This is a genomic window from Paraburkholderia sp., assembly GCF_004298475.1.
GTDB classification, from domain to species: Bacteria; Pseudomonadota; Gammaproteobacteria; order Burkholderiales; family Burkholderiaceae; genus Paraburkholderia; species Paraburkholderia denitrificans.
On record NZ_SCRP01000009.1, the window covers coordinates 57,672 to 147,855 of the forward strand.

Annotated in this window: 77 protein-coding genes and 4 pseudogenes (1 of these 81 running past the window's edge); 40 read left to right on the forward strand and 41 right to left on the reverse strand. The window is 63.1% G+C overall.

All coding sequences use genetic code 11. From position 1 onward, the window contains the following. Positions 1–668: the 3' portion of a 5-demethoxyubiquinol-8 5-hydroxylase UbiM gene (gene ubiM / locus EPN59_RS04955; protein ID WP_293042149.1), read on the forward strand. Its footprint begins 562 nt before the window's first position; 668 of the gene's 1,230 nt are visible here — the last part of the coding sequence; its start codon lies beyond the left edge, outside the window; it ends in the stop codon at positions 666–668. Positions 669–767: 99 nt separating this feature from the next. Here the strand turns inward: ubiM and EPN59_RS04960 are convergent, their stop codons facing one another. Genes EPN59_RS04960 through EPN59_RS04985 form a run of 6 tightly spaced genes read right to left on the reverse strand, consistent with a single transcriptional unit; the run spans position 768 to position 9,639 of the window. Then, a complete protein-coding gene (locus EPN59_RS04960; RefSeq protein ID WP_293042152.1) occupies positions 768–2,048 on the reverse strand; it encodes a nitrate/nitrite transporter in 1,281 nt (426 codons plus the stop codon). A 50-nt stretch (positions 2,049–2,098) separates the two neighbouring features. Next, on the reverse strand, positions 2,099–2,887 hold the full coding sequence (locus tag EPN59_RS04965) for a peptidylprolyl isomerase (RefSeq protein WP_293042155.1): 789 nt from the start codon (positions 2,885–2,887) through the stop codon (positions 2,099–2,101). A gap of 31 nt (positions 2,888–2,918) precedes the next feature. Continuing rightward, positions 2,919–3,602: a respiratory nitrate reductase subunit gamma gene (gene narI, locus EPN59_RS04970; RefSeq protein ID WP_293042158.1), complete on the reverse strand. Its 684-nt coding sequence runs from the start codon at positions 3,600–3,602 to the stop codon at positions 2,919–2,921. 43 nt (positions 3,603–3,645) lie between these two features. After that, on the reverse strand, positions 3,646–4,341 hold the full coding sequence (narJ, locus tag EPN59_RS04975) for a nitrate reductase molybdenum cofactor assembly chaperone (RefSeq protein WP_293042161.1): 696 nt from the start codon (positions 4,339–4,341) through the stop codon (positions 3,646–3,648). A gap of 1 nt (position 4,342) precedes the next feature. Beyond that, entirely contained in the window at positions 4,343–5,866 is a 1,524-nt protein-coding gene (narH, locus tag EPN59_RS04980; protein WP_293042164.1) for a nitrate reductase subunit beta, read from the reverse strand. Further along, positions 5,863–9,639 carry a nitrate reductase subunit alpha gene (locus EPN59_RS04985; protein ID WP_293042167.1) on the reverse strand — a complete coding sequence of 1,259 codons (3,777 nt, stop codon included), beginning with the start codon at positions 9,637–9,639 and terminating at the stop codon, positions 5,863–5,865. The genes narH and EPN59_RS04985 overlap by 4 nt, the downstream gene beginning before the upstream one ends. 995 nt (positions 9,640–10,634) lie before the next feature. Here EPN59_RS04985 and EPN59_RS04990 point away from each other — a divergent pair. Continuing rightward, positions 10,635–10,943: a DUF1840 domain-containing protein gene (locus tag EPN59_RS04990; protein WP_293042170.1), complete on the forward strand. Its 309-nt coding sequence runs from the start codon at positions 10,635–10,637 to the stop codon at positions 10,941–10,943. A 384-nt stretch (positions 10,944–11,327) separates the two neighbouring features. After that, on the forward strand, positions 11,328–11,489 hold the full coding sequence (locus tag EPN59_RS04995) for a hypothetical protein (protein WP_293042172.1): 162 nt from the start codon (positions 11,328–11,330) through the stop codon (positions 11,487–11,489). 55 nt (positions 11,490–11,544) lie between these two features. Here EPN59_RS04995 and EPN59_RS05000 read toward each other — a convergent pair whose 3' ends face one another. The 3 genes from EPN59_RS05000 to EPN59_RS05010 all read right to left on the reverse strand — a co-directional run bounded on the left by EPN59_RS05000 (position 11,545) and on the right by EPN59_RS05010 (position 13,019). Further along, entirely contained in the window at positions 11,545–11,958 is a 414-nt protein-coding gene (locus tag EPN59_RS05000; protein WP_293042175.1) for a helix-turn-helix domain-containing protein, read from the reverse strand. Positions 11,959–12,092: 134 nt separating this feature from the next. Further along, a complete protein-coding gene (locus EPN59_RS05005) occupies positions 12,093–12,467 on the reverse strand; it encodes a hypothetical protein (RefSeq protein WP_293042178.1) in 375 nt (124 codons plus the stop codon). 144 nt (positions 12,468–12,611) lie between these two features. Further along, entirely contained in the window at positions 12,612–13,019 is a 408-nt protein-coding gene (locus EPN59_RS05010) for a PAS domain S-box protein (RefSeq protein ID WP_293042180.1), read from the reverse strand. Between the two features lie 311 nt (positions 13,020–13,330). Between EPN59_RS05010 and EPN59_RS05015 the strand changes: the two genes are divergently transcribed. Then, complete coding sequence (locus EPN59_RS05015; RefSeq protein WP_293042183.1) at positions 13,331–14,521, forward strand: DnaJ domain-containing protein; 1,191 nt, start codon at positions 13,331–13,333, stop codon at positions 14,519–14,521. Here EPN59_RS05015 and EPN59_RS05020 read toward each other — a convergent pair. Beyond that, positions 14,483–16,060 (reverse strand): inorganic phosphate transporter, encoded by a 1,578-nt coding sequence (locus EPN59_RS05020; protein WP_293042186.1) that lies wholly within the window; start codon positions 16,058–16,060, stop codon positions 14,483–14,485. The genes EPN59_RS05015 and EPN59_RS05020 overlap by 39 nt on opposite strands. A gap of 578 nt (positions 16,061–16,638) precedes the next feature. Between EPN59_RS05020 and EPN59_RS05025 the strand changes: the two genes are divergently transcribed. Both EPN59_RS05025 and EPN59_RS05030 read left to right on the forward strand, forming a co-directional pair. Continuing rightward, a complete protein-coding gene (locus EPN59_RS05025; RefSeq protein WP_293040007.1) occupies positions 16,639–17,157 on the forward strand; it encodes a sigma-70 family RNA polymerase sigma factor in 519 nt (172 codons plus the stop codon). Then, positions 17,154–17,984 (forward strand): anti-sigma factor, encoded by an 831-nt coding sequence (locus EPN59_RS05030; RefSeq protein ID WP_293040010.1) that lies wholly within the window; start codon positions 17,154–17,156, stop codon positions 17,982–17,984. Before EPN59_RS05025 ends, EPN59_RS05030 begins: the two co-directional genes overlap by 4 nt. Positions 17,985–18,174: 190 nt before the next feature. On the opposite strand, the gene EPN59_RS05035 is transcribed toward EPN59_RS05030, so the two are convergent. Further along, complete coding sequence (locus EPN59_RS05035; RefSeq protein ID WP_293040013.1) at positions 18,175–18,693, reverse strand: DUF1697 domain-containing protein; 519 nt, start codon at positions 18,691–18,693, stop codon at positions 18,175–18,177. 9 nt (positions 18,694–18,702) lie between these two features. Further along, positions 18,703–18,846: a hypothetical protein gene (locus tag EPN59_RS05040; protein WP_293040016.1), complete on the reverse strand. Its 144-nt coding sequence runs from the start codon at positions 18,844–18,846 to the stop codon at positions 18,703–18,705. Between the two features lie 96 nt (positions 18,847–18,942). On the opposite strand from EPN59_RS05040, the gene EPN59_RS05045 reads away from it, so the two are divergent. Continuing rightward, on the forward strand, positions 18,943–19,467 hold the full coding sequence (locus EPN59_RS05045; protein ID WP_293040018.1) for a hypothetical protein: 525 nt from the start codon (positions 18,943–18,945) through the stop codon (positions 19,465–19,467). A gap of 227 nt (positions 19,468–19,694) precedes the next feature. Here EPN59_RS05045 and EPN59_RS05050 read toward each other — a convergent pair whose 3' ends face one another. From EPN59_RS05050 to EPN59_RS05060, 3 genes are all read right to left on the reverse strand, one after another. Next, the gene (locus EPN59_RS05050) at positions 19,695–20,828 is read right to left on the reverse strand and encodes a porin (protein ID WP_293040019.1); all 1,134 of its coding nucleotides are present in this window, start codon (positions 20,826–20,828) and stop codon (positions 19,695–19,697) included. Between the two features lie 73 nt (positions 20,829–20,901). Next, the gene (locus EPN59_RS05055; protein WP_293040021.1) at positions 20,902–22,596 is read right to left on the reverse strand and encodes a fatty acid--CoA ligase; all 1,695 of its coding nucleotides are present in this window, start codon (positions 22,594–22,596) and stop codon (positions 20,902–20,904) included. 82 nt (positions 22,597–22,678) lie between these two features. Then, positions 22,679–25,375 carry a LuxR C-terminal-related transcriptional regulator gene (locus EPN59_RS05060; protein ID WP_293040023.1) on the reverse strand — a complete coding sequence of 899 codons (2,697 nt, stop codon included), beginning with the start codon at positions 25,373–25,375 and terminating at the stop codon, positions 22,679–22,681. Positions 25,376–25,728: 353 nt separating this feature from the next. Here EPN59_RS05060 and EPN59_RS05065 point away from each other — a divergent pair, with 353 nt between their 5' ends. The 10 genes and pseudogenes from EPN59_RS05065 (at position 25,729) to EPN59_RS05110 (ending at position 39,217) form a co-directional block, all read left to right on the forward strand. Continuing rightward, positions 25,729–26,718: a quinone oxidoreductase gene (locus EPN59_RS05065; protein WP_293040025.1), complete on the forward strand. Its 990-nt coding sequence runs from the start codon at positions 25,729–25,731 to the stop codon at positions 26,716–26,718. A gap of 1 nt (position 26,719) precedes the next feature. Next, positions 26,720–27,568, forward strand: coding sequence for a TauD/TfdA family dioxygenase (locus tag EPN59_RS05070; RefSeq protein WP_293040027.1), 849 nt, complete (start codon positions 26,720–26,722; stop codon positions 27,566–27,568). A 55-nt stretch (positions 27,569–27,623) separates the two neighbouring features. Next, positions 27,624–28,679, forward strand: coding sequence for a 3-keto-5-aminohexanoate cleavage protein (locus EPN59_RS05075; protein ID WP_293040028.1), 1,056 nt, complete (start codon positions 27,624–27,626; stop codon positions 28,677–28,679). A 168-nt stretch (positions 28,680–28,847) separates the two neighbouring features. Beyond that, positions 28,848–30,167, forward strand: coding sequence for an MFS transporter (locus tag EPN59_RS05080; protein ID WP_293040037.1), 1,320 nt, complete (start codon positions 28,848–28,850; stop codon positions 30,165–30,167). Positions 30,168–30,192: 25 nt separating this feature from the next. Then, complete coding sequence (locus EPN59_RS05085; RefSeq protein ID WP_293040029.1) at positions 30,193–30,753, forward strand: alpha/beta hydrolase; 561 nt, start codon at positions 30,193–30,195, stop codon at positions 30,751–30,753. Between the two features lie 629 nt (positions 30,754–31,382). Further along, positions 31,383–33,110 (forward strand): methanol/ethanol family PQQ-dependent dehydrogenase, encoded by a 1,728-nt coding sequence (locus EPN59_RS05090; RefSeq protein WP_293040031.1) that lies wholly within the window; start codon positions 31,383–31,385, stop codon positions 33,108–33,110. Between the two features lie 351 nt (positions 33,111–33,461). Continuing rightward, positions 33,462–34,613, forward strand: coding sequence for a porin (locus EPN59_RS05095; protein ID WP_293045633.1), 1,152 nt, complete (start codon positions 33,462–33,464; stop codon positions 34,611–34,613). Positions 34,614–34,930: 317 nt separating this feature from the next. Further along, positions 34,931–36,304 (forward strand): tryptophanase, encoded by a 1,374-nt coding sequence (locus EPN59_RS05100; protein WP_293045636.1) that lies wholly within the window; start codon positions 34,931–34,933, stop codon positions 36,302–36,304. Between the two features lie 1,120 nt (positions 36,305–37,424). Continuing rightward, positions 37,425–37,583 (forward strand): annotated as a pseudogene (locus tag EPN59_RS05105) (UTP--glucose-1-phosphate uridylyltransferase); the annotation flags it as partial. A gap of 95 nt (positions 37,584–37,678) precedes the next feature. Next, entirely contained in the window at positions 37,679–39,217 is a 1,539-nt protein-coding gene (locus tag EPN59_RS05110; RefSeq protein ID WP_293040821.1) for an FAD-dependent oxidoreductase, read from the forward strand. A gap of 66 nt (positions 39,218–39,283) precedes the next feature. Here EPN59_RS05110 and EPN59_RS05115 read toward each other — a convergent pair whose 3' ends face one another. The 10 genes from EPN59_RS05115 to EPN59_RS05160 are packed head-to-tail and all read right to left on the reverse strand — an operon-like array spanning position 39,284 to position 49,873. Beyond that, positions 39,284–39,541 carry a hypothetical protein gene (locus EPN59_RS05115; RefSeq protein WP_293040822.1) on the reverse strand — a complete coding sequence of 86 codons (258 nt, stop codon included), beginning with the start codon at positions 39,539–39,541 and terminating at the stop codon, positions 39,284–39,286. Beyond that, positions 39,538–40,041, reverse strand: a complete 504-nt coding sequence (locus EPN59_RS05120) for a hotdog family protein (protein ID WP_293045639.1) — start codon at positions 40,039–40,041, stop codon at positions 39,538–39,540. Before EPN59_RS05120 ends, EPN59_RS05115 begins: the two co-directional genes overlap by 4 nt. Then, a complete protein-coding gene (locus tag EPN59_RS05125; RefSeq protein WP_293033448.1) occupies positions 40,038–40,865 on the reverse strand; it encodes a beta-ketoacyl synthase chain length factor in 828 nt (275 codons plus the stop codon). Before EPN59_RS05125 ends, EPN59_RS05120 begins: the two co-directional genes overlap by 4 nt. A 7-nt stretch (positions 40,866–40,872) precedes the next feature. After that, on the reverse strand, positions 40,873–42,081 hold the full coding sequence (locus tag EPN59_RS05130) for a beta-ketoacyl-[acyl-carrier-protein] synthase family protein (protein WP_293033450.1): 1,209 nt from the start codon (positions 42,079–42,081) through the stop codon (positions 40,873–40,875). Further along, the gene (locus tag EPN59_RS05135; protein WP_293033452.1) at positions 42,078–43,061 is read right to left on the reverse strand and encodes a polysaccharide deacetylase family protein; all 984 of its coding nucleotides are present in this window, start codon (positions 43,059–43,061) and stop codon (positions 42,078–42,080) included. The genes EPN59_RS05130 and EPN59_RS05135 overlap by 4 nt, the downstream gene beginning before the upstream one ends. Next, entirely contained in the window at positions 43,058–45,580 is a 2,523-nt protein-coding gene (locus tag EPN59_RS05140; RefSeq protein ID WP_293033494.1) for an MMPL family transporter, read from the reverse strand. The genes EPN59_RS05135 and EPN59_RS05140 overlap by 4 nt, the downstream gene beginning before the upstream one ends. A 36-nt stretch (positions 45,581–45,616) precedes the next feature. After that, on the reverse strand, positions 45,617–46,288 hold the full coding sequence (locus EPN59_RS05145) for an outer membrane lipoprotein carrier protein LolA (RefSeq protein WP_293033454.1): 672 nt from the start codon (positions 46,286–46,288) through the stop codon (positions 45,617–45,619). Beyond that, on the reverse strand, positions 46,285–47,280 hold the full coding sequence (locus EPN59_RS05150; protein ID WP_293033456.1) for an acyl-CoA synthetase: 996 nt from the start codon (positions 47,278–47,280) through the stop codon (positions 46,285–46,287). Before EPN59_RS05150 ends, EPN59_RS05145 begins: the two co-directional genes overlap by 4 nt. Beyond that, positions 47,277–49,178: an AMP-binding protein gene (locus tag EPN59_RS05155; protein WP_293033458.1), complete on the reverse strand. Its 1,902-nt coding sequence runs from the start codon at positions 49,176–49,178 to the stop codon at positions 47,277–47,279. Before EPN59_RS05155 ends, EPN59_RS05150 begins: the two co-directional genes overlap by 4 nt. Positions 49,179–49,216: 38 nt before the next feature. Next, positions 49,217–49,873, reverse strand: a complete 657-nt coding sequence (locus tag EPN59_RS05160) for a hypothetical protein (RefSeq protein WP_293033460.1) — start codon at positions 49,871–49,873, stop codon at positions 49,217–49,219. Positions 49,874–50,462: 589 nt separating this feature from the next. Here EPN59_RS05160 and EPN59_RS05165 point away from each other — a divergent pair. From EPN59_RS05165 to EPN59_RS05190, 6 genes and pseudogenes are all read left to right on the forward strand, one after another. Then, entirely contained in the window at positions 50,463–50,726 is a 264-nt protein-coding gene (locus EPN59_RS05165; RefSeq protein ID WP_293033496.1) for a phosphopantetheine-binding protein, read from the forward strand. A 53-nt stretch (positions 50,727–50,779) separates the two neighbouring features. Then, positions 50,780–51,496, forward strand: coding sequence for a 3-oxoacyl-ACP reductase FabG (fabG, locus tag EPN59_RS05170; RefSeq protein ID WP_293033462.1), 717 nt, complete (start codon positions 50,780–50,782; stop codon positions 51,494–51,496). A gap of 20 nt (positions 51,497–51,516) precedes the next feature. Then, entirely contained in the window at positions 51,517–52,287 is a 771-nt protein-coding gene (locus EPN59_RS05175) for a glycosyltransferase family 2 protein (protein ID WP_293033498.1), read from the forward strand. Between the two features lie 52 nt (positions 52,288–52,339). Then, positions 52,340–52,720 carry a hypothetical protein gene (locus EPN59_RS05180; protein ID WP_293033464.1) on the forward strand — a complete coding sequence of 127 codons (381 nt, stop codon included), beginning with the start codon at positions 52,340–52,342 and terminating at the stop codon, positions 52,718–52,720. Positions 52,721–52,778: 58 nt separating this feature from the next. Next, positions 52,779–52,994, forward strand: a pseudogene (locus EPN59_RS05185) (hypothetical protein); the annotation flags it as partial. Further along, a pseudogene (locus tag EPN59_RS05190) lies at positions 52,991–53,352 on the forward strand (copper-binding protein). The pseudogenes EPN59_RS05185 and EPN59_RS05190, both read left to right, overlap by 4 nt. A gap of 58 nt (positions 53,353–53,410) precedes the next feature. On the opposite strand, the gene EPN59_RS05195 reads toward EPN59_RS05190, so the two are convergent. Next, positions 53,411–53,650 (reverse strand): hypothetical protein, encoded by a 240-nt coding sequence (locus tag EPN59_RS05195; RefSeq protein ID WP_293033500.1) that lies wholly within the window; start codon positions 53,648–53,650, stop codon positions 53,411–53,413. Positions 53,651–54,342: 692 nt separating this feature from the next. Here EPN59_RS05195 and EPN59_RS05200 point away from each other — a divergent pair. Continuing rightward, on the forward strand, positions 54,343–56,427 hold the full coding sequence (locus tag EPN59_RS05200) for a copper-translocating P-type ATPase (RefSeq protein ID WP_363928543.1): 2,085 nt from the start codon (positions 54,343–54,345) through the stop codon (positions 56,425–56,427). Positions 56,428–56,514: 87 nt separating this feature from the next. Here EPN59_RS05200 and EPN59_RS05205 read toward each other — a convergent pair whose 3' ends face one another. The 6 genes and pseudogenes from EPN59_RS05205 to EPN59_RS05230 form a co-directional block, all read right to left on the reverse strand. Beyond that, on the reverse strand, positions 56,515–57,453 hold the full coding sequence (locus tag EPN59_RS05205; RefSeq protein WP_293033466.1) for a LysR family transcriptional regulator: 939 nt from the start codon (positions 57,451–57,453) through the stop codon (positions 56,515–56,517). 77 nt (positions 57,454–57,530) lie between these two features. Further along, a complete protein-coding gene (locus EPN59_RS05210; RefSeq protein WP_293045642.1) occupies positions 57,531–58,781 on the reverse strand; it encodes an acyl-CoA dehydrogenase family protein in 1,251 nt (416 codons plus the stop codon). 55 nt (positions 58,782–58,836) lie between these two features. Then, positions 58,837–59,157: pseudogene (locus EPN59_RS05215) on the reverse strand (SDR family oxidoreductase); the annotation flags it as partial. Between the two features lie 542 nt (positions 59,158–59,699). Next, positions 59,700–60,413, reverse strand: coding sequence for an RNA polymerase sigma factor (locus tag EPN59_RS05220; protein WP_293033470.1), 714 nt, complete (start codon positions 60,411–60,413; stop codon positions 59,700–59,702). Between the two features lie 10 nt (positions 60,414–60,423). Then, positions 60,424–60,789: a cupredoxin family copper-binding protein gene (locus tag EPN59_RS05225; RefSeq protein ID WP_293033472.1), complete on the reverse strand. Its 366-nt coding sequence runs from the start codon at positions 60,787–60,789 to the stop codon at positions 60,424–60,426. A 3-nt stretch (positions 60,790–60,792) separates the two neighbouring features. Then, a complete protein-coding gene (locus EPN59_RS05230; protein ID WP_293033474.1) occupies positions 60,793–61,326 on the reverse strand; it encodes a DUF4142 domain-containing protein in 534 nt (177 codons plus the stop codon). Positions 61,327–61,573: 247 nt separating this feature from the next. On the opposite strand from EPN59_RS05230, the gene EPN59_RS05235 reads away from it, so the two are divergent. The 4 genes from EPN59_RS05235 to EPN59_RS05250 all read left to right on the forward strand — a co-directional run bounded on the left by EPN59_RS05235 (position 61,574) and on the right by EPN59_RS05250 (position 65,439). Further along, positions 61,574–62,863, forward strand: coding sequence for an FAD-binding oxidoreductase (locus EPN59_RS05235; RefSeq protein WP_293033476.1), 1,290 nt, complete (start codon positions 61,574–61,576; stop codon positions 62,861–62,863). 14 nt (positions 62,864–62,877) lie between these two features. Beyond that, positions 62,878–63,435, forward strand: a complete 558-nt coding sequence (locus EPN59_RS05240) for an XRE family transcriptional regulator (RefSeq protein ID WP_293033478.1) — start codon at positions 62,878–62,880, stop codon at positions 63,433–63,435. Between the two features lie 112 nt (positions 63,436–63,547). Then, positions 63,548–64,894 (forward strand): glutamine synthetase family protein, encoded by a 1,347-nt coding sequence (locus EPN59_RS05245; protein WP_293033480.1) that lies wholly within the window; start codon positions 63,548–63,550, stop codon positions 64,892–64,894. Between the two features lie 266 nt (positions 64,895–65,160). Beyond that, positions 65,161–65,439 carry an HU family DNA-binding protein gene (locus tag EPN59_RS05250; RefSeq protein WP_293033482.1) on the forward strand — a complete coding sequence of 93 codons (279 nt, stop codon included), beginning with the start codon at positions 65,161–65,163 and terminating at the stop codon, positions 65,437–65,439. A 264-nt stretch (positions 65,440–65,703) separates the two neighbouring features. Here EPN59_RS05250 and EPN59_RS05255 read toward each other — a convergent pair whose 3' ends face one another. From EPN59_RS05255 to EPN59_RS05265, 3 genes are all read right to left on the reverse strand, one after another. Next, a complete protein-coding gene (locus EPN59_RS05255; RefSeq protein ID WP_293033484.1) occupies positions 65,704–66,312 on the reverse strand; it encodes a histidine phosphatase family protein in 609 nt (202 codons plus the stop codon). 228 nt (positions 66,313–66,540) lie between these two features. Beyond that, positions 66,541–67,332: a DUF2182 domain-containing protein gene (locus EPN59_RS05260; protein ID WP_293033486.1), complete on the reverse strand. Its 792-nt coding sequence runs from the start codon at positions 67,330–67,332 to the stop codon at positions 66,541–66,543. Between the two features lie 54 nt (positions 67,333–67,386). Beyond that, complete coding sequence (locus EPN59_RS05265; RefSeq protein WP_293033504.1) at positions 67,387–67,989, reverse strand: DUF1326 domain-containing protein; 603 nt, start codon at positions 67,987–67,989, stop codon at positions 67,387–67,389. A 195-nt stretch (positions 67,990–68,184) separates the two neighbouring features. On the opposite strand from EPN59_RS05265, the gene EPN59_RS05270 reads away from it, so the two are divergent. From EPN59_RS05270 to EPN59_RS05280, 3 genes are all read left to right on the forward strand, one after another. After that, a complete protein-coding gene (locus tag EPN59_RS05270) occupies positions 68,185–68,457 on the forward strand; it encodes a hypothetical protein (protein ID WP_293033488.1) in 273 nt (90 codons plus the stop codon). Between the two features lie 62 nt (positions 68,458–68,519). After that, entirely contained in the window at positions 68,520–68,777 is a 258-nt protein-coding gene (locus tag EPN59_RS05275) for a helix-turn-helix transcriptional regulator (RefSeq protein WP_293033490.1), read from the forward strand. 3 nt (positions 68,778–68,780) lie between these two features. Then, a complete protein-coding gene (locus EPN59_RS05280; protein WP_293033492.1) occupies positions 68,781–70,103 on the forward strand; it encodes a type II toxin-antitoxin system HipA family toxin in 1,323 nt (440 codons plus the stop codon). Positions 70,104–70,231: 128 nt separating this feature from the next. Here the strand turns inward: EPN59_RS05280 and EPN59_RS05285 are convergent, their stop codons facing one another. Beyond that, on the reverse strand, positions 70,232–71,341 hold the full coding sequence (locus EPN59_RS05285) for a branched-chain amino acid aminotransferase (protein ID WP_293041258.1): 1,110 nt from the start codon (positions 71,339–71,341) through the stop codon (positions 70,232–70,234). Positions 71,342–71,934: 593 nt separating this feature from the next. On the opposite strand from EPN59_RS05285, the gene EPN59_RS05290 reads away from it, so the two are divergent. Together EPN59_RS05290 and EPN59_RS05295 are read left to right on the forward strand one after the other, a co-directional pair. Beyond that, positions 71,935–72,378 (forward strand): MarR family transcriptional regulator, encoded by a 444-nt coding sequence (locus tag EPN59_RS05290; RefSeq protein WP_293041257.1) that lies wholly within the window; start codon positions 71,935–71,937, stop codon positions 72,376–72,378. Then, positions 72,375–73,016 carry a trimeric intracellular cation channel family protein gene (locus tag EPN59_RS05295; protein ID WP_293041255.1) on the forward strand — a complete coding sequence of 214 codons (642 nt, stop codon included), beginning with the start codon at positions 72,375–72,377 and terminating at the stop codon, positions 73,014–73,016. The genes EPN59_RS05290 and EPN59_RS05295 overlap by 4 nt, the downstream gene beginning before the upstream one ends. Before the next feature lie 82 nt (positions 73,017–73,098). On the opposite strand, the gene fusA is transcribed toward EPN59_RS05295, so the two are convergent. The 4 genes from fusA to EPN59_RS05315 all read right to left on the reverse strand — a co-directional run bounded on the left by fusA (position 73,099) and on the right by EPN59_RS05315 (position 77,844). Then, positions 73,099–75,147, reverse strand: coding sequence for an elongation factor G (fusA, locus tag EPN59_RS05300; RefSeq protein ID WP_293041254.1), 2,049 nt, complete (start codon positions 75,145–75,147; stop codon positions 73,099–73,101). Between the two features lie 225 nt (positions 75,148–75,372). After that, entirely contained in the window at positions 75,373–76,443 is a 1,071-nt protein-coding gene (locus tag EPN59_RS05305; protein WP_293045651.1) for an MBL fold metallo-hydrolase, read from the reverse strand. Between the two features lie 296 nt (positions 76,444–76,739). Further along, entirely contained in the window at positions 76,740–77,378 is a 639-nt protein-coding gene (locus tag EPN59_RS05310) for a hypothetical protein (protein WP_293041253.1), read from the reverse strand. Positions 77,379–77,484: 106 nt separating this feature from the next. Next, positions 77,485–77,844 carry a hypothetical protein gene (locus tag EPN59_RS05315; protein WP_293041252.1) on the reverse strand — a complete coding sequence of 120 codons (360 nt, stop codon included), beginning with the start codon at positions 77,842–77,844 and terminating at the stop codon, positions 77,485–77,487. 1,226 nt (positions 77,845–79,070) lie between these two features. Here EPN59_RS05315 and EPN59_RS05320 point away from each other — a divergent pair. The 7 genes from EPN59_RS05320 to EPN59_RS05350 all read left to right on the forward strand — a co-directional run bounded on the left by EPN59_RS05320 (position 79,071) and on the right by EPN59_RS05350 (position 89,239). Further along, a complete protein-coding gene (locus EPN59_RS05320; RefSeq protein WP_293045645.1) occupies positions 79,071–81,002 on the forward strand; it encodes a poly-beta-1,6 N-acetyl-D-glucosamine export porin PgaA in 1,932 nt (643 codons plus the stop codon). Positions 81,003–81,029: 27 nt separating this feature from the next. Continuing rightward, positions 81,030–83,117: a poly-beta-1,6-N-acetyl-D-glucosamine N-deacetylase PgaB gene (gene pgaB / locus EPN59_RS05325; protein WP_293041250.1), complete on the forward strand. Its 2,088-nt coding sequence runs from the start codon at positions 81,030–81,032 to the stop codon at positions 83,115–83,117. Beyond that, positions 83,114–84,382: a poly-beta-1,6-N-acetyl-D-glucosamine synthase gene (gene pgaC, locus EPN59_RS05330; protein ID WP_293041249.1), complete on the forward strand. Its 1,269-nt coding sequence runs from the start codon at positions 83,114–83,116 to the stop codon at positions 84,380–84,382. Before pgaB ends, pgaC begins: the two co-directional genes overlap by 4 nt. Continuing rightward, positions 84,360–85,004 (forward strand): hypothetical protein, encoded by a 645-nt coding sequence (locus tag EPN59_RS05335; RefSeq protein WP_293041248.1) that lies wholly within the window; start codon positions 84,360–84,362, stop codon positions 85,002–85,004. The genes pgaC and EPN59_RS05335 overlap by 23 nt, the downstream gene beginning before the upstream one ends. 121 nt (positions 85,005–85,125) lie before the next feature. Next, positions 85,126–86,346: a hypothetical protein gene (locus EPN59_RS05340; protein ID WP_293041247.1), complete on the forward strand. Its 1,221-nt coding sequence runs from the start codon at positions 85,126–85,128 to the stop codon at positions 86,344–86,346. Between the two features lie 437 nt (positions 86,347–86,783). Then, the gene (locus EPN59_RS05345; protein ID WP_293041245.1) at positions 86,784–88,241 is read left to right on the forward strand and encodes an alpha/beta fold hydrolase; all 1,458 of its coding nucleotides are present in this window, start codon (positions 86,784–86,786) and stop codon (positions 88,239–88,241) included. A gap of 518 nt (positions 88,242–88,759) precedes the next feature. Then, positions 88,760–89,239 (forward strand): phospholipase A, encoded by a 480-nt coding sequence (locus tag EPN59_RS05350; RefSeq protein ID WP_363928544.1) that lies wholly within the window; start codon positions 88,760–88,762, stop codon positions 89,237–89,239. A gap of 345 nt (positions 89,240–89,584) precedes the next feature. Here the strand turns inward: EPN59_RS05350 and EPN59_RS05355 are convergent. Next, on the reverse strand, positions 89,585–90,184 hold a 600-nt coding region (locus EPN59_RS05355; RefSeq protein WP_293041244.1), incomplete at its 5' end, for a VOC family protein.

Below are 90,184 nucleotides of genomic sequence, written 5' to 3' on the forward strand. Positions count from 1 at the left end.
TGCTGGTCTGCTACATGACGCACGAGAAGCCGCATGATCACACCGCGTGGGAGTGGTTCGGCTACGGCCAGACGCTCGCGCTGCTGCCGATGAATCCGGACCCGGAGAGCGGCGCTTTCAGGTCTTCCGTCGTGGTGACCTTGCCGGGCCGCGAGATCGACCGGCTCCAGCAAGTCGACGCGCACGAATTCAACGCGGAAATCGAGCGCCGGTTTGCGCATCGCCTTGGCGGCATGAAGCTCGTGTCGACGCGCCACGCTTATCCGCTGGTTGCGGTTTATCCGAGGCAGTTCGTGGCCAGGCGTTTCGCGACGGTCGGCGACGCGGCCGTGGGCATGCATCCGGTGACGGCGCATGGCTTCAATTTCGGTGTGTCGAGTATCGAGTCGCTGGCGAACGCGATTTTGTCCGCGCACGGTGCAGGCAAGGATTTCGCCGACGATGCCGTGTTGAAGCGCTACGAGAGCCGGCACCGCAGGAGCACCCGTCCGCTGTATCTGATGACGGACGTCGTGACCACGCTTTATAACCGCGACAACCTTCCGGCGAAGCTGGCCAGGAATTTCATGCTGCACGTCGGCGAAAATCTGCCGCTGGTCAAGCATGCCATCGCCGCGCATCTCGCCGGAAGCAGGAAAGAAAACAGGAAAGAAGTCGCTGCCCGGTGAGTGCCCGGTGAGCGCCGCGCACCTTCAAAGCCGCTTCACAGCTACACCTGCCGCTACGCGTGCCGCTGCATTTCCGCCGGCGCGTGCAGCGGCGGCCGCTCAATGCTGCGGCTGTTCGAGCACCGGCGTACGCCGGACCTCGGACATGTACATCAAGATCAGCGACACCCATACGACGCCGTAAAGCAGCATGAAGCAGCTTGAGCGGACCTTGAAGATATCCAGCAGCACGCCGAACATGATTGGCAGCAGGAAGCCGCCAAGCCCGCCCGCGAGCCCGACGATGCCCGTTACGACGCCCATGTTGGCCGGAAAATCATCGGCGACGTATTTGAACGTGGACGCCATGCCGAACGCGAACACGCTGCCGAGCAGGAACGCCAGCACGACGAAGCCCGTGATCGGAACGGAGATGTGCAGCGTGGCGTCGCCGCTGATCGTGTGAATGACGAGATCGGCGGGCGGGTACGAGAGAATGAAGAGGCAGATCCACGCGACCCACAGGCCCCACCACGTCACATTGTGTGCGCCGAATTTGTCGGCGAGCAGACCGCCCACGGCGCGCAGGATAGAGCCCGGCAGCGAGAATCCCGCCGCGAATGCCGCCGCGACCACCAGCGTCATGCCGTACTCGGCCTTGAGGTATTGCGGAATCCACAGCGAAAGCGCAGTGAAGCCGCCGAAGGTGATCGAGTAGTACTGGCACAGCCGCCATACGCGGGGGTCGCGCAGCACCTTGAATGAATCGGCCCACGAACCCTTCGAGGCACCCGCACCCGGGTCGCGTGCGGAACCCAGCCAGAAAATCACCGCGGTTACGAGCAGCGCGACGGCATAGACGCGCGGCACGAAGCGCCACCCGAAGGCCGCCTCCAGTGACGGCGTGACGAACAGATTGACCGCTGCGCCCACCGTGCCCGCGCCGAAGAAACCCATGGCGAAACCGCGCCGTTCAGGCGGAAAAAAGCGCGCGACGTAAGGTGTGCCCACCGCGAACGAAGCGCCGACACAACCGAGAAAGAGCCCGATGAGCAGGAACTGCCAGAGCTGGCTGGCGTAACTGACGATATACACCGGGATCGCGCAGACCACGAGCAGGCTGGTCATGACGATGCGGCCGCCGAAGCGGTCGGTCCACGCGCCGAGCGGCAACCGCATGACTGCACCGGTCAGCACCGGCGTTGCCGTGAGCAGGCCGAATTCGGTGCTGTTCAGGCCGAGCTCGTCGCGCAGCCGCACGCCGAGCACGCCAAACATCATCCACACGACGAAGCAAACAAGAAATGCGAGCGTGCTGACAAGCAGGACCGACCACGCCTGAATGCCGACGCTGGCCGGGGCAGCCGGACCCCGGCGGGCGGATTCGCTGGGCAGATTCATGTTGCCTCCAACCAGGGCCTGTTATGCATATGAACAGGCCCTGACGCTCTTCATTGAACGAGTGGGCTGGTTGCCGCTTCGAGCGCGGCATTCTCGAGTGAAGCTTCAGAAGCAAGAATCGATACGTATTGCTGGATGGCCTTGTTGCGCACGCGCTCGCTCAGATAGCGCGCGATATCGTCGGCTGCGTCTTCGAACGAGACGGGCACACCCGGCACGCGGCGGTCGACGCGCACGAGATGAAAGCCGAAGCGCGTACGCACGACATGCGGCAGAATGCCGACGTCGGTGCAATCGAACAGTGCCGCCTCGAACTCGGGCACCGTGTCGCCGCGCGCAAGCTGGCCGAGACTGCCGCCCACGCCCGAGGACGGACAGTTGGAAAGTTCGCCGGCAGCGGCCTCGAACGTGTCGGGCGCGTGCAGCAGCTGGTGCAGGGTTTCTTCGGCTTTCTGGCGCAGAAACGTAACCGGCACGCGTTCGGTCACGGCGAAGAGAATGTGGCTTGCAAATACGAGTTCGTTGCGTACGAAACGTGTAGGGTTCTGCTCGTAATAGCGTGCGCAGTCCTCGCGTGTGGCTTCGGGGACGCGCAATTCGCGCCCAAGCAGCGTTTCGAGCGTGTCGTCGTCGAGCGTGCCGTCGGGCGCGATCAATTCAAGCGCCGCGGCACGCTGCCGCAGCAGTTCCTGAACCACCAGTGCACGACGTGCCGCAAGCGCCGGATCGGGCGCATTCGTATAGTTCTGGCTTTCGGCGTCGATTGTCGCGGCGCTGATTTCTACGTCGTTGACGCGCGCGGGCAATTCGCCCGCGCCTGAATGCGGTGCTGCGTCCATCGATAAGTTCCTTGATTCCTGATTGAAGTGTTTAGCGCTTGCGCACGAGCTGGTACGGCCGGATCAGATACGCGACCGACGCGATACCGCTCCAGATATGAACCATGCGCGTGAAGGGCGAGACGAGGAAGATCGTGAAGCCTAGTGCGATGTGCGTCTGGTAGACGAGCGGCACGCCGTCGAGCAGACCGGCAATATTCGGCCGGAACGTGACGACACCCTTCACGTAATCGGTGAGCTGTTCGAACATCGCGCCGTCCATGTGATGCGACGAAAGCACGACGGTCCCGAGGCCGAGCGCAAGCTGCGCCCACAACATTAACACGATGACGATGTCCGATGCCTTGCTGTTATGGCGAATGCGCGTGTCGCCGAGGCGCCGGAAGATCAGGATCGTGAGGCCGACGATCGCAAACGATCCGGCGATGCCGCCTGCGATCATCGCAATCAACTGGTGGACCGTCGCCGACATGAACGGCGCGGTGAGCCAGTGCGGCGCGAGAAAGCCGACGAAGTGCCCGAGCACGACGACCAGCACGCCCCAGTGGAAGAGATTGCTGCCGATGCGTAACGCACCGCGTCGCAGCAGCTGCGATGTGTCGCTTTTCCACGTGTACTGTTCGCGGTCGAATCGCGCAAGCGAGCCGAATAGCAGCACCGCAAGGCAGATGTACGGATAGATGCCGAACAGGAACTGATGCAGATATTGGCCCATGACTGCTCCTCGCTGCGCGCGCGATTGGCGCAAGGTGGGTTAATCAGCGCGTGGTGCGCCGCGGGTGAAATTCCACGGGCGCGGTGGCCGGCTGACCGGCGCCCATGAACTGCACAGGCTCATCGGCCCACGCGGCGTCGAGCGCGCGCAGCCCGTCTTTGTCGTGCGGCGCGCCGGCGTCGTCGTCGTGTGCGAATTCGGGCAACTCGGTCTTGCCCAATCCCGCAAACGGCAACAGCGCACCGATGACATAAGCGTAGTGGCTGTTGCGACGGGCGAGCCCGGCCGTGATCGATTGCAGGATCTCCGCCGTTTCGCCGAGCAGCTTGTGCGCTTCGCCTGCATCGAGAATCGACAGATATTCGAGGAACACGGGTAAATAATCGGGCAACTGGCCGGGGCGCAGCAGCATGCCGTGCTTCTCGTACATCTGCAGGAGATCGATCATCGCCTGGCCGCGGTCGCGCGATTCGCCGTGCACGTGCTCGAACAGATGAAGCGACGTGGAGCGGCCGCGATCGAACAGTGCGACGTAATTCTCCTGGAGCGCGAGCAACTCGCGTGAGCCGAGATAGTCGATGAAGCGTAGCAGCTTCTCGCGCACCTCGGCGCCGAACGCGCGCTCGTCGCGCACCATCGCGCGGACTTCGTCGAGCGCTTCGACGAGCGCGGGCTCCGGGTATTCCAGGAGCGTCGCGATCAGGCGGTAGGTCATGGGTTGAGGACGGCTTGCAAACATCTCAGATCTCCTTGATCGGGATCTGGCGACGCCCGGTCTTCGGTGCGAAGAGACTGGCTTCGGTGCGCCCGTCCGAGCAGCCGTTACCGAACGTGAAGCCGCACGACGAACGCAGATCGAAGGCATCTTCCGCATATTCCCGGTGCGTCGACGGAATCACGAAGCGGTCCTCGTAATTGGCAATCGCGAGATAGCGGTACATGTCCTCGACCTGCGCGAGCGACAACCCGGCCTGATCGAGCACCTGCGGCGCGTCCACGCGGTCGACCTGGCGCGCGCGCATGAATGCGCGCATGGCCAGCAGCCGCTCCAGCGCGACCTGTACGGGCTTTTCGTCGCCAGCGGTCAGCAGGTTCGCGAGATAGCGCAGCGGAATGCGCAGCGAGTGGACATCGGGCAGCCAGCCGTTCATGCCGAGTTCGCCGCTGTTGGCCGCCGCATTGATCGGCGAGAGCGGCGGCACGTACCAGACCATCGGCAGCGTGCGGTACTCGGGATGCAGCGGGAACGCGATCTTCCAGTCGATCGCCATCTTGTAGACCGGCGAGCGCCGCGCGCCTTCGAGCCACGCCAGCGGAACGCCGTCGCGCGTGGCCTGTTCGATCACGGCGGGATCGAACGGATCGAGGAACACGTCGAGTTGCGCCTGGTAGAGATCGGTTTCTTTCTCGACGCTCGCCGCTTCGCGAATGCGGTCGGCGTCGTAGAGCAGCACGCCGAGGTAGCGGATCCGCCCCACACAGGTTTCGGAGCAGACCGTGGGCTGACCCACCTCGATACGCGGATAGCAGAAGATGCACTTCTCGGCCTTGCCGCTTTTCCAGTTGAAATAGATCTTCTTGTACGGGCAGCCGGAGACGCACATGCGCCAGCCGCGGCACTTGTCCTGGTCGATGAGCACGATGCCGTCTTCCTCGCGCTTGTAGATCGAGCCGGACGGGCAGGAAGCGACGCACGCGGGATTGAGGCAGTGCTCGCACAGCCGCGGCAGATACATCATGAACGTGTTTTCGAACTGGCCGTAGATCTCTTTTTGCACGTTCTCGAAGTTATAGTCCTTCGAGCGTTTCTCGAACTCGCCGCCGAGAATTTCTTCCCAGTTCGGCCCCCACTCGATCTTCTCCATGCGCTCGCCGCTCACGAGCGAGCGCGGCCGTGCGACCGGCATCGCATTCGTGTGGCCTGCTTCCTGCAGATGGGCATAGTCGAAGGTGAACGGCTCGTAGTAGTCGTCGATTTCGGGCAGATGCGGATTGGCAAAAATCTTTGCGAGCAGCCGCCACTTGCTGCCTTGACGCGGCTCGATATCGCCGCCCGGTTTGCGCACCCAGCCGCCGTGCCAGCGGTTCTGGTTTTCCCAATCCTTGGGATAGCCGATGCCGGGCTTCGTTTCGACGTTGTTGAACCACGCGTATTCCATGCCCTCGCGGCTCGTCCAGACGTTCTTGCAGGTCACGGAGCACGTGTGGCAGCCGATGCACTTGTCGAGGTTCAGCACCATTGCAATCTGTGCACGGACTTTCATGAGGTCTCTCCCTGGCGAAGTGCTTGCGGCATGGCGCCGACCGGCGTTTCCTCGTCGAGCCAGTCGACGCGCTTCATCTTGCGCACGATGAGGAATTCGTCGCGATTCGAGCCGACTGTGCCGTAGTAATTGAAACCGTACGAGAGCTGTGCGTAACCGCCGATCATGTGCGTCGGCTTGATTGCGACGCGCGTAACCGAGTTGTGAATGCCGCCGCGTGTGCCGGTAATTTCCGAGCCCGGCGTGTTCACGATTTTTTCCTGGGCGTGGTACATCAGCACCATGCCGCGCGGAATGCGCTGGCTCACCACGGCGCGCGCGCATAGCGCGCCGTTCGCGTTGTAGCACTCGATCCAGTCGTTATCCGCCACGCCGATTTGCGCGGCGTCCTGCTCCGAAATCCAGACGATCGGCCCGCCGCGCGAGAGCGTGAGCATCAGCAGATTGTCCGTATACGTGCTGTGAATGCCCCATTTCTGGTGCGGCGTAATGAAGTTGAGCACGATCTCCGGATTGCCGTTCGAGCGCACGCCGGACAGCTTCTCGTAGCTGCCGGTGTCGATAGGCGGTTTGTAGACGCACAACTCCTCGCCGAAGGCGCGCATCCACGCGTGATCCTGGTAAAGCTGTTGCCGCCCGCTCAGCGTGCGCCATGGAATCAGTTCGTGAACGTTCGTGTAACCCGCGTTGTACGAAACGTGTTCCGATTCGATCCCGCTCCACGTGGGCGACGAAATGATCTTGCGCGGCTGGGCCTGGATGTCGCGAAAGCGGATTTTCTCGTCGGCGCGGGCTTCGGCCAGATGCGTGTGGTCGATGCCGGTGAAGGACGAAAGCGCCTGCCACGCCTTCATCGCGACCGCGCCGTTGGTTTCCGGTGCGAGCGAAAGAATGACTTCGGCGGCGTCGATGGCCGTCTCGATGCGCGGCCGTCCCTGCGCGTCGCCCGCTTCGGGCGCCTCTGAACGATAGTTCAGGTCGCCGAGATGGTCGACTTCCGACTGCGTGTTCCAGCTAATGCCTTTGCCGCCGTTGCCGAGTTCGTCCATCAGCGGGCCGAGCGAGGTGAAACGGTGATACGTCTCGGGGTAGTGGCGCTCGATCGTGATCACGGACGGCATCGTCTTGCCCGGAACCGGCTCGCATTCGCCGCGCTTCCAGTCCTTTACCTCGAACGGCTGGGCAAGCTCGCCGGGCGCATCGTGCGCAATCGGCGCGAGCACCACGTCGCGCTCGACACCGAGATGGCCCTTGCTCATCTCGGAGAAGCGCTTCGCGATGGCCTTGAAGATTTCCCAGTCGCTGCGCGATTGCCATGCCGGGTCGACGGCCGCCGAAAGCGGGTGAATGAACGGGTGCATGTCGGACGTGTTCATGTCGTCCTTCTCGTACCACGTGGCCGTGGGCAGCACGATGTCCGAATACATGCAGGTCGTCGACATGCGGAAGTCCAGCGTGACGAGCAGATCGAGCTTGCCGCGCGGTGCTTCTTCGTGCCACACGATTTCATCGGGGCGCGGCAGCCCGTGTTTCGTGACCTCTTCACCCTGCACGCCGTTCGTCGTGCCGAGCAGGTGCTTCAGGAAATACTCGTGCCCCTTGCCCGAACTGCCGAGCAGATTCGAGCGCCACACGAACATGTTGCGCGGGAAAGCAACCGGATTGTCGGGATCTTCGCAGGCGAGCTTGAGGCTGCCGTCCTTGAGGCGGCGCGCGACTTCGGCGCCGGCCTTCGACGGGTCGTCGAGCGAGCGGCCAAGATCGAGCGGATTGCTCATGAATTGCGGCGCCGAGGGCAGCCAGCCCATGCGTTCGGCGCGCACGTTGTAGTCGATCGGCAGGCCGTGGTACGCCGATTTATCGGCGAGCGGCGAGAGCAGATCGTCTGGATTCATCGGATCGTAGCGCCACTGGTCGGTGTGCGAGTAGAAGAACGACGTGCCGTTCATGTGGCGCGGCGGCCGGTTCCAGTCGAGTGCGAAGGCGAGCGCCGTCCAGCCCGTTTGCGGCCGCAGTTTCTCCTGGCCGACGTAATGCGACCAGCCGCCGCCGGACTTGCCGATGCAGCCGCACATCACGAGCATGTTGATGATGGCGCGATACGCCATATCCATGTGGAACCAGTGATTGATGCCCGCGCCGATGATCACCATCGAGCGCCCTTCGGTCTTGTCGGCGGTTTCCGCGAACTGCCGCGCGACGTTGATGACGTCGTCGCGCCTGACGCCGGTGATCGCTTCCTGCCAGGCCGGCGTATAGGGCACGTCGTCGTCGTAGCTCTTTGCCACGTCCTTGCCGCCCAGACCCTGATCGAGTCCATAGTTCGCGACGAACAGATCGTAGACCGTGGCGACGAGGCGCTCGCCCTCGCGTGTCGCGACACGCCGCACGCCGATGCGCCGCGTCAGGATCGAGTCGTGTCCCGTGTGCGGGAAGTGCGGATGCACGACATTGCCGAAGTAGGGGAAACCGACGTCGACGACATCGTCGTGGCCCGATACGAGCGACAGCGCCGGTGTGAACGCGTTGCCCCCGGCAGTTTCTTCGCGCAGGTTCCACTTGCCGCGGTCGCCGCCATCCTGCTGGCCCCAGCGGAAGCCGACCGAGCCGACCGGCACGACGAACGCGTTCGTCGTCGAGTCGATGGCTACGGTCTTCCATTCGGGATTGTTGGTCTGGCCGAGCGCGTCGCTGAAATCGCTCGCGCGCAGATAGCGGTCGGGCACATAGCGGCCATTGCGCTCGACAAGCGTGACGAGGCACGGCATATCGGTGAAGCGCCGGCAGTAATCGGCGAAATACGCGCTCTTGCCCGCGAGATGGAATTCCTTGAGGATCACGTGGCCCATCGCCAGCGCGAGGGCCGCGTCGGTGCCTTGCTTCGGATGCAGCCAGATATCGCCGAATTTCGCGCCTTCGGCGTAATCGGGGAAAACGGAAACGATCTTCGTGCCGCGGTAACGCGACTCGACGAGGAAGTGGGCGTCGGGCGTGCGCGTTTGCGGCACGTTCGAACCCCACATGATGATGAAGGCGGAGTTGTACCAGTCGGCGGATTCGGGCACGTCGGTCTGCTCGCCCCACGTTTGCGGCGAGGCGGGCGGCAGGTCGCAATACCAGTCGTAGAACGAGAGGCACACGCCGCCAATGAGCGAGAGATAACGCGAGCCCGCCGCATACGACACCATCGACATGGCGGGAATCGGCGAGAAGCCGATCACGCGATCGGGGCCGTGGTGCTTGATGGTATGCACATTTGCGGCGGCAATGATTTCGAGCGCCTCGTCCCAATTGGCGCGCACGAACCCGCCAAGACCGCGACGCGTTTGATAACTTTTACGCGCTTCATCGTCGTCGACGATGGCTTGCCACGCGGCTACCGGATCGAGCGTGCGGCGCTTCTCGCGCCACAGCTTGACGAGCGCGCTGCGCATGAGCGGATATTTGAGGCGGTTCGCGCTGTAGAGGTACCACGAATACGACGCGCCGCGCGAGCAACCGCGCGGTTCGTGATTGGGCATGTCGGGGCGCGTGCGCGGATAGTCCGTCTGCTGGGTTTCCCACGTGACGATGCCGCCTTTCACGTAGATCTTCCAGGAGCACGAACCGGTGCAATTGACGCCATGCGTCGAACGGACGATTTTGTCGTGCTGCCAGCGCGTGCGGTAAGCGTCTTCCCATTGCCGGTCTTCATCTGTGACGGCGCCGTGGCCGTCGGCAAATTGGGGGCGCGCCGTAGTGAAGTAACGCAGACGATCCAGAAAATGACTCATGGCATCTCCAGGTTTCGCGTTCGAGCTACGCGTTCAAGCAGGTACTTATTAAATGGGAAGACCTGAAATAAGTAAAGGCAATGAATGAAACACGAAGGGCGAGCATTCCCCCGTTGTCGATACGTACGCCCGGATATATCGTGTTGGCGATGTACCGGTCTTCAAATCAGAATCTAGCGCATTGCGTATCGATTCGTATCCAACCCTGCCATACGATCAGGCTGGCTACGTGTGCTATTCGTGCTGTACTGCCTGTTTGCGCGGGCTGATGCCACGCGGCGACGTTTCGGCCAGCTCATGCTGTCCCCTCCGAATCGCAATGTACAGGTTGAAGTGCTGGCTAAGCCATAGGGAATTTGCGGCGCGCGTAACTTGGGTGGTTCAATTGTCGATTCGCCTGGAATGAACAAATTGCCGAAATAAGAGCAAACATGTGCCGTGCGCCGAACAAAAAGACTACATGCGGAAGACCAATATACGCGGACTACTGGATCAGGTCATGTTCGCCTATGAACTATACGTGCACACGCCCGATCCCGACTCCTGCGCGTGACGGCTTCGCGGAGACAGGTTCGCCGCACTGCCGCAAACACCGCAAGATAGAAGAACGGATCTTGTGACGATGGCGGAACTTGCGTGTGACGAACTTCCCAGCCCGCCACCGCAACACGCGCGGAAGAGGCATACATGAAACGCAGCGCTAATACACCGCTTATGCAACGCTTGTGCAAATCAGGCATTGCATTTGCAATGAGGCTCGTAGCGCACAGGCTTGAACGTATCACAACATGACGTAAAATAAAAGCAAGCCCACGGTGGGCGGCGCCCAGATCCGACGCGGTTCGCCGCAGAATACAGACATGATTGGCACGGATGGTGCGCATCCCCGAGGGATGTGCATTTGCGCCGACCTGCTTGACCGTTCCACCTTGGGCCCCGGCTTTTTCACCGTTGGCGGGCAGCGAAAAAACGCTATGCGCCCGGGGAGAACAACTATGCTGGTGACGTTTCAATCGCGTGCCGCACCTGACGTGGTGATGCTCAGGGATCTCGCGCAATATCTGCTGGGACTCATGGGCAGGCGGCTCGATACGCGCGGCGTTATTCTGCATGACGAACTACATCATGCGATAGAACGCATGGAGTCGGAAATTGCAGACGCTGAACGCCATGAATCCGCACTGCAATACTCGCGCGGTCGCAATCGCACAGCCGCGAACGAACTCTCTCAGCGTGCATGGCCCCTTATCACGATGATGAGAGCGGCCGACACGGTGCACGCAGACATCATCTGGGGACTGTAGCGCTGCCGGTCAGGGTGGCGTGGCATGGACGGCGTGGTCCGCTCGATGCCGCGCGCCGCCATGCCAGAAGACACTTTCGCGCGGGACGTCATGACGCGAGCGTTCCGGCCAGGAAAAGGAGACGCAGTGAATTCAGGGTGCGTGTCGAGCCATCCGGGTGTCATGGCGATGGTGACAGCTTTGGCGTTTGCCGTTGCCTTATTCGCAGTACCGTGCGTGCAGGCCGGTGCGCAAGGCGTGTGCTCGACGCAGCGTTCCGGTGTTCAATGCTGCGGCGCGTCGTGTCCTCACACTGGCGTTCAACGCACTCAATGGACTATGCGCGGGCTACAAGGCCCTGATCGCTCTCGCACCGAAGTTCCCATCCCGCCGCCGGTTGTCGCCTTGCTGCCACCGTTCGATCCGCAGTTCAGCGTGCCGTTCACGCTTGCGACGTGGCCGGGCGACCGGTGGTCGAGCGGTGCGCTTGCGCCGTCGCCGAATGCGTCGCCCGCAGGTGAGCGCGGCAACGGCATGCATGTGAATTTCCTGTGGCTTTCCGTCTAATCCTGCAATCGGATCGACATCTTTATCGATGCAGCGCGATGTGGGTGCGCGACATTCACTTCTCGATTTGGGGAATCGTGAATGTGCCTTCGAGTGTGCGCAATTCTGCGCGGTGCATTTCTGCGAGACGAATGAGAATTTGCTCGCCCGCATCGAGCAAATGAACTTCGACTTGCCGCCGGTCCTTGTCGCTCACCTTGCGCACGACCAGTTCGAGCGCCTCGCAGCGCGAGACCAATGCGACCACGCCGTGATGCTGCGCCTGGAGCCGTTCGGCGAGTTCGCCGATCGTCGCCCATTCGCGGCCCGGGTAACCCTTGATGTGTAGCAGCAGCAAATATTGAAGCGGCGTGATGCCTTCGCCCTGGGCAGCCTGTTCGGAGAAGCGCTCGAAGCGTCTCATCTGATACCGGAACGCCGAGAGCTGCTCAAAATTTAATTTGGTCAGTTCGTGCGTGGATGTTTTCATCGGCCATCCATTGCGGAGATTGAGCGAAAAAAATTATCACAGGGTGATATTCGCGGAAGCGAAAAGATTATCACAGGGTGATATTCGCTGGCGGCCCGCAGTCTGTGGCGAAAGCGCGCGGCGTCGTGTGCCCGTCATTTGCCTGCGCCAGTGGACGGCACGCAGGTCAGCACGAGCGTGCCGTTGTGTCTCGATGCGCCGCGAACCATCGCGCGATGAAATATGCCTTGTCCGCAGGACCATTCGGCGACCAGATCGGCCGGGCAGTCGTGCCGGCCTGTAACCGGGTTTGTACCTGCGTTTGTACCATTAGCTGCCGACGCGACTGCATAGCGGCAGGTGACGAGCGCATTGCAGTGCGCAGCGAGATCGCGCGTGACATTGCCCTCGTGCGCGCCGCAGTTGGCGCCGTAGCTGCCCGACTCGATGTGAATGGATTGAGCGAACGCGCCCGCGCTGGACGACCACGCGCAGGCGATGCAGAGCAACGCACCGGCTTGCCGAAACATGATGACTCCCCCTGCGACTCGCGCTGCCGCGCGAGCATGGCTTCGGTTCCCCGAAGCTCATTACCCGCCAACGTGGGCGGGCGGTTCAATCTGGAGCCGTGACGGTGTGCAGCCGCGCGTTGTCTGCACGTGGGCAGTTCAACCTTATTGCGACTGCGTTTGTGCGGCCGCGCGCGCGGCGCGTTCGCGTTCCACGCGTTCGGTCACGTCACGCGCCATGGCCACTGAACCGATGACCTGAGCGTCGTCGTCCTTGACGATTGCGAAGGACATTTCGACGTAAAGCTTCTGTCCATTCTTGTGAGCCGCACGCGTGAGCGTCGGACGGCCGCCGAGCCGCGTGACACCGCTCGCGACGGCAGCATCGAAGCCCTTCCAGTGCGGTGCGCGCAGATGTTCGGGAATGATGAGATCGAGACTTGCGCCAAGCGCTTCTTCCTTGCTGAAGCCGAACATGTGGCTCGCTGCCGCGTTCCAGCGGACGATCTTTCCATCACGACTGGCGTAAATGAGGGCGTCGGTCGTCTGTTCGAGAATCCATTCTGCGATCATGGGATGGTTTGGAGTGGGTTTGGAAAACTTGAGTGTATCCGCAATTTTCCTGCATGCGGATGCGGGTACATACCGCGTTTACGATATGGCGATGCGCACGTAGCACGGCGTCGTATTTTTCGAGTAGATGGCTGCGCAAAATGGCGGCGAGTTTTTCGCCGTCGCGCGCTGGTTTTCACACGCCGGGGTTCATACGCCGGGGTTCACACCCGTAAAGCGACCTTGCGCCGCCGGGATACGTGGATTACCGTGACTGAAGCATTTGCTTCAACCTCTGCGTACGGCAATTCAACTGAAGAAAGACGGCGGCCATGGCGAATCGCGATCCAGGCCATCCGGTCGATTACGACCGGCTCTACTATCGGCTCGACCTGGAGCCGGGGGCGTCTGCGGCCGAAATCACGCGCAAATACCGGCAACTCGCGCAGATTCTTCATCCCGACAAGTGGCGGCATGCGACGCCCGCGCAGCAGCACTGGGCCAACGAGCAATTCAAGAACATGAAGCACGCGCGCGAGGTGCTCGATCGTTACTGGTCGGAGCATCACGAAGCGCCGTCGAGCCATTCGATGCCAGGCCGCGAGCAGATCGACGTGCTGCACGCTGCGTTGCAGCAGTTGCAGACGCAACGTGAGCGCGCGCAGGCAGAGCTTGGTGCGCTGCACATGGAAAAGGCGCGCGGCCTCGACGAACTGCTGCGCATGAAGGCCGAACGCGATGCTTTGCTCACGGAACTCGTGAGCCTGCACGATCGGGCCGCGCGTGGGCGTGCGCAGGCCGCGCAATTGCGCGATCAGGTGATGGCGGATGCGGCGCATCCGGCCGATGGCGCGCCGCAACAGCGTGGTGCCGTGCGCGTGCATCTCAACGATCCACGTTATGTCTGGCTGTTCAGTTTCGGCGCGATTGTCGCGGTGTTTTTCGCGCTCTATCTGCTCGCGCACAAGCTCGTCGCGATGCTGTTCGCGCCGCTCGCGCTCCATAACGCAGTGCCGTGGCTGGCGAGCCTGCTGCAATGGGCGCTCGTGATGGGCGGTGCGGTGCTTGTCTACGGCAATGGCTGGGCGCGCTACACACTGCATCGGGCGCAGCGCGCCGGGCAAGAGCGGATCGTGCCGCTGTCGCCCGAACAGTTATGGCAGCGCGTGCTTGCTGCGTTGCGCAGCCAGGAACGCAGCGGCGTGGCGTGGTCGGTCGAGTCGTGCGAAATCGCGCCAGACGATTCCGCGCTCGAACTTCGCGCAGTCATGCGACTGTCGCCGCACAGGCGGCGGGCCGCCGCGCGCACGCATCGGCATATCGTGACGTTTCGCTGTTGGGCGCGCGCAGCGGGCGCGTCGCAGACGGCGCTTCGCTTCGGCTTCGATGTGGCCGCACCGATCTGGTGGCGCGTGCCTGTCGCGAGCGCGGTCAGCGCATTGTGCACCTGGATGGCGGACGACCTCGCCCGCCGGCCCAGCGATTCAGAATACCTGCCTGAACACCCAGTAAAGGGCCGCTGACAACGCAATCGACGCGGGCAGCGTGAGCACCCAGGCCAGGATCAGATTGCGCACCGTGGCCCACTGGAGCCCGGAGCAGTTGGCGGTCATCGTGCCGGCCACGCCCGAGGCGAGGACGTGCGTGGTGGAGACGGGCAGACCGTACACGTCGGCCATGCCGATGGTGAGCATGGCGACCGCTTCTGCCGACGCGCCCTGCCCATACGTGAGGTGCTGCTTGCCGATCTTTTCGCCCACCGTCACGACGATGCGCTTCCACCCCACCATCGTGCCGAGCCCGAGTGCAATCGCCACGGCCACTTTCACCCAGGTGGGAATGAACTTGGTTGCGTGGTCCATCTGTTTGCGGAATGCGCCGAGTGCCGCTGCATCCTCCGGGGCGAAGGCGGGTGTTTGGGCTTTATCCATCAGGCGAATCGCCTCGGATGCCACGTACATGTCGTTGCGCACGTTATCCACCATCGACTGCGGCACGGCCGCCATCGAACCCGAGCGGCTCACCTGGTCGGCGATCGTGTCGGTGAGCTGGCGCAGCGCGGGCAGCGTGGCCGGCTTGAGTCGATGCGTGCGCACGAACGCCTCGACTTCCGCGCGCGGGTGCTCGGGCGGCGCGTCTTGCGTATATCGTCCGAGCGTCGCGGACGCGTGGCGGGCGACCGCAACGAAAGTGCTGGTTTCGGCAGGCGTCACGGCCTTGTTGAGTGCGTAGGCCGTCGGCACCACGCCGATCAGGATCAGCATGATGAGGCCCATGCCTTTCTGGCCGTCGTTCGAACCGTGCGCGAACGATACGCCCGTGCAGGTTGCCACGAGCAGCGCGCGGATCCAGAACGGCGGCGGCTCGTGGCGTTGCGGCTGGCTGTAGAGCTTCGGCACGCGCACGAGGAATTTCAGCACGATGAACAGCAGGCCCGAAAACAGGAAGCCGACGATCGGCGAGAACAGCAGCGCCTTGCCGACGCCGCCCGCCTGGCTCCAGTCGACGCCACTCGTGCCGGAGGGGCCGTTGATCAGCTGGTTCATGATGCCCACGCCGATGATCGAGCCTACGAGCGTGTGCGAGCTGGATGAGGGCAGGCCGAAATACCAGGTGCTGAGATTCCAGATGATCGCGGCAATGAGCAGCGCGAAGACCATCGCGAAGCCCGCATGGCTGCCCACCTGAAGGATCAGCTCGACCGGCAGCAACTGCAGGATGCCGAACGCGACGGCGCCGCTGGAAACGAGCACGCCGAGAAAATTCCACGCGCCCGACCAGATCACGGCGAGATGCGGATCGAGCGAGTTCGTATAGATGACGGTGGCGACGGCGTTCGCGGTGTCGTGAAATCCGTTCACGAATTCGAAGCCGAGCGCGATGACGAGGGCGAGACCGAGGAGGACAAAGGGGAGTGCGGAGCTTTCGCGCACGGCGCGCAAGTCTACGACGAGATGCTGGACAACATAGAGCGTGCCAGCCGCCAGGATCATGGCGAACAGGCCGGTGGCAAGTCCGCGTCGGCCCGTGGGGCGCAGCTGGGTATAGGGTATGTCCGACATTGTGGTTCCCGGTTGGACGGCGTGAGCTTGTCGCGCGGATACCTTGCTATACCGCGAGGTCACGACGCACCGTTCGCAAACTTTCGCGATGGGCGCGGACGTAGTTGAGCCGCCGGGCCGGGAGATCTGTGAAAACGCGCCAGTTTCTCACAAATGGGGCACGTAGGTGTCCGGCGCGGGTGTGCTTTCGCGCGCTAGCCGACGTTGAAATTGCGACTGGTCGCGCAAGGTCTGTCGCGTTGCGCAGCGCGTGCAGAGCGGCAATTGCCGTTGCGTGTGCGCCGGAGCATGGCGAAAGCCGGGGGTGGAGGGGGCCGCGACGCTGCGGCAACACGCCTCAGGCGTACCCGCATAATCCGCGTTGCGCCAGCCCGCAACGGCGCGGTGCAATCGAACCTTGAGAAACACGCACGCAGCGACCGATTAAAGGTGTTCGCAGACAGGAATAAAGCCTTCCACAGGGTGTTAGCGGAATATCCGAACCTTGCGCGATTGAAAGGTTGTAAATCTCACTTTTTGTTTTTTCGATTTTTTCGAGTGTGCGCGAACCAGGTTGAGCAAGCGAATGAGAACGGGACATGAACATCCGTGACGAACTGATCGAACACGTGCCGCGCCTGCGCCGCTACGCGCGGGCGTTGATCAACAACCGCGAACTGGCGGACGACCTCGTGCAGGATACGCTGGAGCGCGCGCTCGGCCGCACCGGCCTCTTTCGCACGGGCACCGACCTGCGTGCCTGGCTCTTCACGATCATGCACAACATCTTCGTCAACCAGGTACGCAAATCCTCGGCGCGCGGCATGCATGTTTCCGTCGATGACGAGAGCGTCCCGGAGGCCGAATACGCGGTCCCATCGAGCCAGCCGGGCACGCTGGAGGTGCGCGATCTCGACTACGCGCTGCAGCGTCTGCCCGACGAGCAGCGCGAGGTCGTGCTGCTCGTCGGCCTCGAAGAAATGAGTTATGCCGATGTGGCGCTGGCGCTCGACATTCCGATTGGCACGGTCATGTCGCGTCTTTCGAGGGGGCGTGAGCGGCTGCGGGCGCTCATGGCGGGTGCGGTTCCGCGGGTGAACCTGAAGGTGGTGCGATGAGCGATCGAATGAATCCGGTTACGGAAGAGGAACTCCACGCCTATGTGGACGGCGCGCTACCGGAATCGCGCAGGGCGGACGTCGAGCGCGAACTCGCGCGCCGCCCCGATTCTGCTGCGCGCGTGAGCGATTATTTTTCGCTGAACCATCTGCTGCACGACCGCTATGACCGCATCTTGAGCGAGCCTGTGCCTGCGCAACTGCGTTCCGCGCCCGAAGGGCGCCGTAAGCATGAGACCGCGAACTGGCCGCGTTTTGCGGGGATGGCGGCGGCGCTCGTGATGGGCATCGGCATCGGCTGGGGCGTGCATTTCGGCACGGACGCGATGACGGCTTCGACGAACGGCAGCGATATTCACGCGGTCAGTGCGGACAGCAGCGAGCTTTTGGCGCGCCAGGCGGCGTTTGCGCATGTCGTCTACATGCCCGAGATCGCGCGCCCGAACAATATGAGCCGCCGTTCGCAGGAACAGGACTTCGTCCAGTGGCTGTCGAACCGGCTTGGCACCCATGTTCACCCGCCGATGCTCGAAAAGAGCGGCTTCGAACTCTCGGGCGGAAGGCTGTTGCCTGGCGACGATGGCACGCAGGTCGCGCAGTTCATGTATCACAACGCGAAAGGCGAGCGCATCACGCTTTGCATCTCGCATCACAAGGTCAGTTCGAATACCACGGCATTCAAGCTGTATCAGGATGGTCCGGTGAACGTGTTCTACTGGGTCGATGGTGATTTCGGCTACGCGCTTTCGGGCGGCATCGACCGCGACGTGCTGTTGCGGGTGTCGCACGATGTCTACGCGCAACTGAACGCACGCAAGGCGAATTGATCCGCAGTGATCCATAGTGAAGCGCAGGGCGGGCGCAATGCCCGCCTTTTTGCAGGGGCCGGCGGCAATGCGTTGATGGAGGAAAGTCACTACACGGTGTGTCATTTCGGCGTGAAACGTGCGCTATAAACCGGGTGCTCGCTCCAGACCACACGCCCGCCATATTCGCCATACTCGCCGCCATCTACGCTTACGCCAGACGTGCGGCAGTCCATTCGGCCAGCCTGGCAACGGTATTCATATTACGGGCGGTTCCCATTTGGGCGGCGGGGATTTTCAGTTTTGAGCGCGCGATTCCGTCCGGGTAATGGACGTAAATTTCACGCGTTCCCAATGCAATTTCTTCCGTATCGATGCCGCTTACGGTGGCGAGCGTATTCGCAGGCGGTGCTGCGTCGAGAAAGATCGCAACGGTTCGGTCGGGCTGTGCCGAAGCGAACGGATTGGCGTCGACAATCGCAGCGAGTTCCTTGCCGGTTCGGACCAGCACGCCAACGGGTTTTCCGGCGCAGGCCTTGAGCGTGCGTTCTAGTGCGGCCTTGATATCGGCCTCGGAAAGCGCGCTTTCGAAGACGACGTTGCCGCTTGCGATATACGTGCGAACGTTAGCAAAGCCGAGCTGTTCGCACATCGCGCGAAGTTCGGCCATGGAGAGTTTTCCGGTGCCGCCGACATTCACGGCGCGCAGCAGGGCGGCGTAGTGGTGCATCCAGGTAGTTTAAGGTTTTTCAGCCAGCGGCGATGCGCAGGCGAGGCGGTATCGGTTTTCCGTGGCCTGATTGATTTGCACTCCAGTACAGATCAGGCTGGAAATCACGGCGCTTTGTTCATGACGGAACATCCGCCTGTTTCTTTCAATCATGCATGCAACGCGTGGCTGAATCCGGTCCGGCGTGTAAATTAGCTACAAACGCAAAAAACGGTATATACTGTTTTTTCCATGATACGGGTGACCAACATGACCAATCCAAACCTGCGTGAGCCCACGAAAAAGGCTTTTCATTTCCCGAAATCCGCAGAAGCACATGAAGAAAAACCGCTGGAGAAGCCCGCGGCCAAATCGGAGAAGCGCGGCGCTGCAACCACGCGCGTGAAGACGAAAGCCAAGACCAAACCGGAAGCAACGAAAGCCACGGCCAAGCCCGAAGCGACTGAGGCCAAGGCCAAGCCGGAAGCGGCTGAAGTCGTGGCTGCCGAACCGGCTTTGAACGGCAAATCCGCTCGCGCGAAGAAAGAAAACCCGAAAAAAGTCAGCGCAAAGAAGGAAAAGGTGGTGCGCGACAGTTTCACGATGCCCAAGACCGACTACGAGAAGATTGCAATCCTCAAGAAGAAGTGTCTGGATGCGGGCGTCACCGTGAAAAAGAGCGAACTGCTGCGTGCCGGATTGCAGTTGCTTGAGTCGACGTCCGAGAAACGCCTGCTCGCGGCGATTGCCGCCGTTGAAACCGTCAAGACCGGCCGTCCTGCGAAAACGGTTTGAGGCGCGTGCGATTGCACCATTGAATCAGGCCAATATCGATGAATACACACTGTGCATTCATCGCCTGAACGGCCACGGCGAGCGCGTCGATGCCGCGCTCGCCACACTCGCCACGCCCGACTGTCCCCACGCGCAAACCGATGCGAGCGCGATCAATAGCCGCCGGATACCCTCAGTAGCGTGCGGTCTCTATTCATTGAAAGCTCCGGGTGTCGTGGGTCACAGCATCAGAATGCGTGACGGATGCCGATCATCGCCGCCGTACTCGACCTGCCCTGTGGAACGGGCGCGCCGTAGACGATCGTCTGGCTCATCATGCCGCGGTTGTTGACGTACCCGACCTGCGCGTAAGCGCGGGTGGTCTTGGACAGGCTGTATTCGGCGCCCACCGCGAAAAGACTCGACCGGTTGGACGAAAAGTTCCTGTCTTTCAGGTAATAGAAGCCCGACGTCACGTTGAAGAATGGGTTGAACTGGTAGCCGAGCCCCCCGGAAAACATTTCAAAGTTGGCCTGGCGGCTTTTCGCGGGGTTTTTGCCGATGCTGTATGACGTCGACACCGAAAAGCCGTTGAACGTGTACCGTGCGCCGACATAATAAAAGCGGTTGTTGTTCAGGCCTGTGGCTGGCGTCACGGCGCCATTGGGCGCAAACGGGTTCGCGTCGTGTCCGTTGTAGTACACGGCAGCGAGGTTCAGTCCGTAGTTTGAATACTTGAGCACGGCCGACTCGCGCGTACCGCCCTGAAACTGGCCGGCCACGCCGCCCGGCGCGTACTCGAGCGCAAACGACGCGCCATAAAACTTCGGCGACTGGTACACGATCGCATTGTCGTCATACAGTGCGCCGATCGAGCCGTTCGTGCTGTTGCCGGGCCAGCCAGCCGCCTGATTCAGGCCGAGCCACCCAGTCAGGATACTGCCGAAGTATTGAGCGTTCCGTACGTCGGTGTCCGCCATCGCGTAGATCATCGGCACGATCTGCCGGCCGAGATCGATCGTGCCGAACGGCCCCGAGACGCCGATCGTGGTCTGCTGGTTGAACATCGCGGTGGCGGTCGGCGCATCGGGCAGCCCGGCTCTTCCGGTAGGCAGATTGAACGACCCCTGCAGCTTGAAGTTGACCTTGTAGCCGCCGCCGAGGTCTTCGCTTCCCTTCAAGCCCCAGAGGCTCGAATAGATGCCGCCGTCCTTGAGCTCGTAGACGTGCCCGAGATTCACCTTCGACTGAAAGTTACTGGCGTTCGCGCTTTGATACAGGAACCCGGTATCGAGGATGCCGTACAACGTGACCGATGATTGCGCGTGTGCCGCACCGGCGAGCGCGCCGAATGCCGCCGCCGCGAGCAGTTTGATCTTCATGCCGTCTCCTTTTTGGTGGTATATGCGCTTGTCCTGGCGCGGCTTGCCGTCCGCCCGCCAGCAGGCCGTCATGTCAGCCGACCCATTCGCGCAGTCGTTTTTTGTCGAGCTTGCCGACGCTCGTTTTCGGGATCTCCTCCAGAAAGACGATGCGCGCCGCCTCCGGCACCGCATAGCGGCTGATGCGATTGGCCTCGGCGAGCGCGAGCAGATGCGCGCGCACTTGCTGCACCGTGACGGGATCGCCTGGACGGCGGACGACGAGTGCCAGCGGCCGCTCCCCCCATTTCTCGTCCTTCACGCCGATCACGGCGCTCTCCTGCACGCCCGGCACTTCATTGATCAGCGATTCGATCTCGATCGACGACACCCATTCCCCACCTGTTTTGATGACGTCCTTGATGCGATCGACGATCTGCACGTAGCCGTCGGAATGCATGACGGCGACGTCCTGGGTGTGCAGGTAGCCGCCCGCCCACAATTGCTCCGACGCCTCCGGCTTGCCGTGATAGCCCAGCGTGAGAAACGGCGCGCGCAGAACGATCTCTCCCTGCGACTTGCCGTCGTGTGGCACGTCGCGCATGTCGCCGTCGACGACGCGCAGTTCGACGAGCGGCACGGGACGCCCGGCCATGCAGCGTGTGCGCACGCTCTCGTCGATGTCGGCCGGTGCCGCACCCGGCGGGAATTGAGCAAGCGCGACGACGGGCCCTGTTTCCGACATGCCGTAGCCCGTGAACACGTCGATGCCCTGCGCAAGCGCCGCGCGGCACAGCGCAGGGGACAGCGCGGAGCCGCCGATGATCATCTTCCAGCCCGACAAGTCCAGGCTGTCGCGCCGCGCGCCGTCGACGAGCATCTGCAGGATCGTCGGCACGCAATGCGAAAACGTGACGCGTTCGGCGCGCTTCAGACGCAATAGCGCGTCGGGCAGATAGCGGCCCGGCAACACGATCTTCAGTCCCAGCGTTACCGCCACGTAGGGCATGCCCCAGGCGAGCACATGAAACATCGGCGTGATCGGCATGTAGACGTCCTCGCGATGCAGACGCTGGCCGTCGCGAGGCGAGGCGAGTGTCGCAGCCGTCGCAAGCGTGTGCAGCACAATCTGGCGGTGGCTGTAGCTCACACCCTTCGGGTCGCCGGTCGTGCCGGTCGTGTAGAACAGCGCGGCGCGGGTCCGCTCGTCGAAATCCTCGAACGCGAAATCAGGCGAGGCGGCTTCCATCAGGTGCTCGTATTCGCCCGCAACCGGCAGGCTAGACGCGGCGAGCGGCGGGTCGCAAACGTCGTCAGTGGCGACGATGAGCCTGGGGCATTGCACGAGATCCTTGCGGATGCTTTCCAGCAACGGCAGGAATTCGGCGTGCACCACGAGTACTTCTGCACTCGAATCGTTGAGCGTATAAGCGATCTGCTGCGGCGAGATGCGCGCGTTCACGGTGAACATCGTCGCGCCCATCATCGGGATGGCGAAATAGCTTTCGAGGTAGCGGTGACTGTCCCAGTCCATTACCGCGACGGTGGTGCCGGCTTTCACCCCCTGCAAGGCCAGCATGCTGGCGAGCTGGCCGATTCGGCGGCGCAAGCGGGTGTAGTCGTAGCGCAACTCGCCGCGATACGTGATTTCCTGGTTCGCGCTGACCGCCAGCGCATTCACCAGCAGCTGCTTGACGAGCAGAGGGTAGTCGTACGCCGACGGGGTAGGCGTCACGAGATGTTGATGTACGGAGGGTGCTTGCACAGCGTGGGTTCCTTGTTGTGCCATCCACGCAACCAAGCATACTCACGCGATACCGTCTGTTCCCCTCCCGGCGAGGGAGGGCTGCGGCGCGAGGCCCACGCCAGCCCTACGCGCTCTCGAGCAGACCCAGCACGAGCGCCCTATGCACCACGTGCCTGCGTGAACTGGCGTCGAGCTTGCCGAACAGGTTCTTCAAATGCCACTTCACTGTCCCTTCGCCGATGGCTGCGGCGACGGCGATCTCCTTGTTGGAGAACTTGCGCGCGAGCAGTTCGAGGATCTCCCGCTCCTTCGGCGTCAGCACCACGCTCGGCACCGCGCGCGGCCCGCCCGTCGCGCGATGGGGCGGCGCCGGAGCAGGGGCGACGGGCTGCGCCGGCACGGCGTAGCCGCTCCGCCCCGATTCACTCCGCTCCCCATCCACGCGCCCGATCCACTCGGCCAACGCCGGATGGGCGTCGATCAGCGTGCGCGCCGAACCGCTCGCTTGCGCGAGGTTCATCGCCTCCAGCAGCAACGGCCGCCCGTCGCCGGTTGTCTGCTCGAGCGCCAGCGCGCGCAGCGCCATGATCTCGACGCGATAGTGGCCGAGCCTCATCGCGTCAGCGACCGCGCCAGCCTCGACCAATGCTTCGAGCGCCCGACGCCAGTCGCGCGAGGCGATTGCCGTGCCGGCGCGCGACAACGCGGCGAGGAGTGTCATCGAACGCTGCCAGATCGGCCCGTGGCGCGTCGATTCCTGCCCGATCAGCGCGTCGATCCGCTGCATCAGGCCGTCGCAGGTTTGCCCCCGGTGGCGCCCTGCATGCAGGCGGATCTGTTCGGCGAGACTGACGGCGCACAGGCGCGGCTGCCTGCGCGCGACGCCCATCGCAAACAGTGCCTCGAGCAAATCCACCGCGCGATGGTCGCGCCCCTGCGCCGCGGCGATGCGCGCCGCGGCGCGGTAGGCGATCGTCACCGTTTCAGGCGTGCCGCCGCGCTCCAGCACGTCGAGCCGGTTCGCCAGCAACGCACCCGCGCTGTCGATGCGATTGGCCTCGTAGGCCTGCATCGCGGCCATCGCCGCGAACATGCAGGTCAGCGGATGGCGTTGCCCGAGGTCGGCTTCCGCGCTTGCGAGCGCGGGCAAGAGCACTTCCCCCGCGAGATGCAGCTGACCTTCCCACAGATAGCTCAACGCGGTGATGTGGTCGCCCCAGCGCACCAGAAAGCCGGCTCCTTTGCCGACCTCGCCGCGCGGCACGTTCCGCAGGTGACGCCGCGCCTGCGCCGGTTCACCAAGCAGCATCGCCCGCGCCGCCAGCCGGTTCGCGTGGGCCTGTGCGAGCCAGGACGCGCTCTCCGGCGCCTCATCGGCCCACGGCTCGAAAATCTCGAGGAAGCTGTCGACTTCGTCGGCGTAATAGGCCGCCGCGCTCCGGATCAACGCGCATTCGTAGCGCAACTCGCGCTCCGTCTCACACCCCGCCTCGATGCGCTCGACCTGCCGTTCGGCTTCCTGATGACGTTCGCCAAGCGCAAGGGCCCACGCGGCGGCGAGGCGCAGCCGGGGGCGGCGCTCCAGTTCCGCTTCAGGCAGCAGATCGAGCCAATCGAGCACGGCCTGATGGCGACCCTGCTTCACGGCGTCGTGGAGGCACCGTTCGGCGAGATCGTAAGCAATCTCAAGCTGGCCCGCGGCATGGGCGTGCCGCGCGGCCTCCTCGATCATGCCCTGCTGCGTCAGCCACTCAGCCGCGCGGCCGTGCAGTTGCGTCAGCGCTTCGTCCGTGAACTGGCCTGCGCGCACCGCGAGCACTTCGCGCACCAGCGTATGCAGCCGGCACCAGGCATTGTCCTCGGACGTGACAAACACCGGTGTCTCGCGGATGAGGTCCGCGAGCCGCGCAGGCGCGTTCGTGTCCTCCGTCAGCGCGCGGCACAGATCCGGATGCAACCGGTCGACGATGCTTACGCGCGTCAGGAACGCCTTGTCGTCGTCGGACAGTTTGGCGAGCAATGCGCTGACGAGATGATCGCGCAGCGCACCCTTATTCGACGCCATCGCCTCGACGACCTGCAGCGGGTCGGCTGCGCGCGCCATCGCGGCGATTGCGAGCTGCAGGCCGAGCGGCCAGCCGTCGGTGAGCTGGAAGAGGCGTGCGCTCGCGTCGGCATCGATGCGCGCCCCGAAGCGCTTGCCGATCAGCGCAATGGTTTCGTCAAGGCGGAAACCAAGCCGGTCCGGTCCCACCAGGACACCCTGCCCGTAGGCCAGCAGATCGTCGACCGCGACGTCGAGCCCGAGCCGCGCCGCCACCACCACGCGCAGATTCGGCGGTGCGTTGTGCAGGATGTAGGCGAGCGCCTCCCTGCCCGCGTCGGGCAGCCGCTCGGCCTCGTCGACGATCAAAAGCACATCGCCCGGCAGCTGCGACACTTCGGCGAGCCAGGCTGTCACGCCTTCGAGCACGCCGGGCGACGCCATGCCGCCGTCCATCAGCAGCCGCCCGAACGACGGCCGCGCGTAGCCCGACCGGACGGCCTGCACGAGGCCCAGCAGGAAACGCTGTGCGTCGTCGCGCTCGTCCGACGAAAACCAGACGACCGCGACGCCGCGGGCCAGCTGCTCACGGCGCCATTGGGCGAGCAGCGAGGTCTTGCCGTAGCCGGCGGGCGCCTGGATCACGACGACGGGGTAGTCGCGGACATACGGGTCGTCGCTCGCCAGACGCGCGCGCATCAGCAGATGCGGCTGCGTGCGCGGTGCGGCGGTCTTCAGCAGGAATTCGGCTGCGGCGCTATCGATCAGGGTGCTCATTCGTTTCGTGAAATCGTAGCCGGGGATGCGCGGCGCTCCGTGAGCCGCCACGCGAAAACACGCCTTCTCCCCGGCACCCGGCGGCCCCTCCCCTCGCGAGAGGGGTGACCGGAAGGCGACGGCACTACGATACTTTCCAGCAGATGTTTCACAAGGGGGAAAACCATGAGATGCGTGTCGATCTCTCCGGTCGAGCGGTCCTGGAGGGTCGGCTGACGCCGTCATGTGAAGGTACTTCAGGCAGCGCGGACGGGCTAATCTCAAATCATGCGGGGCATGACGCACCCACCCGCTTGTGAAACCAGCACGAATAGCAGAAGCAGCAGCCTGCACACATCGAAATGGAGATATGAATGGCACATGCGATTCGCTTTTATGAAACCGGCGGCCCCGAGGTGCTCCGCTGGGAGAGCATCGACGTCGGCAAGCCCGGGCCCGGCGAGGTCAGAATCCGCCACGCGGCGGTCGGCCTGAACTTCGCCGACACCTATTTCCGCAGCGGCCTTTATCCCGTGCCGCTGCCCTCCGGCATCGGCGTGGAAGCGGCGGGCGTCGTCGAAGCCGTCGGCGAGGGCGTGACCAACGTCGGCGTGGGCGACCGCGTCGCCTACACCGGGTTTCTCGACACCCTCGGTGCGTACACCACAGAGCGCCTGATTCCGGCTGCGCCGCTCATCAAGCTGCCCGACGCCATCTCGTGCGAAACAGCCGCCGCCATGACCATGCGCGGTCTCACCGCGGCTTACCTGCTGCGTCGCATCCACGCCTTCAAGGAAGGCGACAGCATTCTGCTGCACGCGGCGGCAGGCGGCGTCGGCCTGATCGTGTCGCAGTGGGCCAGGCTTCTGGGTCTGAACGTGATCGGCACGGTGTCGAGCGAAGCCAAGGCGAAAATCGCACGTGCCCACGGCTGCGATCACGTCGTCATCTATCGGCACGAAGACGTCGCCAAACGCGTGCGCGAGCTGACGGCCGGCAAAGGCGTCGACGTCGTGTTCGACAGCGTAGGCAGGAACACCTTCGAAGCCTCGCTGGACTCGCTCAAGCGCCGCGGCCTGATGGTTTGCGTGGGCACGGCATCGGGCCCGGTTTCACCCTTCAGTCCGCAGCTGCTCGCCATGAAGGGATCGCTCTATTTGACGCGCCCGGCGCTCGCCGACTACATCGCCGATCCTGCCGAGAAGGCGGAACTCGCGGGCGAGCTGTTCGGCCACGTCGCCGCGGGGCGCATCAAGATCGAGATCAACCAGCGTTACGACCTGAAGGACGCCGCGCAGGCCCATCGCGATCTCGAAGCCGGCAAGACCACTGGCTCTTCCGTGTTCGCGGTCGAGGGAGACTGATATGAGAATCGAACCCATCACCTGCTCGATCGGCGCGGAACTCGTCGGCGTCGATCTTGCCGACGCCGTGCACGACGACGGCCTGTTCGCCGGAATCCGCGCCGCCTTGCTGAAGCACCGCGTCCTGTTTCTGCGCGACCAGGAATTCACGCGCGCCGAACATGTCGCGTTTGCGCGGCGCTTCGGCGAGCTCGAGGATCATCCGGTCGCGGGCAGCGATCCCGAGCATCCGGGTCTCGTGCAAATCTACAAGTCGCCGGACCAGCCGAACGACCGCTACGAGAACGCGTGGCACACCGACGCCACGTGGCGCGTCGCGCCGCCGTTCGGCTGCGTGCTGCGCTGTGTCGAATGCCCGCCCGTCGGCGGCGACACGATGTGGGCGAACATGGTGCTCGCCTACGAGAACCTGCCCGCGCACGTCAAGGAGCAAATCGAGGGCTTGCGCGCCCGCCACAGTATCGAGGCGAGCTTTGGCGCCGCGATGCCGATCGAGAAGCGCCTCGCACTCAAGGCCCAGTTTCCCGACGCCGAGCATCCGGTGGTGCGTACGCATCCCGAGACCGGCGAGAAAGTGCTGTTCGTCAACGCGTTCACGACGCACTTCACGAACTACCACACGCCCGGGCGCGTGCGCTTCGGGCAGGACGCGAACCCGGGCGCGGGCCTCTTGCTGAGCTATCTCGTCAGCCAGGCGCACATCCCCGAATACCAGGTGCGCTGGCGCTGGAAGAAAAACAGCGTCGCGATCTGGGACAACCGCAGCACCCAGCATTACGCGGTGATGGATTACCCGCCGTGCACGCGCAAGATGGAGCGCGCAGCGATCATCGGCGACGTGCCGTGCTGATCGTGCGCCTCGCTCACCCGCACGCTCATTAGATACCCGATCACTGGAGAACCTCATGCAATTTCTCGACGATTCGCTGCACCCCGAACACCAGGACAAGGTCGTCATCACCGTCGCGCCTTACGGGCCGGAATGGATGCCCGCGGACTTCCCCGAAGACATTGCCGTCACGATGGACGAACAGGTGCAAAAGGCCGTCGACTGCTACAACGCCGGCGCGACCGTGCTGCACATACACGTGCGTGAACTGGACGGCAAGGGCAGCAAGCGCCTGTCGAAGTTCAACGAACTGCTCGCCGGTCTGCGCGAGGCCGTGCCGGACATGATCCTGCAGGTCGGCGGCTCGATCTCGTTCGCGCCGGAAGGCGAGGGCGCCGACGCGAAATGGCTGTCCGACGACACGCGCCACATGCTCGCCGAGCTCACGCCGAAGCCCGACCAGGTGACGATCGCGATCAACACGGTGCAGATGAACATCACCGAGTTGATGATTCCCGACGAGGTCGCCGGCACGTCGCTGCACGAACCGGCCTACTGGGAGGCGTACCGGGAAATGACCGTGCCGGCCGGTCCGGGTTGGGTCGAGGAGCATCTGAAGCGCCTGCAGGCCGCGGGCATCCAGCCGCACTTCCAGCTCACCGGCATGCATTCGCTGGAGACGCTCGACCGGCTGATCCGCCGCGGCGTCTACCGCGGCCCGCTGAACGTCACGTGGGTCGGCATCGGCGGCGGCTTCGACGGCCCGAATCCGTACAACTTCATGGAGTTCATCCGCCGCTGCCCGGACGGCTCGTGCATCACGCTCGAATCGCTGATGAAGAACGTGCTGCCGATCAACACGATGGCGATGGCGATGGGGCTGCATCCGCGCTGCGGGATCGAAGACACGCTCATCGACCAGAAGGGCAGGCGGATGACGTCCGTCCAGCAAATCGAACAGTGTGTGCGGATCGCGCGCGAGCTGGGCCGCGAGGTCGCAAACGGCAAGGAGGCGCGCGAGATCTATAAGATCGGCGTCCAGTACAAGGATGCCGACGAGACCCTTGCGAAGCTCGGGATGACGCCCAATCGCAAGCCCGGGCAGCTCAACGTGCCGCTGCGCGCAGCCTGAGGCCGGTTCGGCGGAACGCCCCGTCGTTCCGCCGCACCCCCGCAGCCCGATCATCACGTCGCGGCACCGGCTCTCGACGAGCGCGCCGACACAATCATCGAGCGGTCCCATGCAAGCTCGTGCGCGGATGAACCGACCCGCGACCTTTTGGAGGAGACAACCTTGTACCTGCGCTGTGTCAAACCCGAATCGGGCGACGTCGCCACGCCGGCCGCCGCCTCGCGCACTTATGCGTGGATCGTCTTCGCGCTGACCTTCGGCCTGCTGCTGTCCGACTACATGTCGCGGCAGGTTCTGAACGCGGTGTTTCCACTGCTGAAAGCAGCATGGGGCCTGTCCGATACGCGGCTCGGCTCGCTCAGCAGCGTCGTCGCGCTGATGGTCGGCATCCTCACCTTCCCGCTCTCGGTATTCGCCGATCGCTGGGGGCGCGTCCGCAGCGTCGTCCTGATGGGCGCGCTCTGGAGCCTCGCGACGCTCGGGTGCGCGATCTCACGCAATTACGGCGATATGTTGCTTGCGCGCGCATTCGTCGGCGTCGGCGAAGCCGCTTACGGCAGCGTCGGCCTGGCGATCGTGTTGAGCATTTTCCCGCCGTCGCTGCGCGCCACGCTCACCGGCGCATTTATGGCAGGCGGCGCGTTCGGCTCCGTGTTCGGCATGTCGCTCGGCGGCATTGTCGCCGTGCATATCGGCTGGCGCTGGTCGTTCGGCGCGATGGCGGCGTTCGGCTTCATGCTCGTCGTCGCGTATCGGCTGACCGTGACCGAGAAGCGTGTCGGCGCATCGCGTTGGACCGGGGAGCATCACGCGTCGGCGAAACCCGCCGCGAGCCCGAGCTTCAGCGTGCTGTTGAAGGGGTTGTTCTCGACGGTGTCCGTGATTTGCGCCTATGTCGGCAGCGCGCTGCAGCTCTTCATCATGGGCGCGGTGCTCGCCTGGATGCCCAGCTTCCTGAACCGCTATTACGGCCTCGCCCCGGACAAGGCCGGCGTCGGCGCCGCGGTCTTTCTGATGCTGGGCGGCGCCGGGATGATCGTGTGCGGCATCGTCACCGACCGGGTCAGCCGGGTCCTCCCGATTCGCAAGTGGGTCTCGGCAATCGTCTATTCGCTGAGTTCGTTCGTCCTGCTCATCGTCGGCTTCCATCTGAATGCCGGCCCCGCGCAGCTCCTCGTGATCGCCGCGGGCATCTTCCTCGTCGCGGGCACATCCGGCCCCGCCGGCGCGATGGTCGCCAGGCTGACGCCGGAAGCGATCCATGCCTCGGCCTTCGGCACGCTCACGCTGGTCAATAACCTGCTCGGTCTCGCGCCCGGCCCGCTCGTCACCGGCATGATTGCCGACCGCATCGGCCTGCTCGGCGCGTTGCAGGTGATTCCGTTCACCGCACTCGCCGCCACGCTCGCGTTCGTTGTCGGCAAGCGACACTACCAGGCGGATCTGCAGCGCCTCGCCACGCTGGAAAAGGCTGCGGTTTCGCATTGATGCTTTACCTGAATTGAATGCAACCATGAAATCCGTCTCGACTCCGACGCTCCTGATCGTTCCAGGCCTGCGCGACTACGTGGAAGATCACTGGCAAACCCGCCTCGAACGCAAGATGCCGGGCGCGCGCTCCGTGCCGCCGCTCGAGCACGACAAGCTCGGTTGCGCGGCGCGCGTCGCGGCGCTCGATGCGGCGCTCGCGCAAATCGGCGGGCCCGTCTTGCTTGTCGCGCACAGCGCGGGCGTGATGATCACCGTGCACTGGGCCCAGCGGCATCCGCGCCGGATCCACGGCGCACTGCTCGCCGCACCAGCCGATCTCGAAACGCCGATGCCCGAAGGCTATCCGACGCGGGACGTCCTGGAACAGCACGGCTGGCTGCCGATACCGCGCGAGCGCCTGCCGTTTCCGAGCATCGTCGCGGGCAGCACCAACGATCCGCTGGGAGGGTTCGAACGGATCGAGGCGCTGGCGCAGGCATGGGGCAGCCGATTCGTGAATGTCGGCGCGGTCGGGCATCTGAATCCGAGCGCCGGCTACGGCGAGTGGCCGAAAGCCGAAGAGTTGATTGCGGAACTCCTGTAGGGGTTGGCGGGCGAGGTTGGCGCGCATTGGGGCGGGCTCGACTACGTCAGCCCCATGACGTTCGAGAAAAACTGGTTCGCCGCTCAGCAGGGGCGAGCCGCATAAATCTCCCGGTGATGGGATTCGCGAAACAGGGGCAAGGTCACCTTTTCCATTCGAAATGAAGCTTTCGGCTTTCATTTGGATTTTCTGGCGTGCGGCTAAAAGGATGGCGCCGACGCAGACGGGTACGCACATCTTTTCAATCTGCTGACGCGATACTGCCGGCAGGGAACGGCGACATTCGAACCCGCAGTTCATGTCGCTTTTCATTTCTATATAAATCGTATTCTCGATAACGATCGGGCAAATAAGGTGCACAGCATTTAGCCCGGCTCGTCTGCTGTCCTGTTTGGTGACATTTTCGCCGCCTCGTTGCGGCGAAATGCAACACCTATCGCACTTGCCTTTGCATGCGTGACGTTTCTCCACGGCACCAAAAAATCGCTGGAACCCTTGTGCGGTAAGGATTCCTGTGTCGCTGGCACAATGTTTGCATTCTAGCGATCACTGGCAGGCCACAGCCCATTTCGGTATTCGGTGTACTTGCCGGTTTTCAACGGGTCGCGCTAATACTTATGGAGACAATAATGAACGAACGTGTAGTTTCGGCGCTCAGAAAGACGTCGTGCGGAATCGGGCTTGCCGTATCCGCCATGCTCGGATGCAGCATGGCCTACGCGTCGCCCGATTATCCGGCGGTCACTTTCGACCGGCTCGCCAATGCGCAGAACGACACGGGCTGGCTGACCTACTACCGCACCTATAACGGTCAATCGCATTCGCCCCTCTCGCAGATCAATCAGTCGAATGTGGCAAGCCTGAAGCAGGCATGGGCCTACAAGTTCCCCGACGAGCTGAAACAGGGCTTCGAAGCCACGCCGATCATCAACGGCAACTACCTGTTCGTGACCACGCCGAAAGACAACGTCTACGCCTTTGACGCGAAGACCGGCGAGCAGCTCTGGAAGTTCGAGCCGAAGCTCGGGGCCGAGTCGTTCAAGACGGCGTGTTGCGACGTGGTCAACCGTGGCGTCGCGCTGTATGGCAAGAACGTCTATGTCGCGATGCTGAGCGGCGAGGTGGCCGCACTCGACGCGCAGACGGGCAATCTGGTCTGGAAGAAGCAGATGTTCGATCCCGGCCTTGGTTACGCGTTCTCGCTCGCGCCGCTCGCGCTGAACGGCTCGATCGTGGTCGGCACGTCGGGCGGCGAGTACGGCATTCGCGGCTATATCGCGGCGCTGGACCCCGAGAACGGTTCGATCCAGTGGAAGCGCTACACGATTCCGGGCAAGGGCGAGAAGGGCGGCGAAACGTGGCCCGACGGCATGCAGGAACACGGCGGCGGCGCGGCCTGGCTGACCGGCACCTACGACGCAGGATCGAACACGCTTTACTGGGGCGTGGGCAACCCCGGTCCGTGGCTCGCGGCGCTGCGCCCGGGCGACAACCTGTACTCCGATTCGCTGCTCGCGCTCGATCCGAAGAACGGCAAGCTCAAGTGGCACTACCAGTACACGCGTGGCGACACGTGGGACTACGACGGCGTCAATACGCCGATCCTCGCCAGGATTACGTACCACGGCAAGGACTACGACGCGATTGTGCACGCCGACCGTAATGGCTTCTTCCACGCAATCGACCGGAATACCGGAAAGCTGATTTACGCCAAGGCGTTCGTCAAGGCGGAATCGGTGACGGGCTACACGAAGGACGGTCAGCCGATTGCGGATGCCAGCAAGTTTCCGAAGGCCGGCACGACCATCGAAACCTGCCCGAGCTTCCTGGGAGGCAAGAACTGGTGGTCGGTATCGTATGACCCGGATCGCCATATCGCCGTGGTGCCGACCCTGCACGCGTGCATGAGCCTGTCCGGCAAACGGGTCAGCTACATGGAAGGGCTGCCGTATCTGGGCGAGGGCTTCGAGATCAAACCGGAACCGGGCAGCGAGGGTTACGGCGAACTGCAGGCCATCGACGTGAACACCGGGAAAAAGGTCTGGAGCCACTGGACCAAGATGCCCTGGAATGGCGGCGTAGCGACGACGTCGACCGGTCTGGCATTCAGCGGTTCGCTCGACGGGCACCTGTATGCGTTCGACACCGCAACCGGCAAGATTCTCTGGACCAGTCCGCAATTGGCGAGCGGCGTCATCGCGCAGCCTTCGGTGTTCGAAGTCGATGGGAAGGAATACGTAGCGGTACTGGCTGGCTATGGCGGCGCCAACCCGATCTGGGGCGGCCCGATGGCCGATACGGCGAAGGAAGTGCCGCGCGGCGGCACGCTCTACGTGTTTGCATTGTCCCAGGACTGATTCTGGCCAGTGCTGCGCCCGGTCATGAGCAGGGCGCAGCACATTCACTCCGCGCCGGAACGTGGCGTGAATACTCGATCGCTTTTTCGCCCCGTGGTGGGCAGCGCCGCTCATTGCCCGGCTCACCGGGAATGACCCGACGCGGCGCCGGACGAATTCAACTTTTTGACAAGTACTACGCCGTGGTTTGCAGGGCTCGCTGAGCCTTCGTGATCCACGCCGCCGGTCTGCGTGCGGCCCGCGCTAAAAGGAATACGAATGAAATATTAATGATCTGACGATTGTTGAAGTTCCTTAACGAACCAATCCCGTGGGGCGGTTCGCGGTTAAAAGAAGAGAAGCCTTTAAGGCTTGAACCAATCAGGAAATCAAGGAGACAAAATGCATACTCGACGCTTTCGGAATATTGTGCTGGCCGTTGCATTGGCAACGATCGCAAGCGCGGCCGCAGCGCAATCTTCGGTAACACTCTACGGCACGGTCGACGCCGGCGTACTCTATCAGAACCGTTCTGCGACCGGCCGTGGCCAGCAGACCCAGCTCGCGACAGGCGGCGTCAATCCGAGCGTCTGGGGCTTGAAGGGTACCGAGGATCTGGGCGGCGGCATGGCCGCCACCTTCGCCCTCGAGTCGTACTTCGCCAGCAATAACGGCAGCCTGATGACGAGCCCCGGCTACCAGACGCAAATCTTCCGGCGTCAGGCCAACGTCGGGCTGACCACGCCGTACGGCTCGCTTACGTTGGGCAAAATGTATACCCCGGCGATCCTCGCCGCCATCGTGACCGAGCCGCGCGAGTTCGCGGAGAACCTGTCGAACCTGTATACGTGGGCCTATAACGAGCTCGCGGCACCCGGCAATGCGTTGGGCGCGGGCACCAGTCCCAGTAACGACGTCGGCGTCTTCATGGGCAACGCATTGCAGTACTCGAACACGCTCGGCCCGGTCTGGCTTGGCGCCGCCTATTCGTTTGGCGGCGTGCCGGGCAGCATGCGCAAGGGCAACGAAATTTCACTGGGTGTGACCTATACCGGCCCGTTCATCGCGTCCGCGGCTTATCAGCAGGTTGCGGATTCCTTGTCCGGCCAGAACGTGAGCCGCCTGTGGAGCGTGGGCCTGGCCAAATCGTTTGGTCCGGTGACGGGCAAGCTCAACTATTTCGACGTGATCGACCGTGGCATCGACGGTGGCGATATCTCGCACGTGACGTCGATCAGTCCGGGCGTCACCTATCAGTGGAGTGCCTCGAATAACGCCGGGCTGGCCGGCTACTACAACAGGTATCGCGGTAGCCACAACAGCACGACGCGTTCGCTGGTGCTGAGCAACGATTTCTCGTTGTCGAAGCGCACCATGCTGTATGCACAGGTCGCGTACGTCGATGCCGGCGCGGTTGGCACGATCGATCCGCTTGAAAGCCTCAAGACATCGATCGTCGCCGGCGGTACAGAGCCGGGCGCGAAGACCGTGCTGGTCAACCTCGGCATCGTGCACCACTTCTAGTCGAAGCGGCAGCACCTGCACCCGGGGGGCGGGTGCAGGTGCAATGCCGACGTGTGCCGACGCAGCGCTCAGACTCGAATTGCTCGACGGCACAAAAGCAAATACCAAGGCCACATGGCAGCCCGCCGAAGGTGAGATGCCTGAGCCCCGATCGCTCGCAGCGGCGGCTGCAAGCGGTGTCGATCCCCTGATGCATCGACCTTGCGCTGCGTGCGCACGATCGAGAATTTTTCCGAAGCGTTGCGAAAAACCGACACCGTGCCGTGTCGCCTCGACATATTTTTGGCGCTTTCAAAAATACGCATCGGGGAGACACCATGCCGAAAACACTCATCGAACCCTTCCGCATCAAGAGCGTCGAGCCCATCCGCATGACTGCGCGTGAAGAGCGCGTCCGCCTGCTCGAAGAAGCGAAGCTCAACGTCTTCAAGCTGCGCGCCGAGGACGTGCTGATCGACTGGCTGACCGACTCCGGCACCGGCGCGATGTCTTCTCGCCAGTGGGGCGCGATTATGGAGGGCGACGAGAGCTACGCCGGCGCCCGGAGCTTTTACCGGCTCGAAGCAACGATCCGCAAGATCACCGGCATGCTGCACGTCGTGCCCACCCACCAGGGCCGTGCGGCTGAGAAGGTGCTGTTCACGGCGACCTGCAAGAGCGGCGACATCGTTCCCAACAACTGCCACTTCGATACGACGCGCGCGAACCTCGAATACCTCGGCGTCGAAGCCGTCGATCTGGTCATTCCCGAGGGCTTGCAGCCGAGCCTCGTTCATCCGTTCAAGGGCGACATCGATCTCGCGCGCGCCGAGGCGCTGCTCAAATCGGCGGGCGACCGCATTCCGTTCGGCATGCTGACCGTCACCAACAATACGGGCGGCGGCCAGCCTGTGTCGATGGCCAACATTCGCGCTTACTCGAAGCTGCTCAAGCAATACGGCAAGCCGCTCGTTCTCGACATCTGCCGCTTTGCCGAAAACGCGATGTTCATCAAGATGCGCGAGCCGGGCTACGCCAATACGCCGGTTGCCGATATCGCCGCCGAGATGTTCTCGTATGCCGATGGCGCGACGATGAGCGCCAAGAAGGACGGCATGGTCAACATCGGCGGTTTTATCGTGCTGCGCGACGATTGCTGGATCGATGCGATCCGCAACAACCTGATCATGATGGAGGGTTTCCCGACCTACGGCGGGCTCGCCGGACGCGACCTCGAAGCGCTCGCCGTCGGCCTCGAAGAGGGGCTCGACGAGGACTACCTGCGCTACCGCCTGCGCACCGCCGAGTATCTCGGCGAAAAGCTCGACGCGGCGGGTGTCGGCTACGTGAAGCCGACCGGCGGCCATGCCGTGTATATCGACGCGCGCACGGTGCTGCCCGATATGCCGGTCGCGCACTATCCGGCGTGGGCGCTGTGCAATGCGCTGTATCTCGAAGGCGGGATTCGCGGTGTCGAGATTGGTTCGGTCATGTTCGGCAAACGCCTCGACGACGGCAGCGAGACTTATCACAAGATGGAGCTGCTGCGGCTGGCGTTTCCGCGCCGCATGTACACGCAATCGCACTTCGACTATGCGGCGGAAGTCATCGCCGAAGTCAAGGCGAGCGCGGCGAGCATCCGCGGCGTGACGATCGTCAAGCAACCTGAATTCTTGCGGCACTTCACCGCCGAGTTCGCCTGGGTCGCTTGAGCGTATCCGAAGGGCGGGCCGAGTGGACTAAAACGCTGAGCCGAAAGGACCAAAACGCTGTGCCGCGCATGCCCTTGCCAGCGTAGCCTCGGCTGCCCTGGCATGGGCCTGTCAAGAAATGGCATCATCGCGCCGTTATATACGACGTAACGATTTTTGGTTCCGTTTTCTTATCAGGCATGAGGTGCAAATGATTAAGCGTTGCGCGGCGATAGCGCTGCTGGTGGGCACTTTGTTTTCGTTGGCGGGCTGCAATACGATCGCTGGCTTCGGTCAGGACATCACAGGCTCGGCCCGGGCCGTTCAGCGCATTATTTAACTGGCTTGAACACGATGCGTTGCGGGGGTCTTTCACCCGCAACGCACGCGGTTCGCTTTAACACCACACGACCCGATCGTAGGCTACGGTGCGCCGGTAGACATTCTTGCCGCGCCAGCTCGTGTACTCCATGTATGCGCAGTCCAGCACCACAATCCAGTTATTCACTCTCATTGCTGCCCCCATTACTTCTGTCCCGGTGGTCGCGCCCGGCTGTTATCCGGTCTCGAAACCAGTCTATGGCGAGAGAACTTGGCGCAATGTTCCGAGCAGAGACGGATATCGCAGCCAGTTCGCTTCTTCGACTCGTTTTGCGCATGGGCGCCCGGTTGTGGCACGTCGCTGCGTAGCGTAGTGGAGAAATGCTCGTTTCCCTAAACAACTACGCAGCATCGCGCGTACCAGCATGCACCTTTCGTGCACTCATTTCGATATTTATTCACGCGTGTCTGTTTTTTGGCACGCGGGCGAGATTGCAACGAGGGTGCAGGTTACGCAATCGCACAACCCCATCAGATCACGATGCCACTGAAGGACAGTTCGCCACCGCACGCGATGAACGAATTAGCGGATGCGGCACGGCGCAGGTCCGCATCCACGACCTGGAGCAGGCGCAAGCCGCGACCGAAGCTGAGAACGGTGCGCTAAAGAACGAACTCGCGCGCTTCCAGCAGGAAATCCGCGAGCGCGACCTGTCGCATCGAACGTGCTCACTTCGCGTCGACGCTAGTTCTACAATGAACGCAGGTCTCGCGGGCAGAACTGGTTTGAAGTTGGCTAACGTTGCGTCTGGCTCGACCAGAATTGATATTCGTGACGGGGCGCGGAAAACGTGTGATTGAAGACCATTTCGACAAATCGTACGAGGTCGAACACGTTTTAAGAGCACGAGGCAGTCAAAGCCTCGTCGAGTTCGTGCAGCGCATCAAGCCACCCGAGGTCGAATGTATCTACGCGCGCGCGTTGGCGGCGCACATGCGTGCGAGGGCGCGGCAGGCGCCGCCCGGCCAGTCCGCGCGCGGGGCACGTTGCACCATTGAATCGTGGAGGTTCGCGTGAGCAGTGAAACAGGAAGTGAAAACGGAAGTGAAAACGGTCCCGACCTGGCCCAGGGCGTGTCCCTCGAATCGTTCGGCACAACTGGCGTGTTGGCGGGCCATGTCGGTGACGACGCGGTCATGATCGCGCGGGTCGGCGATGAATTCCTCGCGGTCGATGCGGCCTGTACGCACTATCACGGGCCGCTCTCCGAAGGGTTGATCGTCGGAGACACGGTGCGGTGCCCATGGCATCACGCATGCTTCAACCTGCGTACGGGCGAGGCGGTGCGCGCGCCGGCGCTGAGTCCTGTCGCGTGCTGGTCCACGGCCATTCGCGGCGACAAGGTCTTTGTGCTGCACAAGCTGGCGCCAGCCGCCAGTTCCGTATCCGTGCCCGCTGGCGCGCCGCAGAAGATCGTCATCGTCGGCGCAGGGGCGGCGGGTTTCGCTGCTGCCGAGCGTCTACGGCGGCTCGGCTACGCAGGCAGCCTGACGATGCTGAGCGACGACGATGCAGCGCCCGTGGACCGTCCGAATCTCTCCAAAGACTACCTGGCCGGCAGCGCGCCCGAGGACTGGGTCTGGCTTCGCGACGATGCCTTCTACGCGGATCAACGCATCGATTTGCGGCTGAAGGCCAACGCCGTGCGCCTCGACGTCGCCGCGCAGGAAGTGGAACTCGCGGATGGCAGCAGGGTGCCCTACGATCGCCTGTTGCTGGCGACCGGTGCCGAAGCGATTCGCTTGCCGATCCCCGGCATGGATTTGCCGCACGTTTATACGCTTCGCTCGCTGGCCGACAGTCGCGCCATCATCGCTCGCGCGGCGAGTGCACGGCGCGTGGTCGTGATCGGAGCCAGCTTTATCGGACTGGAAGTGGCGGCGTCATTGCGCACGCGTGGACTCGAGGTCCACGTCGTGGCGCCCGAGCGGCGTCCGATGGAGCGCGTGCTGGGCCCGGAGATGGGTGATTTCGTGCGGCAGCTGCATGAGGAACACGGCGTTGTGTTTCATCTGGAGAACACCGTCGACGCCATCGACGCGCAGCGGGTATCGCTCAAAGCGGGCGGCAGCGTGGAGGCCGACCTGGTCGTGGCCGGCGTCGGCGTGCGGCCGCGACTGACGCTGGCCGAGCAAGCCGGCCTCGCGATCAACCGTGGCGTGGTGGTCGATGCCTGCTTGCAGACGAGTGTGCCCGGCATCTTCGCTGCGGGCGATATCGCGCGCTGGCCCGATCCGCACAGCGGCGCGGACATTCGCGTCGAGCATTGGGTCGTCGCGCAACGTCAGGGGCAAACCGCAGCGATGAACCTGATCGGCGGACACGAGAAATTCGATTCCGTGCCGTTCTTCTGGAGCCAGCACTACGACGTTCCGATCAACTACGTCGGGCACGCGGAAAGCTGGGATGAACTCTCGGTCGAGGGCAGTATTGCGGCGCGCGACTGCGTGCTGCGCTACAAGCGAGCCGGACGTGTGATCGCGGTAGCGTCGATTTACCGCGACGTGGATAGTCTGCGGGCCGAAGTCGAGATGGAGCGCGGTTCGTCCTGATTCGCGTTGCTTCGCCTTGACGCCGCAGCGATGCCGGCTGGTGCGCCATCTGTGGTGCGCTATGCGCTATTTGGTGTCGTGCTTGTGGAATGCGTCCTTGACGGCGTGATAGCCATGTTTCGATGCATCCGCAATGCCGTGGCCGACGGTTTTCGCGGCGTGGGCCGTCGCGTGGCCGGCGTCGCGCGCAGCATGGCCCACCTTCTGCCCCGCGCTGACCGTGGTGGTCTTGATATCGTGGCCGACTTCGTGGAGATCGGCGTGCGCGACCTGGCTCATCGATGCGAGGACCGCGGCCGTCAGCAGGATTTTCCGGATTTTCATGCAGTGGTTCCTTTCGGGTTTGCATTCGCATCGAGCATCACGGCCGCACGGCCCGCCAGGATGAGGCGAGCGCCGCAGTGGATCGCGAAGCGATAAAGAATCGTATGCGTGTCACCGCTCACGCGCTCGGCCTCGATCGTCAACGGCGCGTCGAGGTCATCCAGCCGCTCGACGCAGGCCTCGACGCTGCGCACGCTGGCGAGGTAGCCCACGCGCGGACGCTCGCGCGCCGCGCCTGGCATGGCGCCAAGCACTGCGCCGTGCACCGCCATGGCCTGAGCCGCGTATTCGATCCCGCAGACCGCCGCAAGCCGCCCGTTCGCGCGCAGCGGATTGGCTGCATTCAGGTGGCTCGTGGCGGTGCAGCGAATGCGTTCGTCATCGAAGGTGACGACTTCGTCGAGCAGACACATCGAGCCCGCATGGGGGATGTGCGCGGCAATCCAGTCGCGGCCGAGCGGCACGGGTAGCGTTGCGAGTGGCGTATCCGGCGATTTCATGATGCGCGCGCGCTGTTTCCTGCCACGTCCGACGGCACGACATCGACCTGCAAGCGCGTGTCGGGCAGGTAATCGAGCACCACGCTCGCCCGACGCTGCGTTGCCAGCGCTTCGAGCAGCGGCAATGCGCGCGCGGCAGGAATATCCCCGCGCAACTGCTCCAGTTCCTCGCTTGCGAGGACGGTGGATGGCGCATCGGTGAGCTGAACCTCGATGCGCGCCAGCGAACGTGCACTAGCTTGCGGCGCCAGCACCATGGCGACGCCGAACATCCCCGTAATCGGCCGCACGGCGCGCATCGGCTCCGGATAGTCGGTATCGAAGGCGACCAGCAGCGTGGGCGTCGCATCCACCGCGACCTGGCACAGGCTGTCGAGCAGGCCCGCGGCGAAGCTGCCGTCGTGCGCGCACAGCACAGTGGACGCAGCCATCGCGCCTGATGCGATGCCCCAGTAACCGGCCGGCGCGTTGTGCACCGAGTTGTGAAAGCGGGTCGGCGAGAAATGCCGGTCGTGGCTGGCGAGTGCTTCGCAGATGGCGTGGCAGTTGTAGCTGTCGCCGCCCGATGAGGTGAACACGCTCGCCAGCGTGGCGGGGTCGCGCGCGCTTGCGGCCGCGGCTTCCTGGCAGACCGCGAGGGCGACGCGCACGGCCGCGCCGGTGCGGCGGCGCTCGGCGCCCGGCAGGCAGGCGGGCGGCGGCGGCGCCGTGGGAGCGCTCGCGTAGGCTGCGCGTTGCGCGAGTACCTGGGCCGCGTGCGGCCAGTCATTCAGTCCGGGCCCGAGCAGCCCGACGCTTTCGATGAATGCGCTCAGTCGGGTCATGGCGAACTCAGAGGTGAGCGTGCCCGGCGAGGCCGAGCACGAGGCTGCAATTCGTGCCGCCGAAGCCGAACGAGTTGCTGAGCACGACGCCCACGCGCGCAGCGCGGCTCGTCAACACGTAGTCGAGCGGCGCAAGCATCGGATCGACCTGGGTGGTGTTGATGCCGGCGGGCAGCCGCTGATCGCGCAAGGCGAGCGCCGAAAGCACCGCTTCGAGCGCACCCGCCGCGCCGAGCGTATGGCCGGTCGCGCCCTTGGTGGAGCTGCACGGCGTGCCGTCGAACAGCGCGGTGACGGCGCGGCTTTCGGCAGCGTCGTTGCTCGGCGTGGCCGTGCCGTGCAGGTTGATGTAGTCGATGGCGTTCGCGTCGAGGCCCGCCGACGCCAGCGCCTGTTCGATCGCCATGCGCGCGCCCAGCCCTTGCGGATGCGGCGACGACATGTGATGCGCGTCGCTCGACTCGCCAACGCCGAGCAGCAGGATGGCGTCGTCGGCGAGCGGCGCATCGCTCGTGCGTTCGAGCAGCGCGAATGCCGCCGCTTCGCCGATCGAAATGCCGTCGCGTGCGGTGTCGAATGGCCGGCACGGCTGCCGCGAGAGCAGTTCGAGCGAATTGAATCCGTACAGCGTGGTCAGGCACAGGGAATCGACGCCGCCGACGACGGCTGCATCGATCAGACCGGCTTCGATCATCCGGCGCGCCGCCGCGAAGACCTTCGCGCCCGACGAACAAGCGGTCGAAATGGCCATCGCAGGGCCGCGCAGCCCGAAATACGCGCGCACGAAAGCGGCTGCCGAGTACGTGTTGTGCGTCCCGGCATAGTGAAAGCTGGCGGGCAGCGCGCCCGTTGCCGGGTCGCGCCGCTGGTAGGCGCGTTCCGTTTCCAGGATGCCTGACGTGCTCGTGCCGATGAACACGCCGATGCGCCCGACGCCATGACGCGCGACGGCGCGCTCGACGCGGCCCGCGAAATCATCCTGGGTGAGACCGATCTGCGCGAGGCGGTTGTTGCGGCACTCGAAGTCGGCGAGATCGGCGCGAACCGGTTGTGCATCGACGTCCGCAACCGCGCCGACCCAGGTGTCGAGATTGACGTCCTCGAAGTCGCAGCGCGCGAGGCCGCCGTGCCCGGCGCGCAGCGCGGCGAGGGTGGCGTCGAGGCCCCGTCCGAGGCAGCTCGTGGCTGTGAAGTGCGTGAGCAGGAGCGGTTTCAACGTCGTCGATTCCCGTGGCTGGTGTGAGGCGTCGGGCACCCGGTCGTGCGGGTGCCGTCGCTTTGAATATTAGCAAGCCGGTCTGGCGCGACGCGTGTTCCGGCGGGGCTGGCCGGTTGCGCAGCGAGCGTGGCGGACGTGAGTGCGGCGCGCAGCGTCGTGCACTGCAAGCCCGCTGCAGCGGCGGCTTCGAGCACCGCGGGCAGCACGCCGAGCACCACCGGTTCGCCGCGCGCGTCGCGCGCTGCGTTGCCGTCGTGGAGGAGCAGGATGTCGCGCGGCGCGAGTCCGCGCAGCAGGCGTTCGGTCACGACGGCGGGCTCGCGTGTGCGGGTATCGAAGCCGCGCCGGGTCCAGCTCGCCAGCGTAAGACCGAGTTCGCACAGCACCGGCTCGAGGAACGGATTGCGCAGTCCCGCCGGAGCGCGAAAGAACAGCGGACGGACTCCGCTGATTTCGGCCAGCGTATTCTGCGCGGCCTGGATTTCGCGCCGCAGCGCGCCGGGGCCGAGCAGCGAGAAATGGTGACGGTGCTGCTGGCTGTGGTTTTCCACGGCGTGGCCGCGCGCGACGATCGCTTCGATCCACTGCGGGTAGCGGCGCGCCGCGTCGCCGATGCAGAAGAACGTCGCCTGTGCGCCATGGCGGTCGAGCAGATCCAGCACGCGGGGTGTCACGTCGGGATGCGGGCCGTCATCGATGGTGAGCGCGATCTGGCCGGCGGCGTGTTCGGGCAGCACGGTCCAGTTCGGTCCCAGCAACGCGCTGCGCGGCCACAGTCCCGCCGCAACCAGCACGAGATGCGATGCAATCACACTGCCCGCCGCCCACGGCCACGTTGCCGGGACGAATGCCACGGCTGCCGCTGCGCCGACGTGCAGCGCCGACGCGCCCGCGATCAGCGGCGTGGGCCGCCAGCGCCGCGCGATACCGGGCGTTGTTGCGGCGACGGCGGCTTCAGTCGGCGACGGGTTGTTCATGTTGCCTCTCCGTTGCGGCCTGCCTTTTGCACTGCGGTTTGTCTGGCGGTTTGCCCGGCCGTCGGCGCGAGAATCGCCGAGAACAGCAGCGCGAGGATCGCGCCGGGGCCGACGGTCAGCCCGAAGCTCGCGAGCATCGGCACGTGGGACAGCGACAGCAGCCCGAAGCCCGCCACCGTGGCGAGATTCGCGATCAGCAAAGAGACGAGCGTTTGCGGCGCGATCGTCGGCGCGCCATCGGCTGCCTGGGCGGGCTTGTTGAAGAACAGTGCGTAGTTCGAACCGACGGCGACGATCAGCAACATGCCGATCAGGTGCAGCAGCGTCAACGGCGTGCCCGCGAGCGTGAGGCCGGCGCTCACGACCAGCGCGGCGGCGACGAGCGGCGCCAGCGTCCGGGCGACACGCTGCGGCGAACGCAGCGCGACCAGCAGCAGGGCCGCGATGGCCACGAAGCCCGCGAGAGCGAGACGCCGGTCTTCGCGCAGGTAGTTGACATACAGGCGGTCGGCTTCGGCTTTCAGGTCGACGAACAGCGCTCCAGGCACCCCGGCGCTCGCGACGGCGGCGCGAATCCGCGCGGCGTCGAGGCTCGGCTGTTGCGCGGCGTTCGCGACATCAGCAGCGTTCGCGCCCGTTGGCGCGGGCGTGCGCAGCGAAAGCATCGCGTTCCAGTGCCCGTCGCGCTCGCTCAAGAGGGCATCGACGGCGAGCGCCATCGAGGTGCCTTGCAGATCGGCGCGGCGCAACAGCGGTTGCTGGCGCGCGCGGCTCACGTCGGCGATGAATGGCGCGAACAGATCCGGTTTCACGTCGATCGTCTGGTTCGCGACAGCCGTGCGCATGCGTTCGGTCAGCACGTCGGCTTCCGGCAGGCTGGCCTGGCGCGCGCGCTGCGCTGCGTCGCTCGGCAGGAAGCGCGCGGGGCTTTCAAAGCCCGCGAGCACACCGGCATCGACCAGCGGCTGCAACTGCGCCGACACTTTCTCCGCGCCTTCGAGCACGGCCTGTTCGCTCGCACCGGGGATCACGACCAGAAAACGCACATCGGGCGCGCCGACGTCGGCGCGCAGACTCGTATCGAGCGCCAGGCTCTGCGCGGGCACCGGGCTCAGCGCGGCGAGTTCGTGGCTCCACAGGCTGCCGCGATGCATCGCGAGCACCGCGATGGCCGCCACGAGCAGCGCGCCGAACGGCCAGCGCAGCCGCGGCGCGAACCGCAATGCGCGCGCGAGCACCGCGCCTGCGCGCGACGTGTCGCGCACGGCGCGGCGGTGGCTGCCGAGCGACGGCAGCACAAAACGCGTGACGACCGCCGCCGCCGTCAGCCCGGCGAGCGAATAAAGCCCGAGCTGGACAAGGCCGGGAAAGCCGGAGAACAGCATCGAGGCGAAGCCGCAAATCGAGGTCAGCACGCCGAGCCGGATGGTGGGCCAGTAGCGTTCGATCCATACGCGCGTCGAAGCCGCCCCGGCGACATTCGAGGACTGCACGAACAGATAGAACGAGTAATCGACCGCCTCGCCGATCAGCGTGGTGCCGAAGCCGAGCGTCAAGCCGTGCACGGTGCCGAACGCGAGGCTCACCGCCGCGAGCCCGGCCGCGATGCCGGACAGCACCGGCAGCAGCCCGAGCGCGAGCGTAAGCGGCGAGCGGTAGACGGTCAGCAGCAGCGCGACCACCAGCACGAGGCTCATCGACGACAGATGCTCGACGTCATGCCGGATCGCGTCGCGCGTCTGGACCGAGAACACGCCGGGGCCCGTCATCAGCAGCCGGTATTCAGACGCATCCGGCTGCGCTCGCGTCGCCGCCTCGAACGCATGCTGCACGGCGGCTATCGCACGGGCCTGCGCATCGGTGTCCGAACCGGCGCTCGCCGTCTGCACGACGAGCACGGCGCGCTGCCCGTCGCGCGATGCCCACACGCCGTGGCTCGACGCGGGCAGCGCGCCGCTGTCGAGCTGGCTCACGAGCGCGGCGACTTCACCGGTGGGATCGTGCGGCAGCAACGCCTTCTCGACGAGCCCCGCCGACGACGCGAGCAGCTCGAGGCTCTCGCCGAGCGCGTCGTGCAGTCCGGCGGCGGAAAAGCGTGCGGGCGTGACCGCCGGGCTCAGCAGGTAGCGGTGATCGAAGATGAACTGCTGATCGCGCGCGTTGCTCACGGGCTCGCCGTTGTTGACCGACACGAACTGCGGATCGTGGCGCAGCGCGGCTGCCAGCTGGCGTGACAGCGTTGCGCGCGCGGCGCTGGCGGCGCTGTCATTCGGTGCGCCGCCAACGATCGCCACGAGGATCAGCCGCGAGGGCAAGCCGTCGCGCAACTGATCGACCAGCACCTGCTGGCGGGCATCCGGCGAGCGCGGCAGGAATGCGGACAAGTCCGCCGTGAAGCGCGCGTGAGCGATGGCGATGCCGCACGCGGCGAGGCACAGCAGCCACAGCAGCACGGCGCGCCGCTCCAGCAACGCTCGCAGGCGTCGATGCGCGGTGAGACGTGGCGGGCTCTGCAGCATCATGATTGGCGAACCTGAGCGGGGACCGGGCCGGTCTTAACGGGCACGGGCCGATGCGTCTCGCAGACGCATCACCGAATGGTCGCCGTCGGCCTGCCGGATCGTCACCGACTGCAACTGGTCGCGCGTGCCGTCGAGCGTGATCGTGCTGACGACCTTCAGCATGCGTGCGTCGAGCGGCGTGAGCGTCAGCGTCCAGCCATCGCCCTGGCCCGCAATCGCAACCTTGTACAGCTGTTCGAGCGTGTAGCGATTGCCGTCGAGCGTCGCGCGGATGCTCTCGATGAACGCGGCCACCTCCGGATATTGATCGAGCGCCAGCGTGTAGCGATGGCCGCCGCGCGCGACGGTCACGCGGTTGCCCTCGACCACAAGATCTTCGGGCGTCGGGCTGAGGGTGCGCTTTTCCAGATGATCCGGCGCGGCGAACATCAGCTCGCCCGACGATTCCACCGGACGCGATGCAATCGACAGGTACTTGGTCTCGGTGAACGTCGCGTGTCCCGAGCGGTTTTGCGCGAGCGTGGCCATCAGCCGGTCGAGCGTCCAGGCGTTAGGGGCGTTAGATGCGTCCGGGGCGTTGGCCGGGGCCGCCGCGACGGCCCCGCACGGGAGGGCGAGCGAGACGGCGGCGGCAACGGCCGACAGCGCAACCGCAGCGGTGGCAAAGCGCGCGCGCACGGGGAGAGGGCGTTGCATCGGCGTCATGTGTCGGAGGTCACGCGTGGCATGACGGTTCGCGTGCGCGGGGCTTCGCGCGTGATTTCGCGGGTGACTTCATCATGGCGGCGTGCGTCGGCCTCCTGCCAGAAATCGAAGAAGTTGAACCAGTTATAGGGCGCGGCGACGCAGCACTGCTCGACCAGCGCGACATAGCGCGCAAGGGCCGCCTGCACCTCGGCCGCGCGACGCTCGCGCGGCACGTCCGTGAAATCGGCGAGCGGCTCGAAGTGGATGTCGTAGCGATTGTCGTCGCGGTACAGCGCGGTCATGAAGATCACCGGGCGCCTGAGCATGGCCGCCATGTGCAGCGGCCCGACCGGGAAGGCGGCCGGGGCGCCGAGAAAAGGCATCGTCTGCGTCGACGAGCCGCCGTCGCGCAGCAGCGAGCGGTCCGCGAGTATGCCGACCATCGTGTTGGAGTCGAGCGCCTCGCTCACCTTCAGCATCGCGTCGACGCGCCCGAGGCCGATCACCTCCGGCCTCGCCTCGGGATTCACTGTCGCGAGGATCGCGTTGATGTTGCGCGCGTTGTCTTCGTACATCGTGACGGCGACGCGCAGGTCCGGCTGCGTGCGGCCGACCGCGCGGATCGCTTCGAAGCTGCCGAGATGCGCGCCGACCAGGAACGCGCCGCGTCCGCCAACGAGTGCGTCAACGACGTGCGTTTCGCCGCGCACGCGGATGTCGAACAGGTCGAAACGGTCGTTCAGCAGATAGACGCGGTCGTGAATCGTCGATGCGAACGTGAACACGTGCCGGTACACATCGCGCCATGTTGCCGGGCGGCCGAGCGCGCGGCGCAGATAACAGCGCGACGCCTTGCGCGACGGCGGCGAGAACAGGAAGAAATACGCGGCGATTGCGTGCAGCACGAGGCGGCCGGCACGCCGCCCGAAGCGCAGCGAGAGCCACGTCATCACGCGCAGCAGCGTGAGATTGCTGCGCTCCTTGTGTTGGGCCCATCCGTTGAGCTTCATGCGCGTGCCGCTCCGTGGGCCTGGGTTGCGTCCGGCACGTTCGGCGCGTCCGGCGCGTTCGGCGCGGACAGCACGCCGCTTGCGACCTCGCGCTGACCGGCGCTCACCGTGAAGCGGATCGCGCCGCTCGCGGTGCTTTCGAACCCGACATCGAGCGTTTCGTCCGGCGCCGCCGGGCTCAGGAACTTTGCCGAGTTGATGCGGCACCGGTCGAACGAGCGGTTCAATGCCGCGCCGATCGCCATGAGCGCGTGATCGAGCAACACCACGCCGGGGACGATCGGTTGTCCGGGGAAGTGGCCGGGCAAGGCCGGATGGCCGGCGGGAATCGTGAACGTGAGCGGCGCGGTGTGCGCGGTGTTACAGGCCGCGTGTCGCTGCGGCGGCGCTGTTTCGGGTTGTGCCTCGTTCGGGCGCTGTGCGACGAGCATTGCAAGCACGTTACGCGGCAGCTTGCCGGTCGCGTTGCGCGGCAGCGCGTCGACGAACCGCAGCGGGCGCGGCATGAACGCCGCATCGATGCGCTCGCGCAGCGCGTGCAGCAGATCGGCGGCGCTCAGTTGCGGGGCGACGACCAGCGCGGCCAGGCGCGCGACCGGTCCGCCGCACGCGGGGATGTCAGCGCAGTTGCCCGCGTGATCGCCCGACTTCGCCGCAGCGTCGGCAGCCGCGCCGGCTTGCGACGGCGCTTCGTCCGGCATGTAGAACACGCCGTCCTCGACGCCGGGGATCGCGTTCAGTTGATAGTTCAGGTACGCGAGCGAGGTCCGCTTGCCCGCGATATTCACGAGGTCGGTCTTGCGACCGTGCAACAGGAAATGGCTGTCGTCCAGCAATTCGATGGCATCGCCCATCGGCACCGGTTCTTCGATGTGGCCGCCCGACGCCCAGGCGCACGGGCCGCCGTCGTTGCACGCTTCATTGCCAACTTCGTCGCTCGCGCTGTCGTCCTGCCCGTCACCGTGTGCCTGCGGACTCGTGTCGAGGCGCACGCCCGCCAGCAGGTGCCATGGATCGCCCTGCGCGGTCCGGCGCGTGGCGATCTGGCCGGTTTCCGTGCTGCCGTAGATCTCGATCAGCGGTGCGGCGAGCCGCGCCTCGGCCTCGCGGGCGAGCGTCGGCGGGAGCGGCGCCGTGGCCGAGAGCACCAGCGACGCGCCCGGCAGCGCCCGGTCGGCGGCGAGCAGCGCGCGCAGATGAACGGGCGTCGTCACCAGCACGCGCGGCGCGGGCACCGCTTCGAGTTCGGCGCGCACGTCGGCCGGGTAGAACGGCTGGCGATTGCTGAACGCGAGGCCGCCGATCAGCGCGAGCAGCACCGTCGATTCGAAGCCGTACATGTGCTGCGCGGGCACCGTGCCGATCAGCGTGTGCTTTCCGGCATCCGGACCGGTCGCCAGGCCGAGCCGTTCGGCTGCGGCCCGCACGCAGCGCACGAGCAATCCCCACGTCTTGCGATGGGGCACCGGCGTACCGGTCGAGCCCGACGTGAAGACGTAGGCGACGACCTGCGCCGCGTCGATCTGCGGCACGGCGATGTCGTCGTGCGCATCGGACGCGCCAGGCTCCGGAAACCGGAAGCGCGGCAAGTCGATCGTGCAGTCGGCGGCATCGTGCAGGCAGAACGTATCCGGGGCGAACGTCGCCAGCTGGCGCACCATTTCCGGCGTTTGCGTCGACGGCAGCAGGCTGATCCTGCCGGCTACGAGCGCCGCGCACAGGCCGACCGCGAACCGGTAGCGGTCGACGCAGACATTGAACACGTGGCCGCCGGGCGGGAGCGCGGCGGCGAGGCGGGCGACATCCGCGAGGAACGTGCGCACGGATACCGGCGCGCCATCGCGCCAGGCGATTGTCCGGCCAGGCGCCGGGTGAAATAGCAGCGGATAACTCGACATGACGTCAGCAGAAACGGTTGCGGGAGGGCGCGGCGACATCATGGCGCCCGGCCCGCGCGTAGCGCCATCGTCCGCCGATATGCCCTGACAGCATCCAGCATGCCCGCGCGGCGTGTGTCCGGCAGCGCGAAGCGGCGCCAGACATGCTCGGCCACGAACATGACGCCGACGAGCGGCAACGCGAAGTAATTGGCGAACGTCGACCATTCGACGATTGGCGCCGTCGCAAACAGCACCGTCGAAATCGCGGCGATCACGACGAAAAAGAGCGTCCACGCCACGGTGATCTGTCGCGTATAGCGCTTGACGGGCGGCGTGAGCGAGCCGTCCATCATCGCGGCAAACTGCGTGCACAGCGGCTCGCGGCCGGGCAGCAGCGTGCTGCCGAACACCAGCGCGAGCGCCAGGTTGAAACCGGCGTGCTCCAGATAAAGGCCCCACGCGAAGTGCTGCGCGAGCGGCTCGCGCGCGAACCACAGCGCGGCGCAGGCCAGTGCCCACAGCGGCAGCAGCCAGCCTCGCCGCTTCGAGCGCGCCGCAGCCGAGAACGCGATCACGAACAGCGGCGCAAGCACGAGCGCGAGCCCGAAGCCGTGTTCGCCCGGCGTGGCGGCCGCATGGTGCGCGCCGGCCTCGTAGACCAGCAATCCGGCGAACGCGGCCCCGCCGCGCGCGATGGGCTTCAGCGCGCGCACCGGGTTGCCTCGGCGCGCGTCGGCGCCGGCCGCACGGCGTCCTTCCGGCCGCAGTGCGACGGGCTGCGGCAGAGGGAAGGGCTTGCCAGTAGAAAAACGGATAAATTGTGCTGCATGTCTGGAAACGTCAGGGCAGGACGTCGAAACCGGTTCGAATCGGTTGGTATGGGTTAGACCGATCCGCGAGACGTCGGGTCAAACCATCGAACCATACGAAAGGCTTTCGGCGGGGGTTGGCCGGTGCGTATCAGCGGCCACATTTTAGAGTGCCGCGAGGGGGGGAGACTACCGGGCGGGCACGGATTTTGTAACGTTTTGTATGGGATATCGCCCGAAAGACAGCGGGGCCGCCTGCCGGAGGAGCCCGTATTGGCTGCCATTGGATGAGGCGTTCCGTACATCTGCGCCAGAACATCCGGCGCGGGAAAGAATCGAACTGTCTGTAACCATTCGCGCTATACGGGCCATATCCCTTCGGCTAGAATGCACGCAAATTTAGCGTTCCCAAAATATACTATTCAAGTGGGGGCTGAATGCCGGGTTAGCTGCGCAGCCCACGCGCCCTCGCACAAAATTCCCGTCTGCAAGCATCATGAATGAACTGGAAAAGGAACTCGCTACGTTAATGATCAGCGAGCTGAACCTGGAGGACATCCAGCCGGAAACCGTATCGGCCGACACGCCGCTGTACGGCGACGGTTTCGGACTCGACTCCATCGACATTCTGGAAATTGCGCTGCTGATTTCGAAGAAATATGGCTTCGAATTGCGTTCAGATAATCCGGATAACGAAAAGATTTTTGCGACGCTCGGCGCATTGAGCGCGTATATCGCCGCGCATCGCACGCGCTGAGCACACTGCACGTCGTTCACACGGGGAGCACCTCAAATGGGAGTGATGAGTCGATGCGCGCGCTCGTGACGGGTGGCAGCGGCGCGCTGGGGCAGGCCATCGGCGAGGCGCTCGCCCAGGCCGGCCATGAGGTCTGGCTCCACGCGAACCGCAATCTCGCCCAGGCCGAAGCGTGCGCGCAGCGCATCGCCGCGTCGGGCGGCATCGCCCATGCGATTGCATTCGACGTGACCGACGCCGATGCGGCGCAAGCCGCGCTCGCGCAACTGGCCGACGAGGCGCCGGTGCAGATCCTCGTCAATAACGCGGGCATTCACGACGACGCCCCGATGGCCGGGATGACGCAACAGCAGTGGCGTCGCGTGATCGATGTCTCGCTCAACGGTTTTTTCAACGTCACGCAGCCGCTGTTGCTGCCGATGATCCGCACGCGCTGGGGGCGCATCGTCAATATTGCGTCGGTGGCGGGCGTGATGGGCAATCGCGGCCAGACGAACTACGCAGCCGCGAAAGCCGGCCTGATCGGCGCGACGAAGTCGCTTGCGCTCGAACTGGCGTCGCGCGGCATCACGGTGAATGCCGTTGCGCCCGGCATCGTCGCTTCGCCGATGGCCGCGCAGGCCTTTCCGTCCGAGCGCATCAAGCAACTGGTTCCGGCGCAGCGCGCGGGCCAGCCAGAAGAAGTCGCGGCGATGGTCGCCTATCTGGTGTCCGATGCTGCCGCCTATGTCACGGGCCAGGTTCTGCAGATCAACGGCGGTCTCGCATGACTCGTCGCGCGGGTGATTCCATGGCGGGCGCCGATGTTTCATCCACTCACCTTGTTCTCATTCCCAGTTACAACCCTGGAATGAAAGTGGACGAAACGGTGCGCATGGCGCGCGACCAGTGGAACCCGGTCTGGGTGATCGTGGACGGCAGCACCGACGGCAGCGCCGGGCGTCTTGCGGCGATGGCCGAACGCGATCCGGGGCTGCGCGTCGTCGTGCTGCCGCGCAATCGGGGCAAGGGCGCTGCCGTGCTGGCGGGAATCGACGCCGCCGCCGCGCTCGGCTTCACACACGCGCTCGTGATGGACTCCGACGGTCAGCATCCCGCCAATTTGATTCCCGCGTTCATGGCGGCATCGAAGGCCGACCCCGATGCGATGGTGCTCGGCAGGCCGCAGTTCGATGAGAGCGCGCCGCGCGTGCGCGTGCAGGGGCGGCGTCTTTCGAACCTGTGGGCGAACGTCGAGACGTTATGGGCGGGCATCGGCGATTCGCTGTATGGCTTTCGCGTCTACCCGATCGCGCCGCTGGCGACGATCATGCATCAACACAGATGGATGCGCCGTTTCGATTTCGACCCGGAAGTTGCCGTGCGACTGTGCTGGCGCGGCGTCCGCCCGATCAACATCGACGCCCCGGTGCGCTATTACGCGGCACACGAAGGCGGCGTGTCGCATTTCAATTACGTCCGCGACAACGTGCTGTTGACGTGGATGCATCTGCGGCTCGTTGCCGGGTTTCTGTTGCGGCTGCCGTTGCTTATCGTGCGCCGGTTCATACGCGGCGTGTAATTTGCGCTGCGCGCGATGACCTGTCCACATGCCGCGTCGCAATTGAGCCCCTGTGGCCGAACCAGAAAGCTATCTTCTTCGGACATTCCTCGTTTTGCTGCTGTGCGCGATGCTGCCCATGAGCGGGCTGGCAGCCACCGGGCTGGCGGGACAATCTCCGATGCAGGAGTCGATGCCGATGCACGATCACGGCGCCAGCCCGGCCGCCATGGCCGGTTGCGACATGATGATGAAGTCGTCGAAGGCGGGCAAGGCGAAGCACGCCGTTTGCAGCGCCATGGCCCAGTGCCAGTTCGCCAGCATCTTCTACCCGCCTGTGCGGCCAACCGTCATGCATCCCATGCCTGCCGGCAATCAGGCCGTCTTCCACTACGTAGCGTCGCTTTCCGTCCGTGAGCCGGGCGGCTTCTGGCGTCCTCCTCGATCCATCTGATCCCAACCTGACTGGTTCGCCGCGCTCGCGGCGAGGTCGTCCTGTATCCAGGACGTGGATCGGCCATGGCGCGGGTTCGGAAGTCATGCAGCGCATCGCCGCGCCGATGGTGGGCGGTATGGTCACGGCACCGCTTCTCTCGATGTTCGTCATTCCCGCCGCGTGGCTCCTGTTGCAGCGCCGTCGCGTAAGACAAAGACACGATGCACAGTCACTTGATGCCGTTCCTTCCGGCACAGAAGTGCCCATTACCGAACCCGGAGAGATTCAATGAAGAACATGCTTGTTGCTGTCGCAACGCTTGCAGCTGCGTTTGCAGCCACTGCGGCGGCCCCTGCTTCGCGGCTGATGCCATGGCAGGCATGAACATGTCGGCGAAGTCTTCCGCGACGCACCCGGCGATGAACAACGCGCTGGCTAACGCCGAAGTCAGGAAGGTGAATGTCGCGAACGGAATGATCACCTTGAAACACGGCGCGCTGGAAAACATCGGCATGCCGCCGATGATCATGGCCTATAAGGCGAAGGACGCCGACATGGTCAAACGGGTTCATGAAGGCGATAAGGTCAAGGTGCGCATCGAAAACATCGACGGCACGCCGACCATCGTGAAACTGGAAAAGCAGTCTTGACGAGTTGTTGATACGGTGGCCGCAGGGCAGTCGCAGTGGATCGTTATGGCAACGTGCGCTATCGGTTCTCGCTCGCCTGACCGGGCGTCCCGGACCCTTGTCGCGGCCAGTCGACGAATGCGAGCACCCAGAGCCCCAGCAGGTTCAGCATCGGAACGAGCGCGAGAATTGCCCAGAGCGGGGAAAGACCGATTCGCGTGAGGATCCGCCCAATGGGGTAAAGCAGCACCACAGCCATGATCACAAAGACGAGCCAATGTGCGGCTCCGTATCCGGCCATACCGTTCCACTGATACATCACGATGCACCTCCTCGTTGTGATTGCGATCTTTGCTGATAACGGAACACAGTATGGGGCAGCCCCAATCGCTTCGGATGTCGAACAGGGTATGTTTACTATCTACGATGCTAGCACTGCTGGATTCTTCCGCGGCATCTGCGGCGACCCGTCGCAGAGGACCGCGGCGTGACCGCAGGATCGATGCGCAACCTTGGCCTGGGCATCCGCACCGCATACCGTTCCCGTGACAACGCCCGATCAATGCCAACAGATCATGCTCTATACGTGCAGGTCTATGATGTAAGCCGCGTTTTCCAGAACGACAGCCCCATTGTCGACATTCCCGCTGGGGGAAGATCAAGCGCAATCTGCGGTTGGCTTCTTTATGCCCGGCGTCAGCGGCCGATGAGAATGACAACCCGGTCGCTTGAGTTCGCGCGAAAATTCGAATTGTGCAGCAAATTGGAAAGTGGTACCTGCGCAGATGGCAAAGGAGTATCACGATGAGCGGTCAACGTAGCGAAGACAGGTCATCTCAACAACGGATTCCCGGGCACTCATCCTCCGTCACGCATCTTGTGCACGACATGGATGAGCACCATGCGGGCGCCGGGCACGAGCACCACGGACATGCCCATCACGATGAAGATCACTCCGCGCCCGCCGAGCCTTGGCCACCTGTACCGGAAGGCACCATCTACACGTGTCCGATGCACCCGGAGATACGCCAGGACCATCCTGGCCAGTGTCCCAGGTGCGGCATGACTCTGGAGCCGGTTCTACCCGGCATCGATGAAGGCGAGAATCCGGAGCTGGCCGATTTTCGGCGGCGCTTCTGGTGGACGCTGCCGCTCACTGCGGTTGTCTTCGTACTGGCGATGTTCGGCCATGGCCTCGAACTGATGTCCACGTCGGCCGGGAACTGGATTGAGTTCGTCCTTGCCACGCCCGTTACGTTATGGGCCGGCTTTCCGTTCTTCAAGCGATGCGTTCGCTCGTTTCTCAACCGCAGTCCGAACATGTGGACGCTCATCGGGCTCGGAACAGGCGCAGCCTATTTCTACAGCGTCGTCGCCACCGTCTTTCCGGGGATATTTCCCGCGACGTACAGCGCTCACGGGCGAGTCGGTGTCTATTTTGAAGCCGCAGCAGTCATCATTTCCCTCACGTTGCTTGGGCAACTACTCGAATTGAAGGCCCGTTCGCAAACGTCCGCCGCCATCAAGGCGCTTCTTGGTCTCGCGCCCAAAACTGCGCGGCGCATCAACGCGGACGGCTCAGAGGAAGATGTTCCGTTGTCCCACGTGCACGTGGGCGAACTTCTTCGAGTGCGGCCGGGCGAGAAAGTCCCCGTGGACGGCGTCGTGACCGAGGGCGCGAGTTCACTCGACGAATCGATGATTACCGGCGAGCCCATTCCCGTGACGAAGCGCGTTGGCGACCATGTGGTGGGCGCGACGATGAATGCGACCGGCAGCCTTGTGATCCGGTCCGAAAAGGTCGGTTCCCAGACCGTGCTCTCGCAAATCATACAAATGGTCGTGCAGGCACAGCGCTCGCGAGCGCCCATGCAGCGGATGGCGGACAAGGTTGCGGGCGTGTTCGTCGTGGCGGTCGTCGGCGTCGCGCTGCTGACGTTCATCGTGTGGGGCCTGCTCGGGCCCGCGCCCAGTTGGGTATTCGGTTTCATCAACGCAGTGGCGGTGCTGATTATCGCGTGCCCTTGTGCGCTCGGACTCGCTACGCCGATGTCCATCATGGTTGCCACTGGCAGAGGCGCGTCAAACGGGGTGCTCTTTCGCGATGCAGCCGCCATTGAAAATCTGCGCAAAGTCGATGTTCTGATTGTCGACAAGACAGGAACACTGACCGAAGGACGTCCGGCCTTCGAGCGGGCAGTGGGGACGAATGGCTACGCCGCTGACGACGTCCTTCGACTTGCGGCGAGTATCGATCAGGGAAGCGAGCATCCGCTTGCTGCGGCGATTGTCGCGGCAGCGCGCGCAAAGAACCTGGCGCTGGAGCGCGCCGAGGACTTCGAATCCGCGACAGGCATCGGCGTGCGAGCGCGTGTTGACGGCCGGAAGGTGGCGTTGGGCAACACGGCCCTGATGCAGACTGATTCCGTTTCTGTCGATCTGCTGGCCACGGAAGCGGACAGCATGCGGTCACAGGGCGCGAGCGTCATGTACCTCGCAGTTGATGGCCGCCTGGCCGGTTTGTTGTCCGTGGCCGACCCGATCAAGGCGACGACGCCCGAAGCCCTCGCGACGTTGAAGGAAAACGGCATTCGTGTCGTGATGGCAACCGGCGACGGTGTGGCGACAGCAAAGGCTGTTGCCGGGAAGCTCGGCGTCGACGAATTCCATGGCGAGGTCAAACCCGCCGACAAACTCGATCTGGTGACGAAGCTTCAGCAAGGCGGGCACGTTGTGGCGATGGCGGGAGACGGCATCAACGACGCGCCGGCGCTTGCAAAGGCCGATGTCGGCGTTGCCATGGGAACCGGCACGGACGTGGCAATGAGCAGCGCGCAGGTGACTCTCGTGAAGGGCGATCTGCGCGGCATCGCGCGTGCGCGGGCGTTGTCGGCGGCAACCGTTGCGAACATGAAGCAGAACCTAGGCTTCGCGTTTGTGTACAACTCGCTCGGCATTCCACTGGCTGCCGGGGTGCTTTACCCGTTCACGGGATTGCTGCTCTCGCCGATGATTGCAGCGCTGGCCATGAGCCTGAGTTCCGCTTCAGTCGTCTCAAATGCGCTCAGGCTGCGTAACGCGCGAATCCAAGTTTGATGTTGCGTGGGACTGCATGCGTGATGTCACTCGATGCTTTTTCCGCTGATGTCGTTCGTCGTTTTTCCGCTTTTTAAGGCACGGTGGCTACACGCAAACCTTGCGCTTACGCTTCGGTTTTTCGTCTGGCATTTTCGGGTCGCTCAGCAATTCGATTATCTTGCTTCGCAGCCATATGCTCGCCTGATCCTGCTCCTTGCTGCGATGCCAGTACAAATGCCATTCCAGCCTCGCCAGCGAAAACGGCAATTCGAAAATGCGCGCGTCATGGCGTTGCAGAAGCTGCATCGGAGCGGTGAGCGCAAGGTCGGTGCGCAAGGCGACGAGCGGTGCAACCATGTAATGTTGCACGCGCATGCGTATCTGCCGCTGTTTGCCGAGCCTTTTCATCTCTGCGTCGACGAAGCCGCTTCCCTGGCGGCGGCTCGACACCTGAATATGGCCGAGCGCGAGGTAGTCGTCCATGCTCAGCGTGTCGCCCGTGAACGGGTGATCGTGACGCAGCATGCACGCGTAGCGGTCGCTGCCGAGCGGCGCCTGGCGCAGATGCGGGTCGTCCAGAAAGGGCACGTCGATTGCAAAGTCTATCTTGCCCGTTTCCAGCGCCGCGGCCACTTCGCTGCGCGGCGTGAAGTAGCACTCGATGTTCATGCCGGGCGCCTGTTGCTGAAGCAGCTCAGCGAGGGCCGGCAAGAGAATCGCCTCCGTCAAATCGGGCATGCTCAGCCGGAAAGTGCGTTGCGATATGGCGGGAACGAATACGTCGCCCGCCGTTGCGCTCGCTTCGAGCAGCTGCAGTGCCTCACGCACGCGCCCGACAATGTTTTCGGCGAGCGGCGTGGGCACCATTCCGGACGGCGAGCTGACGAAGAGCGGATCGTTCAACGCCTTGCGCATGCGCGCGAGCGCATTGCTCACAGCGGGTTGCGTAATGAAAAGCGCTTCAGCGGCACGCGTCAGATTGCGCTTTTCATAAATCGACGCGAATACGACGAACAGATTCAGATCCAGCTTCAGTGGACGCATTCAGACTCTCCGTTTGCAGACATCATAAACGAGCCAGCTGCGCCGCAGTTTCGTTGTAGTTTCGTTTCAATTGCGCTTTAATTGCGCGGCGCAATGTTCAGGTAGGCCGCCGACGATCCGAGCCGTTCCTTGCCGGCGCCGACTTCCATGCGCGCGATAGCCTGGAGATGCACCTCGTCCGGGCCATCCGCATAACGCAATGCGCGAGCCCAGGTCCAGTGATCGGCAAGCGGCGTGTCGGGACTCAGCCCCATCGCGCCGAATACCTGCATCGCGCGGTCGCACACGGTCGAATAGACCTGCGGGACCAGCGCCTTGATCATGGAGATCTCTTTGCGCGCCGCTTTCGCGCCCACTGTATCGAGGAGCCAGGCCGTTTTCAGCACGAGGAGCCGCGCCTGATCGATTTCAATCCGCGATTTCGCAATCCACTCGCTCACGCTACCGTGCTGATGCAGATATTTGCCGAAGGTCTTGCGCTCCTGCGCGCGCTCGGTCATCAGTTCGAGCGCCAGTTCCGACGCACCGATCGAGCGCATGCAATGGTGAATGCGTCCGGGTCCGAGCCGGGCCTGCGCAAGCGCGAAGCCGCTGCCTTCCTCGCCGAGCAGATTCGAAGCTGGTACACGGACATTCCTGAACGTCACCTCGCAATGTCCTTCCGGCGAGACGTGATTCATGACGGGGATGTTCCGGACGATCGTCACGCCCGCTGTTCCCGCGGGCACCAGAATCATGCTTTGCTGCCGATGGCTTTCGGCGTCCGGGTCGGTCTTGCCCATGACGATGAACAGCTTGCAGTCGGGATGCGCGGCATTCGTGATGAACCACTTGCGGCCGTTGATTACATAGTCGTCGCCGTTGCGGCGAATGGACGTCGTGATGTTCGTGGCGTCGGAGGAGGGCACGTCGGGCTCCGTCATGGTGAACGCGGAACGGATCTTGCCCTCGAGCAGCGGTGCGAGCCACGCCTCGCGTTGTGCAGGCGTCGCGAACATGTGCAGCAGTTCCATGTTGCCGGTGTCGGGCGCGTTGCAGTTAAAGACCTCCGAAGCCCACGACACACGACCCATGACCTCGGCGAGCGGCGCGTATTCGAGGTTCGTGAGACGCGTGCCCGGCTCGTCGTCCTTCAAATGCGGCAGGAACAGATTCCACAACCCCTCGGCTTTGGCGATGGCCTTCAGGTCCTCCATGAACGACACGGGATAGTGGCCCGCATGCACTTCGTCCAGCCACTGGCGCTGGCGCGGCACGATGTATTGGTTCATGAAGCTGTGCAGGCGGCGCAGCAGATCTTCGACCTTGGTGCTGTAAGCGAAATTCATGATGGGTTCCTTACGTGTGCTTGAGTACGGTTGTGTACGCTTATGTGACGGTGCGTCAGATCGTCAATCCGCCGTCGACGACAATGCATTCGCCGTTCGTATAGCTCGCCGCGTCCGAGACGAGATAGAGCACGGTGCCCGCCATTTCGTGCGGTTCGCCGTGGCGGCGCAATGGAATCTCGTTGATCCAGCGGTCGTAGATTTCCCGGTTCTCGAACAGCGCACTGGCAAACCTGGTTTTTGTGAGGCCGGGCAGCAGCGCATTCACGCGAATGCCGAACGGGCCGCACTCCTTGGCGAATGCGCGCGTCATGTTGACGACCGCGGCTTTCGTGATCGAGTAGATGCCCTGCATGTCGCCCGGCTGCAGCGCGTTAGGGCGCACGCCTTGACGCCCTGTGCAATCGCGGCCAGGCGGAAAAAGCTGAATGACAGATAAAAATTCCAGTGCTCGACCAAGAAAACCCGGGATGTGCTGCTGCAGGTAATCAGCCAGCCGATCGACGTCGAGAGAGATTGCGGTGGATTCGCGGGTCATAGATCCTGGTGCGTATCGGCCGGCGCTTAACCGTAGGTCTGAAACGCGTGGCGCAGCGGGTCGTCGAGATGCGGGATCAAACTGCAGGCCGTTGCGTGCGAAATGTTCGCCGAGCCAGCTGCATTGCTGTTCGCCTTTAGCCGAAAGGTTGTCGTAATTCTCGGCGCCAAGCGATGCTTGGCCGTGTCGCACCAGGTAGAGTTTCGCCATCGCACGCTTTACCGGAAACTTTGCCGGAAAGGAAGAGAGGAAGCGTCAGATTAGCGGTGGCGACGGCATTGATGAAGTTTATTTTGTTTATGCGGCTTCATTCACCATGGTGATGATGTTTCTTGAATCCCGAATTGCTTGTGCAGGAGAATCTCCGGAGGTAGGCCCGCCTATGTGCAATCTCCTTGCACGCCGTTAGTCGCGGAAATGCGTGACAGCACGCTTGCCACCACGCGGTCGCAGTGCGCTCCGCCGAACTCGAAAAGATCGCGCTCGACCAGTTCGAACTCTTGCGCGAGGGCCTCGCGGAGCAAGGCCCTCGCCCGGAAGTACCGGCTGCGCACCGTGGCCCCCGGAATGTCGAGACATTGTGCGACTTCTTCGACGGTCATCTCCTCCACCGAGCGCAGCACGAAAACAATCCGAAACGCCTCCGGCATCGCATCGAGCTTGCGCTCGATCAGTGCCCGCATTTGTGCCCGTGCGACGGCTCTATCGGGTGCGTCGGATTCGAATGAAGGCATGGCTTCGATCTCTTCGTTTTCAAGGGTGTCCATGCTCACAATCGGCACAACGTTTTGCCGCCGCGCGTGACGTCGCATGCGTGCGAGACACGCATTGATCACCAGCCGGCTCAGCCACGTGGACAGCGCAGCGTCGCCGCGAAATCCGGCGATCGAGCGCCAGGCGTTCAGGTACGCGTCTTGCAGCGCATCCTCGGCTTCGACGTCGTCGCGCAGCATGGCCCGCGCCAGGCGGTACAGCCGCTGGTTGTAACGACGCATCAGCCGTACAAATGCCGTGTGGTCGCCAGCAGCCACACGGCGTGCGATCGACAGATCATCGTCGCGCGGTGCGTCCAGCCAGGCGGCAGGTTCCGTCATTGCGGCTCTCTCATTGCACGATCAATACGCCGTGCATCGTCGGATGAAGACTGCATCCATACGGGTAACGGCCTTTCTTGCTCGCGTCATAAGACCACGATCCGTTCGCTGCAATGTTTCCCGAATCGAAAGTCTTCGTATCGGCCGTGGCGGTGTGGAAAAAGAGGTCCTTGTTTCGCCATGTAACGCGGTCGCCGCGGTGCACGGTCAGTGTGGGCGGGTTGAACTGCATATTTTCGATCGTCACCACCTTCGTTTCGGCGCGCGCCTGGGCGCTCGGCACGAAACCGACGAGCGCCGTCGCAATGAGCGCGCATGGCGGCAGCAGCGCGAACCACCGGCCGCCCGTATCGGGGTTGTCACAATTGCCTGGCATCGCTCAGCCACCGCTCTTGCCGAGTTCCGCCTGCAGATGTTTCGCGTGTTCGAGATGATCCACGAACGCCGGTCGCACCTTCACAAGCAGCGACTTCAATTCTGCGTTATGGGCACCCGGTATCAAGGTTTTGTCCATCGCATCGATCACGCTTTGATGGTAGGCCACCTCATGATCGACATAGGCCCGATCGAAGGACGCACCGCTGAGCGTCTTGAGGTTGGCGAGGTTCGCATCGCCGCCTTGCTGCAGGCTCTGGCTAGTCGGGTTGCTCTCCGGCTTGACGTTGAGCCTGGTGACGAGATCGGTTGCGGCCTTATTGACGCCGGTATGGTCCGTCACCATGCGCTCGGCAAACGCCTTCACATCCTTCGACATGGACTTCGATTCGGCAAGCTTTCCGGCATCGATATCGACCTGGTTTGCAGTCACGACGATGGCCGCAATTTGCGGGTCGGTTGGCCCCGCGCTTTGTGCCCAGCCTGTCGTTGTGGTGAGGGCGATTGCAGCCAGAAATCCTGCCTGGGTGATGTTCATAAGAATTCTCCATATGGTTCTCGAGACACCTGCGAGCACTTCAGGCCCGCAAGCCTCATACACCAATAGATGTCACGTCGAGCCGCGACGTTCCCACGCCTTATCGCCCTTCTCCGATCTGCACATTTCCAGCAATTGTTGCGCCATCTACGGTTGGCTGCACTGCACAATACGGCGATTTGCATTCGTGAAATTGTCATGATAGTTTTTCATGAAATTCAGACAATAATTTTTCACGGACATCGCGATGTTTGTCGAATCGACTCAGCATGTGGAGAGCTACTACGCGCGTGCATATCCGGGCACATTGCCCGTGCGCACCGCGTTGGAAGGCGATTGCAGCGTCGACGTCCTGATCGTGGGCGGCGGGTTCAGCGGACTGCATTCGGCGTTGCGGCTCGCCCGCGCAGGCAAGCGTGTCGCGCTGCTCGAAGCGAGCCGTGTGGCCTGGGCCGCGTCGGGACGTAACGGCGGGCAAGCGTTGCTCGGCTGGTCGTGCGACATGGGTCCACTCGAACGCTCGCTGGGTGTCGAACGCACGCGTGAACTGTGGGACAGCATGTGCTGGGCCGCTGCCGAATTGCGTGAATTGCCGGCCCGGCACGGCTTCGATGTCGATTACCGGCCCGGTAGCCTGTGGGCGGCCGTGAAGCCAAACCGCATCGGCATGCTGGAGGAAGCGCGCGAAGAAGCCGTGCAGAAGTGGGGTTACGACAAGCTGCGTTTCATTCCAGAAGCAGAAATGCCCGAATGGATCGGCAGTCGCCGCTATCGCGCTGCGCTTTACGACCCTGAGGGCGGCCATCTGAATCCGCTGAAACTGGCGCTCGGTCTTGCCAGCGCCATCGAGCAGGCGGGCGGGCACATTTTCGAACAAAGCCGCGTGCTCACGTGGCACGAGACCGATTCCGGTTTTGTCGCTAATACGAATCGCGGCACCGTGCGTGCGGGCACGCTCGTGCTCGCGTGCAACGCCTATATCGACAAGCTCGACCCGAAAATGGCAAGCCGTGTGTTGCCGGTCGGCACTTATCAGGTTGCGACGCGGCCACTCGATCCGCAGCTTGCGAAATCGCTGCTGCCGCGCGACAGCTGTGTCATCGACAACCAGTTCGTGCCTGATTATTTCCGCCTGAGCCCCGATCATCGCCTGCTGTTTGGTGGCGCATGCACCTATCTCGGCGGCATTCCGAACGACATTGCCGCGGCAATCAGGCCGAATCTCGAACGTGCGTTTCCGCAGTTGCGCGGCGTCGAATTCGACTATGCGTGGGGCGGCCACATCGACATCAGCATTCGCCGCACGCCCGATGTCGGGTGTGAAGGGCAGCGGTACTGGCTGCAGGGATTTTCCGGTCACGGCGTGCTGCCGACACTCGCGGCGGCGCGCGCCGTGACGGATGCGATTCTCGGCGATAACCGCCTGATAGCGCTCTACCAGAGCATTCATAATCCGCGCTTTCCGGGCGGCGAACGGTTTGCCGCGCCGCTGGAGGCGCTCGGCAAGCTGTGGTATCGCCTGCGCGACGTTGTGTGACAGAGCAAGCAAGCATGGACAAGCAGGAAGAGATAGAGGGCCTCGCGATCCTGATTCGCGATCTGCGCAAGCACAAGAAGGTGACGCTGAGCGAACTGGCGAGAAGCATCGGCCGCTCGGTGGGATTTCTCTCGCAGGTCGAGCGCGGTCTGTCGCGACCTACGGTGGCGGATCTGACCGCGATCGGCGAGGCGCTGCAGACGCCCACCACGTACTTCTACAGCGTGAGCAAGCCGCGCGCGCTGCCCTGGGTCACGCGTCCGGGCGAGCGGCGCATCCTGTACTACGCGGGTGGCATTACCGACGTGCTGGTGTCGCCCAGCATGTCGTCGCGGTTTTCGATGTTGGAGAGTCTGCTGGAACCGGGCGCGACGAGCGGCGACCGTCCGGTGGACGACAGCGACGAGCAGGGCGGTTTCGTGCTCGAAGGCGAACTGACGGTCTGGATCGACGGTGAAGACGATCCCGTAACGCTCAAGCCGAACGACAGTTTCCAGTTGCCCGCGCGCTGCCGGTTCAGCTATGCGAATCTGGGTGACAAGCCTGCGCGGGTGCTGTGGGTGTTCACCTGATACGGTGTGCGCCGCTCAGGCGACGCGCGTCGGGAAGACGCGATAAAACGATAAGCAATGCATATAACAAAGAAGAAAAACCGTTATCCCTTGAGGAACAGAGGACACAACCGTGACATCTCTCGCAACCGGTCTTGTCGATGAAGTGCGCGCGTTTCGCCTGGCGCACCCCGATATACGCTATGTCGATCTAATCTGCCTCGATATTCCCGGACATTTCTATGGCAAGCGTTATCCCATCGAAATGCTCGAAAAGGTTGCGGCCGGTTCTCTGCTGAAGCTGCCGCAGAACGCCGTGCTGCTCGGTACGCAGGGCGGCGTGTATCCGATTGGCGAATACTGCCTTCACGACGGCGATCCCGATGCAACGCGCCGTCTCGTGCCCGGCACGCTCAAGCGCGTGCGTTGGGAAAAGCAGCCGCTCGCGCAAATGCTGATCACATCCGATGGCACCGATACGCCCATCGGTTTCGAGCCACGCGAGGTCCTCGCGCGCGTGCTCAAGCGTTTTGCCCGGCGCGGCCTGCGTCCGGTCGTGGCATTCGAACTGGAGTTTTATCTGTTCGATCGCAGGCTGAAGGACGGCATACCGCAACACGCGCACGATCCGCTGTGCGACGACGAGGACGATCAGGCGAACATGCATATCGAGCGTGTATCGCGTTTCTCGGATGTACTGCACGAGATGGTGGATGCTGCGCGTGAACAGGGTGTGGATGCAACGGTCATCACGGCGGAACTCGGCCCGGGCCAATTCGAAATCAACTTCGGCCATTGTCACGATGCGCTTCGCGCCGCCGACTGGTCGGCGCTTTTCTGCCGAAGCACACGCGGTGTGGCGACGAAGCACGGCTATCGTGCGAGCTTCATGTCGAAGCCGTGGCTCGATGCGCCGGGCAGCGGCATGCACGTACACGTGAGTCTTTACGACGAGTCAGGCCGCAATGTGTTCGCACCGAACGATAAGCGTGAACTGCGTCACGCAGTGGCCGGATGCCTGGCGCTGCTGCCGCACTGCATGCCGATCTTCGCACCCAATCACAACGCGTTCCGGCGCTACGGCGCCATGGTGAATGCCGCGAGCCGGGCAAGCTGGGGTTTCGAGGATCGCGATGCCTGCATCCGCATTCCGGAATCGGATGATGCGAATCTGCGTATCGAGCACCGCCTTGCGGGTGCGGATGCGAATCCCTACCTCGTGCTGGCGGCCATTCTCACGGGCATCGAACACGGGCTCGATGCGGGCCGCGAACCGATTGCGCCACTCAATGTCGACCGGTCGAGCGGGGTGGATTTTCCCGGCGACATGCTGTCCGCCGTCGCGGCGATGCGCCATGATCCGGCGGTGTGCGAGGGGCTAGGTGACGATTTCGTGATGGTCTACTGCGAAAACAAGCGCCAGGATTACCTCGACTTTATGAATGCGATCAACAGCCGGGAATATCGCTGGTTCCTGTAACGGCGTCCGCAGTGCCCGAGCGTGAACGAAGGTGCATGAATGGGCATAAACGGGCATAAATCGTTCCTGGCCATGTAGTTAGCACGTTTGATCCGGCAACGGCATACTGCGGTGAAGTTGCGTCGCGCAACTGGCACCTTCCGGAAACGTAAGGTAAAACTCAAGCCGGACGGGCGAAATACGTGTATCGACATACAACGTAATTTGCCTGTTTCGCCCGTGTGCTGTAGGGTATGCAGGTTTTCTCAACTCAATACAGGTAGCAGATGAACAAACAGGAACTGATTGACGCAGTCGCCGCAAGCACGGGCGAGACCAAGGCAGCCACCGGCGCAGCCATCGACGCGATCCTCGACGTCGTCACGCGCGCGGTCACGTCGGGCGATTCCGTGCAACTCGTCGGCTTCGGCTCGTTCTCGACCGGCCAGCGTGCTGCTCGTGTGGGCCGCAACCCGGCGACGGGCGCGGAAATCCAGATCGCTGCGGCCAAGACGGTGAAGTTCACGGCTGGCAAGGCATTCAAGGACGCTGTTAACGCGGCGTGATGCATGCCGTCAAGACAGATGACGTGCGCGATGCGCAGGACGATGGCCGCGCCTTCTGGCGCGGTTCACGATCTCCTTCGGCGCTGCCGCTGTCTTGAGAGGTGAGTGCCGGTGCGCCTGCCGTGTCATTGCGGCGGGGTTCCGGCCGGGCGAGCAACGGGTGGCTACGGTCATACGTTGCTCGTTTTTTTTGTTGATTTAATACGCAGTATTGATTTATCCACTCACGATTCGAATCTGAACGATTTAATCCAGATTTTTCTATCAGCTCAAATCGAGCCGCATATTCCAGCGCCGAATGGCGCGATCTTCATGGTCGAAGCCGAGCACGCTGACCGACGCGGTGTCGAGATACAGATGCGCGCCGAGTGCCGCTTCACCGCTCATCCAGAACCCGGCCAGCGCACGCAGGCAGTGAGCGTGCGAAAACACGGCCACGCGTCCCGTCATCGTCAAGAGCCGTTCGACCACCGATTGCACGCGCAACTGAATCTGTTCGAGATTTTCGCCGTCGGGAATGGGCGAATGCCATACGCTCCAGTCCGGCGTGGTCGCGTGGATTTCTGCGGTGGTTCGCCCTTCATAGATGCCGTAGTCCCATTCATGCAGATCGTGCATTTCAATCATGCGGTCGCCAAGTCCGGCGAGACGGCAGGTGTCGGTAGCGCGAATCATCGGACTGGACAGCACCGCGTCGAACGGTTGCGCGGCGAGTACAGGCGCGAGCGCGCGTGCCTGCTCACGGCCGCGATCGGTCAATGCGATGTCGGTGCGGCCGGTGTGCTGGCCCGAGAGACTCCACGCGGTTTCGCCGTGGCGGATCAGCCAGACTTCACGCAGCGCATAGGTTTTCTTCGCGGTCTGGTTTGACATGAACGATTCCAAAAGCGTGCGGGAGGCGGGAGGCAGTTCGGCGCGACGGCGTCGAACCGTTTGATCATGAGCGGAATGGTAACCGAGGTCTCGATGACGTTGCGCACCGTAAGTCAGCACAATGGACGTCTTGCGGGGAACTTCACTTGAAGTGAATGCGAGCCGTGTTCGTGAACGCTTCGGAAAACGTGATCGATATTCACACGCACGAATGGCGTTAAAGATGCTTCAGGCATGGCTCGCCACGAGCAGCACCGACCAGGTCAACAATGCGACGCCGAGCGGTGCACTGAGCCGCGGCCCCCAGGGCGTGTTTTTCTCGATGGCCATCACAGCGGCGAGCAGCAGCATCCAGCCGAGGCTGCCCGCGCCGACAAGGAACATCAGCAGCATCAGCGCCCAGCAACACCCGACGCAAAATAGTCCATGACGCGCACCGAGCGCAAATGCCTGACGCTTGCGCGCCTGGCCACGCCAGTGACTGATCACGAAACCGAGCGGCGTACGGCATTTTTCGAGGCAGTGGTACTTGAGCTTGCTGAACTGAAACGCGCCCGCGCAGGCGAGCGTGACTGCGCCGATCAGCCAACTGTATGCGTTCATTGCAGGCACGCGCGCAACGCCGCTCAACAACAGTGCGTGCAGGCCGTGCGCGAGCAATCCGAACGCACTCCATGCCGCAATGTAGCCGAGGCACAGCAGCGACAACAGGCGCAACCGGTCGGGCTGTCCCGCCACCACACGTTCAAATGTGTTGAACAGAGGCAGCGTGGTGGGGAGCATCATGGCCATGATCATGAGTGTCCATGACAGCGCGTAGAGCGCGGCCTGCACGACTGGCGAGCCGCCGGGAACGGCCTGGCACAAAAATGCCGCCGGTCCCGTGGCTGCCCAGTCGCCGTGGTCCATGTAACGCCCATAGGGGCTGCGTGCCCAGAGCCACAAAGTGATCCACGCAAGCGCGATCACGCCGCCCAGCACGGGCAGGAAAATGCGTCGATGTCGCGAGGCGGCGTGCATGTCCGGCTCGTGCTTCGCACACGGCGGCGTGGAGACCGATGTCCCGAGACGCGCTCAGGCTTCGAACATGAAGGTGCTTTGCAGGGCGTTATGGTTCTTGAGGTCGACGTCGATACCCATCGCCTCGTTCTTCGAGCGATAGACCGGCGCTCTTCCGACAAATACCGGCGCGCCGGGCACCGTCGAAAACACGGTTTCCGACAAGGTCGTATTCGCGCCGGTTGGTCCGGTATAAGGCTCGAGATCGGCGTAATAGTCGGTGCCGATTCTGAGGTTGCCCTTTGCGCCGACGACGTCGAAACCAATTGGCGCGCGTTCGACCGACACGACCGTGCCGATCAGTTTCGCGACTTCCGCAATCGGACCGCCAGCCTGGCCGGTGAAGACCTTCATGAGCGCCGCCTCCTGTTCCTTCGAGGCCTGGTCGCTGATATAGATCGCGGCCGTCCAGTTGCCCTCCATGATGTTGCCGGGAATGTGGCACACGGCAGCAAACGTATTGCCCGCGACATCGATCCCGTCGACGGCGCCTTGATCGACGTGCCACGCGACAATGGAGTCGCATGTTCCGGAATCGGCGTCTTCTCCGATCCAGCAAGGACACAGCACCCGGCAGGTGCAAACCTCAAGCAGACGACCTTCAAGGTGATAGCTCATCATGGCCTCCTCTGCTGCGAATGGCGCGCTTCAGGACCGTAATCTGTCCAGCGCGCCATTTTTAGAATTGTAGAAAATCGAACCCTGTACTCAAAGTCATTGCACGCGGAAAAGGCCCTGAAATGGGCCATTGGCGGGAAAACTTCAGTCGTCAATGTGCAGTCGATTCGACGTTTGCCTACGTCGGAAAGTACGATGTTTATTCCTGGGGAGTCTTCATCAAATCAAATCGCCTGGCTCGACAGCGGCGTAGCGGCATTCATCGTTTATCGCAGGAATATCGGCATCGTTATGTCTGACTCGAACGTTCCGGATGCACGTGATGAACGCGCCGGGTCGCACGAGGGACGTGCGCCACGAGAGACGAATTCGCGGATCTCGCGGGTCCATTGCGCAGATGATTTTTTCGCGCGCCCACGCAAGGGCAGCCTCATGCCTGTCGATGATATTCCGGGTTTATTCCTGTGAGCGATATTGGCGAATTATCGGTAACAGACATATAATCGATTTATGTGTCACAGGAATATTCCATGAAGATCATCGTCCAAACGCCTGCGGGGCTGGGTGAAATTCTGCAGTCGGCGCGCAAGGCCGGCGGGATGACCCAGGCCCAGGCCGCAGCGCGCATCGGTATCGGTCAGCCGCGGCTTTCCGCGCTGGAGACGGCCGGCACGGCCAGCATCTCGCTCGACCAGATGCTGGCGTTGCTCGCGCTCTACGGCCTCGAACTTTGCGTGCAGTCGCGCGGCATGGCCAGTTCCGGCCGCGCCGAACAGCCCGAGTGGTAGCCGATGGGACGCAAATCGCATTCGCGCGCACTGTCGATCTGGGCCAACGGAGAACGGGTCGGCGCATGGGTCGTGACGCCCTCGGGCGATATGGAGCTGCGCTATGACGCCGCCTGGAAGCAGTCCGCAGCCGGGCGGCCATTGTCGCTTTCGCTGCCGTTCGGCGTGGGCGAGCGCCCGCTGCGCGGCGAACGCGTTCACAACTACTTCGACAATCTGTTGCCCGATAGCCCGCAGATCCGCCGCCGTATCGCGACCCGCTTCAGCACGCAGACTGTGGACGCGTTCGACTTGCTCAAGGCGATTGGGCGCGACTGCGTGGGCGCCGTGCAGTTGCTGGACGAGGACGAAGTGCCGGAGAACGTCGGCGCGGTCGAGGGCACGCCGATGAGCGACGCCGCTGTCGAGCGCCTGCTGCTCGAAACGTCCGGCGCCGTGTCGGGTGCGGGCGACGAAAGCGATGAGTTGCGCATCTCGCTCGCGGGCGCGCAGGAAAAAACCGCGTTGCTTCATCACGGAGGCCAGTGGTGCCTGCCGCGCGGTGCGACGCCCACCACGCATATCCTCAAGTTGCCGCTCGGCCTGATCGGGCGCCGCAAGGTGGACTTCCAGACATCGGTCGAAAACGAATGGCTTTGTCTCGCGGTGCTGAAGGCGTATGGGTTGCCGGTTTCGTCGGCGCAGATTCTGCGCTTTCGCGAGCAGAAGGTGCTCTGCGTCGAGCGCTTCGATCGCGCGTGGTCGCGCAGCGGCGCACTGCTGCGTCTGCCGCAGGAAGATTTTTGTCAGGCGCTCGGCGTGCCGCCGCATCTCAAGTACGAGTCGCACGGTGGGCCCGGCATGCGCGAGATCGCCGGTATCCTGCGGCAATCGCAGCGCCCGCAAGAAGATATCGAAACGTTTCTCGGCGCGCAGATCGTGTTCTGGATGCTCGCAGCGCCGGACGGCCACGCGAAGAATTTCAGCATCCGCCTGCTGCCGGGCGGACGTTTCCAGCTTGCGCCGCTCTATGACGTGATGTCGATCTGGCCCGTCGAGGGCGATGGCGGCAGCCAATGGTCATGGCACAAGACGACGCTCGCCATGGCCGTGTGGGGACGAACGCGCCACTATCGGATGCGCGACGTGAAGCGTGCGCATTTCGACACGACCGCGCAGTTGTGTCACTACGGCGCGGACGCCGGGCTGCTCGTCGATCGCTTTATTGAACGTACGCCGGAAGTGATCGGGCAGGTTGCATCGGCGCTGCCCGAAGGATTTCCGGAGCGCGTCGCTGAGCGTCTGTTCGATGGGTTGCGGCTTTCGGCGCAACGGCTGGATGCCTGAGGCGGCATGACGCACGAAGTCAAGCGGCACGAAGTAAAGCGGCGCGTGGAACACGCGCCGCTTTACTTCGAGGCCGGCCCGCGATGCGCGGCTAAAAACCGCCCGGACCGGCATGACTGGCGTGTGCTTTACGCCTTTTTCGACGTTTCCAGTTTCCAGACCCAGTTCGACGGATCGGCGACCTTGCCGCGCTGGATGCCGGTCAACAGCGTGCGGATACGGCGCGTAACTTCGCCTTCGCCGCCATCGCCAATCGTGAATTCGCCGTTGGCATGCCGCACCTGGCCGATGGCCGTGACGACTGCTGCGGTGCCGCACGCAAAAGTTTCCTTCACGCGGCCGCTGGCGGCGTCTTCGCGCCACGAGTCGAATGCATACGGCGTTTCATTGACCGTGATGCCTTCCTTGCGTGCGAGTGCGATGATCGACGCGCGGGTGATGCCCGGCAAGATCGTGCCGGAAAGCGGCGGCGTGACGAGCGAGCCGTCGTCCATCACGAAGAACACGTTCATGCCGCCGAGTTCCTCGATCCAGCGGTGCTGGGCTGCGTCGAGGAAGACCACCTGGTCGCAGCCCTTCGCCGAAGCTTCGGTCTGGGCGATCAGGCTGGCGGCGTAATTGCCGCCGCACTTGGCTGCACCCGTGCCGCCGGGCGCGGCGCGCGTGTATTGATCGGACACCCACACGGTGACAGCCGACTTGCCCGACTTGAAGTACGGGCCGACCGGGCACGCGATCACGCAGAACACATACTCCGCCGAGGAGCGCACGCCGAGGAAGCTCTCGGTCGCGAACATGAACGGGCGAATGTAAAGGCTGCCGTCGCCGCCGGGCACCCAGGCCTGGTCGATGTCGACGAGCGCCTCGATGGCTTGCATGAACAGCTCTTCGGGCAGATCGGCCATCGACATGCGGGCTGCCGACGCGCGGAAACGCTTTGCGTTTTCTTGCGGACGGAACAGCGCGATCGAGCCGTCTTCGTAGCGATAGGCCTTCATGCCTTCGAAGATTTCCTGCGCGTAATGGAGCACGGCGCAGGCCGGATCGATCTGGAACGGACGGCGCGCTTCGACCTTGGCGTCATGCCAGCCGCGCGAATCGCTCCAGCGGATCGTGACCATGTGGTCGGTGAAGACACGACCGAAGACGGGGCTCTCCAGACGGGCGGCGATCTGGTCCGCGGGCGTGGGATTGGGGTGTTGTTCGGTGACAAACTGCATGCGACTGCTCGTGCTCATGTTTCGCTGTCTCACGGTTGTTGATGGCGGTTGTCGCGCTATTTTCAGCTTTTTTTGGCGTTTGGTGCAGACTTTCCGGCAAGGCACGCGAGCGAATCATGCGCGAAGGGCAGGAAATGCGGGTGCGCCGGGGCGTAAATGAGAATCGTGCCTGCGCGGCCTGGCTTGCCGGATGACGCTTGCCGCCTGTCCAGATCATGTTTTTCGCATGCCTTGCGTTGTCCCTGCCGCGCCGCGTTATTGGGGTGATGTGAGGCGATATGGGCAGTTGGCCGATGATCCCGACATTGCATTTCGCCGCGATTGCGCCAAAGTTGAAAACCGCTTCGTTCAGGGTCGCATCCCGCAGGCGCGCAAACGGGCCGCGCACGAACCCGGATTACCGCCGCAGCCGCTATGTGCACCAGGGAATCCACGGAGATGTGCGCACGCTACGCGTATCGCGCGCGCACATGTGAGGACGGCTCCCGTTCAAACCGGGCGAACAAAAAAACGACCTTCGCCGCCTGCTCGTTCGGCATATCGTTGAAATTTTCAACTAATCCTCTATACTCGCCGCCAACCAGCCGAGGCTCAGTCACGGAGGCGTGCATTTGGATCCGGTATTCCTCACTTTCAGACTCGACCTCGCGAGCGCGTTGCTGACCGAGCAGGCCAATAACGTTTATCGCGAGCGATGGGATCTGGACGTGCGCGCCTTGCGCGTGCTGCGTCTCGTCTGCGCGGAGCCGGGCGTCACGCCGAAAGTCGTGTCGCGACGCGCGCTCGTCGAAAAAACCCTGCTTTCGAAGATCCTTGCGGATCTCGAAGCGCGCGGCCTGATCATTCGCGAGACGCATGCGCAGGATGGCCGTAGCGTCGCGCTGCGGGCATCGCGCGAGGGCGCGAAGGTCGCAAAGGAATCGGAGCGATTGGGCCGGGCGCTGGAAGCGGAACTCGCGGCAGCGCTCAGCGACCGGGAGCGCAATACGCTCGACCGTCTGCTGGCGAAACTCGCGACCAGTCTGATGGCACCCGCCGACAACGAGGCCCTGTGAACGTTCATACCGCCTATACCGTGCTCGACCTCGTCGGCACTTTCGCATTCGCAATCAGCGGCGCCGTTGCTGCCCGTCAAAAGCGGCTCGACCTGTTCGGCATCGCGACCGTCACGTTCATGGTCGCCTGCGGCGGCGGCATCGTCCGCGACATCTGCATCGGCGCCGTGCCGCCTGCCGGGTTGTCGAACTGGCGCTATCTCGCCGTGTCGCTGGCCGCGTCCGCGGTCACCATCGTCGCTTATGGTCCGGTGCGCCGCCTGCGTCACTCCGTGCTCTTCTTCGATGCGATCGGCCTCGGGCTCTTTGCCGTCACCGGCGCCGAAAAAGCGCTTTCGTATAGCCACAGCGCCGAACTCGCGATTCTGATGGGGATGGTGAGCGCAGTCGGCGGTGGCGTATTGCGCGACATGATGCTCTCGCGCGTGCCCGCCATTCTGGAGCGCGAGATTTACGCTTCGGCGGCGCTGCTCGGCGCGACGCTCGAAGTGGGGCTGACCGAGGCCGGATGGTCGTCGAACTGGACCGCCTGGATAGCAGTCATTGCCTGCGTGCTGCTGCGCCTCGCGTCACTCTATTTCGGCTGGCGTTTGCCGGTGTTTCATGCGCGCGAGGACGGCAGGCGCGGCGAGCGGTGACTGGCTCGTGCGCTTCATATAGCGTCGCGACCCGTCGCATCGCAGGTCGCGCAAGAAAGATGCGTGCGAAACCGTTTCGCTGCTACTCGTCAGGAACCTGGCGCGCCTTGTGTTGTGCCGCCAGTTTTTCCTGCTGGTTTGACGGCACCACATCGTAGTGGCTCAACTGGATGCTGTAGTTGCCGTGCCCGCCCGCCAGCGCATTCAGGCGCGACTGGTAGTCGTCGAGTTCGGCAAGCGGAACCTTGCCCGCAATCACCATCGCATTGCCGCCCAGCGCGCGCGTGCCATTGACTTGTCCGCGACGCGACGACAGGTCGCCGATGATGTCGCCCATCGCCGCTTCCGGCGTCATCACCTCGATGTCGACAATCGGTTCGAGCACGATCGGCTGCGCCTTGAGCACGGCATCGATAAACGCTTTGCGGCCCGCCGTGACGAACGCTACTTCCTTCGAATCGACCGGATGGCTCTTGCCGTCGAATACGGTTACGCGCACGTCCTGCATCGGAAAGCCTGCCAGCGGTCCGTTCTCGATGATCTGCAAAATGCCTTTTTCCACGGCGGGAATGAACTGCGAAGGAATCGCGCCGCCCTTGACGGCATCGACGAACTCGAACCCCGCGCCGCGCGGCAGCGGCTCCACGCGCAACATGACTTCGCCGAACTGTCCGGCGCCGCCCGTCTGCTTCTTGTGCCTGCAATGTCCCTCCGCTTTGCCGCCAATGGTCTCGCGCCACGCGATGGTCGGCGGCCTTGTCGTGACTTCCAGCTTGTATTGCTCGGTCAGCCGCTCGAGCATGTAGCGCAGATGCAGTTCGCCGAGTCCGCGCACGACTGTTTCGTTGGTGCCTGCCGGGTGTTCGATCAACAGGCAGGGATCTTCGGCGGCGAGCTTTTGCAGGATTTCCCACAGGCGCTGTTCGTTGCCGCGGCGCGCCGCCTCGATCGCCAGACCGTAGATCGGCGTGGGGAACTTGAGCGGCGTGAGGTGGATGTTGCCGTCTTCGGGCGCGTCGTGCAGCACGGCGTCAAAGCCGATGTCCTCGGCCTTCGATACCGCGCAGAGGTTGCCGGGGCCCGCGCGCTGGATCTCCGCATGCTCCTTTCCCTGCAACGTCAGCAGATGCGTGACCTTGAACGGCTGGCGGCCATCGCCGATATAGAGCTGGCTGTCCCGGACGACCGTGCCCTGATGGATGCGAAACACGGCCATTCTGCCGATATACGGATCCATCACGATCTTGAACACGTGCGCGAGCACGTGTTTATCGGCCACCGGTTCCGCATGCACGGGTTCTATTTTGCCGCCCGCCTCGCGATAGAAAAGCGGCGGATTCCCCTCAGTGACATTCGGCAGAAGGTTGACGAAAACGTCGAGCAATTGCGCAATGCCCGCGCCTGTCGCGGCGGAAGTGAAGCAGACCGGCACGAGGTGGCCCTCACGTAATGCGCGCTCGAAAGGCTCGTGCAGTTGCTCCGGGCGAATCGCTTCGCCTTGTTCCAGGTACAGCTCCATGAGCGCGGGGTCCAGTTCGATCACCTGATCGACGAGCGCGTTGTGCGCGGACTCCACGGAAAGAAAATCGGCGTCGCCTGCCGGGTTGAAGAAGCAGTCCACCACGTCTTGTCCGCCGTGCGCGGGCAGATTGATGGGCAGGCAGTTCTTGCCGAACATCTCCTGGATTTGCGCGAGCAGCCCGGGCAGGTCGACCTTTTCGCCGTCGATGCCGTTGACGACGATCATCCGGCATAGCTTGCGATCCTGCGCATACGACATCATCCGGCGCGTGGTCATTTCAATGCCGGTGCGCGCATTGATCACGATGGCGGCGGTTTCGACGGCGGGCAGCGCGCCGATCGATAACCCCGCGAAGTCGGGATAGCCCGGCGTGTCGACGAGATAAATGCACGTGTCGCGGTAATGCAGATGAGCGATGGAGGAACTGAGCGAATGGTGATACTTGCGTTCGAGGGGATCGAAATCGCACAGGGACGTGCCGCGATCCACACTGCCTGCTGCCCGTAACGTGCCGCCCTGGTACAGCAGCGCTTCCGCGAGCGATGTCTTGCCGCAGCCAGCGTGGCCGACGAGAGCGATGGTTCGGATGGCTTCGGGAGTGAAATCCATAATCGCCACCGTTGAGTGGATGTTCGGGAATTATTGGCGAAAATCGGCCGAGCCGCCAGATTCTGTCGAACACTATAACGCGCGCGGCCTGCTTTGTATCTTGCCGTTTGTTGACGAATCTACGTGCGAGTTGGCGCACGAATTTGTGTCTGCGTCTGTGTTTGCGCTTGCGTGCGAATTTGCGTACGAATTTGCGTTTGAAATGCTCCCGCACCGCACAAAAACTCAGGGGCTGGCGTTTTCGACGATGCGGCCTTCAGCGCGCCAGCGCAGCATTCCGCCCGCCAGATTGGCGACAGCCGGAAAACCGGCCTTGCGCAAGATCGTCGTTGCCTGTGCAGAGCGGCCTCCCGCGCGGCAGACGGTTACGACCGGGCGATCAAGCTGAATTTCTCCAGCACGTTGCGCAAGATCGCCCAGTGGAATCAGCGTCGCATGGGGAATGCGCCCCAGCGGACCTTCGTATTCGTCGGGCTCGCGGACATCGATGATCTGCACGGCCGTTAGCTGCTCTTCGAGCGACTGCGGACTGATTTCCCATATGCCTGCGAAGGTGTAGGTCAGCACGGCCCAATCGGGTTCCGCGATCTGGGTCGGGTCGCACGCCGCAGCGCCGCATTTCAGGTTCGCAGGCACGGCGACGGCAATCTGCTGTGGATGCGGCAGATTCAGATTGCACATAAAACCTGCGAAATCGTCCTCGCACAGATCGCCGCCAAGGCGCGGATTAAAGCGCTGCTCTTCGCCGACGCTCGTCACCGTCAATCCGCGGTAGTCGTGGCCAGGGAACAGCAGGGTGGACGCAGGCAGCGTGAACAGCTGTTTATGGATTGATCTGAACATCACGCGGGAATCGCCTTGCTGAAAGTCGGTCCGGCCGGTTCCCCTGATGAGCAGGCAATCGCCTGTGAAGGCCATGCTTTCGCTATCGAGCACGAGACTGATGCAGCCGCGCGTATGGCCCGGCGTCGCGCGCACGGCGAGGTGGCGTGCGCCGAAATGGCAGCGATCGCCATGGTCGAGGTAGCGGTCGGCGCCTTGCGCGCCGCTCGCGGCGGAAATGGCGATCTGGCTGCCCGTAAGCCGCTTGAGCAACCACGCGCCCGTGACGTGATCGGCGTGAACGTGCGTATCGATCGTGTAGAGCAGGTGCACGCCAAGTTCCTCGATCAGGGCGGCGTCGCGTCGCGCCTGCTCGAACACCGGGTCGATCAGCACCGCCTCGGCCGATTCGCTGTCGCCAAGCAGATAGGTATACGTGGACGACTGCGGGTCGATCAACTGTCGAAAAATCAGCATGATCCCACTTCCTCGCTGCGGCACGCGGGCCGGTTATGAACACGCGCGGCCAGAAGGCCGCGCGTTCGATGCCAGGTGAGGCGAACCAGATTCGGGAAATGCGGTGAAAGCCGTGCGACCGTCCCGTTGATGTCTGTCAAAGCCGGGCCGAACGCACGGCGGCCGCACGGGGAGCGTACTCCCTAACGGCGAAATTGTCGCCCAGGGTCTGCAGTATTCGCGAGGTGAACGTTACCCGATACGGATGGGAGGCAATAGGAGGTGATTGGAGGCGGACGCCGGGGCTGCCTTCGCTAGTGCCGGTACAGATCGTCCATTTTATTGGCCGAAGCAGCGCGCCTGACGAAGCTATATCGGATTAACGTGGCTCGTAAGGAATGCTTGCGAATATGTCTTGTGTATCGTGTTGGCCGTACGTAGCCGTTCGCGCCCGGCCGTGTACTGCGCGGGTTGCTCGCGAGAACCGGTGCTTTCGGCGCGGATGGTGCCGCGCTTGTGCCATTCATCGCCTGTTGCAGGAGCGCGAGCGTTTCCGGGGTTTCCCCGCGCAATGCCATGACGCGGGTCGTGGCGTCGAATACGCAATCCCATTGTCCGGCCGACGCACATTGATGTGCTTGTGCAAGCATGTGATCTGTCGACCTGGCGGCTGTGGTGGGTGAAGTGATGGTTGTAGCGGCCAGCCCGGTTGAACTGTCCGCAGCACTCGCGGCAAAAGCCTGCACGGCACTACTCGTGTTGCTGCTCAAATGGTTTCCGACGTCGAATTCCGCGTCGGCTGCCAGGACGAGCAAATAGAACGTCACAGTCAGCGCCACGCTCAAACCGGAGCCCCACGTCAGCGACGCAGGTGTCTTGACCTGCACGGATTGCCCCTTACTGTGTCGGGCGATATCCGTGGGACGATGTCGAAATCGATGGAGAATCGTCATCGCGCGAACTTCCCTGTATCCGTGGGCGTCACGCCGTGAAAAAAAGCAGCCTGTGGAGCGTCGGCGTGACGCCGTGAACCACGCAATCGCCGTACCTGGCTGGCGCTTACCACTTGATTTGCGCGTTCATATTGCCGGTCTGAACGATTTCGAATTTCATTTCGCCGCGGTACGTGCCTTCAACCCGGTAGTCGGCTTCCGGGACCGAGAAGAGACAGTACGGTCCAGCCGCGACGAAATCCATCAGCACGCGGCCATGCCGTCGCACCTTGACGGAGACTTCGTTGAGCGGCGCGCCGGTCGACGCCGAGACGAACGATACGCCGAGGTTGAACGGGTGTTGAGGGTCCGGTGAAGTGACGTGCGTATCGAGCCCGCGGCTGCCGCACACGTAATAAAGCATCTCCTGGGGCGACGCCGGATTTGCGGGTGGCCGCGACGGCGCCTGCGGCGCGGCGGTCTGCAAGTTTTGCGCTGCGGCGGGCATAGCGGGTGTTGTGATTGGCGTCGGCGTGGTCGATGGTCTTGCGATTTGTGCATGGGCAGGTAGTGCGCAAGTCCCGGCGATCAGCAGCATGCCTGTGACCATACACAGACCTCGTTCGCTCAAGGTCCCCATGATCTTCTCCCTCGCTGGTTTGCAACAAGCATAGGAATCGCGATGATGAAATGCAACCTTCAACAAACAGCCGACGAATGGACACCTCGGGGACGGGTTCGATGTAACAAAGTGATACGCAGGTTAAATTCCGATATCACCGCATGGATAAATTTATTGCGTGTCTAGAATGATGTATCGGCAAGTAAGCAGGAGTGCTCGGTTCATCCGATGGTGCGGGTGACGCCGCCGCTCGATATTGACGACGAGCGGTACATGTCGTCGCCTGCTGTCGCAGGCGGACACGCAGCCCGTGCGCGATATCTGATCTGCCTCGACTCGAAATCGTGAGCGTTCATCTCGTGTTCCTCTCGTAAACGAGCGCCGATTTCATATGATTTGCACATCGCTCGCGTGATGGGCCGCGCTTGTAAAGCACTGAGCGCGCCTTGAATTTTTGTCCGCTGGCATGGCAACGCCTTCGCGTTCGAGGGCGCGTCCCTTTTGTCGGGAACGCCAGGAAACAGAAAACCGTTTTATTGGATTCGCAAGCATTTCACGTAGTGGTTCATTTATTTGGTTGCTTACTGTTGTTGAAAAAACAGGAGGATTCGTCTGCCATTTCCGGCATGGCGCTTGCGCCGGACGCGTTCACACCCGAATCAACGTTAGGCGGGCAGGGGCATACGAAAATGAACAAGAGAAAGCGTTTGTATATATCGCCTCGCAGACGTCCACTCGGCGCATGCGCGCCTGCGGCCGTGCTGCTTTTGTCCGCCTATGCGGCGCTCGAAAGCAACGACACCGTCGCGCGGGAAGAGGATGTTGCGAAGCCTGTCATTTTCGTTGTTGCCGTGGTCGACCAGCCTGCGGATGAAACGCCGGTTTCTCGCCCCGTTATGACGAGTGACATCGGCGCGACGATCTATGCGGTGGATACGGCGACGGCAACGCCGCCCCCGGTACCCACGACATCCGGGAAGCCCGCGCCACTTGAATTGGCCCAGAACACGCAACCCATGGCGGAACCCACGGCCGGAACCACGCCAGCGAATCCGCCGCCGGATAGCAGCTCCACGCCAGGCAGGCCGCCTATGGCCGCGCCTGGACAGACCGCGCCGGCGCAGACTGCCGAGCAGCCCAATGACACGCTTCGACGCGAAGTGTTCGGACTCGCGACGAGTGGCGGCGCAATTCGCGCGCTTGACGAGGCGAAGGCGCGGCCCGATGTGTTTACGCCTGTCGATATCGCACAGATCGAGGAGCTCAGCATACGGCAGGAGGTGCGCGGCGGTCGCGACAAGGTGCGTGCGATGTCGAGCCACGATCGCTTCGACGCACTCGATTCCGCGATCCATTCGGCACACGACTTTGATGCGCGGTTGCCGAAAACGCCGGAGTATGCGCAAGTGCGAGCTTCGCTTGCGGGTGACCTGACGGTTGCCTACGCCGCGCGAGGCAGGATGAAGGACGCGGTTGCAGCGTTCGAATCGATTCCGCCGCAGTCCGGTATTTCAGTCGAAGCGCTCGCGGCCGTGGGCGAAGCGTATAGCTACCTCCAGGAACCCGGCAAGTCGGAACAGGTTTATCGCCGCGCCATCGAGCAGGAGACATCGTCGACCACCGATGAAGCGACACGCGGATTCCAGTACGGCACGCACACGCGCCCCATCGATCTGCGCGAGGGCCTCTTCTACGCGCTCACCGACCAGGACAAGTACACGCAGGCGAGGCAGGTGCTCGAAGACATACGCGCCGCGCTGCCGCCAGCCGATCAGGTGCACCCGTGGGATCTCGCGAACGATGACTACATGCGCTATTACCGGCTGTACGCGCAGTACCAGATCTACATCGGACAGACGAGCGCCGGCATGGCGGGACTCGATCGGCTGAAGGCGCAGGTGCCGTTCAGCGCGGAAGTGCGCAACGCTCAGGCCGACGCAACGCTTGGCGCGTCCAGTACGCGCCGCGCGCGCGACATGTACAGCGCAACCTTGACCGATCACCCGGAAAACCTCGAGGCGCTCGCAGGTCTCGGGCGCACATCGCTCATGCTCGACGACTATGCGAATGCGCGTCTCATCAACGATGCATTCAACGATACGTTCCCCGAGAACGGTTCCGTGCGTAGCTTCAAGCGCGACTATGCGGCCTACCGTGCGCCGGTGCTATCGGTCGAATTCAACGGCGAGCATGGCAACTCCACGGTGGCGGACAACTCGTACAGTATCGATACGACGCTGTATTCGCCGCCGATCTACGACAACTGGCGTGTATTCGCACACAACTTTTTCGGCCATGCGAATACGGATATCGGCAACGTGAGCCGCACGCGGACCGGCGTCGGCGGCGATTTCCGCAAGGGACCGCTTACCGTGACGGCCGAGGCTACCCGCTCGATTGGTCCGGATGCGCGCACCGGCGGCAACGGCAGTGTCGCGTATACCTTCAACGACTACGTGTCGGCGAACGTCTCGGTCGACAGCGACGTCAATACGCTGCCGTGGAAGGCCTATGTCCAGCACATCTGGGGGAAGAATGCCCAGATTGCCCTCAATTTCACCGACACGGATCGTCGCTCGGCGGAGCTGGCTTATTCAGCCACGCGCTTCAGCGATTCGAACTTCAACCAGGAAATTTCGGGTAGCGCCACACAGCGCGTATTTACCGCGGCAAACCAGTTGGTGAATCTCTCGCTGAACCTGAACACCAGCAGCAACACACGCGCCAATACGGCGTATTTCGCGCCTGCGCGCGACTACACGGCGGAACTCGTCGCCATGCATCAATGGGCAATCTGGCGCGCAGGCGAAAAGTCGTTGGTGCAGCGCATCTATCTGAGTGCGGGCGCGTACAACGAACGCGGTTTCGGCACGAGTGCCGAGGGCGGCGTGCGTCTCGAACACGCGTGGACGTTCAGTCACGACATCAGGTTCACGTATGGCATCGGCGGGCTTAGCCACGCGTACGACGGTACACGCGAAACGTCGGGCATTGCCTACGCCACGCTCACGGTTCCATTCTGACGACGGCGGCTCGCAAGGAGGCCGGCAATGCATTCTCGTAGACGTTTTATCTGTGGCTGTCTCGGCGCGATGGCGGGTTGCACGATGTTTTCATCGCTCGTGCCAGCGAAGCTGATCGACATTCTGCCGCCGGCCGATCCTGCCGACGGCAAGACATTTCGTGTGATCTGCTTTCACGATGTCCGCGACCATCTGCGAGCCGAATTCAATACGAACAACGTAATCGACCCGTATGCGATCGATACGGGTACGCTGACATCGATTTTTTCCTGGCTTGAAACCAATGGCTATCACGCGATCACCTTCGCTGCCATCGCGGCTTCACGCAACGGCGGAAAACCACTGCCGCCGCGCTCGGTGTTGATCACCTTCGACGACGGCTTCATGAGTCATTACACCAAGGTGCTGCCGCTGCTCAAGCGCTTCAACTATCCGGCCGTGATGGGCATCGTGACGTCATGGATCGATACGCCGGCGGACACCGGCATTCGCCTCTCGGACACGCTGGTGGTGCCGCGCAATACATTCATGTCGTGGAACGAAGTGCGCGAAGTGGCACGCTCCGGCCTCGTCGAACTGGCGTCGCACACGCACGACATGCACCATGGCGCGGTCGCCAATCCGCAGGGCAACGAGCTGCCGGCAGCGACCTCGCACCTGTATCTGAAGGATGAGTCGCGCTACGAAACGGATGCGGAATTCGAATCGCGCGTGCGTGGCGACCTCGGCACGAGCATCCAGCAACTCAAGGCGCAGACGGGCTTGGGCGTTCGCGCGATGGTGTGGCCATACGGCGCGGAAAATCTTCCGGTGCGCCGCATCTCGTCGAAGCTCGGCATGCCGGTGCAGTTCACGCTCGAATCCGGGCCGAATACGAGCGACGTGCCGCTCGACCGGTTGCGCCGCATCCTCATCATGTACGACATCGACGTTGGCGGCTTCGAGCGTTCGATGCGCGAGCCTGCGGAGAACCGCGGCGAAGTCAATCCGGTGGAGCGCGTCGTGGTGGTTTCGCTGGACGATGTCTACGATCCGTCGCCGGACGTGCAGGAAAAGAAGCTCGGCCAACTGATCGAACGTATCTACCGCCTGAAACCGAGCTCGGTGTACCTGCAGGCATTTTCGGATCCCAACAGATCGGGTTTTGCGCAGGCACTGTACTTTCCGAACCGGCATTTGCCGGTTCGCTCGGATCTTTTCTGCCGTGCTGCATGGCAACTGAATACGCGTGCGGATGTTGCGGTGTATGCGTGGATGCCGACACTCGCGTTTGCCGTGCCCGCTCAACTCGAAGGCCGCCTCGAATTCGTGAGGCCTGCTGCGGGCAGCAAGCTCCCGCCCGGTGCATCGGCGGTGCGGCGGCTCAGTCCGTTCGATCCGGGTGTACGCGCGTATGTGCGCGACCTTTATGAAGACCTCGGCAAATATTCGGCGATCACGGGCCTGCTGTTTGGCGAAGACGCGATGCTGACCGATTTCGAGGACGACAGCCATCAGGGCCACCAGATGCTGGCGAGCTGGAACCTGCCGCGCGACATCGGCCAGATTCGCGCGACTCCCGATTTGATGAAACGGTGGGGGGATCTGAAAACGCGGCATCTGCTCGATTTCACGAAGGAACTCGAGCAGATCGTGCTCAACAGCCAGAACAGTGCGGACGTGCTGAGCGTGCGCACGATTTTTCCGGATGTGCTGACCGATCCGGACGCTGGACAACGTTACGCGCAGAACTACCCGGCATTCGTGAATGCGTACAACTTCGTCGGCCTGCTTGCCATGCCGTCGCGGCAGGGCATTTCATCGGTGGACAGCTGGCTCGATTCTCTGTCGCGGACGGTGCGCACGGTGCCGGATGGACCGCGGCGAACCGTCTTCCTGCTCGAAGCCACCGATTCCCGAACGGGCGACAGTGTGCCGCCGAAACACCTGACCGATCAGATGCGCCATCTGCGGCAGTCCGGCATGGTGAGTTACGGGTACTACCCCGACAACTTCGCGCACGATTTGCCGACCGTGGCCGCGCTGGCCGACGTCATGTCGATGCGCGCACGGCTCGATCCTACCTCGATCAGTGCGCTGCTCAAGGGCAACAGCGAAAGGATGCGACCGCAATGATGCACATCGTCATCGACAAGCTGCAGGACTTTATCTTTTTCTATCCGTTCTTCATGTCGTACTTGTGGATGATCGGTGGAATTGTCCATTTCTTCGCGCTGGAACACGGACGGACCCGCTCGTCGCTCGCCATCGTGAAGGCCGGGACGCCGAAGGTCGCGATCATCGTGCCCTGCTACAACGAAGAAATGAATGCGCGCCGTGTGCTGGGTCATCTGGCGAGGCTCGAATATCCGAACTACGAGATCATCGCCGTCAACGACGGCAGCCGCGATCACACCGGCGAGATCCTGAATCAGCTGGTGGTCGAAATACCGGGTCTTACCGTGATCCACCACGCGAAGAACGAAGGCAAGGCGATCGGGCTCACGACGGCAGCCGCCGTGACCAATGCGCCGTACCTCATGTGCATCGATGGCGATTCGCTGCTTGGCGAGGACGCGATCGAATGGATGCTCGAGCACCTGATTTCCGATCCGAACGTGGGTGCGGTGACGGGCAATCCGCGTATTCGCACACGCACGTCGCTGCTTGGGCGGATGCAGGTTGGCGAATTCTCGTCGATCGTCGGGCTGATCAAGCGCACGCAGCAGGTATATGGGCGCATCTTCACCGTCTCCGGCGTGATCACGATGTTCCGCAAGAGCGCGCTCGCGGATGTCGGCTTCTGGAGCGCCGACATGCTTACCGAAGATATCGACATCAGCTGGAAGCTCCAGTGCAACGACTGGCGCGTTGCATACGAGCCGCATGCGCTGAGCTGGATCCTGATGCCCGAGACGCTCAAAGGTCTGTATCGCCAGCGCCTGCGCTGGGCCAAGGGCGGCATTCAGGTGTTGTTCAAGTACGCGCGGCCGCTGCTGTTTACGCCCCGGATCATGATGTGGCCGCTCTTCGTCGAGTACGCGCTCGGCATTGCCTGGGCGTATTCGATGGCGTTCATCTTGCTGCTTGCGCTCGTCGATGCGTTTTATACCGTGCCGCCCGACTGGAACGTTTCGTTGCTGCCGCACTGGCATGGAATGCTGCTGGTGGCGACCTGTGTGCTGCAGATCGTTATTGGCTGCCTGATCGACCGCCGCTACGACGAAAAACTGCTGCTTTATCTTCTCGACACCGTCTGGTATCCGCTCGCGTTCTGGTTGATCAACATGGTCACGACTGTCGTTGCACTGCCGTCCATCGTATTCGGGCGGCGGGGCAAGCGGGCCGTCTGGACCAGCCCTGATAGAGGTATCCAGCATGAACAACAAGCCCGTCATTGATCTCTCCTTGCGCCATCCGCAACTGATCATCAAGGACAAAGGCATCGCGCACGGCCTGCTGCTCGTCCTGTGGTTCCGGTTGCTCCGTCCTGCCTGCGTCGGTTCGATGTGGGCGGGGATCACCATCTACGCTTACCGCTATCTGCTGCCGTTCGCACAGGGCGATCTCTCCATTCCGGAACTGCTTTCCTATATCGCCGCCATCAGTGCAATAGCGTCGGCGCTCACGACATGGCTGATTCTCGCGCGCGTGGCTCACCCGTTCGCATCGAAATCGCGCACCCAGCGGCTGCTTCGGCGCAAGGCCGGTCTAACGGTCGAGCCTGGACCGATTGTCGGGCCGACGCGGCGCGACTGGCGTACGGTGCCTCGGGTGTTTATCGCTTCACATGACGCGAATGGCTTGATTGCCGCGCTGCGTGCGCAGTCCGACGCGCAGTCCGACGCGCAGCCCGCCGGAATGGACACCAGAACGGGCACCGAAAGGACTGCCGAGTCGCGCAAGACCGCGCGGCTCGGATACGGCCAGACGCCGCCGACGCAGTATTCGCTGCAACAATTGATGGACAGACCGTCACACCATGCGCCGGTGAGCGGCTTGCGTGGACGCAGACGGCACTGATGTCGTTCATGTGCTGCCAATGGACCGTGCATCCGAAACTTCGCAACGCAACCGCCGACGCAGACCGCCAGCGCTCGTCGCGCTGTCTGTGCTGGTGGTTGTGCTATTGGCCGCGACAGGCATGTTCTCGCCGCGCGGCCGCGGCGCGCAAATCGAGGTCGTCAGTGAACGACACGCGCAGGCGGGGTCGATCGTCGCACTGCCTGCGCCCGGCGTCGGCGACGAGCGGCGCTTCATGCATGGCATCGGCTGGGCACATCGCGCGGGAGATAAAGACTGGGTCTTCTTCAGCAGTTCCGGGCTGCCGCCGCGCGGCGCAAATTCGAACGGCAACTGGCCGCATGACGTCTACGTGGGCGAATGGTCGCCGCAGCGCACGCGTCTTGCGAATGTGCGTATTTTTATCTCCCGTCCCGAAGCGCAGGAGCCGGTGTCCGTTGCGCAGAACGCGTCGGGCAACATCTTCGTCAGCTTCGAAGACGGCTGGAATGCGCCGCGCACGGTGAGCCAGCGGTATGGCGTCTATGGCGCCAACCTCGCGCCCATCAAGCCCTATCCGAACGATGTCGAATCCGGCGGCCACTCGGGCCACGTGGCCGCCGTGGGCGAGCAGTTTGTCGTGTTCTATTCGCAAGACTGGGTGGATGGCGGCGGCGTCGACAATCTCGGTACGGGTGGCGGGGTGTACGTGAAGGTCTACAACGGCCGTGGTGTCCTTCTAAGGCATGTCGACGTAGCCGCGCATGTGCGCGAGTGGTGGCCCATGATCGCAGGCTCGCCGACGCGCGCGCTGCTCGTGTGGCAGAGGTACATACCAGGCGAAATCGTTGCGCAGCTCGAATATGCGGTGCTCGATCCCGCGACAGGCAAACTGGTGCGGCCGGAGGGCGGATCCGGTGGAGCGCGCGTGCAGTACTACACCTATGCCGCCGCGTGGGTGCCCGCAGTGGAACGCTTCGTGATCGAAGCCACGCTCGACAATGGACGCTCATCGGTACTGCTGATCGATGAGGAGGGGCATGTGACGGCTAAACTCGATTGCCTGCCGGCATCGGTTCGTGAAGCGAGCATCGCGGTGAACGGCAACACAGCTTACGTGCCCACGCGCGATGGACGGCTAATGGCGCTCGCTCTCACAGGGAAGACGATCGAATTGCACGGCCTGCTACGTGCGCCATTCGCGTGGGGCAACACGGGTGCAATCGGCATTCCGCACGGCGCCGGATCGGTTCATTTCGTATCGCTATCGCCAACAGGCCTGCGCGAGGCGGACTTCAACGAGCGCAATGCAATGGCGCCATCGGCATCGGATCAATGTGGCATAAAAAACGCACCAGAATAGGACAAACAATCGACGGATAAAAAGTTGCAGCGGTTCTGTGCACCATCTGGAGGCACCGGGAGATGACCGTGATGGACGCGCATTGAATCGCATTTTTCGCGGCCATGGCTTGTTTGCGCTACATCATGAAAGCGCACAAAGCGCCGTATGGGCATTCAAAAGTTTCAACCGAATGCGTAATAATCCCGCTCCGCGTTAATGCCCTCCCCGAGAGGGTTGGATTTAGCCCGCACCTGTGCGGGTTTTTTTTGTTCCGGCGAAAATCGCGCTGTGCGTGCTCCATTGCGAGTCCGCGACCGGCACTCGGGAAATTGCCGTACAAACCAGGCGACGGGTTGCGGTTACAGGTATGCTGCGAGGCAGGCTTGCGCGCGCTGGCCGCGGGTTTGTGAGTCACCTTGTTCGCGAGGCAACGACCGGATATGGCGAAGTCGAGAATGAAAGCATTCGTTATCCGATGGACCCGGCGTGTGGGATTCATCGTGCTGCTGGCGCTCGTAACCATTGCCGGTGTGCGGATGTACGACGCGCAGCGCAAGCCGCCTTTGGGTCCGTGGCACACCTATGTCCCGGAAGAAATGCATGCGCACGCGCTCGATCAGGCTACGTGGGACGATTACATCGCCCGCGAGAACCGCCTTTTCGACTCGGTCAGGAGGCATGTCACCGATCAATTGACGTCGGACGAACGCGTGGCCGCCAATCGCTATTTCGACGGCAGCCCGGTCTACCCGGGGCATTTCCGGACCGACTGGAATCGCTCATACACGCTCGTCCCGGAGGGCACGCCGCGCGGCGTGGCCGTAATGCTGCATGGCTTGACCGATTCGCCGTACAGCTTGCGCCACATCGCGCAGCGCTATCAGCGTGACGGGTTTGTCGTCATAGCTATCCGTCTGCCGGGGCACGGCACCGTTCCGTCCAGTCTCGCCGATGTGACAGCCGACGACTGGGAGGCCGCCACGCGGCTCGCCGTGCGCGAAGCGCGCCGCCGCGTGCCCGCGCCCGCACCGCTGCATATCGTGGGGTTTTCCAACGGCGGTGCGCTCGCGCTTGAATATTCGCTCGAAGCCGTGCAAGACTCGCGTCTTCCGCAGGCGGATCACCTCATTCTGCTTTCGCCGATGATCGGCATTACGCGATTCGCGCGTTTTGCCGGTTTTGCTGCATTGCCATCGGTATTGCCGTCTTTTGAAAAGGCGGCGTGGCTCGATGTCGTTCCCGAATTCAACCCGTTCAAGTACAACTCGTTTCCGGTGAACGGCGCGCGCCAGTCGTGGCGGGTGACACAGCTCGTGCAGCAGGAAGTGGGGCAGGCCGCACGGCGCAGGCAACTCGCATCGCTGCCTCCCGTGCTGACCTTTCAGTCGGTGCTCGATTTCACGGTGAGCACGAGCGCAATTATCAGCTCGTTGTATGCACAATTACCGGACAACGGCAGCGAGCTTGTTCTCTTCGACATCAATCGCACGACGCAATTGAGCCCGCTCGTGCGTGCATCGATGCGCGATGCACTGCGCCGCCTCACGCCCGCGCCGCCGTTGCACTACCGCTTTACGGTTCTCGCCAACGCTTCGTCCACGTCGCCGCTGGTCGTCGAGAAAACGACGCCGGCTGAGTCGACAGCTGCGGAAGTCAAGTCAACCGGTCTCGATTATCCGGCCGATGTCTATTCGCTCTCGCATGTGGCGCTTCCGTTTCCGGAAAGCGATGCGCTTTACGGCCGCACGCCCAATCCTGGCGACGATTTCGGCGTGCATCTCGGCGCACAATCGATTCGCGGCGAGACGGGCGGGCTCATCGTAGGCGCGGGTCTCTTGACGCGCCTGTCGTGGAACCCGTTTTATCCGTATGTGGTGACGCGCATCGATCAATTGGCTGGCGCGGCGCCTTGATCGTTGCGAAGCACGATTAATCGGCGCACGCGGTTGAATGACGCTTCAGGCGTCGATTACCCGAGCGGCTGACACGAACTGCGCGTCGCCGGACTCCGGTTCAGTGCCAGCGATGCGGCGAGCCTCGCCAGCCCGGGTACGGAGCGTGCCGTGGGCCAACGAAACGGGGATGCGGGTGCCACCTCGGATCGAAGCGGCTATACATGACCGGAGGGGGCCAGTAGTGCACAGGACGCGCGACGATCACCGGCGGAGGCGGCGCGTAAAAGACGCCAGGAAATCCAATGCCCAGATGTACGTTGACGCGGGCCTGAGCAGCCTGCATGGCGGCCAGCATCACGAGAGCAGGGATGAAACCTGACCTGAGCAGGCGGTGCTTCATCATTGTGACTCCCCTCCATTGAGCGACGCCGTGTTCGCGATTGCGCTGATTGCGCCGATTGCGCTGCGCATTTGCGGGGGGTTATTTCGCGTGGGACTCCGCTGGCCGGAATGCATCGTCCGCGATTTTCTATTACTTGCCGGACACAGGGTGGAAAAGCCGGTGGTTCAGCAGGATGGGCGTGATGGCCGGCTACGAGCATGAGTCGAACGGCATGGGCGGTGCGGGATCGCGCGGTATCGACTTTGTATTCGTGACGCCGATCTGGGATTTCGGTGATGTGAACTCGTACCATCTGACCGTGGCACCGAAAGCCTACTGGTACGAGCACATCGCGAATGAGAATGCGAATATCAGGGACTATCGCGGCTATGTCAACTTGCTGGTGAAATATGGCAGCCCGGACGGCTGGCAGCTTGCGGCAACCTTCAGAAAGGGCATCAAATCGCACTACGGCAGCGTCGATACCCAATTGACTTACCCGTTGTCCAAAATATTCAGCAGCGCATCGGGCGCGTATCTGTGGATCGGTTACTTCAACGGGTATGGCGAAGATATTCTCGATTACAACCAGCACCGCTGGGTTGCGCGCATGGGTGTCGCCGTGTCACGCTAGGCGCTTGCAGTGCAGGGCGCCGGATCACGCCGGATAACACTGGATAACAAGCGCGCTCCATGGCATGGTTGTGATCCCCACCATCGCCGCTGTTGTGTTGCTGCGTGCGGCGTGAATACATACCGGCTACCCGGTGCGCGTGGTATGCCCGAGGTGTTCGTGACCCATGCAACTTCTGACTGAAGAATACGCTTGCGGACGGTATTTTCAACCGCGTGCGAGCCTCGACGCGCGAGTGCTACCAGTGGAATACGAGCGAGTAACTGTTTCTGCAACGCATAGGCGGGAGCGGACTTTAAAAGCGTAAATTAAGCCACGCTGCAAAGCGGCGTCGGCTTGAACGAATTATCTGGCTTCTTTCTCATGTAGCCACGGCGCATAACTTAAGCCGACCAGTACGCCTTCGGGGCTCATGAACCTTGCGGATGTTTGTCCCCACGGCTCGGTTCTTACCTCATGAATAAAAACCTGGCCCTTTGATTTCATTTCCTGAACCGCTGACTCCACTGCGGCAACATCCTCGAGTTCAAACTCAATAGTTGCTGTTGGCACCGGTATATGAGCAGGCCACTCATTCTGTCCAAAGCAGGACTGCGCAGCCATTTTCAGAGGCCATATGCCGAAGTGATTGGATCCAGCAAACTTGTCCATGTAGAGATAGCTGTCCTGTCTCTCGAATGGCAAGCCTAGCGCGTCCTGATACAACGATGCACTTGCATCGGGCTGCTTCGTTATTACCGCAAATCCAGCGATGCATTTGATTTTCATCGAAGCTCCCGTGCTCCTGTGACGAGGCCAAACTTCAAACTCAAGCTTTGCAATCATGGCAAGCATTACAGCTTGCGCACCGAGGACGCTGACGTTTACTGATGGTATATCCGATTTCAGAAATTGAAACGCCCGATGGACACGCGAACTGCCGGGATCAAGGTTAGCGGCCAGGGC

Excerpts from the sequence above, each read along its gene's own strand:
- EPN59_RS04960 (WP_293042152.1), bottom strand. The coding sequence starts at position 2,048 with ATGAATCTGCCCAGCGAATCCGCCCGCCGGGGTCCGGCTGCCCCGGCC.
- EPN59_RS04965 (WP_293042155.1), bottom strand. The coding sequence starts at position 2,887 with ATGGACGCAGCACCGCATTCAGGCGCGGGCGAATTGCCCGCGCGCGTC.
- narI (WP_293042158.1), bottom strand. The coding sequence starts at position 3,602 with ATGGGCCAATATCTGCATCAGTTCCTGTTCGGCATCTATCCGTACATC.
- narJ (WP_293042161.1), bottom strand. The coding sequence starts at position 4,341 with ATGTTTGCAAGCCGTCCTCAACCCATGACCTACCGCCTGATCGCGACG.
- narH (WP_293042164.1), bottom strand. The coding sequence starts at position 5,866 with ATGAAAGTCCGTGCACAGATTGCAATGGTGCTGAACCTCGACAAGTGC.
- EPN59_RS04985 (WP_293042167.1), bottom strand. The coding sequence starts at position 9,639 with ATGAGTCATTTTCTGGATCGTCTGCGTTACTTCACTACGGCGCGCCCC.
- EPN59_RS04990 (WP_293042170.1), top strand. The coding sequence starts at position 10,635 with ATGCTGGTGACGTTTCAATCGCGTGCCGCACCTGACGTGGTGATGCTC.
- EPN59_RS05000 (WP_293042175.1), bottom strand. The coding sequence starts at position 11,958 with ATGAAAACATCCACGCACGAACTGACCAAATTAAATTTTGAGCAGCTC.
- EPN59_RS05005 (WP_293042178.1), bottom strand. The coding sequence starts at position 12,467 with ATGTTTCGGCAAGCCGGTGCGTTGCTCTGCATCGCCTGCGCGTGGTCG.
- EPN59_RS05010 (WP_293042180.1), bottom strand. The coding sequence starts at position 13,019 with ATGATCGCAGAATGGATTCTCGAACAGACGACCGACGCCCTCATTTAC.
- EPN59_RS05015 (WP_293042183.1), top strand. The coding sequence starts at position 13,331 with ATGGCGAATCGCGATCCAGGCCATCCGGTCGATTACGACCGGCTCTAC.
- EPN59_RS05020 (WP_293042186.1), bottom strand. The coding sequence starts at position 16,060 with ATGTCGGACATACCCTATACCCAGCTGCGCCCCACGGGCCGACGCGGA.
- EPN59_RS05025 (WP_293040007.1), top strand. The coding sequence starts at position 16,639 with ATGAACATCCGTGACGAACTGATCGAACACGTGCCGCGCCTGCGCCGC.
- EPN59_RS05030 (WP_293040010.1), top strand. The coding sequence starts at position 17,154 with ATGAGCGATCGAATGAATCCGGTTACGGAAGAGGAACTCCACGCCTAT.
- EPN59_RS05035 (WP_293040013.1), bottom strand. The coding sequence starts at position 18,693 with ATGCACCACTACGCCGCCCTGCTGCGCGCCGTGAATGTCGGCGGCACC.
- EPN59_RS05040 (WP_293040016.1), bottom strand. The coding sequence starts at position 18,846 with ATGATTGAAAGAAACAGGCGGATGTTCCGTCATGAACAAAGCGCCGTG.
- EPN59_RS05045 (WP_293040018.1), top strand. The coding sequence starts at position 18,943 with ATGACCAATCCAAACCTGCGTGAGCCCACGAAAAAGGCTTTTCATTTC.
- EPN59_RS05050 (WP_293040019.1), bottom strand. The coding sequence starts at position 20,828 with ATGAAGATCAAACTGCTCGCGGCGGCGGCATTCGGCGCGCTCGCCGGT.
- EPN59_RS05055 (WP_293040021.1), bottom strand. The coding sequence starts at position 22,596 with ATGGCACAACAAGGAACCCACGCTGTGCAAGCACCCTCCGTACATCAA.
- EPN59_RS05060 (WP_293040023.1), bottom strand. The coding sequence starts at position 25,375 with ATGAGCACCCTGATCGATAGCGCCGCAGCCGAATTCCTGCTGAAGACC.
- EPN59_RS05065 (WP_293040025.1), top strand. The coding sequence starts at position 25,729 with ATGGCACATGCGATTCGCTTTTATGAAACCGGCGGCCCCGAGGTGCTC.
- EPN59_RS05070 (WP_293040027.1), top strand. The coding sequence starts at position 26,720 with ATGAGAATCGAACCCATCACCTGCTCGATCGGCGCGGAACTCGTCGGC.
- EPN59_RS05075 (WP_293040028.1), top strand. The coding sequence starts at position 27,624 with ATGCAATTTCTCGACGATTCGCTGCACCCCGAACACCAGGACAAGGTC.
- EPN59_RS05085 (WP_293040029.1), top strand. The coding sequence starts at position 30,193 with ATGAAATCCGTCTCGACTCCGACGCTCCTGATCGTTCCAGGCCTGCGC.
- EPN59_RS05090 (WP_293040031.1), top strand. The coding sequence starts at position 31,383 with ATGAACGAACGTGTAGTTTCGGCGCTCAGAAAGACGTCGTGCGGAATC.
- EPN59_RS05100 (WP_293045636.1), top strand. The coding sequence starts at position 34,931 with ATGCCGAAAACACTCATCGAACCCTTCCGCATCAAGAGCGTCGAGCCC.
- EPN59_RS05115 (WP_293040822.1), bottom strand. The coding sequence starts at position 39,541 with ATGAAAATCCGGAAAATCCTGCTGACGGCCGCGGTCCTCGCATCGATG.
- EPN59_RS05120 (WP_293045639.1), bottom strand. The coding sequence starts at position 40,041 with ATGAAATCGCCGGATACGCCACTCGCAACGCTACCCGTGCCGCTCGGC.
- EPN59_RS05125 (WP_293033448.1), bottom strand. The coding sequence starts at position 40,865 with ATGACCCGACTGAGCGCATTCATCGAAAGCGTCGGGCTGCTCGGGCCC.
- EPN59_RS05135 (WP_293033452.1), bottom strand. The coding sequence starts at position 43,061 with ATGAACAACCCGTCGCCGACTGAAGCCGCCGTCGCCGCAACAACGCCC.
- EPN59_RS05140 (WP_293033494.1), bottom strand. The coding sequence starts at position 45,580 with ATGCTGCAGAGCCCGCCACGTCTCACCGCGCATCGACGCCTGCGAGCG.
- EPN59_RS05145 (WP_293033454.1), bottom strand. The coding sequence starts at position 46,288 with ATGACGCCGATGCAACGCCCTCTCCCCGTGCGCGCGCGCTTTGCCACC.
- EPN59_RS05150 (WP_293033456.1), bottom strand. The coding sequence starts at position 47,280 with ATGAAGCTCAACGGATGGGCCCAACACAAGGAGCGCAGCAATCTCACG.
- EPN59_RS05155 (WP_293033458.1), bottom strand. The coding sequence starts at position 49,178 with ATGTCGAGTTATCCGCTGCTATTTCACCCGGCGCCTGGCCGGACAATC.
- fabG (WP_293033462.1), top strand. The coding sequence starts at position 50,780 with ATGCGCGCGCTCGTGACGGGTGGCAGCGGCGCGCTGGGGCAGGCCATC.
- EPN59_RS05175 (WP_293033498.1), top strand. The coding sequence starts at position 51,517 with ATGGCGGGCGCCGATGTTTCATCCACTCACCTTGTTCTCATTCCCAGT.
- EPN59_RS05195 (WP_293033500.1), bottom strand. The coding sequence starts at position 53,650 with ATGTATCAGTGGAACGGTATGGCCGGATACGGAGCCGCACATTGGCTC.
- EPN59_RS05200 (WP_363928543.1), top strand. The coding sequence starts at position 54,343 with ATGCACCCGGAGATACGCCAGGACCATCCTGGCCAGTGTCCCAGGTGC.
- EPN59_RS05205 (WP_293033466.1), bottom strand. The coding sequence starts at position 57,453 with ATGCGTCCACTGAAGCTGGATCTGAATCTGTTCGTCGTATTCGCGTCG.
- EPN59_RS05210 (WP_293045642.1), bottom strand. The coding sequence starts at position 58,781 with ATGAATTTCGCTTACAGCACCAAGGTCGAAGATCTGCTGCGCCGCCTG.
- EPN59_RS05220 (WP_293033470.1), bottom strand. The coding sequence starts at position 60,413 with ATGACGGAACCTGCCGCCTGGCTGGACGCACCGCGCGACGATGATCTG.
- EPN59_RS05225 (WP_293033472.1), bottom strand. The coding sequence starts at position 60,789 with ATGCCAGGCAATTGTGACAACCCCGATACGGGCGGCCGGTGGTTCGCG.
- EPN59_RS05230 (WP_293033474.1), bottom strand. The coding sequence starts at position 61,326 with ATGAACATCACCCAGGCAGGATTTCTGGCTGCAATCGCCCTCACCACA.
- EPN59_RS05235 (WP_293033476.1), top strand. The coding sequence starts at position 61,574 with ATGTTTGTCGAATCGACTCAGCATGTGGAGAGCTACTACGCGCGTGCA.
- EPN59_RS05240 (WP_293033478.1), top strand. The coding sequence starts at position 62,878 with ATGGACAAGCAGGAAGAGATAGAGGGCCTCGCGATCCTGATTCGCGAT.
- EPN59_RS05250 (WP_293033482.1), top strand. The coding sequence starts at position 65,161 with ATGAACAAACAGGAACTGATTGACGCAGTCGCCGCAAGCACGGGCGAG.
- EPN59_RS05255 (WP_293033484.1), bottom strand. The coding sequence starts at position 66,312 with ATGTCAAACCAGACCGCGAAGAAAACCTATGCGCTGCGTGAAGTCTGG.
- EPN59_RS05260 (WP_293033486.1), bottom strand. The coding sequence starts at position 67,332 with ATGCACGCCGCCTCGCGACATCGACGCATTTTCCTGCCCGTGCTGGGC.
- EPN59_RS05265 (WP_293033504.1), bottom strand. The coding sequence starts at position 67,989 with ATGAGCTATCACCTTGAAGGTCGTCTGCTTGAGGTTTGCACCTGCCGG.
- EPN59_RS05270 (WP_293033488.1), top strand. The coding sequence starts at position 68,185 with ATGTTTATTCCTGGGGAGTCTTCATCAAATCAAATCGCCTGGCTCGAC.
- EPN59_RS05275 (WP_293033490.1), top strand. The coding sequence starts at position 68,520 with ATGAAGATCATCGTCCAAACGCCTGCGGGGCTGGGTGAAATTCTGCAG.
- EPN59_RS05280 (WP_293033492.1), top strand. The coding sequence starts at position 68,781 with ATGGGACGCAAATCGCATTCGCGCGCACTGTCGATCTGGGCCAACGGA.
- EPN59_RS05285 (WP_293041258.1), bottom strand. The coding sequence starts at position 71,341 with ATGAGCACGAGCAGTCGCATGCAGTTTGTCACCGAACAACACCCCAAT.
- fusA (WP_293041254.1), bottom strand. The coding sequence starts at position 75,147 with ATGGATTTCACTCCCGAAGCCATCCGAACCATCGCTCTCGTCGGCCAC.
- EPN59_RS05310 (WP_293041253.1), bottom strand. The coding sequence starts at position 77,378 with ATGACGATTCTCCATCGATTTCGACATCGTCCCACGGATATCGCCCGA.
- EPN59_RS05320 (WP_293045645.1), top strand. The coding sequence starts at position 79,071 with ATGGCCGCGCCTGGACAGACCGCGCCGGCGCAGACTGCCGAGCAGCCC.
- pgaB (WP_293041250.1), top strand. The coding sequence starts at position 81,030 with ATGCATTCTCGTAGACGTTTTATCTGTGGCTGTCTCGGCGCGATGGCG.
- pgaC (WP_293041249.1), top strand. The coding sequence starts at position 83,114 with ATGATGCACATCGTCATCGACAAGCTGCAGGACTTTATCTTTTTCTAT.
- EPN59_RS05335 (WP_293041248.1), top strand. The coding sequence starts at position 84,360 with ATGAACAACAAGCCCGTCATTGATCTCTCCTTGCGCCATCCGCAACTG.
- EPN59_RS05340 (WP_293041247.1), top strand. The coding sequence starts at position 85,126 with ATGTTCTCGCCGCGCGGCCGCGGCGCGCAAATCGAGGTCGTCAGTGAA.
- EPN59_RS05345 (WP_293041245.1), top strand. The coding sequence starts at position 86,784 with ATGAAAGCATTCGTTATCCGATGGACCCGGCGTGTGGGATTCATCGTG.